Annotated in this window: 101 protein-coding genes and 1 pseudogene (2 of these 102 only partly in view); 51 read left to right on the top strand and 51 right to left on the bottom strand. The window is 62.8% G+C overall.

From position 1 onward, the window contains the following. From bglX to PMM47T1_RS02700, 5 genes are all read left to right on the top strand, one after another. On the top strand, positions 1 to 534 hold the 3' portion of the coding sequence (gene bglX / locus PMM47T1_RS02720; protein ID WP_008365570.1) for a beta-glucosidase BglX. Its footprint begins 1,761 nt before the window's first position; the window shows 534 of its 2,295 coding nt (coding positions 1,762–2,295); its start codon lies off the left edge, out of view; it ends in the stop codon at positions 532 to 534. Between the two features lie 283 nt (positions 535 to 817). Beyond that, complete coding sequence (locus PMM47T1_RS02715) at positions 818 to 2,578, top strand: ATP-binding protein (RefSeq protein WP_043300673.1); 1,761 nt, start codon at positions 818 to 820, stop codon at positions 2,576 to 2,578. Then, positions 2,572 to 3,915: a sigma-54-dependent transcriptional regulator gene (locus PMM47T1_RS02710; protein ID WP_008365567.1), complete on the top strand. Its 1,344-nt coding sequence runs from the start codon at positions 2,572 to 2,574 to the stop codon at positions 3,913 to 3,915. Before PMM47T1_RS02715 ends, PMM47T1_RS02710 begins: the two co-directional genes overlap by 7 nt. A gap of 174 nt (positions 3,916 to 4,089) precedes the next feature. Further along, positions 4,090 to 5,409: an MFS transporter gene (locus tag PMM47T1_RS02705; protein WP_008365564.1), complete on the top strand. Its 1,320-nt coding sequence runs from the start codon at positions 4,090 to 4,092 to the stop codon at positions 5,407 to 5,409. 82 nt (positions 5,410 to 5,491) lie between these two features. Beyond that, the gene (locus PMM47T1_RS02700) at positions 5,492 to 6,112 is read left to right on the top strand and encodes a flavin reductase family protein (RefSeq protein ID WP_008365562.1); all 621 of its coding nucleotides are present in this window, start codon (positions 5,492 to 5,494) and stop codon (positions 6,110 to 6,112) included. Between the two features lie 4 nt (positions 6,113 to 6,116). Here PMM47T1_RS02700 and PMM47T1_RS02695 read toward each other — a convergent pair whose 3' ends face one another. Then, positions 6,117 to 6,347 (bottom strand): hypothetical protein, encoded by a 231-nt coding sequence (locus tag PMM47T1_RS02695; RefSeq protein ID WP_008365560.1) that lies wholly within the window; start codon positions 6,345 to 6,347, stop codon positions 6,117 to 6,119. A 44-nt stretch (positions 6,348 to 6,391) separates the two neighbouring features. Further along, complete coding sequence (locus PMM47T1_RS02690) at positions 6,392 to 6,730, bottom strand: antibiotic biosynthesis monooxygenase family protein (RefSeq protein WP_008365559.1); 339 nt, start codon at positions 6,728 to 6,730, stop codon at positions 6,392 to 6,394. A gap of 289 nt (positions 6,731 to 7,019) precedes the next feature. Here PMM47T1_RS02690 and PMM47T1_RS02685 point away from each other — a divergent pair, with 289 nt between their 5' ends. Beyond that, positions 7,020 to 7,946: an AraC family transcriptional regulator gene (locus tag PMM47T1_RS02685; protein ID WP_008365557.1), complete on the top strand. Its 927-nt coding sequence runs from the start codon at positions 7,020 to 7,022 to the stop codon at positions 7,944 to 7,946. Positions 7,947 to 7,979: 33 nt separating this feature from the next. Here the strand turns inward: PMM47T1_RS02685 and PMM47T1_RS02680 are convergent, their stop codons facing one another. Together PMM47T1_RS02680 and PMM47T1_RS02675 are read right to left on the bottom strand one after the other, a co-directional pair. Continuing rightward, positions 7,980 to 9,434, bottom strand: coding sequence for an aldehyde dehydrogenase family protein (locus PMM47T1_RS02680; protein ID WP_008365555.1), 1,455 nt, complete (start codon positions 9,432 to 9,434; stop codon positions 7,980 to 7,982). Then, the gene (locus PMM47T1_RS02675; protein ID WP_008365553.1) at positions 9,428 to 11,068 is read right to left on the bottom strand and encodes a 5-guanidino-2-oxopentanoate decarboxylase; all 1,641 of its coding nucleotides are present in this window, start codon (positions 11,066 to 11,068) and stop codon (positions 9,428 to 9,430) included. The genes PMM47T1_RS02680 and PMM47T1_RS02675 overlap by 7 nt, the downstream gene beginning before the upstream one ends. A gap of 117 nt (positions 11,069 to 11,185) precedes the next feature. Here PMM47T1_RS02675 and PMM47T1_RS02670 point away from each other — a divergent pair, with 117 nt between their 5' ends. Continuing rightward, positions 11,186 to 12,067 carry a LysR substrate-binding domain-containing protein gene (locus tag PMM47T1_RS02670; RefSeq protein WP_008365551.1) on the top strand — a complete coding sequence of 294 codons (882 nt, stop codon included), beginning with the start codon at positions 11,186 to 11,188 and terminating at the stop codon, positions 12,065 to 12,067. Between the two features lie 53 nt (positions 12,068 to 12,120). On the opposite strand, the gene PMM47T1_RS02665 is transcribed toward PMM47T1_RS02670, so the two are convergent. Further along, positions 12,121 to 13,551: a hypothetical protein gene (locus tag PMM47T1_RS02665; RefSeq protein ID WP_008365550.1), complete on the bottom strand. Its 1,431-nt coding sequence runs from the start codon at positions 13,549 to 13,551 to the stop codon at positions 12,121 to 12,123. Between the two features lie 557 nt (positions 13,552 to 14,108). Between PMM47T1_RS02665 and PMM47T1_RS30050 the strand changes: the two genes are divergently transcribed. Then, positions 14,109 to 14,282: a hypothetical protein gene (locus PMM47T1_RS30050; RefSeq protein WP_177323355.1), complete on the top strand. Its 174-nt coding sequence runs from the start codon at positions 14,109 to 14,111 to the stop codon at positions 14,280 to 14,282. Here PMM47T1_RS30050 and PMM47T1_RS02660 read toward each other — a convergent pair. Further along, positions 14,266 to 15,168 (bottom strand): helix-turn-helix domain-containing protein, encoded by a 903-nt coding sequence (locus PMM47T1_RS02660; RefSeq protein WP_043300671.1) that lies wholly within the window; start codon positions 15,166 to 15,168, stop codon positions 14,266 to 14,268. The genes PMM47T1_RS30050 and PMM47T1_RS02660 overlap by 17 nt on opposite strands. Before the next feature lie 175 nt (positions 15,169 to 15,343). Here PMM47T1_RS02660 and pobA point away from each other — a divergent pair, with 175 nt between their 5' ends. Together pobA and PMM47T1_RS02650 are read left to right on the top strand one after the other, a co-directional pair. Beyond that, positions 15,344 to 16,528, top strand: a complete 1,185-nt coding sequence (gene pobA, locus PMM47T1_RS02655) for a 4-hydroxybenzoate 3-monooxygenase (protein ID WP_008365545.1) — start codon at positions 15,344 to 15,346, stop codon at positions 16,526 to 16,528. An 83-nt stretch (positions 16,529 to 16,611) separates the two neighbouring features. Further along, positions 16,612 to 18,081: an MDR family MFS transporter gene (locus PMM47T1_RS02650; RefSeq protein ID WP_008365543.1), complete on the top strand. Its 1,470-nt coding sequence runs from the start codon at positions 16,612 to 16,614 to the stop codon at positions 18,079 to 18,081. Positions 18,082 to 18,117: 36 nt separating this feature from the next. Here the strand turns inward: PMM47T1_RS02650 and PMM47T1_RS02645 are convergent, their stop codons facing one another. From PMM47T1_RS02645 to PMM47T1_RS02635, 3 genes are all read right to left on the bottom strand, one after another. After that, entirely contained in the window at positions 18,118 to 18,933 is an 816-nt protein-coding gene (locus PMM47T1_RS02645; RefSeq protein WP_425226205.1) for a cache domain-containing protein, read from the bottom strand. An 84-nt stretch (positions 18,934 to 19,017) separates the two neighbouring features. After that, positions 19,018 to 19,902, bottom strand: a complete 885-nt coding sequence (locus PMM47T1_RS02640) for a DMT family transporter (protein WP_008365539.1) — start codon at positions 19,900 to 19,902, stop codon at positions 19,018 to 19,020. 139 nt (positions 19,903 to 20,041) lie between these two features. Next, the gene (locus PMM47T1_RS02635) at positions 20,042 to 20,674 is read right to left on the bottom strand and encodes a TetR family transcriptional regulator (RefSeq protein WP_008365537.1); all 633 of its coding nucleotides are present in this window, start codon (positions 20,672 to 20,674) and stop codon (positions 20,042 to 20,044) included. Positions 20,675 to 20,923: 249 nt separating this feature from the next. On the opposite strand from PMM47T1_RS02635, the gene PMM47T1_RS02630 reads away from it, so the two are divergent. From PMM47T1_RS02630 to PMM47T1_RS02615, 4 genes are all read left to right on the top strand, one after another. After that, the gene (locus tag PMM47T1_RS02630; RefSeq protein ID WP_008365535.1) at positions 20,924 to 22,075 is read left to right on the top strand and encodes an efflux RND transporter periplasmic adaptor subunit; all 1,152 of its coding nucleotides are present in this window, start codon (positions 20,924 to 20,926) and stop codon (positions 22,073 to 22,075) included. Positions 22,076 to 22,078: 3 nt separating this feature from the next. Continuing rightward, entirely contained in the window at positions 22,079 to 25,252 is a 3,174-nt protein-coding gene (locus PMM47T1_RS02625) for an efflux RND transporter permease subunit (RefSeq protein ID WP_008365534.1), read from the top strand. Then, positions 25,249 to 26,706: an AdeC/AdeK/OprM family multidrug efflux complex outer membrane factor gene (gene adeC / locus PMM47T1_RS02620; protein ID WP_008365532.1), complete on the top strand. Its 1,458-nt coding sequence runs from the start codon at positions 25,249 to 25,251 to the stop codon at positions 26,704 to 26,706. The genes PMM47T1_RS02625 and adeC overlap by 4 nt, the downstream gene beginning before the upstream one ends. A gap of 470 nt (positions 26,707 to 27,176) precedes the next feature. Next, positions 27,177 to 28,439 carry an OprD family porin gene (locus PMM47T1_RS02615; protein WP_008365530.1) on the top strand — a complete coding sequence of 421 codons (1,263 nt, stop codon included), beginning with the start codon at positions 27,177 to 27,179 and terminating at the stop codon, positions 28,437 to 28,439. Positions 28,440 to 28,587: 148 nt separating this feature from the next. Here PMM47T1_RS02615 and pcaC read toward each other — a convergent pair whose 3' ends face one another. The 7 genes from pcaC to pcaR all read right to left on the bottom strand — a co-directional run bounded on the left by pcaC (position 28,588) and on the right by pcaR (position 36,508). Next, positions 28,588 to 28,980, bottom strand: coding sequence for a 4-carboxymuconolactone decarboxylase (gene pcaC, locus PMM47T1_RS02610; protein ID WP_008365528.1), 393 nt, complete (start codon positions 28,978 to 28,980; stop codon positions 28,588 to 28,590). 15 nt (positions 28,981 to 28,995) lie between these two features. Further along, the gene (gene pcaD, locus PMM47T1_RS02605; RefSeq protein WP_008365527.1) at positions 28,996 to 29,790 is read right to left on the bottom strand and encodes a 3-oxoadipate enol-lactonase; all 795 of its coding nucleotides are present in this window, start codon (positions 29,788 to 29,790) and stop codon (positions 28,996 to 28,998) included. A gap of 11 nt (positions 29,791 to 29,801) precedes the next feature. After that, complete coding sequence (locus PMM47T1_RS02600) at positions 29,802 to 31,166, bottom strand: 3-carboxy-cis,cis-muconate cycloisomerase (protein ID WP_008365525.1); 1,365 nt, start codon at positions 31,164 to 31,166, stop codon at positions 29,802 to 29,804. Between the two features lie 43 nt (positions 31,167 to 31,209). Beyond that, positions 31,210 to 32,499, bottom strand: a complete 1,290-nt coding sequence (locus tag PMM47T1_RS02595) for an MFS family transporter (protein WP_008365523.1) — start codon at positions 32,497 to 32,499, stop codon at positions 31,210 to 31,212. 135 nt (positions 32,500 to 32,634) lie between these two features. Then, entirely contained in the window at positions 32,635 to 33,840 is a 1,206-nt protein-coding gene (gene pcaF / locus PMM47T1_RS02590) for a 3-oxoadipyl-CoA thiolase (RefSeq protein ID WP_177323354.1), read from the bottom strand. 197 nt (positions 33,841 to 34,037) lie between these two features. Beyond that, complete coding sequence (locus PMM47T1_RS02585) at positions 34,038 to 35,384, bottom strand: MFS transporter (RefSeq protein WP_008365520.1); 1,347 nt, start codon at positions 35,382 to 35,384, stop codon at positions 34,038 to 34,040. Between the two features lie 281 nt (positions 35,385 to 35,665). After that, positions 35,666 to 36,508 carry a pca regulon transcriptional regulator PcaR gene (gene pcaR / locus PMM47T1_RS02580; protein ID WP_008365519.1) on the bottom strand — a complete coding sequence of 281 codons (843 nt, stop codon included), beginning with the start codon at positions 36,506 to 36,508 and terminating at the stop codon, positions 35,666 to 35,668. 586 nt (positions 36,509 to 37,094) lie between these two features. Here pcaR and PMM47T1_RS02575 point away from each other — a divergent pair. Together PMM47T1_RS02575 and PMM47T1_RS02570 are read left to right on the top strand one after the other, a co-directional pair. Further along, positions 37,095 to 37,295, top strand: coding sequence for a hypothetical protein (locus PMM47T1_RS02575; protein ID WP_008365518.1), 201 nt, complete (start codon positions 37,095 to 37,097; stop codon positions 37,293 to 37,295). A gap of 302 nt (positions 37,296 to 37,597) precedes the next feature. Beyond that, positions 37,598 to 39,070: an inorganic phosphate transporter gene (locus tag PMM47T1_RS02570; RefSeq protein ID WP_008365517.1), complete on the top strand. Its 1,473-nt coding sequence runs from the start codon at positions 37,598 to 37,600 to the stop codon at positions 39,068 to 39,070. Positions 39,071 to 39,155: 85 nt separating this feature from the next. Here PMM47T1_RS02570 and PMM47T1_RS02565 read toward each other — a convergent pair whose 3' ends face one another. Beyond that, entirely contained in the window at positions 39,156 to 40,634 is a 1,479-nt protein-coding gene (locus PMM47T1_RS02565; protein ID WP_008365516.1) for a helicase HerA-like domain-containing protein, read from the bottom strand. Positions 40,635 to 40,787: 153 nt separating this feature from the next. Here PMM47T1_RS02565 and PMM47T1_RS30765 point away from each other — a divergent pair. From PMM47T1_RS30765 to PMM47T1_RS02545, 5 genes and pseudogenes are all read left to right on the top strand, one after another. Then, positions 40,788 to 41,819, top strand: a pseudogene (locus PMM47T1_RS30765) (cache domain-containing protein); the annotation flags it as partial. Positions 41,820 to 41,912: 93 nt separating this feature from the next. Continuing rightward, positions 41,913 to 42,677: a methyl-accepting chemotaxis protein gene (locus tag PMM47T1_RS30760; protein WP_443216078.1), complete on the top strand. Its 765-nt coding sequence runs from the start codon at positions 41,913 to 41,915 to the stop codon at positions 42,675 to 42,677. 113 nt (positions 42,678 to 42,790) lie between these two features. After that, a complete protein-coding gene (locus PMM47T1_RS02555; protein WP_043300669.1) occupies positions 42,791 to 43,912 on the top strand; it encodes a glycosyltransferase family 4 protein in 1,122 nt (373 codons plus the stop codon). After that, positions 43,905 to 44,660 carry a DUF2334 domain-containing protein gene (locus PMM47T1_RS02550; protein WP_008365513.1) on the top strand — a complete coding sequence of 252 codons (756 nt, stop codon included), beginning with the start codon at positions 43,905 to 43,907 and terminating at the stop codon, positions 44,658 to 44,660. The genes PMM47T1_RS02555 and PMM47T1_RS02550 overlap by 8 nt, the downstream gene beginning before the upstream one ends. Then, a complete protein-coding gene (locus PMM47T1_RS02545) occupies positions 44,657 to 45,646 on the top strand; it encodes a lysylphosphatidylglycerol synthase transmembrane domain-containing protein (protein WP_008365512.1) in 990 nt (329 codons plus the stop codon). The genes PMM47T1_RS02550 and PMM47T1_RS02545 overlap by 4 nt, the downstream gene beginning before the upstream one ends. Positions 45,647 to 45,793: 147 nt before the next feature. Here the strand turns inward: PMM47T1_RS02545 and PMM47T1_RS30045 are convergent, their stop codons facing one another. Both PMM47T1_RS30045 and purU read right to left on the bottom strand, forming a co-directional pair. Then, positions 45,794 to 45,964 (bottom strand): hypothetical protein, encoded by a 171-nt coding sequence (locus PMM47T1_RS30045; protein ID WP_008365511.1) that lies wholly within the window; start codon positions 45,962 to 45,964, stop codon positions 45,794 to 45,796. Between the two features lie 27 nt (positions 45,965 to 45,991). Further along, positions 45,992 to 46,843, bottom strand: a complete 852-nt coding sequence (purU, locus tag PMM47T1_RS02540) for a formyltetrahydrofolate deformylase (protein ID WP_008365509.1) — start codon at positions 46,841 to 46,843, stop codon at positions 45,992 to 45,994. Between the two features lie 328 nt (positions 46,844 to 47,171). Here purU and mvaT point away from each other — a divergent pair, with 328 nt between their 5' ends. After that, positions 47,172 to 47,552 (top strand): histone-like nucleoid-structuring protein MvaT, encoded by a 381-nt coding sequence (gene mvaT / locus PMM47T1_RS02535; RefSeq protein WP_008365507.1) that lies wholly within the window; start codon positions 47,172 to 47,174, stop codon positions 47,550 to 47,552. Between the two features lie 77 nt (positions 47,553 to 47,629). On the opposite strand, the gene sbcB is transcribed toward mvaT, so the two are convergent. Beyond that, complete coding sequence (gene sbcB / locus PMM47T1_RS02530; RefSeq protein WP_008365505.1) at positions 47,630 to 49,060, bottom strand: exodeoxyribonuclease I; 1,431 nt, start codon at positions 49,058 to 49,060, stop codon at positions 47,630 to 47,632. 167 nt (positions 49,061 to 49,227) lie between these two features. Between sbcB and PMM47T1_RS02525 the strand changes: the two genes are divergently transcribed. Genes PMM47T1_RS02525 through PMM47T1_RS02500 form a run of 6 tightly spaced genes read left to right on the top strand, consistent with a single transcriptional unit; the run spans position 49,228 to position 55,962 of the window. Continuing rightward, the gene (locus PMM47T1_RS02525) at positions 49,228 to 49,953 is read left to right on the top strand and encodes an RDD family protein (RefSeq protein WP_043300635.1); all 726 of its coding nucleotides are present in this window, start codon (positions 49,228 to 49,230) and stop codon (positions 49,951 to 49,953) included. After that, positions 49,950 to 50,927 carry a stage II sporulation protein M gene (locus tag PMM47T1_RS02520; protein ID WP_008365502.1) on the top strand — a complete coding sequence of 326 codons (978 nt, stop codon included), beginning with the start codon at positions 49,950 to 49,952 and terminating at the stop codon, positions 50,925 to 50,927. Before PMM47T1_RS02525 ends, PMM47T1_RS02520 begins: the two co-directional genes overlap by 4 nt. Then, positions 50,914 to 52,437, top strand: coding sequence for a DUF4129 domain-containing protein (locus PMM47T1_RS02515; RefSeq protein ID WP_043300667.1), 1,524 nt, complete (start codon positions 50,914 to 50,916; stop codon positions 52,435 to 52,437). Before PMM47T1_RS02520 ends, PMM47T1_RS02515 begins: the two co-directional genes overlap by 14 nt. Further along, positions 52,434 to 53,594, top strand: a complete 1,161-nt coding sequence (locus PMM47T1_RS02510; RefSeq protein WP_008365499.1) for a DUF4350 domain-containing protein — start codon at positions 52,434 to 52,436, stop codon at positions 53,592 to 53,594. Before PMM47T1_RS02515 ends, PMM47T1_RS02510 begins: the two co-directional genes overlap by 4 nt. Then, on the top strand, positions 53,591 to 54,631 hold the full coding sequence (locus tag PMM47T1_RS02505) for an AAA family ATPase (protein WP_008365497.1): 1,041 nt from the start codon (positions 53,591 to 53,593) through the stop codon (positions 54,629 to 54,631). Before PMM47T1_RS02510 ends, PMM47T1_RS02505 begins: the two co-directional genes overlap by 4 nt. Continuing rightward, positions 54,631 to 55,962 (top strand): DUF58 domain-containing protein, encoded by a 1,332-nt coding sequence (locus tag PMM47T1_RS02500; RefSeq protein WP_043300665.1) that lies wholly within the window; start codon positions 54,631 to 54,633, stop codon positions 55,960 to 55,962. Before PMM47T1_RS02505 ends, PMM47T1_RS02500 begins: the two co-directional genes overlap by 1 nt. A gap of 176 nt (positions 55,963 to 56,138) precedes the next feature. On the opposite strand, the gene PMM47T1_RS02495 is transcribed toward PMM47T1_RS02500, so the two are convergent. After that, entirely contained in the window at positions 56,139 to 56,480 is a 342-nt protein-coding gene (locus PMM47T1_RS02495) for a PilZ domain-containing protein (RefSeq protein ID WP_008365494.1), read from the bottom strand. 165 nt (positions 56,481 to 56,645) lie between these two features. Further along, entirely contained in the window at positions 56,646 to 57,020 is a 375-nt protein-coding gene (locus tag PMM47T1_RS02490) for a tetratricopeptide repeat protein (RefSeq protein WP_043300634.1), read from the bottom strand. 178 nt (positions 57,021 to 57,198) lie between these two features. Between PMM47T1_RS02490 and pyk the strand changes: the two genes are divergently transcribed. Continuing rightward, on the top strand, positions 57,199 to 58,650 hold the full coding sequence (pyk, locus tag PMM47T1_RS02485) for a pyruvate kinase (RefSeq protein ID WP_008365492.1): 1,452 nt from the start codon (positions 57,199 to 57,201) through the stop codon (positions 58,648 to 58,650). Positions 58,651 to 58,906: 256 nt separating this feature from the next. Beyond that, positions 58,907 to 60,250, top strand: a complete 1,344-nt coding sequence (locus PMM47T1_RS02480) for a hypothetical protein (protein WP_008365490.1) — start codon at positions 58,907 to 58,909, stop codon at positions 60,248 to 60,250. Positions 60,251 to 60,259: 9 nt separating this feature from the next. Here PMM47T1_RS02480 and PMM47T1_RS02475 read toward each other — a convergent pair whose 3' ends face one another. Then, positions 60,260 to 61,198 carry an iron-sulfur-binding ferredoxin reductase gene (locus tag PMM47T1_RS02475; protein ID WP_008365488.1) on the bottom strand — a complete coding sequence of 313 codons (939 nt, stop codon included), beginning with the start codon at positions 61,196 to 61,198 and terminating at the stop codon, positions 60,260 to 60,262. Beyond that, on the bottom strand, positions 61,191 to 62,297 hold the full coding sequence (locus tag PMM47T1_RS02470) for a GGDEF domain-containing protein (protein WP_043300633.1): 1,107 nt from the start codon (positions 62,295 to 62,297) through the stop codon (positions 61,191 to 61,193). The genes PMM47T1_RS02475 and PMM47T1_RS02470 overlap by 8 nt, the downstream gene beginning before the upstream one ends. Positions 62,298 to 62,633: 336 nt before the next feature. Between PMM47T1_RS02470 and PMM47T1_RS02465 the strand changes: the two genes are divergently transcribed. Beyond that, positions 62,634 to 64,157, top strand: a complete 1,524-nt coding sequence (locus PMM47T1_RS02465; RefSeq protein WP_008365485.1) for a fumarate hydratase — start codon at positions 62,634 to 62,636, stop codon at positions 64,155 to 64,157. A gap of 94 nt (positions 64,158 to 64,251) precedes the next feature. Here PMM47T1_RS02465 and PMM47T1_RS02460 read toward each other — a convergent pair whose 3' ends face one another. From PMM47T1_RS02460 to PMM47T1_RS02435, 6 genes are all read right to left on the bottom strand, one after another. Continuing rightward, positions 64,252 to 64,569: a ribbon-helix-helix domain-containing protein gene (locus tag PMM47T1_RS02460; RefSeq protein WP_008365483.1), complete on the bottom strand. Its 318-nt coding sequence runs from the start codon at positions 64,567 to 64,569 to the stop codon at positions 64,252 to 64,254. A 10-nt stretch (positions 64,570 to 64,579) separates the two neighbouring features. Then, complete coding sequence (locus PMM47T1_RS02455; RefSeq protein ID WP_008365481.1) at positions 64,580 to 65,161, bottom strand: DJ-1/PfpI family protein; 582 nt, start codon at positions 65,159 to 65,161, stop codon at positions 64,580 to 64,582. A 118-nt stretch (positions 65,162 to 65,279) separates the two neighbouring features. Next, a complete protein-coding gene (locus PMM47T1_RS02450) occupies positions 65,280 to 66,437 on the bottom strand; it encodes a phospholipase D-like domain-containing protein (RefSeq protein WP_008365479.1) in 1,158 nt (385 codons plus the stop codon). 172 nt (positions 66,438 to 66,609) lie between these two features. Further along, a complete protein-coding gene (locus tag PMM47T1_RS02445; RefSeq protein ID WP_008365478.1) occupies positions 66,610 to 66,939 on the bottom strand; it encodes a hypothetical protein in 330 nt (109 codons plus the stop codon). Then, positions 66,936 to 68,027 carry a serine hydrolase domain-containing protein gene (locus tag PMM47T1_RS02440; protein WP_008365476.1) on the bottom strand — a complete coding sequence of 364 codons (1,092 nt, stop codon included), beginning with the start codon at positions 68,025 to 68,027 and terminating at the stop codon, positions 66,936 to 66,938. Before PMM47T1_RS02440 ends, PMM47T1_RS02445 begins: the two co-directional genes overlap by 4 nt. 157 nt (positions 68,028 to 68,184) lie before the next feature. Then, complete coding sequence (locus PMM47T1_RS02435; RefSeq protein ID WP_008365474.1) at positions 68,185 to 69,069, bottom strand: acyl-CoA dehydrogenase family protein; 885 nt, start codon at positions 69,067 to 69,069, stop codon at positions 68,185 to 68,187. A 134-nt stretch (positions 69,070 to 69,203) separates the two neighbouring features. Between PMM47T1_RS02435 and olsB the strand changes: the two genes are divergently transcribed. After that, on the top strand, positions 69,204 to 69,959 hold the full coding sequence (olsB, locus tag PMM47T1_RS02430; protein WP_008365472.1) for an L-ornithine N(alpha)-acyltransferase: 756 nt from the start codon (positions 69,204 to 69,206) through the stop codon (positions 69,957 to 69,959). Continuing rightward, on the top strand, positions 69,959 to 70,735 hold the full coding sequence (locus tag PMM47T1_RS02425) for a lysophospholipid acyltransferase family protein (protein WP_008365470.1): 777 nt from the start codon (positions 69,959 to 69,961) through the stop codon (positions 70,733 to 70,735). The genes olsB and PMM47T1_RS02425 overlap by 1 nt, the downstream gene beginning before the upstream one ends. Positions 70,736 to 70,753: 18 nt before the next feature. Here PMM47T1_RS02425 and PMM47T1_RS02420 read toward each other — a convergent pair whose 3' ends face one another. Further along, complete coding sequence (locus PMM47T1_RS02420) at positions 70,754 to 71,320, bottom strand: acyl carrier protein phosphodiesterase (RefSeq protein WP_008365469.1); 567 nt, start codon at positions 71,318 to 71,320, stop codon at positions 70,754 to 70,756. A gap of 153 nt (positions 71,321 to 71,473) precedes the next feature. Between PMM47T1_RS02420 and PMM47T1_RS02415 the strand changes: the two genes are divergently transcribed. After that, entirely contained in the window at positions 71,474 to 71,779 is a 306-nt protein-coding gene (locus PMM47T1_RS02415; protein ID WP_008365467.1) for an ArsR/SmtB family transcription factor, read from the top strand. Positions 71,780 to 71,827: 48 nt separating this feature from the next. Next, positions 71,828 to 72,877, top strand: a complete 1,050-nt coding sequence (locus tag PMM47T1_RS02410) for an alkene reductase (RefSeq protein WP_008365465.1) — start codon at positions 71,828 to 71,830, stop codon at positions 72,875 to 72,877. Positions 72,878 to 72,965: 88 nt separating this feature from the next. Here PMM47T1_RS02410 and PMM47T1_RS02405 read toward each other — a convergent pair whose 3' ends face one another. The 3 genes from PMM47T1_RS02405 to PMM47T1_RS02395 form a co-directional block, all read right to left on the bottom strand. Beyond that, positions 72,966 to 73,808: a hypothetical protein gene (locus PMM47T1_RS02405; protein ID WP_008365464.1), complete on the bottom strand. Its 843-nt coding sequence runs from the start codon at positions 73,806 to 73,808 to the stop codon at positions 72,966 to 72,968. 96 nt (positions 73,809 to 73,904) lie between these two features. Continuing rightward, complete coding sequence (locus tag PMM47T1_RS02400) at positions 73,905 to 74,906, bottom strand: NAD-dependent epimerase/dehydratase family protein (protein ID WP_008365462.1); 1,002 nt, start codon at positions 74,904 to 74,906, stop codon at positions 73,905 to 73,907. 113 nt (positions 74,907 to 75,019) lie between these two features. Next, positions 75,020 to 75,910: a LysR family transcriptional regulator ArgP gene (locus PMM47T1_RS02395; RefSeq protein WP_008365460.1), complete on the bottom strand. Its 891-nt coding sequence runs from the start codon at positions 75,908 to 75,910 to the stop codon at positions 75,020 to 75,022. Positions 75,911 to 76,001: 91 nt separating this feature from the next. Here PMM47T1_RS02395 and PMM47T1_RS02390 point away from each other — a divergent pair, with 91 nt between their 5' ends. The 9 genes from PMM47T1_RS02390 (at position 76,002) to PMM47T1_RS02350 (ending at position 89,287) form a co-directional block, all read left to right on the top strand. After that, positions 76,002 to 76,601, top strand: a complete 600-nt coding sequence (locus tag PMM47T1_RS02390) for a LysE/ArgO family amino acid transporter (RefSeq protein WP_008365458.1) — start codon at positions 76,002 to 76,004, stop codon at positions 76,599 to 76,601. A 340-nt stretch (positions 76,602 to 76,941) separates the two neighbouring features. After that, complete coding sequence (locus PMM47T1_RS02385) at positions 76,942 to 77,538, top strand: superoxide dismutase (RefSeq protein ID WP_008365455.1); 597 nt, start codon at positions 76,942 to 76,944, stop codon at positions 77,536 to 77,538. 265 nt (positions 77,539 to 77,803) lie between these two features. Next, positions 77,804 to 79,855 (top strand): putative bifunctional diguanylate cyclase/phosphodiesterase, encoded by a 2,052-nt coding sequence (locus PMM47T1_RS02380; RefSeq protein WP_008365454.1) that lies wholly within the window; start codon positions 77,804 to 77,806, stop codon positions 79,853 to 79,855. Between the two features lie 149 nt (positions 79,856 to 80,004). Then, a complete protein-coding gene (locus PMM47T1_RS02375; RefSeq protein ID WP_008365452.1) occupies positions 80,005 to 81,339 on the top strand; it encodes an imelysin family protein in 1,335 nt (444 codons plus the stop codon). A gap of 32 nt (positions 81,340 to 81,371) precedes the next feature. Further along, complete coding sequence (locus tag PMM47T1_RS02370; RefSeq protein ID WP_043300664.1) at positions 81,372 to 82,787, top strand: di-heme oxidoreductase family protein; 1,416 nt, start codon at positions 81,372 to 81,374, stop codon at positions 82,785 to 82,787. 21 nt (positions 82,788 to 82,808) lie between these two features. Further along, entirely contained in the window at positions 82,809 to 83,873 is a 1,065-nt protein-coding gene (locus tag PMM47T1_RS02365) for an imelysin family protein (RefSeq protein WP_008365449.1), read from the top strand. Between the two features lie 2 nt (positions 83,874 to 83,875). Then, positions 83,876 to 84,943, top strand: a complete 1,068-nt coding sequence (locus PMM47T1_RS02360) for a DUF1513 domain-containing protein (protein ID WP_008365447.1) — start codon at positions 83,876 to 83,878, stop codon at positions 84,941 to 84,943. 165 nt (positions 84,944 to 85,108) lie between these two features. Then, positions 85,109 to 86,236, top strand: a complete 1,128-nt coding sequence (locus PMM47T1_RS02355; protein WP_008365445.1) for an efflux RND transporter periplasmic adaptor subunit — start codon at positions 85,109 to 85,111, stop codon at positions 86,234 to 86,236. A 15-nt stretch (positions 86,237 to 86,251) separates the two neighbouring features. Further along, on the top strand, positions 86,252 to 89,287 hold the full coding sequence (locus PMM47T1_RS02350; RefSeq protein WP_008365444.1) for a multidrug efflux RND transporter permease subunit: 3,036 nt from the start codon (positions 86,252 to 86,254) through the stop codon (positions 89,285 to 89,287). Between the two features lie 64 nt (positions 89,288 to 89,351). On the opposite strand, the gene PMM47T1_RS02345 is transcribed toward PMM47T1_RS02350, so the two are convergent. The 9 genes from PMM47T1_RS02345 to PMM47T1_RS02305 all read right to left on the bottom strand — a co-directional run bounded on the left by PMM47T1_RS02345 (position 89,352) and on the right by PMM47T1_RS02305 (position 97,453). After that, positions 89,352 to 89,570: a hypothetical protein gene (locus PMM47T1_RS02345; RefSeq protein ID WP_008365442.1), complete on the bottom strand. Its 219-nt coding sequence runs from the start codon at positions 89,568 to 89,570 to the stop codon at positions 89,352 to 89,354. Continuing rightward, positions 89,570 to 90,286 (bottom strand): lipopolysaccharide kinase InaA family protein, encoded by a 717-nt coding sequence (locus PMM47T1_RS02340; RefSeq protein WP_008365440.1) that lies wholly within the window; start codon positions 90,284 to 90,286, stop codon positions 89,570 to 89,572. Before PMM47T1_RS02340 ends, PMM47T1_RS02345 begins: the two co-directional genes overlap by 1 nt. Before the next feature lie 166 nt (positions 90,287 to 90,452). Beyond that, the gene (locus PMM47T1_RS02335) at positions 90,453 to 91,730 is read right to left on the bottom strand and encodes a sensor histidine kinase (protein WP_008365438.1); all 1,278 of its coding nucleotides are present in this window, start codon (positions 91,728 to 91,730) and stop codon (positions 90,453 to 90,455) included. Beyond that, positions 91,720 to 92,403, bottom strand: coding sequence for a two-component system response regulator ColR (colR, locus tag PMM47T1_RS02330; RefSeq protein WP_008365436.1), 684 nt, complete (start codon positions 92,401 to 92,403; stop codon positions 91,720 to 91,722). The genes PMM47T1_RS02335 and colR overlap by 11 nt, the downstream gene beginning before the upstream one ends. Positions 92,404 to 92,653: 250 nt before the next feature. After that, the gene (gene groL, locus PMM47T1_RS02325) at positions 92,654 to 94,297 is read right to left on the bottom strand and encodes a chaperonin GroEL (protein ID WP_008365435.1); all 1,644 of its coding nucleotides are present in this window, start codon (positions 94,295 to 94,297) and stop codon (positions 92,654 to 92,656) included. A 48-nt stretch (positions 94,298 to 94,345) separates the two neighbouring features. Continuing rightward, entirely contained in the window at positions 94,346 to 94,639 is a 294-nt protein-coding gene (locus tag PMM47T1_RS02320) for a co-chaperone GroES (protein WP_008365433.1), read from the bottom strand. A gap of 345 nt (positions 94,640 to 94,984) precedes the next feature. Next, entirely contained in the window at positions 94,985 to 95,476 is a 492-nt protein-coding gene (locus PMM47T1_RS02315) for an FxsA family protein (RefSeq protein WP_008365432.1), read from the bottom strand. A gap of 64 nt (positions 95,477 to 95,540) precedes the next feature. Next, positions 95,541 to 96,272 (bottom strand): HugZ family pyridoxamine 5'-phosphate oxidase, encoded by a 732-nt coding sequence (locus PMM47T1_RS02310; protein ID WP_008365431.1) that lies wholly within the window; start codon positions 96,270 to 96,272, stop codon positions 95,541 to 95,543. Positions 96,273 to 96,445: 173 nt separating this feature from the next. Next, positions 96,446 to 97,453, bottom strand: a complete 1,008-nt coding sequence (locus tag PMM47T1_RS02305) for a DUF481 domain-containing protein (protein ID WP_008365430.1) — start codon at positions 97,451 to 97,453, stop codon at positions 96,446 to 96,448. A gap of 80 nt (positions 97,454 to 97,533) precedes the next feature. On the opposite strand from PMM47T1_RS02305, the gene PMM47T1_RS02300 reads away from it, so the two are divergent. Together PMM47T1_RS02300 and PMM47T1_RS02295 are read left to right on the top strand one after the other, a co-directional pair. After that, complete coding sequence (locus PMM47T1_RS02300) at positions 97,534 to 97,914, top strand: MGMT family protein (RefSeq protein WP_008365429.1); 381 nt, start codon at positions 97,534 to 97,536, stop codon at positions 97,912 to 97,914. 42 nt (positions 97,915 to 97,956) lie between these two features. After that, positions 97,957 to 99,507: an AmpG family muropeptide MFS transporter gene (locus PMM47T1_RS02295; protein ID WP_008365428.1), complete on the top strand. Its 1,551-nt coding sequence runs from the start codon at positions 97,957 to 97,959 to the stop codon at positions 99,505 to 99,507. Positions 99,508 to 99,676: 169 nt separating this feature from the next. Here PMM47T1_RS02295 and PMM47T1_RS02290 read toward each other — a convergent pair whose 3' ends face one another. Both PMM47T1_RS02290 and PMM47T1_RS02285 read right to left on the bottom strand, forming a co-directional pair. Beyond that, entirely contained in the window at positions 99,677 to 100,516 is an 840-nt protein-coding gene (locus PMM47T1_RS02290; RefSeq protein ID WP_008365427.1) for a mechanosensitive ion channel family protein, read from the bottom strand. Between the two features lie 100 nt (positions 100,517 to 100,616). After that, the gene (locus tag PMM47T1_RS02285) at positions 100,617 to 101,096 is read right to left on the bottom strand and encodes a YajQ family cyclic di-GMP-binding protein (RefSeq protein ID WP_008365426.1); all 480 of its coding nucleotides are present in this window, start codon (positions 101,094 to 101,096) and stop codon (positions 100,617 to 100,619) included. A gap of 171 nt (positions 101,097 to 101,267) precedes the next feature. Here PMM47T1_RS02285 and PMM47T1_RS02280 point away from each other — a divergent pair, with 171 nt between their 5' ends. From PMM47T1_RS02280 to PMM47T1_RS02265, 4 genes are all read left to right on the top strand, one after another. Beyond that, on the top strand, positions 101,268 to 102,218 hold the full coding sequence (locus PMM47T1_RS02280; protein WP_008365425.1) for a GGDEF domain-containing protein: 951 nt from the start codon (positions 101,268 to 101,270) through the stop codon (positions 102,216 to 102,218). Further along, positions 102,218 to 103,138 carry a putative 2-dehydropantoate 2-reductase gene (locus PMM47T1_RS02275; RefSeq protein WP_008365423.1) on the top strand — a complete coding sequence of 307 codons (921 nt, stop codon included), beginning with the start codon at positions 102,218 to 102,220 and terminating at the stop codon, positions 103,136 to 103,138. The genes PMM47T1_RS02280 and PMM47T1_RS02275 overlap by 1 nt, the downstream gene beginning before the upstream one ends. Positions 103,139 to 103,201: 63 nt before the next feature. Then, positions 103,202 to 105,235 carry a sensor histidine kinase gene (locus tag PMM47T1_RS02270; RefSeq protein ID WP_008365422.1) on the top strand — a complete coding sequence of 678 codons (2,034 nt, stop codon included), beginning with the start codon at positions 103,202 to 103,204 and terminating at the stop codon, positions 105,233 to 105,235. 3 nt (positions 105,236 to 105,238) lie between these two features. Next, complete coding sequence (locus PMM47T1_RS02265) at positions 105,239 to 105,802, top strand: cob(I)yrinic acid a,c-diamide adenosyltransferase (protein ID WP_008365420.1); 564 nt, start codon at positions 105,239 to 105,241, stop codon at positions 105,800 to 105,802. A 184-nt stretch (positions 105,803 to 105,986) separates the two neighbouring features. Here the strand turns inward: PMM47T1_RS02265 and PMM47T1_RS02260 are convergent, their stop codons facing one another. The 3 genes from PMM47T1_RS02260 to secA all read right to left on the bottom strand — a co-directional run bounded on the left by PMM47T1_RS02260 (position 105,987) and on the right by secA (position 111,122). Then, positions 105,987 to 106,931: a Nudix family hydrolase gene (locus PMM47T1_RS02260; RefSeq protein WP_008365419.1), complete on the bottom strand. Its 945-nt coding sequence runs from the start codon at positions 106,929 to 106,931 to the stop codon at positions 105,987 to 105,989. Between the two features lie 116 nt (positions 106,932 to 107,047). Beyond that, entirely contained in the window at positions 107,048 to 108,265 is a 1,218-nt protein-coding gene (gene argJ / locus PMM47T1_RS02255; RefSeq protein ID WP_008365417.1) for a bifunctional glutamate N-acetyltransferase/amino-acid acetyltransferase ArgJ, read from the bottom strand. Between the two features lie 118 nt (positions 108,266 to 108,383). Further along, positions 108,384 to 111,122, bottom strand: a complete 2,739-nt coding sequence (secA, locus tag PMM47T1_RS02250; protein WP_008365415.1) for a preprotein translocase subunit SecA — start codon at positions 111,120 to 111,122, stop codon at positions 108,384 to 108,386. A 286-nt stretch (positions 111,123 to 111,408) separates the two neighbouring features. Here secA and PMM47T1_RS02245 point away from each other — a divergent pair, with 286 nt between their 5' ends. After that, entirely contained in the window at positions 111,409 to 111,867 is a 459-nt protein-coding gene (locus PMM47T1_RS02245; RefSeq protein WP_008365413.1) for a DUF721 domain-containing protein, read from the top strand. 139 nt (positions 111,868 to 112,006) lie between these two features. On the opposite strand, the gene lpxC is transcribed toward PMM47T1_RS02245, so the two are convergent. The 3 genes from lpxC to ftsA form a co-directional block, all read right to left on the bottom strand. Beyond that, the gene (lpxC, locus tag PMM47T1_RS02240; RefSeq protein ID WP_008365412.1) at positions 112,007 to 112,918 is read right to left on the bottom strand and encodes a UDP-3-O-acyl-N-acetylglucosamine deacetylase; all 912 of its coding nucleotides are present in this window, start codon (positions 112,916 to 112,918) and stop codon (positions 112,007 to 112,009) included. Positions 112,919 to 113,030: 112 nt separating this feature from the next. Then, a complete protein-coding gene (gene ftsZ, locus PMM47T1_RS02235; protein ID WP_008365411.1) occupies positions 113,031 to 114,224 on the bottom strand; it encodes a cell division protein FtsZ in 1,194 nt (397 codons plus the stop codon). Positions 114,225 to 114,291: 67 nt separating this feature from the next. Next, positions 114,292 to 114,386 carry the 3' end of a cell division protein FtsA gene (ftsA, locus tag PMM47T1_RS02230; protein ID WP_008365410.1) on the bottom strand. The gene runs 1,162 nt beyond the window's last position, so the window shows 95 of its 1,257 coding nt (coding positions 1,163–1,257); the start codon falls outside the window, past its right edge; the stop codon is at positions 114,292 to 114,294.

Below are 114,386 nucleotides of genomic sequence, written 5' to 3'. Positions count from 1 at the left end.
TACAACCCTTCGGGCAAGCTGCCCATCAGCTTCCCACGGTCGGTGGGGCAGATTCCGGTGTACTACAACCACCTCACCATCGGCCGGCCGTTTACCCCCGGCCAACCGGGCAACTACACCTCGCAGTACTTCGACGAGGAAACCGGCCCGCTGTACAGCTTTGGCTATGGCTTGAGCTACACCGACTTCAGCCTGTCGGACGTAAGCCTGTCCAGCAGCACCCTGAAAAAGGGCGGCAACGTCGTGGCCAGCGTGACAGTGAAAAATACCGGCAAGGTAGCCGGTGCCACGGTGGTGCAGCTGTACGTGCATGACGTGGTCGCCTCCATGGCACGGCCGGTCAAGGAACTGAAGAACTTCGAGAAAGTCACCCTGCAACCTGGCGAGGAAAAAGTGCTGCACTTCACCCTCACCGAAGGCGACCTGAAATTCTACAACCCGCAGCTCAAGTACGCCGCCGAACCGGGCGAGTTCCAGGTGCAGATCGGCCTGGACTCGCAGAACGTCAAGCAACAGAGCTTCACCTTGCTGTGATCCTGCGCCAGGCTGCGCCGGCCCCGTGACTTGCGCAAGATCCCCGGCGTAGCCTTCGGCAGCTACACAGCAATGCCGTAACGCTGCGAAAAGGTTTGCAGGACCTTCGGCGGTGCCATATCGATCGCGGGCACGCTGTGCGCGCCTTCGCAGCCTGGCGGCAGCTACGGCCTGGCGGCCGGTCCTACATCAATATTGGGAAACATTACCCATGATGAGCATCAAGGATGCACATTGCCCATCATGGTATGGTTCTGCCCCCCCAAGCCAACCGGCAATGCCCATGCGCCCCAGACTTCGCGCCCTGCGCCTGCCCCTTGCACTGCTGCTGATCGTGGCCGGCACCCTGGCGTCTGCCCAATGGGCCATGCGCCACGCCCAGCGCACTGCCATGGTCGAGGAAGCTGCGCGCGCGCACCAGCAGCTGGGGCTTTATGCCAACTCGCTGCACACCCTGATCGAACGCTACCGCAGCCTGCCCGCCGTGCTGGCGCTGGACCCGCAACTGATCGAGGCGCTCAAGGGCCCGCTCACGCCTGCTACCCAGGACCTGCTCAACCGCAAACTGGAACGGGTGAACCTGGCCGCACAGTCCTCGACCCTGGAGTTGCTGGACCGCAACGGCCTGGCCGTGGCCGCCAGCAACTGGCAACTGCCTGCCAGCTACGTGGGCCAGAACTACGGGTTTCGCCCCTACTTCCTGCAAACCCGTGGCCAAGGCAGCGGGCGTTTCTACGCGGTGGGCGTGACCAGCGGCGTGCCGGGGTATTTTCTGTCCAGCGCGGTGAAGGATGAGGATGGTGCGTTCCTGGGTGCAATGGTGGTCAAGCTGGAGTTTCCAGACCTTGAACGCGAATGGCGCCAGGGCAGCGACACCCTGCTGGTCAGCGACGCCCGGGGCATTGTGTTCATTGCCAACCAGCCGGGCTGGCGCTACCGCCAATTGCAGGCGCTGACCGTCGCCGACCACGCCGAACTGGCCGCCACCCGCCAGTACGACCGCCAACCGCTGACGCCCCTGGCCGTGCAGCCGCTGCTGGCCTTCGATGGCGACAGCCGCCTGGCCCGCGTCGAAGGCCCCGACGGCAGCGCCGACTATTTGTGGGAGTCGCTGCCGCTGGCCAGTGAAGGCTGGACCCTGCACCTGCTGCGCAAGCCCACACTGGCCGCAGAAGATGCGCACAACGCGGCACTGGCGGCCGCCGGCGCATGGCTGACGCTGGTGTTCCTGGGCCTGTTCCTGTACCAGCGCTGGCGCCTGGGGCGGGTACGCCAGCGCAGTCGCGAAGAACTCGAAGCGCTGGTGCAGGTGCGCACGCGCGACCTGCAGACCGCGCAGGACAGCCTGGTGCAAGCGGCCAAGCTGGCCGCGCTGGGCCAGATGTCAGCGGCCCTGGCCCACGAAATCAATCAACCGCTGACGGCCCAGCGCATGCAGTTGGCCACCTTGCGCCTGCTGCTGGACCACGGGCGGGTCGACGACGCTTACCAGGCGCTGCTGCCGCTGGAGCAAATGCTGACACGCATGGCTGCGCTCACCGGGCACCTGAAGACCTTCGCGCGCAAAAGCCCGGCAGGGCTGCGCGAGCGTCTGGACCTGGCCGACGTGGTGGACCAGGCCCTGCAACTGCTGGAACCGCGTATCCGCCAGGAACGGGTCAGCACCGTGCTGCACCTGGCCCGCCCGGCCTGGGTACGCGGCGACGCCATTCGCCTGGAACAGGTGTTGATCAACCTGCTGCGCAACGCCCTGGATGCCATGAGCCAGAAACCCTGTCGACGCCTGGAAGTGCGTATCGAGGCCGTCCCGGGCGGCTGGCGCCTGTCGGTGGCCGATACCGGCGGCGGCATCGCCCCCGAGCACCTGGCCTGCGTGTTCGACCCGTTCTTCACCACTAAACCGGTGGGCGAGGGCCTGGGCTTGGGCCTGGCCGTTTCCTATGCCATCGCGCATGAAACCGGCGGGCACCTGAGCGCCACGAACCACGGCAACGGCGCCCTACTGACGCTGGTATTACCCGCCCAGAAGGAGGATGCATGCTGAATCGCGCCCTGCAGCACGTCATGGTGGTTGATGACGAAGCCAGTATCCGTGACGCCGTGCATCAGTGGCTGAGCCTGTCCGGCTTCAGCGTCACCACGTACCCACGTGCCGAAGAGTGCCTGGCCGCCCTGGCGCCCGACTTTCCCGGCGTGATCATCAGCGACGTACGTATGCCGGGCATGGACGGCCTGCAATTGCTGGAACAGGTGCAGGCCCGTGACCCGCAGTTGCCACTGATTCTGCTGACCGGCCACGGCGACGTGCCCATGGCCGTGCAAGCGGTGCAGGGTGGCGCCTACGACTTCCTGGAAAAACCCTTCAGCCCCGACACGCTGATGGGCAGCCTGCGCCGAGCGCTGGACAAGCGCGGCCTGGTCATGGAAAACCGCCGGCTGCAGGCCCGCGCCAGCCACCACGACCGGTTGCAGGCTGACCTGCTGGGTCATTCGCCTAGCCTGCAACAATTGCGCGGGCGAATACTTGACCTGGCAGGGTTGCCGGTTAACGTCCTGATCCGCGGCGAAACCGGCAGCGGCAAGGAGCGCGTGGCGCGCTGCCTGCACGCCTGCGGGCCACGGGCCGACAAGCCGTTCGTGGCAATCAACTGCGCGGCCATTCCCGAAGCGCTGTTCGAGGCCGAACTGTTCGGCCACGAAAGCGGCGCCTTTACCGGCGCCCAGGGCCGGCGCATCGGCAAGCTCGAGCATGCCGACGGTGGCACGCTGTTTCTCGACGAAATCGAAAGCCTGCCGCTGGCGCAACAGGCCAAGTTGCTGCGGGTCATCCAGGAACAGACGCTGGAGCGCCTGGGCTCGAACCACAGCATTGCCATTGATGTGCGAATTGTCGCCGCCACCAAGCCGGACCTGTTGCAGGAGGCCCGCGCCGGGCGTTTTCGCGAAGACCTGGCCTACCGCCTCAACGTGGCCGAACTGCACCTGGCGCCATTGCGCGAGCGGCGTGAAGACATTCTGCACTTGTTCGAACACTTCGCCCGCCTCAGCGCCGAGCGCGTGGGCCGCCCGGTACCGCCGCTGAGCGCAACGCGGCTGGCGCGGCTGTTGAGCCATGACTGGCCAGGTAACGTGCGCGAACTGGCTAACGCCGCCGAGCGCCATGCCCTGGGCCTGGAGCCTCCCGAAGCAGTCGTGCCTGCAGCCATTGGCAGTTCGCTTGCGGCCCGGCAGGAAGCCTTCGAAGCACAATGCCTGCGCGGAGCCCTCAGCCGGCATCGAGGCGACATCAAGGCCGTGCTGAACGAACTGCAACTGCCGCGTCGCACCCTTAACGAGAAGATGCAGCGCCACGGCCTGCTGCGCGAGGACTTCCTCGCCTGAACGCCTGCAACGGCGGATTTCCGCTTATCCGCACAGGCGCCATAGGCGAATTATTGCCTACTGGACCACGCCAACCCTTCTAGACCGGGCTTCGCCCTCCTGGCACGCCTCCTGCTATAGCCCTGCCAGGGCACGCAGTGCGTTGCCATACAAAAACAACTAGAAGGATTCATCATGGAAATCTCCCCTTCCCTGACAGCCGGGGCCCAGGCGCCGGCCGCCGTGAAAACCACCGGCAGCCGCCTAAAGTCGATCTTCAGCGGCTCGGTGGGCAACATGGTCGAGTGGTACGACTGGTATGTCTACGCCGCGTTCTCCCTGTACTTCGCCCAGGTGTTCTTCCCCAAGAACGACCTGACCGCGCAGTTGCTCAACACCGCCGCTATCTTTGCCGTGGGCTTCCTGATGCGCCCCATCGGCGGCTGGCTGATGGGCCTGTACGCCGACCGCAACGGCCGCAAGGCCGCGTTGATGGCCTCGGTATTGCTGATGTGCTTCGGCTCGCTGATCATCGCCCTCACGCCGGGCTACGAGACCATTGGCGTAGGCGCGCCGATCCTGCTGGTGCTGGCGCGGCTGCTGCAAGGCCTGTCGGTGGGCGGTGAATACGGTACCTCGGCCACCTACCTGAGCGAAATGGCCACCAAGGAACGCCGCGGCTTTTTCTCCAGTTTCCAGTACGTGACCCTTATCTCCGGCCAGCTCATCGCCTTGGCGGTGCTGATCGTGCTGCAACAGACCCTCACCGAAGAACAACTGCTCAGCTGGGGCTGGCGCGTGCCGTTCGTGATTGGCGCGCTATGCGCAGTGGTGGCCCTGTGGCTGCGCCGGGGCATGGAAGAAACCGCGTCGTTCACGCAGAAGAAAGAGGCGCCGAAAGAAAGCCTGATGCGCACGTTGATGCGCCACCCCAAGGAACTGCTGACCGTGGTCGGCCTGACCATGGGCGGCACCCTGGCGTTCTACACCTACACCACCTACATGCAGAAATACCTGGTGAACACCGTAGGCATGAGCAAGGGCGACTCGACCATGATCTCGGCCGCCACGCTGTTCCTGTTCATGTGCCTGCAACCGGTGATCGGCGCGCTGTCGGACAAGATCGGCCGCCGCCCCATACTGATTGCCTTCGGCATCCTGGGCACCCTGTGCACCGTGCCGATCCTGACCACCTTGCACACCATCCAGACCTGGTGGGGCGCCTTCTTCCTGATCATGGCGGCGCTGGTCATTGTCAGCGGCTACACCTCGATCAACGCCGTAGTGAAGGCCGAGCTGTTCCCCACTGAAATCCGCGCGCTGGGCGTGGGCCTGCCGTACGCCCTCACCGTGTCGATATTCGGCGGCACCGCCGAATTCATCGCCCTGTGGTTCAAGAGCATCGGCATGGAAAGCGGCTACTACTGGTACGTGACGGCGTGCATCGCCTGCTCGCTGCTGGTGTATGTGTTCATGAAAGACACGCGCAAACATTCGCGCATCGAAACCGACTGAGTACCCCGGCATCACGCCTTGCACAGTCAAACGCTCCGGCGGCACACTGGCGGTCTCAGCCCTTCACCGCCAGGATCGTGCAATGCCCGACGACATCCACTTCTACCAACCGTCCCAGGGCCATGGCCTGCCGCATGACCCGTTCAATGCCATTGTCGGGCCGCGGCCCATTGGCTGGATCTCGTCCCACGACGAGCAGGGTCAGTTGAACCTTGCGCCCTACAGTTTCTTCAATGCGTTCAACTACATTCCGCCCATCGTCGGCTTCGCCAGCGTGGGCCGTAAAGACAGCCTGAACAACATCGAGAAAACCGGCGAATTCGCCTGGAACCTGGCCACCCGGCCGCTGGCCGCGCAAATGAATCAGAGCTGCGCCGCCGTGGGCCCGCAGGTCGACGAGTTCGTGCTCAGCGGCCTGACGCCAGTGGCATCGAAAGTGATTGCCGTGCCCCGCGTGCAGGAAAGCCCGGTGTCCTTCGAATGCAAGGTTACCCAGATCGTTCAGCTGCAACGGGCGGACAAGCAAGTGGTGCCCACCTGGCTGATCCTGGGTGAGGTGGTGGCCGTGCACATTGCCAAGGCGCTGCTCAAGGACGGCGTGTACGACACCGCCGCCGCCCAGCCGATACTGCGCGGTGGCGGTCCGGCCGATTACTTCCAGATTGGCCCGGAGGCGATGTTCAAGATGTACCGGCCGCAGTAATCCGTTACCAGACCAGCTCGCCGTTGGCGTCGACGTCCGTCAGGCGGGCCAGTTCGTCACAGGCGGCCTGGTCGGCGGTCAATGCGGTGGTGAACGTGCTATCGGCAAGCACCTTGTGGAACCGCGGTGCGCCACCGGCGCCCAGTTCCTTGACGGCAATGGCTGCGCTGTAGCCGCCCTCGCCCGGTACTGCGGCCGAAACGGCCTCGAAATGCTGAAACTCTCTGCGTGCCATCGTCACTGCCCCGGCGGTTGGTCAAAGCCGGGCATTCTAGCGGGTTAACTGGCCATTTTGTGCAGCGCTGAACAACTGCGCTCGCCGACGTCGCTGAAGGTGTGGAAGTCCAGGCTGGTGACCAGCCTGTCGCTGACCAGCGCATCGAACACCTGCATCACCGGCGAATTGAACCAGGCCGCCATGGCCTGCTCGCTGGCCCAGAAACCGCTGATCAGCCACAGGTGCTCATCGCAGTGCGAGTGCTGCAACGCAAAGTGCAGGCAACCCGGGGTGTGGCGGGACGGCTGCAGCAGGCGTTCCAGGCGCTGCCCCAGCTCGGTCGAATGCCCGGCGCTGGCGCGAATGAATGCACAATGGCTAACGGGGTTGGATAAAGACATGGACGCGTCTCCCTGGTCGACTGATTCTGGTGGTACAGGAGCAGAGATTAAGGCCTGCCACCAGCCAGCGTTAGTCGATTCCTGCGCGCGACTTGCCTGATCCTGCACAGTCGCTTCCATGCTCGCCAGCGCCTGCATTTATTACCGACAGCCGGCGTCGGTGAAAAAAGCCCATTCTGACTAGGCCACCGAGTAACATCGGCAGAATCAGGCAAGCATTCGACAGGATTGGGCTGGCCCCGGGGCTTGCCCAAAACTATGCTCAGCCCATCCGCACCGCGAGGCCCCCATGACCGACATCGAGCGTTTGCACGCCCAGCTGGATCCTTTCATGGAAACCCAGCGCGCTACCCTGGCCGCCCTGATTGGCCGCCACACCACCGGCAATGGCAGCTTCGCCACGCCGGTACCCGACCTGTTCCTGAGCAACCATGACACGTGCAGTCAGTCGTTTCCGACCCTGATGCGCCCGGCCTTGTGCATCCTGGCCAACGGCAGCAAACGCGTGCGCCTGGGGGACGAGGATTACCTGTATGACCCGTTGAACTACATGGTGGTGTCGGTGGCCATGCCAGTGAGCGGCGCCATCCTGGAAGCGTCACCGGCCAGCCCGTGCCTGTCATTGCGACTGGACATCGACCCGGCGGAAATCAATGCGCTGATTGCGGCAGCAGGCCCCATTGGCGTGCCGGCCCGGCCCACCGAACGTGGCCTGTACGTAGCGCAGTTGGATACGCCCTTGCTGGACGCGGTGGTCCGCCTGGTGCAATTGCTGGACACCCCTAAAGACATCGCCATGCTTGCACCGCTGGTGCGACGCGAGATTCTCTACCGATTACTGCGTAGCCCCCAGGGCCACCGCCTGTATGAGATTGCCGTGGGCAACAGCCAGATGCACCGCGTTACTCAGGCCATCGAATGGCTGAACAATCACTTTGCCCAGCCGCTGCGCATGGAAGACCTGGCCCGCGAGGTGAACCTCAGCGTGTCCACCCTGCACCACCGCTTCAAAGCCATGACCTCCATGAGCCCGTTGCAATACCAGAAACAGTTGCGGTTGCAGGAAGCCCGGCGGCTGATGCTCAGCGATGGCCTGGACGCCTGCGCGGCGGGCTACCGGGTAGGCTACGAAAGCGCTTCGCAATTCAGCCGCGAATACAGCCGCCTGTTCGGCGCACCGCCGGCGCGCGACCTGCAACGGCTACGGAGCGTTTAGACCGCCCCGCCTTTGACACGGCTTGCGCCGCAGCTACAGGGATGCACGCACCACGTGCTTGATTTCCTGGAACGCCTGCAAGCCCCATGGCCCCAGTTCGCGGCCCAGACTGCTTTGCTTGTAACCACCCCAGGCGGTCTGCGGGAAGATCACTTGCGGGGCGTTGATCCACACTAGCCCGGCCTGCAAGGCGTTGGCCACGGTTTCGGCGCGGACGGTGTCTGCGCTGACCACACTGGCCACCAGGCCGAAATCGCTGTCGTTGGCCAACTCGATCGCCTCGGCTTCGCTGTCGAAAGGACGCACGCACAGCACCGGGCCGAAAATCTCTTCGTTCCACAGCGCGCTGTCCAACGGCACATCGGTCAATACTGTCGGTTGCACGAAGTAGCCCACCGGCAATGCTGCTGGCCGCGCACCGCCAGTCACCAGCACGGCGCCCGCAGCGAGGCCGGCCTGGATATGCCCCAGCACGCGCTGATACTGCGCGCGGTTGACCAGCGCACCCATCTCGGTACCCGGTTCGAAGGGGTCGCCCTGAACGATGGCTTCGGCACGGGCCTTGAGGCGTTGCAGGAATTCGTTGTACAGCGGGCGGGCCACCAGCACGCGGCTGGTGGCCGAGCACATTTGCCCGGCGTTGAAGTAACCACCACCACTGGCCAACTCCACCGCCAGGTCCAGGTCGGCATCTTCCAGCACCAGCAATGCCGACTTGCCGCCCAACTCCAGGCTCACGCCCTTCACGGTCTCGGCCGCGCGCTGCATCACCTGCACGCCCACGGCGTTGCTGCCGGTGAACGATACCTTGGCAATGCGCCGATGGGCGGCCATGGGCGCCCCCACGGCCAGGCCCGTGCCGCACACCAGGTTGAACACGCCCTGGGGCACGCCGCACTCGGCGATGATGGCCGCCAGTTCCAGCTCGGCCAGCGGCGTGACTTCCGACGGCTTGAGCACCACGCAGCAGCCCGCTGCCAACGCCGGGGCGACCTTCCACGCGGTGGTGACCATGGGGAAATTCCACGGCACAATCAGCCCGACCACGCCACACGGCTCGCGACGTACGCGGGCGCTGAACTCGTCGGTGGGTAATGGCACCGAGGTGTCCTGGCGCTCATCCAGGCCATCGGCCAGGGTTGCGTAATAATTGAACGTGGCGATTACGTCGTCCACGTCGATTCCCGCCTCGAACAGCGGTTTGCCGTTGTTGCATGCCTGCAACTGGATCAAGCGCTCGCGGCGAGCTTGCACCCCTTCGGCAATTGCCCGCAGGTAACCGGCACGCACGACAGAAGGCGTCCCCGACCAGCCGCCAAAGGCACGCTGCGCTGCCGCCACGGCCAGGTCCACCGCGCTTTCATCGGCGCCGTCGACGTGGGCCAGCACTTGCTCGCTGGCCGGGTTGACGACGGTCAGGGCCTGGGGCCCGTGGCTCCATTGGCCATCAATGTAGACACCAGCCAGGTTCTGGGGAAAATTCAGCATGGGTGGAACTCGCTCATCCAAGTGGTTTGATCAATTTCAATCAGGGTTGGCAGTTGTCGCGCACTGGCATTCGTCACCGCCTCGCGCAGGGCGCTCACGCCACTCACCGCCTGCGCTTCACAGCCCATGGCGCGGGCAATGGCGATAAAGTCCGGGGTATGGATGTCCACGCCCACCGGCTCGATGGCGCGGTTGAGCATGTACTTCTTGATCTCTTCGTAGCCCTGGTTATTCCACAACAGGACGATGACCGGGATGCGCGCTTCGACCGCGCTGGCCAGCTCCGGCAGGGTAAACTGCAGGCCGCCGTCGCCAATCAGGCATACCACCGGGCGCCGCTGCTCACGCGCGGAACCGCCACCCAGCCAGGCGCCCATGGCGGCCGGCAGGGCATAGCCCAGGGTGCCGTAACCGGTGGAGGCATTGAACCAGCGACGTGGCTGGTCCATGTCCAGGGTCAGGTTGCCGGTGTACACCGGCTGGGTCGAGTCGCCCACCAGCACGGCGTCGGGCAGCACCTCCAGCAAGGTGGCGAGCATCACCGTCTGGGCCTGGGTGGCCAGGTCCCACTCGGCGGCCAATACGTCACGCAGACGGCTGACTCGCGTCGCGCCCCAGTCCGGGTCGCGTGGTGGCAGGGCTGTGCTGTCCAGTGCCGCCAGCAGCGCTTGGGCAGCGCTGTCGGCATCGGCTACCAGGGCAACCTTGGGCAGGAAGTTGCGCACGGTCTGGTCGGGGTCGATGTCAACGCGCAGCAGCGTGCCAGGGATGCGGAAGGCGTTCTTGAAGGTAATGTCGTAGTCGGTTTCAGCCAACTCGGTACCGATGGCCAGCACTACATCGGCGGCTTCGATCAACTCGCGGGTGGCGGGCAGTGACTGAGTGGACCCGATCTGCAGCGGATGTGCGGCGGGCAGCATGCCCTTGGCGTTGATGGTCAAGGCCACCGGTGCCTGCAAGCGTTCGGCGAGGCGTGTCAGGGCCGGTGCGGCATCGATGGCCCCCCCGCCAGCCAGAATCAACGGGCGCCGTGCTTTACGCAGCCAGCGGGCCATATTTTCCACCGCCACGGGCGCGGCGCCGGCGCGCTGTACGCGCACCGGTTCGCTGCCGAGCAAGGCGTCAGCGTCCTCGACCAGCACGTCCAAGGGGATCTCGATGTGCACAGGGCGCGGGCGCGCGCCGTCGAACACCGCGAAGGCCCGCGCCAGCACGGCCGGCAGGTCGGCGGCAGCCATCAGGGTATGAGAGAACGCACAGACGCCCGACACCAGCGTACTCTGGTTGGGCAACTCATGCAGTTTGCCGCGGCCGCCGCCCAGCTGGCTGCGCGATTGCACGCTGGAAATCACCAGCATCGGAATCGAGTCAGCGTAGGCCTGGCCCATGGCCGTGGTGATATTGGTCATGCCAGGGCCGGTGATGATGAAGCACACCCCCGGCGTGCCACGGGTGCGCGCGTAGCCGTCAGCCATGAAGCCTGCACCTTGCTCGTGACGGGGGGCCACGTGCCGGATGGGCGAGCGGGCCAGCCCACGATAGAGTTCCACCGTATGCACACCGGGAATACCGAAAACCTGCTCCACACCATAGCTTTCGAGGAGTTTGACCAATACTTCGCCGCACGTCGCCATTGTTTCGTCGCCTGTGTGTTGTTCTGCAATCAGTGGTCATTTCAGCGGTTGGCGACTGGTGTGCACAAGGCAAAAAAAGTCATACTAGCCATGTCTCCAGATCATGGCTTGAAGCTGATGAAACGCTTGCCCCCCTTGCCTGCCCTGCACACCTTCCTGATCACCGCCCAGTGCTGCAACTTCACCCGTGCCGCGCAGCAGTTGCACATTACCCAGGGCGCGGTCAGCCGACAGATTGCCGGCCTTGAAAGCCACCTGGGCTACCCACTGTTCATGCGCCAGGCCCGCGGGCTGAGCCTCACGCAACAGGGGCGTGAATTGTTCCCGCGCATCCAGCAGGTATTCGGCCTGATCGAGGAAGCCGTGCAGGTCGCCGGCGGCCAGCGCCAGGCCCTGCAGCTCAAGGCGCCCACCTGCGTGATGCGCTGGTTGTGGCCGCGGCTGATGAGCTGGCAGGCCGAACGTCCGGACCTGCCGGTGGAGTTGACCACCACCGTGCAGCATGGGGTCGACTTTCGTCATGAAAGCTTCGACGCCGCGATTATCTACGGCCCCGAGCCGGCAGCCGGGCAAAGCCCCCGCCACCTGTTCGACGAGCAGTTGACCCCCGTGTGTGCCCCGGCGCTGCTGGAGGGCCCCCTTGCGCTCCGCCAGCCAACCGACCTGCGCCAGCACATGCTGTTGCACCCCACTCGCGACGAGCAGGACTGGGAAACCTGGCTGGCTGCGGCGGGGGTAACCCTGCCCAACCTGAGCCAAGGCCAGCACTTCGAAACCCTGGACCTGGCCATGTCGGTGGCCACCCAAGGCACCGGCGTTGCCATCGGCGACTGGGCCTTGATTGCCGAGGACCTGGCGCAACAACGGCTGGCAATGCCCTTCGAACTCAAAGTGCGCACCGGCCTGGCCTACTACCTGGTACAACCACCGCGCAGCACGCCCAGTGAAGGCACCCTGGCCTTCATCGACTGGCTGGCCCGGCAGGCGAGCCAGCGTTGACCGTCGGTTGAAAACCAAAAAAAAGGGCGAACCTGATGGGTTCGCCCTTTTTTTCACGTCGCAGCTTCTATCCAGTCACCACCCACCAGCCTTTCCGGCCAGCCATGGGCAACTTCCATTTCCAAGTGCACCTGCGGCGCCGGGCGGCTGGCAAAGTCGGCCAGGCGCTGCAGCACGGAATCGATGACCACGCGGCTGGCGTCATGGTGGAATTGCCACACGCCGTAGATGCGCCCGCTGAACGACGGCTCGCTGCCCAGCAGCGGGTCCACGCCGAGCCCCGAGCCCAGGCCGAACAGGTGCAAGCCATGCAGACGCTTGCCGCTGTCATCGCACGGGCAGCCACTGGGGTCGGAGTCCAGCCCGCCCGTCACCTGCCGCAGGCTGATGGCGGTGCCGTCGCCGCGGCGCAACAGGGGCAGCAATGGTTGGTAGCCGGTGCACTGCATCACCACAGCCGCATGCTGCAACACCTCACTGGCCGCACACATTTGGGCGGCGTCACTGCCGTCGACCTGCAACAGGCGAGCGCGTACCGACGTGGTGCCCACGAAGCCACGCTCCAGCACTTCCCGGCCCACGGCAAGCGCCCGATAACGCAGGCCACCGGAGCGGTTGACGCGCCCGGAGATCGGGCACACGTCGGCCACGGGGTCGAACACGTAGCCATTGGCATGAGCCTGTTCGACGTTCTCGTAAAACAGCCGGATGGGCGAGCGGTGAATCAGGTTCACCTGCTCAAGGCCAATGGACTCCAGGGCCACGGCTATGTTCTCCAGCATGGAAAAGGCACTGTGGGAGCCGCCGATCACGCTGAAACTGCCGCCCTGGGCCACCACTGGGCCAAAGGTATCGCGTAGCGCCTGGGGCGACATGCGCAACAGGCTGTCCGCACTGCGGATGGCCGCCAGGGGTGGCAACGCCAGGCCTTGTGCCTTGAGCCCGGACAGCAGGCATTGCGGATCCTGGCGCCCGCCCAGGTTAAGCACCAGTGAGCGGCTGCGGATGCGCTGCATTTGCCCGCGGTGCTCTACCCAGATGTGGTACTCGTCGTTGTCGCAGATCACTTCGGTGATCAGCGTTTCACTCCACAGTTGCACACTGTAGTGGGCCACGATGTGGTCCAGCACCAGCTGCGAGGCCTCCAGCAACAGTTCGCCCACCTGGCTCAGCAAGGGAGCCTGCTGGTCCTGGTTGCGAATTCGCCAATAGGCTTCCGATTCCTGCAGGGGCGCAAAAACCTCGGCCATGGCCGGGTCGCGCAGGCAATCGAGAAACACGTCACCCACCGAGTTGGCGGTGATCTGATAGTCCCCCAGGCGGCCGATGCCGGGTGTGGCGCTGGCATCGACGATGATCAGCCCGTACTGCGCCATTTCGGCAATGGCCCCGGTACGCAGGGCGTTGAACAGCAGCCCCATGCCAGCGGGCCCGGCACCGCCCACCACACAGCCAGTGGAAGTTTCCAGAAATTTTCCGTACATAGATAACCCCCTGCATGGGACGGCGCCAGGCGCACGCATGCACTCGATGAGAGAACTCGTGGTGGATAAAACAGGAACGAACGTCGCCAGGCCGGCAGGGAAGCCAGCGGGAAATGGTCGCGTTGAAAAGGTTTACCTGGGTAGACAGCCGGGGTCAGGACGCCCCGGAAAATCAAGCCAAAGCTACCGCACAGATGGGCTCTGGAAGGGAAGAAAAAACCAATGACACGCTGGGGAGGGAAAGCAATCGGCTAGCAGATACGGCCCATAGCCATGAGTGGATAGTTCCAGAGAAACACCCTCGGCGTCAAATTAAAGTAACACTTTTATACTCACCCCAAACGAGAATGTAACTGTCTGATTTAATTAAAAATAAATATTTCAGATTACTTTTCGCACTATAAAAGAGTGATTCAATAATGAAACATTTTGTATCAAACTCATCGCAACAGGGCCAATTTTCCGGCTTGACAGCGCGTGGCTGAACCTTGATCTAGACTTGTTCTCAAGTACCTCATTACCCGTAACCCCTGCCTTTCATGCCAAAGGTGAGCGTCATGATCATTACAACAAGAAAATACGCGATGACCTTCCTCATCATCATGGTTACCGCACTGTATGCCACCGCCGCCTGGCGCGTTGAACAAGCGCGCAACGTATTGCGGCTGGAGGTCAGTTGCAGCACCACCATGTGCATTCCCCACTCCGGCGCTTTCAATGATCTGCGCTGAAGCTCGGCGCTGAACTTGCGACCTGGCGAAACGCCCGGGGCGACACCCCCGCCAGGCGCCGGAAGAACCGCGAGAAATACGCCGGGTCAGTGAAACCCAGGCTGTCCGAGACCTGGCTCACCGTCATGCTGGTGTAGATGAGGTTGCGCTTGGCTTCCAGCAATAATCGCTGATGCATAATCTGCAGCGCCGACTGCCCGGCCAGGTCGCGGCACACGTTATTCAGGTGCGCCACCGAAATGCCCGTGGCGTGGGCCAACTGCTCGACGCTGGGTTGCTGACGGAACTGCGCCTCCACCAGGCGGGTGAAGCCATTGAGGTATTCGCGCCCGCGCTCCATCGATTGCGCCGCGCTGCTGCGCTGCATCATCTGCCGGCTCACCCACACCACCAACACGTTGATCAGTGAATGCAGGGCCAGGTCCCGGCCCGGAGCGTCCTGGGAATATTCGCGCTGCAAGGCAGACACCAGGCTGTTGAGGTAATCACGATCGGCGCCGGCCGGGTAATTGGCCGGGGCGGCCAGCACTTCGCCGCTGGCCCCCAGCAAGGCCTTGAGCTCAGAGACCAGCGGTGCCGCCAGGGTGATCACGTAACCGTCGATATCTTCCGAGAAACGGAACCCATGCACGTACAGCGGCGGCACCACCTGCAACGCCGATTCGGTGATCAGCCGCCGCTGGCCTTCCACCTCGATCTCCGCCTGCCCCGCGTGTACGTAGAGCAATTGGCACAGGTCGGCGTGGCGATGGGGCTGGATTTCCCAGTGGTACAGGCGGCTGCGCTTGGGAATGGTTTCGCAGTGCAGCAGGTCGGGGGTTAGCCAGTCCTGGCCTTCGCCATAGAGCTTGAACACCGGAACTGGCGCCGAAACATCCCGCGACATCATGACGCACTCCTGACAGGGCAACATCGCTCGATAATCGCACCATTTAGCGAAAAGTCCAAAATAAACAGCGGTTTTCACCTTCAAAGCCCGACCCGGCAAGCGAAAAATGCAGGCACTCCAATCATAAAAACTGATTCGCGGCGTGCCTGCGAAGCTAGCCTGGGATACAACCATGAAGACTCAAGTCGCCATCATCGGCGCCGGTCCGTCCGGCCTCCTGCTCGGCCAACTGCTGCACAAGGCCGGTATCTCCAACGTCATCCTTGAACGCCAGAACCCCGACTACGTGCTCAGCCGCATCCGCGCCGGCGTGCTGGAACAAGGCATGGTCGACCTGCTGCGCAAGGCCGGCGTCAGCGCGCGCATGGACGCCGAAGGCCTGGTGCACACTGGTTTCGAACTGGCCTTCAATGGCCGCCGCGCGCACATCGACCTCAAGACCCTGACCGGCGGCAAGACGGTGATGATCTACGGCCAGACCGAGGTCACCCGCGACCTGATGGCCGCCCGCGAAGCCTGCGGCGCGCAGACCGTGTACGAAGCGCACAACGTGCGCCCCCATGACATGAAAACCCAACAGCCCTACCTGACCTACGAGAAGGACGGCGAAACCCATCGCCTGGATTGCGACTACATTGCCGGCTGCGACGGCTTCCACGGTGTGGCCCGCCAGTCGATTCCCGCCGAGTCGATCAAGACCTTCGAGCGCGTCTACCCCTTTGGCTGGCTGGGCATTCTCGCCGACACACCGCCGGTGAATGAGGAACTGGTGTACGCTAACCACGAACGCGGCTTTGCCCTGTGCAGCATGCGTTCGCAAACCCGCACACGCTATTACGTGCAGGTCAGCGCCGAGGAGAAGGTTGAGGACTGGTCGGACGAACGTTTTTGGGATGAACTCAAGGCCCGACTGCCCGCCGACCTGGCCCAACGCCTGGTGACCGGCCCGTCCATCGAGAAAAGCATCGCGCCGCTGCGCAGCTTCGTGGTGGAGCCCATGCAGTATGGGCGCATGTTTTTGGTGGGCGATGCCGCGCACATCGTGCCGCCCACCGGCGCCAAGGGCCTGAACCTGGCGGCCAGCGATGTCAGCACGCTGTTCGACATTCTCTGCAAGGTCTACGAGGACGGCCGCACCGACCTGTTGGCCATGTATTCCGAAGTGTGTTTGCGGCGGGTGTGGAAGGCCGAGCGCTTCAGTTGGTGGATGACCTCGGTGCTGCACAAGTTTCCCGACACCGATGATTTCAGCCAGCGCATCCAGCAGACCGAATTGGACTACTACGTGGGTTCCGAGGCCGGGCGCAAGACCATTGCCGAGAACTATGTCGGTTTACCCTACGAAACAATCGAATAGAACACATAGCTAGCTATCGAGTAGACTGAGGGACTTTCCCCTCGGTCCGCCGGGGGGTTTCTCTGCCTTGCAGGCCTACCCTCGTGACCAACCTCAGCCACCCCCAGCCCGCCCTTCGCAGCATTTTGACGGCGTTGATGCTGTCGATTTTCCTGGGTGCCCTCGACCAGACCATCGTCGCCGTGTCGATGCCGGCCATTTCCGCGCAATTCCACGACATCAACCTGCTGGCCTGGGTCATTTCCGGCTACATGGTGGCCATGACAGTGGCCGTGCCTATCTATGGCAAGTTCGGCGACCTCTACGGTCGCCGGCGCATGCTCCTCATTGGCCTGGGCCTGTTCACCCTGGCGTCGTTGTTCTGCGCCATGGCTCAAAGCATGCAGCAACTGGTGCTGGCGCGGGTTGTCCAGGGTATTGGCGCGGGGGGCATGGTCTCGGTCAGCCAGGCCATTATTGGCGACTTCGTGCCGCCGCGTGAACGCGGGCGCTACCAGGGTTATTTCAGCAGCATGTATGCCGCGGCCAGCGTGGCCGGGCCGGTACTGGGCGGCTACATGACCGAGTACCTGTCGTGGCGCTGGATTTTCCTGCTCAACCTGCCGCTGGGCCTGGGCGCCTGGCTGTATGCGCGGCATACCCTGGTGGGTCTGGCAGTGAAGCGGCGCCAGCCGATCATCGACTACCTGGGCACGGTGCTGATGATCGTGGGCCTCACCTCGCTGCTGTTGAGCATTACCGAACTGGGCCAGGGCCGCGCCTTCAGCACGCCCTCGGTGTGGGGCACGCTGTTGCTCGCGGTTGCCACCCTGAGCCTGTTCGTGCGCCATGAAGGCCGCGCCCCGGAGCCCCTGCTGCCGATGCACCTGTTCCACATTCGGCCGGCTGTGCTGTGCTGGGCCACTGTGTTTTTCACGGCGTTCCAGGCCATCTCGCTGTCGGTGCTGATCCCCTTGCGCTTTCAGACCGTCACCGGCGCCGGCGCCGACAGCGCGGCGCTGGACATCCTGCCGCTGGCCATCGGCCTGCCGATTGGCGCCTTCCTCGGCGGCCGCAACACCGCGCGCAGTGGGCGCTACAAACCGGTGATCTTGGTGGGCGCGTTGCTGATACCGGTGGGCATCCTGGGCCTGGCCTTCACACCACCCAGCGCACTGTGGCTGAGCGGCGTGTTCATGCTATTGACCGGGTTCGCGGCCGGCCTGCAGTTCCCCACCTCGCTGGTGGGCGCGCAGAACGCGGTGCAACAGCAGGACATCGGGGTGGGCACCAGCACCACCAACCTGTTTCGTTCCCTGGGCGGGGCCATGGGTGTGGCATGCATGTCGGCGCTGCTGCTGGCCATGCTGCACGGCCTGGACCTGGGGCCTGAAGGCGCCTCGGGCAACGCCCTGTTGGCCAGCCTCAACGCCACCACCGGCGCGGCGCAGGAAGCGCTGCGCGAGAAGCTGCTGGAAACATTTCGTCTGTTGCTGTTGGGCAGCGCGGCTGTGTCGGTACTGGGGTTGGCGGCAGCGCTGGCGATGCCCAACAACGTGCTGCGCGGCCGGTAGAGTGCGCCAAAATCGTAGGGGCTGCCGCAGGCCACATCAGTGGCTGTAGTACCCCACCGCCACCATCACATTGCCCACCTTGCGCACGTATACGTGCTTGTCTTCCACGTGGCTGGTCACCGGGTTACGCCACCGGTACTCGTATTCGCCGCTGTCCTGCTTGGCCATCATCGCCAGAATCGGCTCGCCCACCGGTTTGCCGTCGGGATCCTTGACGGTGTTGAAGTCGACGTTGACCAGGCGCTGATTGGTGCCATGGGCCAGGTAACGATGGCTGTTGAGGTCGACCACAAACACGTAGAGGTCATCCTGCAGGTAGCCCCCCTTGAGGCTATTGATGTCCTGCAACGCCTGTTTCTGATTGCTCTTGATGCCTGCCACCGCCTTGTCCAGCAGCGCCTGGGCCTGCTGCGGTGAAGCGCGCGGCAGGTAATAGCCGACGGCAATGATACGCTCGCCAATGCGCTGGTAGAACACGCGCTTGCGCTCCACACGGCCGTCCTGCCAGTTCTGCCATTTATATTCGGTTTGCTGAATGCCGTTGGCTTCCGGGATATTCAGTGCCTGCTTGAATGCCTGCTGCAGGTCCGGGCCGATGACGTCATTGACGTTGCGGCCAATCAGCGCGGCCGACGGGCCGCCACTGGCGAGCATCACACCTTTGGTGTCAACCACGAACACGTAGCGGTCGTCGTCGATGAACTGCCCCTGGCGGCTGAACGCGGCAAACGCCTTGTCGCCGTTATCGTGGTAATAGGCCAGTGCCTTTTCCAGCAGTGCCTTGGCGGCCGCCGCTTCCTTGGCATCGTCGAGCGCGGCGGCATGGGCCCCGGCCGACAGCATCACCAGCATCATCAACGCCCAGCACCTGCGCGCAATATCCTTCATGGGCTGCACCCTCTTGTTGTTGTAATCCAACAGAGCGTAGTCGCCGATTCAACGTTTGCGCTGTGCCCAGGCCACGGCCAGGCCGCTGAGGCAAATCACGGCAATGCCGGTCAGTGCCCAGGCATCGGGGGTGTGATCGAAAACAAGGTAGCCGTACACGCCGGCAAACAGGATCTGCCCGTAGCTGAAAGGCGCCAGCATGGCGGGTGCTGCGTGCCGGAAGGCCTGGGTCAGCAGCAGGTGGCCGAGCATACCGCAGGTGCCAAGGCCAATCATGAACAGCGCATGCAGCCAGTCGGGGCGCATCCAGAAGAACGGTAATAAGGCTGACATGATCAGGCTGTTGAATATGCCTGCCAGAAAGTTGCTGGTGGTGGGGCTGTCGATATCGCTGAGTTTGCGAGTGATCAATTGATAGAAGCCGAAACACAACGCCGACCCCAGCGGAAGGAGAATCGCCGGGGTAAACAGATCACCACCGGGGCGCACCACAATCAGTACTCCGACAAACCCCGCCAGCACGGCCAGCCATTGTTGACGGGTCACCTGCTCGCCCAGCACCACCACTGACAATGCGGTAACCAGCAACGGCGCAAGGAAATTGACTGAAGTGGCCTCGGCCAGCGGTATGTAACGCAGCCCCGTGGTAAACAGCAGGCTGGTGCCTATCAGGCAAAGTGCGCGCACCAATTGCAAACCCGGGCGCTTGGTACGAATAACGCTGGAAAGGCCACTGCGTGGCACAAATACCACCAGCATCAATAAGGTATGAACGACATAACGCGCCCAAACCACCATGACAATGGGATAAATACCGGAAAGAAACTTGGACAAGGCATCGTGACTGGCAAACAACAGCACGGCCAGACAGATCAAGCCTATGCCCTTCAAGGGCTGGTCATTGCCATTGAGCAGATGGGTCTGCGAGGTCATTCACACGCTCGGCGCAAAAACAGAAAAATACTTAGCCCGCTAACTATTCAAAACCTGCCTGCGTGTGGATAATGGCACACAGCCAATTTGCAGTAATTCTGCTATCAGCTTATACGTTGATACAACTGGAATCACACATTCATTTGCGAAGCGCCGGGCTCAAGCGCAGCATGTCAAAACCTGCGTCCACCCATTTCTCGGCCTGCAGATTCAAGTCAAAACTATCGGGCACCAATAACCATTGCCCCAGCATGCCGTCTATATAGGCATGCAGAACCACCGCGGCGCGGGCGGTATCCAGGTTCTCGGGCAATTGCCCACGATTGACCGCGTTGCGCAACGACAGGTCAATGCGCACATTGCAATCCACGCTGGCGGTTTGCCGCTGGCGCCGAATGTCACACATTTCGTCGGTGAACTCGCATTTATGGAACATGATCTCGTTGATGCGCCGCGTACTGGGATCCAGTGCAACTTGCTGAAACAAATGCACCAGCAGTTTATGCATGCAGCCCAACGGGTCGAGTTCCTCTTCGCTTTCACTGGCGCGCGCCAACTCGTCCAACGGCTCGTGAAGGGAATCGAGCATCGCCTGGACCAGGTCGGCCTTGTTGCTGAAATGCCAATAAATGGCGCCTCGGGTCACCCCTGCCAGAGCGGCAATATCGGCCAGGGTCGTGCGCGCCACGCCACGCTCGTAAAAAGCGTTCTGCGCAGCTTCAAGAATCTGGCTTCGGGTCTCCTGAGCTTCTTCTTTAGTACGTCGGACCATGGCAGTAAAACCTCTTTCAAAGGCCACGCTACTTTTGACAGTCGCGGCCGGGACGGGGCGGCGCTTGTATTGCCTGCTCCCGCGCTTGCTATTTCATGCCCGCCGATCTGTTTTCAGACCCATGCGGGTGTTTACAAACAACCATGAATGTAAGTATATTCGTTAGTAAGCTACTTATCTAGTGCCAACCCGTTTTTGCCTTTCCACTATTCTTGAGCATTCACCTGTGCTCCTGACCCGAGGATTTTCATGCAATTCAAGCCAGCTGTTACCGCTCTGGTTTCCGCCGTCGCCCTGGCCACTTTGCTCAGCGGCTGTAAAAAGGAAGAGGCGGCCCCCGCCCCACAAACTCCTCAGGTCGGCGTCGTTACCCTGCAACCACAAGCCTTTACACTGACCAACGAACTGCCGGGCCGCACCACCGCATTTCGCGTTGCTGAAGTCCGTCCTCAGGTCAATGGCATCATTCTAAAGCGCCTGTTCACCGAAGGCTCGGACGTGAAGGCCGGCCAACAGCTGTACCAGATCGACCCGTCAGTGTACGAGGCTTCGCTGGCCAACGCCCAGGCAACCTTGCAGGCGTCCAAGTCTCTGGCTGATCGCTACAAGCAATTGATCAGCGAGCAGGCCGTGAGCCGTCAGGAATATGACAACGCCCGTTCCACGCAACTGCAGAACGAAGCGGCGCTGATGACGGCGCAGATCAACATGAAGTACACCAAGGTCTACGCCCCGATCACCGGCCGTATCGGTCGCTCCAGCGTGACTGAAGGTGCACTGGTGACCAGTGGCCAGGCCGACGCCATGGCGACCATTCAGCAGTTGGACCCGATTTATGTTGACGTGACCCAGTCTTCGGCGGAAATCCTGAAGCTGCGTCGTGACCTGGCCAGCGGTGCCCTGCAGAAAGCCGGCGACAATGCCGCCAAGGTGCAACTGACCCTGGAAGACGGCACTACCTATGGCAAGGAAGGCAAGCTGGAGTTCTCGGAAGTGTCGGTTGACGAAACCACCGGCTCGGTGACCCTGCGCGCCGTGTTCCCGAACCCTGACCACACCCTGCTGCCGGGCATGTTCGTGCACGCGGAACTGGAAGCCGGCATTGCTGCCCAGGCCATCCTGGCGCCGCAACAGGGCGTTACCCGCGACCTGAAAGGCACACCGACCGCCCTGGTGGTCAATGCCGACAACAAGGTTGAACTGCGCCAACTGGTTGCCAACCGTACCGTGGGCACTCAGTGGCTGGTGGAAGACGGCCTGAAGGCTGGTGACCGCGTGATCACCGAAGGCCTGCAATACGTCAAGCCAGGCATCGAGGTCAAGGCCACCGAAGCGACCAACGTCAAACCTGCAAACCCTGCCCCCGCCACGAATGCGTCCGCAGGCGGCAAAGGGGAGTAAACCATGTCGAAATTCTTTATCGACCGTCCGATTTTCGCCTGGGTAATAGCCCTGGTGATCATGCTGGTCGGTGCCTTGTCGATCCTCAGCCTGCCGATCAACCAGTACCCGGCGATCGCGCCACCGGCCATCGCCATCCAGGTAACCTACCCAGGCGCCTCTGCACAGACCGTGCAGGACACCGTGGTGCAGGTGATCGAACAGCAACTCAACGGTATCGACAACCTGCGCTATGTGGCCTCGGAAAGTAACTCCGACGGCAGCATGACCATCACCGCTACCTTCAACCAGGGCACCAACCCTGACATCGCCCAGGTCCAGGTGCAGAACAAGCTGAACCTGGCTACCCCGCTGCTGCCGCAAGAAGTGCAGCAACAGGGTATTCGCGTGACCAAGGCGGTGAAGAACTTCCTGATGGTGGTGGGCCTGGTGTCCACCGACAACAGCATGACCAAGGACGACCTGAGTAACTACATCGTCTCCAACATGCAAGACCCCATCTCCCGTACCTCCGGTGTGGGTGACTTCCAGGTGTTCGGTGCCCAGTACGCCATGCGTATCTGGCTGGACCCGGCCAAGCTGAATAAATACCAGCTGACCCCAGGCGACGTGTCCACCGCCATCTCGGCGCAAAACGTGCAGGTTTCGTCCGGTCAACTGGGCGGCCTGCCGGCCGTGGCCGGTCAGGAACTGAACGCCACCATCATCGGCAAGACCCGTCTGCAGACTGCCGAGCAGTTCCGCAACATCTTCCTGAAGGTGAACACCGATGGTTCCCAGGTACGCGTAGGCGATGTCGCCGAAGTGGGCCTGGGCGGTGAAAACTACAGCATCAACGCGCAGTTCAACGGTGCCCCGGCCTCGGGCCTGGCGATCAAGCTGGCCACCGGCGCCAACGCGCTGGACACGGCCAAGGCTATCCGCCAGACCATCAGTGACCTGGAACCGTTCTTCCCGCCAGGCGTGAAGGCGGTATTCCCGTACGACACCACCCCAGTGGTCACCACCTCGATTCATAACGTGGTGGAAACCCTGGTCGAGGCCATCATCCTCGTGTTCCTGGTGATGTACCTGTTCCTGCAGAACTTCCGTGCCACCATCATCACCACCATGACGGTACCGGTGGTATTGCTGGGTACCTTCGGCATCCTGGCCGCGGCCGGCTTCACCATCAACACCCTGACCATGTTCGGTATGGTGCTGGCTATCGGCCTGTTGGTGGACGACGCCATTGTGGTGGTGGAAAACGTGGAGCGGGTGATGGCCGAAGAAGGCCTGTCACCCAAGGAAGCCACCAAGAAGTCCATGGGCCAGATCCAGGGGGCCCTGGTGGGTATCGCCATGGTGCTGTCGGCGGTACTGCTGCCCATGGCGTTCTTCGGCGGTTCCACCGGTGTGATCTATCGTCAGTTCTCCATCACCATCGTCTCGGCCATGGCCCTGTCGGTAATGGTTGCCCTGATCTTCACCCCGGCGCTGTGCGCCACCATGCTGTCGCCCATCAAGAAGGGCGAGGATCACCACAAGCACGGTCGTTTCTTCAACTGGTTCAACCGCACCTTCGACAGCGGCGTGCAGAAGTACGAAGCCGGCGTGGGCCATGTACTGCGTCGCAAGACCCCGTACCTGCTGGCCTACGTGCTGATCGTGCTGGGCATGGCCTGGTTGTTCACGCGCATCCCTACCTCGTTCCTGCCCGAAGAAGACCAGGGCGTGATCTTTGCCCAGGTGCAGACACCGCCAGGCTCTACCGCCGAGCGTACGCAGAACGTCATCGACGACATGCGCAAATACCTGCTCGACGGCGAGAAGGACGGCGTGGCCTCGGTGTTCACCGTGAACGGCTTCAACTTCGCAGGCCGCGGCCAGAGCTCGGGCCTGGCGTTCATCATGCTCAAGCCATGGGACGAACGTAACCAGGACAACACCGCGGCAGCCATCGCGGCGCGTGCCCAACAGCACTTCTTCAGCTTCCGCGATGCCATGGTGTTTGCCTTCGTACCGCCTGCTGTACTGGAGCTGGGTAACGCCACCGGTTTCGACATCTACATCCAGGACCGTGCCGGTATCGGTCACGACAAACTGATGGAAGCGCGCAACCAGTTCCTGGGCATGGCGGCGCAAAGCAAGATCCTCTCGCAGACCCGTCCCAACGGCCTGAACGATGAGCCGCAGTTCCAGCTGGAAATCGACGACGAGCGCGCCAGCGCCCAGGGCGTGACCATTGCCAGCATCAACACCACCCTCTCGGTGGCGCTGGGTGGCAGCTACGTCAACGACTTCATCGACCGTGGGCGAGTGAAGAAGGTGTACGTGCAGGGTGAAGCCAAATCGCGCATGACCCCTGAAGACCTGAACAAGTGGTACGTGCGCAACAGCGCCGGCACCATGGTGCCGTTCTCGGCCTTCGCCAGCGGCAAGTGGGTATACGGCTCGCCGAAACTGGCCCGTTACAACGGCGTGGAAGGTATGGAAATCCTCGGTGCCCCGGCCCCTGGCTACAGTACCGGTGAGGCCATGGCCGAAGTGGAACGCATCGCCGCCAAGCTGCCGAAAGGCGTGGGTATTTCCTGGACCGGCCTGTCGTACGAAGAGCGCCTGTCGGGCTCCCAGGCGCCAGCGTTGTATGCCATTTCGATGCTGATGGTGTTCCTCTGCCTGGCAGCGCTGTATGAAAGCTGGTCGATCCCGATCGCGGTCATGCTCGTGGTGCCGCTGGGTATCATCGGTGCCCTGCTGGCCACCAGCCTGCGCGGGCTGTCCAACGACGTGTACTTCCAGGTGGGGCTGTTGACCACCATTGGCCTGGCGGCGAAAAACGCCATTCTGATCGTCGAGTTCGCCAAGGAACTGCATGAGCAGGGCCGCAGCTACACTGAGGCGGCCATCGAGGCTTGCCGGATGCGTCTGCGTCCGATCATCATGACGTCCCTGGCGTTCATCCTCGGCGTGGTGCCACTGGCCATTTCCCATGGCGCAGGCTCCGGCAGCCAGCACGCCATCGGTACCGGCGTGATCGGCGGGATGCTGACAGCCACTACCCTGGCACTGTTCTGGGTACCGCTGTTCTTCGTGTCGGTGTCGGCGCTGTTCGGTGACAAGCGCAAGAAGGATGAGCACGAATCGCATGAGTCGATCGCATCGACTGAAACTCCACGTAACGAGGCTGGGCAATGAGCAAGTCCCTAGTGTCCATCGCAGTCGCCGCGGCCATCCTCAGCGGCTGCTCGCTGATCCCGGATTACAAGCAGCCCGCCGCCCCGGTGCCGGCCCAGTACCCTCAGGGCCAGGCGTATTCGCCGGCACAGGCGGCGAGCATGGCCGCCGCCGAACAGGGTTGGCAGCAGTTTTTCCATGATCAGGCGTTGCAGCAGTTGATCCAGGAATCGCTGGTCAACAACCGTGACCTGAAAGTCGCGATTCTCAACGTGCAGGCCTACCAGGCGCAGTACCGCATCCAGCGTGCGGACCTGTTCCCGGCGGTCAGCGCCAACGCCACCGGCACCCGTGCCCGCACCCCGGCCGACCTGAGCTCCACCGGCAAGGTGGCGGTGGGGAGCGAGTACACCGCCAACCTGGGTATCAGCTCCTACGAGCTGGACCTGTGGGGCCGCGTGCGCAGCCTCAGCCAGCAGGCCCTGGAAACCTACCTGTCCAGCGAGGAAGCACGTCGCTCCACGCAGATCAGCCTGGTGGCCAGCGTTGCCAATGCCTACTACACCTGGCAGGCGGACCAGAACCTGCTGAAGCTGACCGAAGACACCCTCAAGGCGTACAAGGAAAGCTACCGGCTGACCTCGCGCAGCAGCGAAGTGGGCGTGTCCTCGGCCCTGGACCTGGCACAGGCGCGTACCTCGGTGGAAACCGCCAAGGTCAGCCTGTCCAAGTACCAACGCCAAGTGGCCCAGGACGAAAACGCCTTGGTGCTGCTGCTCGGCGGCCCGCTGCCCGCCAACCTGGCCAAGTCGCAGCCGCTCGATGGCGACCTGCTGACCGAAGTACCGCCCGGCCTGCCGTCCGACCTGCTGCAGCGTCGTCCGGACATCCTTGAAGCCGAGCACTCGCTGAAGGCGGCCAACGCCAACATCGGCGCGGCTCGCGCAGCGTTCTTCCCGAGCATCACCCTGACCGCCTCGGCCGGTAGCGCCAGCTCCGAGCTGGGCAACCTGTTCAAGGGTGGCCAGGGCGCCTGGACCTTCGCACCGGCCATCAACCTGCCGATCTTCAACGCCGGCAGCCTGCGCGCCAGCCTGGACTACGCGAAGATCCAGAAGGACATCAACGTCGCCAACTACGAAAAAGCCATTCAGACGGCTTTCCAGGAAGTGTCCGACGGCCTGGCAGCGCGCAAGACCTTCAAGGAGCAGTTGCAGGCGCAGAAAGACCTGGTGCAAGCCAACCAGGACTACTACCGCCTGGCAGAGCGCCGCTACCGCATTGGCGTGGACAGCAACCTGACCTTCCTGGACGCCCAGCGCTCGCTGTTCAGCGCCCAGCAGTCGGCCATCAGCGATCGCCTGTCGCAGCTGACCAGCGAGGTCAACCTGTACAAGGCCCTCGGCGGTGGCTGGTATCAGCAGACGGGGGATGCCCAGGCCAGGCAGGATCAGGCTGAAGCACCGAAGAGCTGATTTAGCTGTAACTTCGAAAAGCCCGCCCTCCCCGGCGGGCTTTTTTACGCGCGCGCATTCCACACGATCTTGTAGCCGCTGCCGCCAGCGCTGCACCAAGATGTACGATAACTGATGAATTTCTGTCATTTCTGTCAGAATTGGTGCTATAAAACACATGCGCTAACAAAATGACGGGGATTGCGCGGAACTAACAAGTTAGTTAGTGTTCGTTTATCGCCCGATTTAGGGTGCGACACATTGATTCACCCCTTGCGACCGAGCACCATCCGCTCAACAGGACAGGTGAAGGATTCGCCAGATCCCGAACACCAAAAACACAATAACAACAGGTAACGCCACCATGCTCACTTCCTCCTCGCTTACCAGCTGATCCTTTAGCGTTTCACGCATTGCATGAATCACGACGACTTGAACAATCGTCGCGACGGCCCCCTGTTGCCCTAATAATTAGAGAGACCACAACAATAATGAAAGCCATCACTCGCTCGTCCTATACCCGCAGCCTCATCGCCCTGGCCATCGCTGGCTCGTCCCTGCCCGTACTGGCAGACGACACCGGTGGTTTTCTGGAAGACGCCAAGGTCAACCTGACCCTGCGCAACTTCTACTTCGGCCGTAACTTCACCGACAGCGCCGCCCCCCAAGGCACCCAGGCCGAGTGGACACAGAACTTCATTCTCGATGCCAAGTCGGGCTTCACCCAGGGTGTGGTCGGTTTCGGCGTAGACGTACTGGGCCTGTACTCGCAGAAACTCGATGGCGGTGGCGGTACCAGCGGCACCCAATTGCTGCCGCTGGACAGCAGCGGCAAGGCCCTCGACAACTTTGGTCGCCTGGGTGTGGCGTTCAAGGCCAAGATTTCCAACACTGAACTGAAAGTTGGCGAGTGGATGCCGGTGCTGCCTATCCTGCGTTCGGACGATGGCCGCTCGCTGCCACAGACCTTCCGTGGCGCGCAGGTTACCTCCAAGGAAATCACCAACCTGACCCTGTACGGCGGTCAGTTCCGTGACAACAGCCCGCGCAACGACACCAGCATGCTGCCGATGCAGATGCAGGGTAATTCCAGCCACGAATCGGACCGCTTCAACTTTGCCGGTGCCGAGTACACCTTCAATGACAAGCGCACCCTGGTTGGCGTGTGGTATTCGCAACTGGAAGACATCTACCACCAGCAATACGTGCAGTTGCTGCACTCGCAACCGGTCGGCGCCTGGACCCTGGGGGCCAACCTGGGTTACTTCCACGGTTCGGACGACGGCAGCGCCATCGACGGCAAGCTGGACAACAACACCTACTCGGCCATGCTCTCAGCCAAGTATGGCGGCAGCACTTTCTACGTAGGCCTGCAAAAGCTGACCGGCGACAGCAACTGGATGCGCGTCAACGGCACCAGCGGCGGCACCCTGGCCAACGACAGCTACAACAACAGCTACGACAACGCCCAGGAACACTCCTGGCAGCTGCGTCATGACTACAACTTCGCGGCCCTGGGCATTCCCGGCCTGACCGTGATGAACCGCTACATCCACGGTGACAACATCCACACCGCCACCATCGACGGCGGCAGCGAGTGGGGCCGTGAGTCGGAGCTGGCGTACACCTTCCAGGACGGCACCTTCAAGGACCTGAACCTGCGGTGGCGCAACTCCAGCATGCGCCGTGACTTCGGCACCAGCCAGTTCAACGAGAACCGCGTGATTGTTTCCTACCCGATCAGCATTCTCTAATCTGCAACCGGCTCCTGTGGGAACTGCCTTGCCAGGGAGTTTTTAGAGCCTAACAGCTCGCTGGCAAACCAGCTCCCACGGGGGATGCAGGGCAACAAAAAAGGGCGATGATTTCTCATCGCCCTTTTTGCATTTCAGCACACACCCGTCACTCGCGCGACTCGACGCCCAGCTCGTCCCACACCGACTCGGCCAGGTGGAAGGTGGCGTTGGCCGCCGGAATGCCGCAGTAGATAGCGCTCTGCATCAGCACTTCCTTGATCTCGGCACGGGTAACGCCGTTGTTGGCTGCAGCGCGCAGGTGCAGCTTGAGCTCGTCATTGCGGTTCATGCCGATCAGCATGGCAATGGTGATCAGGCTGCGGGTGTGGCGCGGCAGGCCTGGGCGGGTCCAGATGTCACCCCAGGCGTGGCGGGTGATCATTTCCTGGAATTCGCCATTGAACTCGGTGATGTTGGTGAGGCTGCGGTCCACGTGCGCATCGCCCAGCACCGCGCGGCGAACCTTCATGCCTTCGTTGTAGCGTTCTTTCTCGTCCACGAACAGCTCCTTGAATCAGTGTTTGGCCAGCAGGAAGTCCAGCACGCGCTGGGTGAAGGGCTCGCCCACCTGCACGTTGGACAGGTGCGCCGCGTAGAACTCGGCGTATTCAGCGCCCTTGATATGCTCTTGCAGGAAGCGCCCGTCTGCCGGGGTGGTGACCACGTCACCGGTACCGGCGATCACCAGCGTTGGCACCTTGATGGCGCCCAGTTGCTCACGGTAATCGGCATCACGCACGGCCGCGCAGTTGGCGGCGTAGCCCTGTGGCGAGGTGGCCGCCAGCATGTCGGTGATGCGCTTGGCTTCGGCCGGGTTGGCCTCGGCGTAATCGGGGGTGAACCAGCGGGCGATGGAAGCGTCACGCAGGGAAACCATGGCCGCCTGGCCATCGCGCAATACCATCTCGATGCGTGGGTTCCACACGTCCGGGTTGCCGATCTTGGCCGCAGTGTTGCAGACGATCAGCTTGCGCAGACGCTCACCGGCATTGATGCCCAGCCACTGGCCAATCAGGCCGCCCATGGACAGGCCGCAGAAGTGTGCGCGCTCGATGTGCAGGGCGTCCAGCAGGGCCACCACATCGCCGCCCAGTTGCTCGATGCTGTAGGGGCCTTCGCTCACCAGCGACTCGCCATGGCCACGGGTGTCGTAGCGCAACACGCGCAAATGCTGGGTCAGGCCGGCGATCTGGGTGTCCCACATGCCCAGGGACGTCCCCAGGGAGTTGGACATTACCAGCACCGGCGCATCGGCCGGGCCATCGAGTTGGTAGTTCAGTTCACCATCAGCGAGTTGAATCTTGCCCACAACAGTTCTCCTCAGGCACTAAAATGAGAATGTTCGGCCACCGCACGCTCAACCCAGGTTTGAGCCTGGCCAAGGTAGTGCGCAGGGTCGAGCAGACGATCAAGCTCGTCCGCGGAAAGTTCGGCAGTCACCTTGGGTTCGTCACCCAATACGGCACGCAGGTGGCGCTTTTCAGCCACGGCGCGTTTGCAGCACTGCTCCAGCAGATGGTGGGCAGCGTCGCGGCCCAGGCGCTGGGCCAGCACGATGCTCACCGCCTCAGCCAATACCAGGCCCTGGGTCAGGTCGAGGTTCTTGAGCATGCGTGCGGCGTCCACTTCCAAGCCGTCGGCAAACAGTTGCGCCTGTTCCAGCGCACCGGCCACCAGGCAGCAGATCTCGGGCAAGGTGTCCCATTCGGCGTGCCACAGGCCCAGGCTGCGTTCGTGCTCCTGGGGCATGGCGGCGAACATGGTCGACACCAGGCCCGGCACGCGGGTGGCCGCGCCGATCAGCACGGCGGCACCCACCGGGTTGCGCTTGTGCGGCATGGTGGATGAGCCACCCTTGCCAGGCGCCGACGGTTCGAATACTTCGGCGGCTTCGGTTTGCATCAGCAGGCTCACGTCCCGCCCCAACTTGCCGAGGCTGCCGGCAATCAGGCCCAGCACCGAGGCAAACTCCACCAGGCGGTCGCGCTGGGTGTGCCAGGGCTGCTCGGGCAGGGTCAATAGCAGTTCCTGGGCCAGGGCTTCGGCCACCGGCATGGCGTTGCTGCCCAGGCCAGCCAGTGAACCGGACGCGCCACCAAACTGCAGCACCAGCAGGCGCGGCTTGAGTTCCTGCAGACGCTGGCGGTTGCGGGTGACCGCGCCCAGCCAGCCGGCGATCTTCATGCCCAAGGTGACGGGCGTTGCGTGTTGCAGCCAGGTACGACCAGCCAATGGCGTGGCCTTGTAGCGTTCGGCCTGGCGCGCCAGCGAGTCGCCCAGGGTGGCCAGGCGCGTTTCCAGCAGGTGCAGGGCATCGCGCAGTTGCAGCACCAGGCCGCTGTCCATCACGTCCTGGCTGGTGGCGCCCAGGTGTACATAGCGTTCGGCTTCCGGCGCCTGGCTGGCGATCCGCTTGCCGAGCATTTTCACCAGCGGGATCGCCGAGTTGCCGGCACTGCAAATGGCCTGGCCAAGCGCCTGGTAATCGTAGAGCGAGGCCTGGCAAGCGGCCTGGATCGGCGCCACGGCGTCGGCGGGGATCACCCCTGCCCGGGCTTCGGCACGGGCCAGGCCCGCCTCGAAGTCGAGCATGCCTTGCACGCGGCCACGGTCGCTGAAAATGTGGCGCATGTCGTCGGCGCTGAAGTAGGCATCGAACAGCTGGTTGCTCGGTCTCTCGCTCATAAATTCCTCAAGGGCGCGCCCCACGGGAGGGCGCGCGTCTGGATCAGTGATCGTGATGCAGGTACGACGGCTGCTTGGGCAGACGCAAGCTGAACAGGAAGGCGATGGCCATCATGATCGTCACGTACCAGTAGAAGGAGTTCTCGCTGCCTTGGGCCTTGAAGCTCAGGGCCACGAATTCCGCCGAGCCACCAAAGATGGCATTGGCCACGGCATAGGCCAGGCCCACGCCCAAGGCACGTACTTGCGGCGGGAACATCTCGGCTTTGACCAGCCCGCTGATCGAGGTGTAGAAGCTGACAATGGCCAGGGCCAGGGTAATCAGCACAAACGCCAGAAACGGGCTGGTGACCGTTTTCAACGCCAGCAGGATCGGCAGGGTGAACAGCGTGCCCAAGGCACCGAACCACAGCATGGAGTTGCGACGGCCAATCTTGTCGGCCAGCATGCCGAACAAGGGCTGCATGCACATGTACAGGAACAGCGCGCCGGTCATGATGAAGCTGGAGGTCTTGGCGGTCATACCCGCGGTGTTCACCAGGTACTTCTGCATGTAGGTGGTGAATGTGTAGAAAATCAGCGAGCCGCCGGCGGTGTAGCCCAACACGGTAATGAAGGCCGGGGTGTGGTGCTTGAACAGGCTGACGATACTGCCCGCTTCCTTGTCCTTGCGGGTTTCGGCGCTGCTGGTTTCCTTCAGCGAACGCCGCAGCAACAGCGAAATGACCGCGGCAATGGCGCCCACCACGAACGGAACGCGCCAGCCCCAGGCACGCAATTCGTCTTCGCTGAGCACTTGCTGCAAGATGACCACCACCAGCACGGCCAGCAACTGGCCGCCAATCAGGGTTACGTACTGAAACGAGGCAAAGAAGCCACGCTGGCCACGCAGGGCCACTTCACTCATATAAGTAGCCGTGGTGCCGTACTCGCCGCCCACCGACAGCCCCTGGAACAGGCGCGCCAGCAACAGCAGGATCGGCGCCCACACGCCAATGCTTTCATAGCCCGGCAGGCACGCAATGACCAGGGAGCCGGCGCACATCATCAGCACCGAGATCATCATGGAGTTCTTGCGGCCGTGACGGTCGGCCACGCGGCCAAAAATCCAGCCACCGATGGGACGCATCAGGAACCCGGCCGCGAACACGCCTGCGGTGTTGAGCAACTGCACGGTGGCATCGGCGGACGGGAAGAAATGCGGTGCAAAGTAGATTGCGCAGAAGGCATACACATAGAAGTCGAACCATTCGACCAGGTTGCCCGATGAAGCGCCGACGATTGCAAAAATGCGCTTGCTGCGCTCTTCGCCGGTGTAGTGAGTTGTTGTCATATTCTTATCACTCGTTAAGGTTGGTACTTTATAGACATATACCGTAACAACCCCCTCCAACAAAACAATTACCCGAAAGCCCAACAGCCTTGCGTGGAGGCCGAGGAGCGTTTCGGGTAACCGGACTGCTCTGTATCAGACGCGTTCGATGGCCAGTGCCAGGCCTTGGCCGACGCCTACGCACATGGTCGCCAGACCTTTCTTGCCGCCGGTTTTTTCCAGCTGGTGCAAGGCGGTCATCACGATGCGCGCGCCGCTCATGCCCAGCGGGTGGCCCAGGGCAATGGCGCCGCCATTGGGGTTGACCTGAGGAGCGTCGTCAGCCAGGCCCAGTTCACGCATCACCGCCAGGCCCTGGCTGGCGAAGGCTTCGTTGAGCTCGATCACGTCGAAATCATTGACCGCCACGCCCAGGCGCTCGATCAGCTTGCGCACGGCCGGTACCGGGCCGATGCCCATGACGCGTGGCGCGACGCCGGCACTGGCCATGCCCAGAACCCGGGCACGTGGCTTGAGGCCGTGCTTCTTCACGGCTTCGGCGCAGGCCAGGATCAGCGCGGCGGCGCCGTCGTTCACGCCCGAGGCGTTGCCGGCAGTAACGGTTTTATCAGGGCCGTTGACCGGCTTGAGCTTGGCCAGGGTTTCCAGGGTGGTGTCGGCACGAGGGTGCTCGTCGGTGTCGACGATGGTCTCGCCCTTCTTGTGGGCAACCCGCACCGGCACGATTTCTTCGGCGAAGTAGCCGGCGGCCTGGGCGGCGGCGGTGCGCTGCTGGCTGCGCACGGCAAAAGCGTCCTGGTCAGCGCGCGAGACCTTGTAGTCGTCGGCGACGTTGTCGGCGGTCTGCGGCATGGCATCGACGCCGTACTGGGCTTTCATCAGCGGGTTGATGAAGCGCCAGCCGATGGTGGTGTCTTCCAGCTTCATGTTGCGCGAGAACGCCGCGTCAGCCTTGCCCATCACGAATGGGGCGCGGGACATCGACTCGACGCCGCCGGCAATGGCCAGCTCCATTTCGCCGCTGGCGATGGCGCGGAAGGCCGTGCCGATGGCGTCCATGCCCGAGGCGCACAGGCGGTTCAGGGTCACGCCCGGGATACTTTCCGGCAGACCGGCCAGCAGCAGCGCCATGCGCGCCACGTTGCGGTTGTCTTCGCCGGCCTGGTTGGCGCAGCCCATGAACACTTCGTCTACCGCGCTCCAGTCAACTTGCGGGTTGCGCTCGATCAGGGCCTTGATGGGCGCTGCCGCCAGGTCGTCGGCACGCACGGTCGACAGGCCACCACCAAAACGGCCAATGGGGGTGCGAATCGCGTCGCAGATGAATACTTCACGCATCAATCTTCTCCTGACAGTAGGCCGTGAGCGGTGGCAGCTCAGCATAAAAAAAGGCGCGAGGGGCACGCCAGAATGGGTAGCAGATTAAGCTGCCGAATTGTGCGAAACAATCCGATAATCGACCTTGTGTGCGATCACCGAACCGATCCTTGCCTTGCTAACCTTATTTGCCGCTGCCCCCAGCGGCTTACACGTGATGTTTACGTCGCATCTGCGTGGCTGACCATGCCTTTGATGACTACGGCCGTGGTTGCCAGCGCGGCTGGGATCACCAGCGCGGTCAGCACTTGCTCGAAATTCCAGCCCAACCCCAACAGCGTAGCGCCCATCCAGGCACCGAGGATGGCGCCGAAACGGCCAATGCCCAGCATCCACGATACGCCCGTGGCACGGCCCTGAGTGGGGTAGAAACGCGCGGCCAGCGACGGCATGGCCGATTGCGCGCCGTTCACGCACATGCCCGCCACCAGTACCAGGGTAGCCAGCAGGGTGATGTGGCCCAGGCTCTGGCCCACGGCATAGGCGAACACGCCTGCCAGCAGGTAGAACGTGCCGATGACCTTGTGCGGGTTGAAGCGGTCCATGGCCCAGCCCACGCCCACGGCGCTCAGCACGCCACCAAACTGGAACAGCGCACCGATGAAGGCGGCTTGTTCCATGCTGGCGCCACTGTCACGCATCAGCGTGGGCAGCCAGCTGGTCAGCAGGTAGACGATCACCAGGCCCATGAAATAAGTCAGCCACAGCAACAGGGTCCCGGTGCTATAGGTGCCTGAGAAGATCACCGACAGCACGTTGCGACTCTTGACGGTCTTCTGCTCGGGAACGCTGAAGCTGCCCGCTTCCGCCACCACGGCCGGGGCGATGGGTGAAAGGGTCTTGCGAATGCGGTCGGTGCCCCGGTTGCGCACTACCAGAAAGCGCGCCGACTCCGGCAACCACACCAGCAACACCACGCCCAGCACGATCGGCAACAGGCCGCCCACCAGCAGCAGGCTGTGCCAGCCGTATGCCGGAATCAGCTTGGCGGAAATGAAGCCACCGCCGGCCATGCCCAGGTTGAAGCCGCAGAACATGCTAGTGACCAGCAGCGAACGGAAACGCTCGGGGGTGTACTCGGACAACAGCGTGGTGGCGTTAGGCATACCGGCGCCCAGGCCCAGGCCGGTGAGGAAGCGCAGCACCAGCAACTGATCGACGTTACCGCTGTAGGCCGACGCCAGGCTGAACGCGCCGAACAGCAGCACCGCGCCCACCAGCACCACCTTGCGACCAAAGCGGTCGGCCAGTGGCCCCGAACCCAGGGCCCCGAACACCATGCCGATCAACGCGGCGCTCATCACCGGGCCGAGGCTGGCGCGGTCGATGCCCCAGTCCTGGGACAGTGCCGGGGCAATGAAGCCCATGGCTGCGGTGTCCAGGCCATCAAGGAAAACGATCAGGAAACACAGGATCACTACCCGCCACTGGTAACGTGACAGGGGTTGGGAATTGATGAAGGACTGCACATCAAGGCAGTTCCCTACAGCAGCGTATGGACGATTCATTATTTTTATTCCGCAAGAGACGCGCAGAGGCACGTGCCGGTACTGGACCTGCACTCAAAAGTTTAGTGGCCGAACGGAGATCAGGCTCCGCGGTGGCTGCGCGGACGGAGGTGCGGGTTGCGCACGGAATGGAATCGGGTCATGGGGTCAACCTCTGCACTTTATTATTGGAAGGCCGAGCGTGGCTCGACCTGTGCGGGCGACATTAATCAGCGGCGCGGCGACGCGCAATTCGACAAACGTGGATCTGTGCGTTTATCGAACAGCAACCGCCGAAACACTCAGGCAAACAGCTGAGCACTGAGGTCGCGGCTGGCGTTGAGCATGATCGGCAGAATCCGCTGCTCCAGCTCCGTGCGGCTGGCACGACCGGCGTGGGTGCTGACATTGAGGGCGGCCAGCACCTGCCCGGACGCATCGTAGACCGGCACGGCAATGGAACGCAGGCCCTGCTCCAGTTCCTGGTCGACGATGCACCAGCCCTGTTGCCGCACCAGTTGCAGACACTCCAGCAGCGCTTCCCGGGAGGTCAGGGTGCGACTGGTCTTGGGCTGCAGGTCAACGTGGTCGAGGTAATCCTTGAGCGTCACGTCGTCCAGCGCCGCCAGCAGGATGCGCCCCATGGAGGTGCAATACGCCGGCAAGCGGCCGCCCACGGCCAGGTCCACCGATATCAACCGCTGGGTGGTGGCCGAGCGCGCGATGTAGAGGATGTCGTCGCCTTCCAGCGTGGCCATGTTGCACGCCTCGTGCAACTGCTCGCTCATGCTGTCCAGATAGGGTTGCGCCGTTACCGCCAGTGGCGTGGATGACAGATAGGCATGACCCAGGGTCAGCACCTTGGGCAGCAGCGAGTAGGTGCGCCCGTCAGTCGTGGCGTAGCCCAGCTTGATCAGCGTGTGCAGGCAACGCCGCACGGCGGCACGGGGAATTTCGGTGCGGTGGCTGATCTGGGCGATGGTCAGGTGACGCTTGCGTTCCTGGAACGCCTGCACTACGGCCAGCCCGCGGGCCAGCGAGGTCATGAAGTCCGGATCGCCGGCGAACGCCTGAATACGCTTGGCCGGTGACGCCACGATGGGCGGGGCCAATGAGGTGAATGAATTGCGCAGTTGATCGTTCATTCCGGGTCCTTTGCATGGTCAATCTGTACACGGGAGCACCGCGACCGTCGTTCGGCCCAGGCATCCACAAGGGCGATTATCGAACCATTGACCGATAATCGCAATTGACCATTCGACGGGTTGCTTATACCTTTCCACTGCCACCATGTGGCTTCTTGGAGAGACTGGTCAGGTACCCACCAAAGAAGTCCCAGGCACGGCCTTGCCCTGGGTGAGGCCGTTTTTCCTTTTTTTCGCGCTTGCCGCACGGTCGGCAAGTTGCCAGTGCCGGCGTTTTTCACCCGGACGTGTTTGTGATGTAACAAATTGACCGATAAGTTGGTACAACCAACGCCATTGGCCGATAGTGTTATTCGCACGGGTTGCTATAATAAATTTCGTGGGCCTCATGACAGTTTAGTGCATGCTGGCGCACGCCCTGTATTGGCCACCTACCCCGCGCCGATACGAGGCCAGGCGTAGTACCACCGCCCTGCCCCACCCCATAACCAGACTGTTGCTACGACAGCCCCCTTCTGGTGCCGTGGCCGCGTGCTTTGAATGCATCGCGCAAACGCCGGAAGAAATAGAACCATTAGGTAACAATGTGACGAAAGATGAACTGCGCGCGGAACTTGAGCGCCAGGAACAACGTTACAAGGATGTTTACGGTGGCGAAGTCACCACTTATGCCGCCCAGCCAGAGCCGGAGCGCAAGCCGTGGCGCAAGCGCGCCAGTCTGCTCGACCAGGCGTTCACCCAGGAATTGCAGAAAATAGAAAAGGACCTCAAGGGCGAGGAACCTTGACCGCTGATTGCACTCAGATGGCGTGCCCAACCGTCGAGAAGCCGCCCTCGGCTTCGTGACAGCGGGATGACGGGAAAATTTCATACGAGCGTTTGAGGGCTCTCAAACCGCCTGAAACACCGCTATTTTCCCGGCCAAAGCCCGCTATTACGCGGCTCCCGCCTACCTGCCCCCCTAGGTAGGCTGTCCTGGGCATACCTGACCAAATTGTCGAAATTTGTTACCGGCCAGCACCGAGGGCATCGATTTGCAGGGTTTTCTGGCATAATCGCGCCCCCTTATGACCGGGTCAGAAAACCTTCATGATTGATTTATTCCACGGAGTCGACGCCTGGGTACTGGTGAGCCTTTTCTTCGCTCTCGCCTTTGTCCTGGCTTTCGAGTTCATCAATGGCTTTCATGACACCGCCAACGCGGTCGCTACTGTCATTTATACCAAAGCCATGCCGCCTCACCTGGCCGTGTTCTTTTCCGGCGCTTTCAACTTCCTGGGCGTGCTGTTTGGCGGTGTAGGCGTGGCGTACGCCATCGTTCACCTGTTGCCAGTCGAACTGCTGATCAACGTCAATACCGGTCAGGGCCTGGCCATGGTGTTCTCGCTGCTGGCGGCGGCTATCGCGTGGAACCTGGGTACCTGGTACTTCGGCATTCCGTCGTCCAGCTCGCACACCCTGATCGGTTCGATCCTGGGCGTGGGCCTGGCCAACGCCATGCTCAACCACATTCCGCTGGGCAAGGGCGTCAACTGGCAGAAGGCAATCGACATCGGCGCCTCGCTGGTGGTCTCGCCTATCGTCGGCTTTTTCCTCGCCGCGCTGGTGCTGATCGCGCTGAAATGGTGGCGCCCGCTGTCCAACATGCACAAGACGCCCGAGCAGCGTAAAAAGACCGACTCCAAGAAACATCCACCGTTCTGGAACCGCCTGGTTCTGGTGGTTTCGGCCATGGCCGTGAGCTTCGTGCACGGTTCCAACGACGGTCAAAAGGGTATCGGCCTGATCATGCTGGTGCTGATCGGCATCGTGCCTGCGCAATTCGTGCTGGACCTGAGCAGCACCACCTACCAGATCGAACGCACCCGCGACGCTACCCTGCACCTGAGCCAGTTCTACCAGCGCAACGCCCCGACCCTGGGCGAATACCTGGCTTTGGGCAAGTCCCAGAGCGGCGACCTGCCGGACCAGTTCCGTTGCGAGCCGCAGCAGACCGAGCCGACCATCAAGGCACTGCTGACCACCCTGAACGGCGTTTCGGACTACCACTCGCTGGCAGCGGAGCAACGCATCGAAGTGCGCCGCTACCTGCTGTGCCTGGACGACACCGCGCGTCAGGTCGGCAAGCTGCCGGCACTGGATTCGCGTGAAAAATCAGACCTGGAAAAACTGCGCAAGGACCTCACGACCACCACTGAATACGCGCCCTTCTGGGTCGTGGTAGCCGTGGCGCTGGCGTTGGGCCTGGGCACCATGATCGGCTGGAAACGCGTGGTTCTGACCATTGGCGAGAAAATCGGCAAGCAGGGCATGACCTACGCCCAAGGCATGTCGGCGCAGATCACAGCGGCGCTGTCCATTGGCCTGGCCAACGTATTCAGCCTGCCGGTGTCCACCACCCACGTGCTGTCCTCGGGCGTGGCTGGCACCATGGTGGCCAACAAGAGCGGCCTGCAAGGCGGCACCATCAAGACCATCATGCTGGCCTGGGTACTGACCCTGCCGGCCTCGATGGCCCTGGCGGCGGGCCTGTTCTGGCTGTCGTCGAAGTTCGTGTCGTAACCCCACAACAGTTGGAAAAAGGCGCCTTCGGGCGCCTTTTTTGTTGGTTCACACCGCCCTACCGTCGCTGGGGCCAGCGCAGCCTTCAGCGGCGTTTTTTGCTGCCCAGCAAGGAACCCATCAACCCGCGTACCAGCTCTCGTCCCAACTGGCTGGCGGCCTGACGCATGGCCGACTTGATCGCCTGCCCCGCTACCCCGCCCAGCAATTCCCCGGCCTTGTCGGCCAGGCGGGTACCCGCTGGCGCCGGCTCCGCACTTTCATCCGCAGGCGGCGCCTTGCGCGCAAGCAGCATTTCGTACGCCGATTCACGGTCGATGGGTTTGTCATAACGCCCCGCCAGCGGCGAAGCGGCGATGATCGCCGCGCGCTCGGCTTCATTCAACGGCCCAATGCGCGATTGCGGCGGAGCCACCAGCACCCGCTGCACCATGGCGGGCGTGCCTTTGTCCTGCAGGGTGCCGACCAGCGCTTCGCCAATGCCCAGTTCCGTGAGTACGGCCAGGCTGTCGAACGCCGGGTTGGGGCGAAAGCCGTCGGCCACGGCCTTGAGCGACTTCTGCTCCTTGGCGGTGAATGCGCGCAGGCCGTGCTGCACCCGCAAGCCCAGTTGCGCCAGCACATTGTCGGGTAGGTCGGTGGGCGATTGGGTGACGAAATACACGCCCACGCCCTTCGAGCGAATCAGCCGCACCACTTGTTCCAAGCGGTCCTGCAAGGCCTTGGGCGTGTCGCCGAACAGCAGGTGCGCTTCGTCGAAGAACAGCGCCAGCAAGGGTTTGTCGGCATCGCCGCGCTCGGGCAACTGCTCGAACAGTTCGGCCAGCAGCCACAGCAGGAACGTTGCATAGACCTTGGGCGCTTCGTGCACCAACCGGCTGGCATCGAGCAGGTGAATGCGCCCGCGCCCATCGCCCCCCGGTGTCAGCAGGTCTTGCAGGTGCAGCGCCGGTTCACCGAACAGCGCGTCGGCGCCTTGTTGCTCCAAGGTAGCCAGGCGTCGCAGCAGCGCCTGGCTGGAACCGCTGGTCATCAGCGCGCTGTCATCGCCCAGCGCCTGTGGGGTGTCGCGCAGGTAACCTAGCAACGCCTTCAGGTCCTTGAGGTCCAGCAACAGCAACCCTTCGCGGTCGGCCACCTTGAACGTTGCGTACAGTGCCGCTTGCTGGCTATCAGTGAGTTGCAGCAGGCTACCGAGCAGTAAGGGGCCCATTTCGCTGATGGTGGTGCGCAGCGGGTGGCCGCTGTGCCCGTGCACGTCCCACAACGTGACCGGGTACGCCTGGGGGCGGTGCTGTAGCCATGGCATGCCGGCAATGCGCTCGGCCACCGTGCCACTGGGCGCGCCCGCAGCGGCCAGGCCGCACAGGTCGCCCTTTATATCGGCGGCGAACACGGCCACGCCGGCGTCACTGAAGGCTTCAGCCAGGCGTTGCAGGGTGACGGTCTTGCCGGTGCCGGTGGCGCCAGCGATCAAGCCATGACGATTGGCCAGCCGCAGGTGCTGGCCCACTGGCTGTCCAGACAGGTCGGCGCCAATGAGCAATTGCGCAATGTCGGGCATTTCGTCACCTCGCTTAAGTTTTTCGCCGCCTCGGTCGATAGAACGGGTGAAAACCCATACGTCCAAGAAAACGTTCAGCCCCCGCCTTTAAGGGATGAAGGCACTGTTTAATCCACCTGCCCCGAATTAAGACCTTAGCGGATCGTATCCCTCATGAATAAAAACCTGAGATTCAGCCACAAGATTCTCATCGCGGCCTCCCTGATAGTGCTGGCGGCCTTTGCGCTGTTTACGTTGTATAACGATTACCTGCAGCGCAATGCGATCCGCAAGGACCTGGAAAGCTACCTTCATGAAATGGGCGATGTCACATCGACCAACATCAGTGCCTGGCTGGGCGGACGGATTCTGCTGGTGCAGAACGTGGCCGAAAACATTCAGCTCAACCCGGATCCGGAAAACGTTTACCACGTGCTGGAACAGCCGACCCTGCTCAACAACTTCCTGAACATCTACCTGGGTGACCCGCAAGGGCACTTCTATAACAAGCCGGTCACCACCATGCCGGCCGGCTACGACCCACGCGTTCGCCCCTGGTACAAGAGCGGCCTGACGACCAGCGGGGCGTTCCTGACCGAGCCCTACATCGACATGAGCACTGGCAAGCTGGTGATCTCGATTGTGCAGGCGGCCAACAAAGGCTCCACCAACCTGGGCGTAGTGGGTGGCGACCTGAGCCTGGACACCATGGACAAGATCATCCGCTCGCTGGATTTTGGCGGCATGGGGCATGCGTTCCTGGTCAGCGCCGATGGCAAGATCCTGGTCCACCCTAACCGCGACCTGGTGATGAAAACCCTCAAGGACATGGCACCCGACGCCAACCTGGTGATCGACGACAAGCTGCATGACGTGCAGATCGGCGGCCAAACCCGCATTGTCACTTTCGCCCAGGTCAAGGGCCTGCCTTCGGTCAATTGGTACATCGGCCTGTCGGTGGACAAGGACAAGGCCTATGCAATGCTCAGCCAGTTCCGCACCTCGGCGCTGATTGCCACCGTGGTGGCCGTGGTCATCATCATTGCCCTGCTGGGCATGCTGATCCGCGTGCTGATGGGCCCGCTGCACACCATGATTCGCGCCATGGAGAACATCGCCGAAGGCGAAGGCGACCTGACGCGCCGCCTACAGATCAACAGCCAGGACGAATTCGGGATGCTCGGCCGGGCGTTCAACCGCTTTGTGGAACGCATTCACGGCTCCATTCGCGAGGTGTCGTCAGCCACCGAGCAGGTCAACGAAGTGGCCCTGCGCGTGGTGGCAGCCTCCAACTCGTCGATGCTCAACTCCGATGAACAGGCCAACCGCACCAACAGTGTGGCAGCCGCCATCAACCAGTTGGGCGCCGCCGCCCAGGAAATCGCTCACAACGCCGCGCAAGCGTCGCAGCACGCCACCAGCGCCCGACTCCTGGCTGAAGAAGGCCAGCAAGTGGTGGACAACAGCATCCAGGCCATGAACCGTCTGTCGGACTTGATCAGCACCTCCAGTGGCCATATCGAGACCCTTAACAGCAAAACCGTGAACATCGGCCAGATCCTGGAAGTGATCACCAGCATTTCTCAGCAGACCAACCTGCTGGCGCTCAACGCTGCCATCGAAGCGGCTCGCGCGGGCGAGGCCGGCCGCGGGTTCGCGGTGGTGGCCGACGAAGTCCGCAACCTGGCGCACCGCACCCAGGAATCGGCGCAGCAAGTGCAAAGCATGATCGAGGAGTTGCAGGTGGGCGCCCGGGAATCGGTGAACACCATGGGTGAAAGCCAACGCCACAGCCAAGACAGCGTTTCGATTGCCAACCAGGCCGGCGAGCGCCTGGGCAGCGTGACCGTGCGCATCGGCGAAATTGATGGTATGAACCAGTCGGTAGCCACTGCCACCGAGGAACAGACTGCCGTGGTGGACTCAATCAACATGGACATCAACGAGATCAACACCCTCAACCAGGAAGGCATCGAGAACCTGCACTCGACCTTGCGCGCCTGCTCGGACCTTGAGCAGCAGGCCACCCGCCTGAAACAGCTGGTGGGCAGCTTCCGCATCTGACGCCCGCACCTGTGGAAGCTGGCTTGCCAGCTCCCACGCTCCGGCTTTCCCGCCATGCCGATCGAACAACTGTCCCTGCCAGCGGTCAACCTTATGGACGACACTGCGCAGGGATACCGATCGTGCATATCGCTGACATCACCATGTTCTATGCCCCGGCCAGCGGCGGCGTGAGAACCTATCTTGATGCCAAACACCGGCGCCTCATCCACACGCCCGGCGTGCGCCACAGCCTGTTGATACCTGGGCCGGCGCTGAACGAAGACAACGGCGTGTACCAGGTGCCGGCCCCCGCCCTGCCCTTTGGCAACGGCTATCGCTTTCCCTTGCGCCTGGCACCCTGGCGCAATGTGCTCAAAGACTTGCAACCAGACCTCATCGAAGTGGGCGACCCGTACCTGACGGCCTGGGCCGCCCTGGACGCACGGCGTCAATTGGATGTACCAGTCATCGGCTTTTACCACTCAGACCTGCCGCTGCTGGTGAGCAACCGCATGGGCAACTGGTTCACGCCCAACGTGGAGGCCTATGTCAGCAAGCTGTACGGCAACTTCGACCGAGTGCTGGCGCCCAGCCAGGTGATGGCCGACAAGCTGCGCGGCCTGGGGGTGGGCAACGTCCACGTGCAGCGGCTAGGCGTGGACCTTGCTACCTTCAATCCGGCGCACCGCGACCCCGGCCTGCGCGCCGAGCTGGGCATCGGCGACGATACCCGGCTGCTGATATTTGCCGGGCGCGGTTCCAAGGAAAAAAACCTGCCGGTGCTGTTGCAGTGCATGAAGCGCTTGGGGTCCAAGTACCATTTGTTATTGGTGGGTTCACACATGCCCGCCAATGTGCCGCGCAACGTCACCGTGATGGACAGCTTCCGGCCGGCCCATGAGCTGGCACGGCTGCTGGCCAGCGCCGACGCCCTGCTGCATGCCGGCGATCAGGAAACCTTTGGCCTGGTGATTCTGGAAGCCATGGCCAGCGGCATTCCGGTGGTGGCCGTGGCGGCGGGGGCCTTCACCGAGATCGTGCACGCGGACTGCGGCCTGCTGTGCCGGCCCAACGACGCGATGGCGATGGCGCAGACCGTGCGCGAGCTGTTCGCCGGCGACGATCAGTACGGCCTGCGCGCACGCGCCCACGCCGAGCAGCATTACGCTTGGGACACCGTGGTGGCCGGGCTCCTGGAACATTACCGCGCGGTGCTGGGCACCAGTGCTCACAAGGTGGTTCGCCATGGCTGAAGTAATGCTGGTACTGCATGACGTGTCCCCGGAGAGCTGGGAACACTACAAACCCTTCGTCGACGCGGTGGACGCGCTGGGCCAGGTGCCCATGACACTGCTGGTGGTGCCGGATTTCCACCATCACAACCACCTGCACAACTTCCCGGCGTTTCGCCGCATGATGGACACCCGCCTGGCCCGCGGCGATGAGCTTGCGCTGCACGGCTTCTACCACGCCGATGACGGGCCCATGCCGCATACCCCCCGTGACTACTTCATGCGCCGGGTGTACACCTGGGAAGGTGAGTTCTATCAGTTGTCCGAGGTCGATGCACTGATTCGCCTGGAAGCGGGCCTTGAGGTGTTCGCCCGCAACGACTGGCCTGTGCAGGGGTTTGTCGCGCCGGCCTGGCTGATGAGCGAGGGCACCCGCCGCGCCCTCCAGCGCCTGCCGTTGAGTTACACCAGCGGACCGCAGCAGCTGTATCGCCTGCCGGATTTCAGCGAGGTCCCCGCCCCGGGCCTGGTCTGGAGCGCAGGCAGCGCCTGGCGTCGCGGCCTGTCGAAAGTGGTCAGCCACTGGCGTGAACAACAGGCCCAGGATGCGCCCTGCATCCGCCTGGGCCTTCACCCGGTGGACATGCGCCATGACTATTCCCGGCAATACTGGCTGGACACCTTGCAGCGCCTGCTTGCGCAAGGCCGGGAACCCTTGACCAAGCTGGCCTGGCTGCAACGCCAGGTTCAGGCGCGCAACGCCGCATGAAACGCTGGTGGTGGCTGGCGCTCGGCATTGTGGTAGTGGTGCTGATACCGCTGTGCCTGGGTGGTGTCGACATGCTCGACCGCCTGCAACGGTTCCCTGCTGGCCTGTGGCCGCTGATGTTCGCGATGATAATGCTGTGCTGGTGTATCAATGCCCTGCGGTTACGCCTGTTGCTGGGTGCCATGGCCAGCGGCCTGAACCTGCGACGCTGCCTGGGCACCGTGATGTCGACCGAGTTCGCCATTTGCGCCACCCCCGGCGGCAGTGGCGGGCCATTGACCCTGCTGGCGCTGCTCGGCCGCCACGGTATTCGACCGGCTCGGGCCAGTGCCGTGTTCGCCATGGATCAGCTCAGTGACCTGGTGTTTTTCCTCTGCGCGCTGCTGGGGATCTTTCTCTACGCCCTGTTCCATCACCTCAATCACAGCCTGCAATGGCTGCTGACGCTCAGTGCGCTGCTGATGGTCAGTGGCCTGGGGCTGGCCGTTGCCCTGGTGCGCTGGCACCGTCAGGTACTGCGCTTCAACGGCAAGCTGCTGCGCCTGGTAGGCGTGCACGCCAGCAAGCGTCGACGCTGGGCGCGCAAACTGCTGCATTTTCTAGAAGCGTTCGGCGACACCTGCGCCCTGCCGCCTCGCACACTGTTGATGGTGTTCGTGCTGACCTGCCTGCACTGGGCCGTGCGCTACAGCGTGCTGTACCTGGCGCTGCAGGGGTTGGGCGTGGACGTGCGCTGGGCCTGGACTTTCCTGATCCAGATGCTCTCGCTGAGTGCCGGGCAGTTCAGCCTGTTGCCAGGAGGGGCGGGGGCTGCGGAATTGACCTCGGCGGCGCTGCTGGCGCCCATGGTGGGTAAATCGACAGCGGCGGCTGCGATTCTGATTTGGCGGGTAGTGACTTACTATTTCTACCTGGTGGCCGGCGGGCCGGTGTTTGCGGCCATGGTCGGGGGGCCGCTGTTGCGCAGGATCAAGCACCGGGTTTAGCGCTGAACATTGGTTCCTCACGAGGGCCATAAACAAGATGCAACCGGGGAAGCTGCTGCCAGGCTGCGAAACGGTCCGCAGGACCTTAGGCGGTGTGATGCCGATCACGGGCCCGCGGTGCAGGCCTTGGCAGCCTGGCGGCAGCTGTTACTGGGTTTCCGCGTCCGCAGCTGGGTGGGTTTGCTCCCACAACGCTTCGGCACCGGGAAACTCGGTGCCGTCTTCGTCGCTCAGCGCCTCTGGGTCGTAACGGCTGAGGCAGCCTTCGCCCAGGGTGGGCGGCGGCGTTGCAGCCGCCTTGTCGCGGGGGTCGCTCATGGGGCTGCCTCGCTGCTTGCGCAGTGGTTAGTTGAACACCACAGTCTTGTTGCCGTGCACCAGCACGCGGTCTTCCAGGTGATAACGCAGGCCACGGGCCAATACCATCTTCTCCACGTCGCGACCGAAACGCACCATGTCTTCGATGCTGTCGCTGTGGCTCACGCGTACCACGTCCTGCTCAATGATAGGCCCGGCGTCCAGTTCTTCGGTCACGTAGTGACAGGTGGCACCAATCAGCTTCACGCCACGCAGCGATGCCTGGTGGTAAGGCTTGGCGCCGACGAACGAAGGCAGGAAGCTGTGGTGGATGTTGATGACTTTCTGCGCATATTCCTGGCACAACTGCGGCGGCAGAATTTGCATGTAGCGCGCCAGCACTACTACGTCAGCCTGGTGATGGTTGACCAGGCGCGACACTTCGGCAAAAGCCGGCTGCTTGTCTTTCGGGTCGACTGGCACGTGGTAATAAGGAATGCCGTGCCATTCGACCATGCTGCGCAGGTCGTCGTGGTTGGAGATTACGCAGGAAATCTCGCAATCGAGCTCGTCGCTGTGCCAGCGGTGCAGCAAATCAGCCAGGCAGTGCGACTCGCGGCTGGCCATCAGCACTACGCGTTTTTTCTGCTCGGTATCGGTAATGCGCCACACCATGGAGAACTCTTCGGCGATGGGCGCAAAGGCCTCGCGGAATGCCTCGATGCCAAACGGCAATGTGTCGGCACGGATCTCGTGACGCATGAAGAACCAGCCACTCTGATCGTCGGAGTGGTGGCTTGCTTCATTGATCCAACCGTTATGGGAAGCCAGGAAATTACTGACTTTGGCAACAATGCCAACGCGGTCCGGGCAAGCAATAACCAGCCGAAAAGTGCGCATGAGGGAAAACTCCAAGACTTCGCAAAGGCGGCTATTCTAGCGGCAACCGGGCAAAACTGCAGTATTCCTTGCACCCCTGGCGACGAGGGCGCGTAAAGCCCTGCATCTATCAGGGGGAATCACCCGTACCCGGTTCTCCCCGGCCACGCGCTATTGCCTCGACCGCGGAAAATAACCGGGCGTTCAAACTTAAATCATCGCCGTTCGTCACGATTAAAATATCGTCATTTGCAAAATGTTCTGCGCTTTAATGTTTACTTGAACAAAGCCTATGACTATTATTGAGCCAACTGTATCCCTGACACACAGCATTCATAAGGTCCTGCTCATGTCCCTGATCAACGAATACCGCGCCACAGAAGAAGCTATCAAAGAACTGCAAGCCCGTTTGAAGAACCTGTCCCAAGACGACAAACTGCAAACTGAGCTGGAATTCGAAGGCAAACTGCGCACCCTGATGGGCGAATATCAGAAATCCCTGCGTGACATCATCGCGCTGCTGGATCCTGAAGCCAAGGTGAGCAAGACCCCTCGTGGCGGCGCAGCAAAAGTCCCCGGCACCAAGCGTGCTCGTAAAGTTAAGCAATACAAAAACCCGCACAACGGCGAAGTCATCGAAACCAAAGGCGGCAACCACAAGACTCTGAAAGAGTGGAAAGCCAAGTGGGGCGGCGACGTGGTTGAAGGCTGGGCAACTCTGCTGGGCTAATTGAATCGGCTGACGCCCATTCAACAAAAAGAACGCCAGCGCGATGCTGGCGTTTTTTTATGCTCGCGGTGTAAGGGTCATAGCCCTAGGCGTTGCTTGAGACGCACCACGTGGGCTTGCCACTGCGCAAGCACCTGGGCTTGCGCCGGCGTGGCCTGCGCCTGCCACTGGACCAGGGCTTCGGCAAAGCCGGCCAGGGTATTGGGCGCACCTGCTGCCGGATCGGTTAGCCGCTGGCGACAGAACTCTAGCCATCGACTCGACTCTTCTTCGTTCAACGTATCCGGAAAGTTACGTGCGCGATAACGAAATAATAACTCAGGTAAACGCTCATCATCGAACATCCAGGTTTCCAGGCCCAACTGATGAGGGTCCAGCGTGCGTACCTGTTCACATAAACGCCGGTCACGATCGCCTATAAAGCCGTCGTATAACTGTTGCTCCGGATCGTCCACCGCGGCGAACGCTTCTTCGCCATACAGCGCTGGCAATTTGTCCCGCCACTGCCCATGCGCCTGCTGCAACTGGTCGGCGCGCTGCTGATAAAGAGTCATGTCCAACTGCAAGCGTTGGCGATCTTCATCACGCAGTACGCTGAGGGGTGCCAACACCGGACAACGATTGACATGCACTAGCTTCAACGGCACCGGTAATTGCCCGGCGGCCAATTCTTGACGACGGGTGTACAGGCGTTCGCGCAATACTTCTACCGGTTCGTCCAACAAGACCTGCGGGTCGAAATGCAGGTCGCAGACAATCAGTGCATTTCGGTTGCGCGGATGCCAGCCCACGGGCAACACCACCCCCAGATAATTGCGCTCAGCGGAAAAACGCCCGGAAATATGTACCAGCGGTTGAAATAACCGAACCTGGTCCAGCACTTTCTGTTTACTGCGCAATTGGTACAGCCAGTTATACAGCTTTGGCTGGCGCTCACGAATCAGCCGCGCCAGGGCAATGGTGGCGCGCACGTCCGACAAGGCATCGTGTGCCTGCCCATGGTCTATGCCATTGGCGGCGGTCAGCAGTTCCAGTTTCATGCTGACCCGGCCATCCACCTGGGGCCAGGCAATACCGTCCGGGCGCAAGGCGTAGGCCGTGCGCACCACATCAATCAAATCCCAACGGGTATTGCCGCCCTGCCACTCGCGGGCATAGGGGTCGAAGAAGTTGCGGTACAGGCTGTAGCGAGTGACTTCGTCGTCAAAGCGCAAGGTGTTGTAGCCGGCACTGCACGTGCCCGCACGGGCCATCTGCGCGTTGACCCGGGTCATGAACTCGGCCTCGCACAAGCCACGCTCGTCAAGGCGCTGCGGGGTGATGCCGGTGATTACGCACGCGGCGGGGTGCGGCAGGATGTCGTCGCCGGGCTGGCAGTAGAGATTGATCGGCGCTTCGATTTCATTGAGGTCGGCATCGGTGCGAATACCGGCGACCTGCAAGGCCCGGTCGTTGCGCGGGTTGATGCCGGTGGTTTCGTAGTCGTACCAGAAGATGCTGGAATTCACGGGTAGTTCCTGTGCGCAAAGTCGGCAAAGTCTAGGCGTTACGCGGCACCGCGACCAGCAATCGGTGGTGATTGGACGCGAACAAATAATGTCGGGTTGCTTCGGGCCCGTGGGGTGGCTAGGATCGGCTGGCAACCTTTACTTTCAGCCCCGCACCCAAGGCATCCATGCCCCAGACCTCAGCGACGCGACGGAATGCAGTGCTGGTCCCGCCAGTGGACACCCGCTACCAGATAGAAACACCCGAAGGCATAGACCTCAGCCTGCGCCCTGGGGGTCTGGTGGTGCGCAGCCTGGCGTTTGCCATCGACCTGGTGCTGCGCGCGGCGCTGCTGGGCGTGGTGTTCATGGTGTTGGGGTGGATGGGCCGGCTGGGCATGGGCCTGGCCGCGATCCTGCTGTTTATGGTGAACTGGTGGTACATGGTGCTGTTCGAGGTGCTGAATCAGGGCTGCTCGCCCGGCAAGCGCGCCATGGGCCTGCGCGTGGTGGAGGATGACGGCACCCCGGTGGGCTGGTCGGCCTCGTTGCTGCGCAACCTGCTGCGCTTTGCCGACATGCTGCCGTTCGGTTATTTCCTGGGCGCCATCAGTTGCCTGCAACACCCCACGTTCAAGCGCCTGGGGGACCTGGCTGCCGGAACACTGGTGGTGTACCGCGACCAGCCCCATCAACGCCCGCGCCTGCCAGCCGCTGAGCCCATTGCCGCGCCTTTTGCCCTGACACTGATGGAACAACGGGCCTTGTTGAGCCTGGCCGAACGCCAGGACGAACTGTCGGCAGAACGCCTGGCCGAACTGGCGGCCATTGCCGCTCCCGCCCTCAATGTCAGCCCGGGCATGGCCATGGCACGCATCAACGGCATTGCCCGCGGCCTGTTGGGGCCCACATGAAACAGAGCCAGTTTGAACATCAGCACCAGGCCCAATGGCTCGCGTTCGAGCACCTGCTGGTGCTGTTGGAAAACGGCCGATCGCGGCCCGAGGCCAGCGAGACGTTTGGCCCCGATTACCGGCGCTTGTGCCAGCACTTGTCGCTGGCCCGCGAGCGTGGCTACAGCAGTCACCTGGTAGACAGCCTGCAACAGTTGGCCATGCGTGGCCACCAACAGTTGTACCGGCGCCGGCGTGCGGTAGGCGCCAGCATCGCGGTGTTCGTGCTGGCCGGTTTTCCGCGCCTGGTGCGCCAGCAATGGCGTTTCGTGGCGCTGGCCAGCCTGTTGTTTTTTGGCAGCCTGCTGCTGACGGGCCTGCTGGTGTATGGCTATCCCGACTTGGTGTACAGCGTGATGGACCCGCAGCACGTGGCGCAGATGGAGGCTATGTACGACCCCGACCAGACCCGCCTGGGCCCGGCAGCCCAGCGGCTGCCGGATCAGGACTGGATGATGTTCGGCTACTACATCATGAACAACATCGGCATTGCCTTCCAGACCTTCGCCAGCGGCCTGCTGCTGGGAGTGGGCAGCCTGGTTTTCCTGCTGTTCAACGGCCTGATGATCGGTGCCGTGGCCGGGCACCTGACCGACATCGGCTATACCCAGACATTCTGGCCATTCGTGATCGGCCACGGCGCCTTCGAATTGACCGCCGTGACCTTGTCAGGCGCCGCCGGCCTGAAACTGGGCTGGTCATTGGTGGCCCCTGGGCGCCTGAGCCGTGGCCAGGCCCTGCGCCAGGCAGCCAAAGTGGCCATTGAGCTGATCTACGGCGTCATCGCCATGTTGCTGATCGCCGCCTTCATCGAAGCCTACTGGTCGTCGAAAACCAGCGTCAGCCCCGAAGCCAAGTACCTGGTGGGCGCGGCCCTGTGGCTGCTGGTAGGCGCCTATCTGACCGTCGGTGGGCGCCAGCATGCGCCTGACTGACGCCAGCATTGCCATTCGCCCCCGCTCGCCCTGGGAAGCTCTGGACCTGGGTGTACTACTGGCGTGCCGGCACCGGCGCCTGCTGATGCTCAGCTGGGCGCTGCTGACGCTGCCGATATTCGCCCTGCTGTCATTGCTGCTGTGGAATTCGCCCTCCCTGGCCATATTTCTGTTCTGGTGGCTGAAGCCGGCCTTCGAACGCCTGCCCTTGCACATTCTATCCCAAGCGCTGTTCGCTGAACCGCCCACCCTGGGCCAAGCGTTGCGCCAATGGCCGCAGCTGTTGAAGGTGCAACTGCTGCCCAGCCTGCTGTGGCGGCGCCTGAGCCTGAGCCGCAGTTTCAGCCTGCCGGTGCAACAGCTGGAAGGCCTGGCGGGCGTTGATCGCCAGCGGCGCCTGGCCATCCTCCATCAACGCAGTGGCCGTGCCGCACACTGGCTGACCCTGGTGGGCATGCACCTGGAGGGCGCGTTGTGGATTGGCTTGCTGACCCTGTTCTACCTCATGGTGCCCCAACAGGTGGAAGTGGAATGGAGCTGGCGGCGCCTGATCGAAGCCGCCAACGGCCAGTGGCTGTGGGTGGAACATCTGACCAACGCTTTCTATGCACTGGTGCTGGTGTTCTGGGAGCCCATTTACGTGGCCTGCGGTTTCACCTTGTACCTGAACCGGCGCACCGAACTGGAAGCCTGGGACATTGAATTGGTGCTGCGCAACCTGCGCCAGCGGCTGGCTGGCCTGGCCCCCTTGCTGCTGATCATGAGCGTGGGCCTGGGGCTGCTCGGCGTGGCCCCGCACAGCCAAGCTGCGACGCAGCCCAACCCGTTCGACAGCCCACGCCTGGTGCACCAGGCCGTGACCAGCCAGGCTGCGCGCGCCGACATCAACCAAATCCTCGAGCAACCGCCGTTCAGCAACAAGCAAACCCTGCACCGCTGGCGCCTGGACCAGCCCCAGGACAAAGCGGAAAAACCCGCCGACCTCGGCAAACTACTGGAACACCCGTGGCTGAAGTGGCTGGGGCAGGCCATGGAAGTCGTGCTGTGGGGCGCCGTGGTGGCCATGATTACCCTCGCCGTCTGGCGTCATCGACAGTGGCTGCAGACCTTCGTCAACCGCCGCCGTCCCGCTGCCGCCTCGCAACCCCAGGCGCCCCAGCAATTATGGGGGCTGGCGGTAAGTGTGCAGAGCCTGCCCGACGACATTGCCGATCACGCCCGGCAACTGTGGGCCAGCCAACCGCGCGAAGCCCTTAGCCTGCTGTACCGAGGCCTGCTCAACCGCCTGTTGAATGACTACCGCCTGCCGCTGCACGAAGCCGACACCGAAGGCCAGGTGCTGGAAAAGGTCGCACACCTGGACAACCCGGCGCTGGACGCTTTCAGTCAGGTACTGACGCGGCACTGGCAGGCCCTTGCCTATGGCCATCGCTTGCCCAGCGACAGCGTGGCCATGCAACTGTGCAACGACTGGAGCGCGCTGTTCGCCGCCAAGGGCCCATCAGCATGAGCCGTCGCGGCCAATGGCTGATTGCCCTGCTGGCGCTGCTGGTGCTGGGCGCCGGTGGCCTGTACCTGGCCCGTCATCTGCACCCCTATGAGGAAGTGATCGACCGCGGCCCTTCTCCGCAGGTGCGCACCCACCCCTGGTTGGCCGCCGAAATGTTCCTGCGCCAGCGTGGCCTGAAGGTGCAAGCGGCCAACGGGCTGGAGGTGTTGCAACAATTGCCGTCCAAGGGCCAGAGCCTGTTGCTGCTGGGCGACCGCGACACCATGACCGCCCGCCAGGCCGAGGAAGTACTGGCCTGGGTGCGGGCTGGCGGCCGCCTGCTGTTCGTGGCCCAGGCGCTGTGGGATGACGACAAGGCCATGAGCGGCGACCTGCTGCTGGATCGCCTGCAACTGCGCCAGTTCATGGCCAGCGATCTGCCGGCCTTGCCTCCCGTGCAGCCCGATCATTTTCCGCAACTGACCAAGCTGTACCTGGAAAACGAGCAGGCGCCGGCCTATTTCAGCTTCAACCCGGACTTTCACCTTGAAGACCCGGCCAACAAGGCGCAGTCCTGGGCCAACAGCAGCAACGCCACGCACCTGATGCAACTGGCCTATGGTGAAGGCCTGATCACCGTGGTGACCGATGCCGACCTGTGGGCCAACGTCGCCATCCGTCGCTATGACAACGCCTGGCTACTCTGGTACCTCAACCAGGGCACCGACGTCACGCTGGTGTCGCGCAGTGCCCACGACAGTCTCGCCACCCTGCTGTGGCGCCACTATCCGCAGGCATTGCTGAGCCTTGCGTTGCTGCTGATACTTGGCGTGTGGCACTTCGCCCTGCGCCAAGGCCCGATTCAACCGGCGCCAGCGCTGGGCCGCCGGCAATTGCGCGAACACCTGCGGGCTACGGCCGCCTTCGTGCTGCGCAACGCCGGCCAGGACCGCCTGCTGCGCGCGTTGCAACAAGACATTCTGCGCCGCGCCCGCCGTCGCCATCCGGGCTTCGAGCGCCTGGCCGTGGCCGAACAATGGCAGGTACTGGCGCGGCTCACCCGCCAATCCACTGCCGCCATCGGCCAGGCGTTGCGCCCGCCCTTGAAACAGCGCCTGGGCGCGGCCGAGTTCAGCCGCCAGGTAGCCCACTTGCAAACTCTCAGGAATGCCCTATGAGCGACCCGACCCACGACGTGCACGACGATCAAGGCGCCACCGCGCCGCCGGTCAGCCATTCGCCGGAACACCTGGCCCAGCAGCGGCATCGCGCCAGCCTGCTGGCCCAGGCGCTGCGCACTGAACTGGGCAAGGCCGTGATCGGCCAGCCGGCGGTGATCGAAGACGTGCTCACGGCCCTGATCGCCGGCGGCCATGTGTTGCTCGAAGGTGTGCCAGGGCTGGGCAAGACCCTGCTGGTGCGGGCGCTGGCACGCTGCTTCGGCGGCGACTTCACGCGCATCCAGTTCACCCCCGACCTGATGCCCAGCGACATCACCGGCCATGCCGTGTATGACATGCAGACCGAGCAGTTCAAGCTGCGCAAGGGCCCGCTGTTCACCCATCTGCTGTTGGCCGATGAAATCAACCGTGCCCCGGCCAAGACCCAGGCCGCACTGCTGGAAGCCATGCAGGAACGCCAGGTCACTCTGGAAGGCCGCGCCCTGCCCATTGCTCAGCCGTTCATGGTGCTGGCCACCCAAAACCCGCTGGAACAGGAAGGCACCTACCCGCTGCCTGAGGCTGAGCTCGACCGTTTCATGCTCAAGCTGCGCCTGGACTACCCCGAGGCCGACCAGGAACTGGCGATGGTGCGCCAGGTCAGCCGCTCGGTGCGCGCCGACATGCTCGATGTACAGCCCTTGCGCACGCTGTTGCAGGCCAAGGACGTGGTGGCCCTGCAACGCATCGCCGGCGACCTGCCGCTGGATGAGCAGGTTCTCGATTACGCCGTGCGGCTGTCGCGCGCCACGCGCACCTGGCCCGGGCTGTCGATTGGCGCCGGGCCGCGAGCGTCCATCGCCCTGGTACGCGGCGGCCGCGCCAGGGCGCTGCTGCGCGGCGGCGACTTTGTCATTCCCGATGACATCAAGGGCTGCGCGCTGGCGGTGCTGCGCCACCGCGTGCGCCTGGCGCCTGAACTGGACATCGAAGGCCTGTCGGTGGACCAGGTGCTGCGCCAGGTGCTCGACCAGGTTCCGGCGCCGCGCCTGTGATAAAACCGTCGCGGCTATTGCTGGCCTGGCTCGGCGTGTTGCTGGTGGCCAACCTGATGCTGGGCAGCCTCGACGCCCTGGGCGTGGCGCTGCCCCAGGCCGTGCAGTCCGTCGCCTGGGGCATGTTGCTGGCGTTCTTGCTACTTGGCGCCCTGGACGCCTGGCGCGTGCGCCGCCTGCCCTCGCCGAGCGTGCGCCGGCAGGTACCGGGCAGCCTGCCCCTGGGACGTTGGGGCGAGGTGCGGCTCGACATCAGCCATACCTATGATCGGCCGCTGACCCTGCAAGTATTTGATCACGTGCCAGATGGCCTGAGCTTCGAGGACCTGGCACAAACCATCGAACTGCAACCGGGCCAGGACAGCCAGCTGGGCTACCGCCTGCGCCCGCTGCGCCGCGGCCACTTCCAGTGGCGGCACCTGGAATGGCTGCTGCCAAGCCCGCTAGGGCTGTGGCAGCAACGGCGCATTACCGACCTGGACGATGCAACCCGTGTGTACCCCGACTTTGCCCGCCTGTACGGCGCGCGCCTGTTGGCAGTGGATAACTGGTTGAGCCAAATGGGCGTACGCCAGCGGCCACGACGCGGCCAAGGGCTGGAGTTCAACCAGCTGCGCGAGTTTCGCGAAGGCGACAGCCTGCGCCAGATCGACTGGAAAGCCACCGCCCGGCAACGTATGCCCATCACCCGTGAATATCAGGATGAACGGGACCAGCAGATTGTTTTCCTGATCGACTGCGGCCGCCGCATGCGCAGCCAGGACGGCGACCTGGCGCATTTTGACCACGCGCTCAACGCCTGCCTGCTGCTCAGTTACGTGGCCCTGCGCCAGGGCGACGCGGTGGGCCTGGCGACGTTTGCCAGCGAACAGCAGCGTTTCCTGGCACCGGTGAAGGGCGCAGCCCAGCTCAACGTGCTGCTCAACGCCGTGTACGACCTGGACAGCAGCCAGCGCCCGGCAGACTACGCGGCGGCGGCCGAACGCCTGCTGGCGCGCCAGAAGCGCCGGGCGTTGGTGGTACTGGTGACCAACCTGCGTGATGAGGACGATGAGCAACTGTTGGCGGCGGTCAAGCGCATCGGCCGCCATCATCGCGTGCTGATCGCCAGCCTGCGCGAGCAGGTACTCGACGAACTGCGCCAGGCGCCTGTGCAGACGTGGCAGCAAGCCCTGAGCTACTGCGGCACCATCGACTACCTCAACGCCCGCACGCAACTGCACGAACGCCTGAGCGCCCACGGCGTTCCGGTGCTGGATGCACGACCGCAGGAGTTGGGCGCCCAGTTGGTGACCCGCTACCTGAGCTGGAAAAAGGCCCGCACCCTATGACCGCACGAGGCTATGCCCGCAGGAGCTGCCGCCAGCCCGTAGGAGCTGCCGCCAGGCTGCGAGGGCGCACACAGCGTGCCCGCGATGAGCATCACACCGCCGAAGGGCAGCGCTTACAAGCGGCTATAAAGTCCCTGTAGCAGGGGGCGCAGGTAGCGTCACGACATCACGCGATATCAGGCCGACTCGTTCATCGGGAAGCTGAAGTAGTCGCGCAGCGCGCACACCAGATGTTCGTACTCGACATTGGCGTGCAGCAGCTGAAAGCCGGAGTCGTAGTGCCCTGGCGTCACGTCTTCGTGGCACCACAGGCACGCGGCCGTCAGGTTTATCACCTGGTCGGGGAGTTTGATCTGCAGTTCGAAATCCGGGCCAACCAGCAACGGCAGGTTGCTGATCAGCATCAATCCCTCTTCGTCGACATTGCCCAGAAACCCTATGGGCTGACCCGTATAACGGTTGAAGACTTTCAGATAACACGGCAGCTGGTGACGCTCGATACGGCGTTCGGTGAACATGTTCTCATCGCAAGTTTAAAGATCTTCGCCCATGATCTCACCCGGGTGCACCCGCTTAAAGTGAAGAACGACCAAGCGTGTACGCACCCGACGAAGTGTCGTGGGAAGTGGCTTGCCAGCGAGCGTTCAAAGGCAAAACTCGATGGCAAGCCAGCCCCCGCAGGGTCAGTTGGCAGCTTGTGGCTGCGCAACGACCACGGCGCTATGGTAATGCCCCAGTTGCTGCAGCGTGTCCAGGCGCGCGCGGGCGCGATAGGCGTATTCGCTGTAGGGATACTGGGTGATGATGAACTCGTAGGTCTGGCCGGCATCCAGGAACAGGTTCTGGCGTTCCAGGCACAAGCCGCGCAGCATCGACACCTCGGGCTGCACATACGGCCGCGAGCGGCTGGTGCGGTCTACCTGGGACAACTCCAGCATGACCTTGTTGCAGTTGCCGTAGTTGTACTGGTTGTAGGCTTCGTTCAAATGATGGTCCATCGACCACCGGGTACAACCGACGACACTGGTCGCCAGGGCTAAAACGATAAGGATTCGCATGGGTATCTCCTGTCCTGTGCGGTTTATCGACCAGAACGCAGAATTCTTCAGTGGCAACCGACCACCCGCCCACGTGAGTATCGCCCAACCCCCTGCCACCAAGGTAGTGCAGAGGAACAATGACTACAGCGCGATTGAGGAGTAGCCTTTCGCTGCGCTTCAATAAAGGAGTCAGTGCATGACCGTTCGCCGTACCAAAATCGTCGCCACCCTTGGCCCTGCCAGCAACTCGCCGGAAGTGATCGAGCAATTGATCAAGGCCGGCCTGGATGTTGCCCGCCTGAATTTCTCCCACGGCACACCGGACGAGCACAAGGCTCGCGCCCGCCTGATTCGCGACATCGCCGCCAAGCTGGGCCGGCATGTGGCGTTGTTGGGCGACCTGCAAGGTCCAAAGATCCGTATCGCCAAATTCGCCAACAAGCGAATCGAGCTGAAAGTCGGTGACGCGTTCACCTTCTCCACCAGCCACCCGTTGACCGAAGGCAACCAGGAAATCGTGGGTATTGATTATCCGGACCTGGTCAAGGACTGTGGTGTCGGCGACGAGCTGCTGCTCGACGACGGCCGCGTGGTAATGCGCGTGGAAACCGCCACCGCCGATTCGCTGCACTGCTCGGTGCTGATCGGTGGCCCGCTGTCGGACCACAAGGGCATCAACCGTCGCGGTGGCGGCCTGACCGCCCCGGCCCTGACCGAAAAGGACAAGGCCGACATCAAGCTGGCAGCTGAAATGGACCTGGATTACCTGGCCGTTTCCTTCCCGCGTGATGCATCCGACATGGAATATGCCCGTCGCCTGCGCGACGAGTCCGGCGGTACCGCCTGGCTGGTGGCCAAGATCGAACGCGCCGAAGCCGTGGCCGACGACGAAACCCTGGACGGTCTGATCCGCGCCAGTGACGCCGTCATGGTGGCCCGTGGTGACCTGGGTGTGGAAATCGGCGACGCCGAGCTGATCGCGATCCAGAAAAAGATCATTCAGCACGCCCGCCGCAACAACAAGGCAGTGATCGTGGCGACCCAGATGATGGAGTCGATGATCCAGAACCCGATGCCAACCCGTGCCGAAGTATCCGACGTGGCCAACGCCGTGCTGGACTACACCGACGCGGTCATGCTGTCGGCCGAAAGTGCTGCCGGTGCCTACCCGATCGAGGCCGTGCAGGCCATGGACCGTATCTGCCTGGGCGCCGAAAAGCACCCCATGAGCATGAAGTCCAGCCACCGCCTGCACACCCAGTTCGAGCGTTGCGACGAAAGCATCGCCCTGGCGGCGATGTACACCGCCAACCACTTCCCAGGTGTGAAGGCGATCATCGCCCTGACTGAAAGCGGCTACACACCGCTGATCATGTCGCGCCTGCGTTCCTCGGTGCCGATCTACGCGTTCTCCCCGCACCGCGAAACCCAGGCCCGCGCCGCCATGTTCCGTGGCGTCGTGCCGGTTGCCTTCGACCCGGCGGCACTGCCGGCCGACAAGGTCAGCCAGGCGGCAGTGGACGAACTGCTGAAGCTGGGCGTGGTCGAGCAAGGCGACTGGGTCATCCTGACCAAGGGCGACAGCTACCACACCATCGGTGGTACCAACGGCATGAAGATCCTGCATGTCGGTGATCCGCTGGTCTAAGGCCTGCGCGTCACGCAAGAGCCCCCGGCGTGAAAACGCCGGGGGCTTTTTTTTCGCCGCCCGCAAAACACCCGGTTGCCGCTGCGCTGCGGGTCCCTCCTTGCGGGGCGCTAAAATCAAAAGCCAGACAAAAAGCCAAATCAAAAGCAGGTACTGCCAGATCTGACAGGTTCGCGCATCGCCGTCATGGGATGAAATCGCGTTTTCGGCCATTGCGCGCCGGTTCCGGATTTCAACTTGCCCAGGACACTGCACCATGCACACACCTCCCACCCTCCACCGCGAACTGCCCATCCCGCTACCCAGGTTGCAAGCCCATGCACTTGATGACCAGGTGTTGGAGATCGATGGCGATATCAAAGCCATTGCTCAAATGGCCGACAGCGGCCAATGGCTGCTGGCCATCGACGCAGGATTCGAGTTCTGCATCGCTCGCCTCAACCCCGACCTGACCCTGGACGATACGTTCGGCGACAATGGCAGCGGCTATTTCTTCGACAGCTTCGACCCCGCCGGCTTCGGCTTCAACGCCGTCAACCAGATTCATTGGGTCGACGACAAAATTCTGGTAACCGGCGCTTTCTTCGACTTCGATGTCGACCGCATTGCGGTTGCTCGCTACCACGCCGACGGCCGTCCGGACGCGGCATTCAATGGCAATGGCAAACACATTGTCGAACTGCCCCACTCTCCACGCCGACAGGGCAAACAGCGAACGGGGACACTGCATTCGGCCATTTCCACCCCTCACCACACGCAGGTGCAGGCAGACGGCGGCCTTGCGTTTTTCTTTCTTGAAGTGGATGACCGGCATCGTGATGGCCGCGCCTTTCTTGTACGCCTGGACGCCAACGGGCAACTGGACCCCGGCTTCAATCAGCAGGGCTTCGTGCAGGTGCAATTCGAAGGGCAGGAACTCAACCCCAGGGGCCTGGTGCAACAAGGTGCCGATCTGCTGGTGTATGGCGCCACCCAGCCGGATGAAGAGGGCAGCGGCTATGGCCTGATCATGCGTTTTGACCCACTGGGTCACCTGGACCGCACGTTCAATGGCTCAGGCTACGTGGTTATCGGTAGCCACGCCGCACGCGCAACCCTTGCCCAGGTCAGCGTTGATGAACAAGGCGCGATCTTCGCCGCTGGTACCCTTTCCAGCGAACTGCTGATAACACGTCGCCACCCCGACGGCAGCCCCGACGGCGCATTCAACAATGGCGCGCCAATGCTGGTGGCATTGCCCTTCGAACTGCAGGCTGTGAAGGCCATGACCGTCCAGGGCGACGCCATGCTGATCGCCGCCAGCGCCGGAGCTCGCGAATACAAGGGCACACTGATTCGCCTGCGCACCAACGGCGCCCTGGATGAGCGCTTTGCCGACGGTGCGGGTTACCTGATGGCCGAGCAGGAATCCGAGTACCTGGCACTCAGCCTTGCGCCCGACGACAGCATCATCGCTGCCGGTTATGTGTTCAACGGCGGTTACTACGCCTGGATTCGGCGATTTGGCCGTGACGGCATTGCCCCCACCTGCGGTTTACAGCGCGCGGCCCGCAAGCAGCGACGTCGTGGCGGGCTCAAGGCTGCCACCCATCCTGGCTAGGAATGCCGGTCAGGCGCGGTCGACAAACACATCGGCCAGCAGCTGACTGCGGGGTACCCCGGCCATGAACAGGCGCTTGGAAAAGGTCTCGACACTGGCTGGGCTTCCGCACATCAGCGCGCGCGTCTGCCGTGATGACACACGCAGCCCGCCCAACGCCTGTGCCAGGTCGGCTGCGGTAAGCAACTGCACCTGCAGGGCCGGGTGGGCTGCGGCCAGCTCGGCCAGCGGCTCGCGCAGGTAATGCTCTGCGGCATCATGGGCCAGGTGCAGCACGCGAATGGCACCATGGTGGTCCTGGCGCAATGCTTCGCGCAGCACACCATAAAGCGGCGCCAACCCCGTTCCCGCAGCCAGCAGCCACAACGGCTGGTCCTGCCAGTCGGGGTCGTAGTGCAAGGCACCGCCGCGCAGTTCGCCAAGGCGGACCGTGTCTCCCACCTTCATGAGCCGCGCCTGATCAACAAAAGCGCCGGGCTGGCGGCAGTCGATGTGAAACTCCAGAAAACGATCTTCCTGGGGCAGGCTCGCCAGCGAATAAGGCCGAGCGACGCCACTGGCGGCCCATAGCACCAGGTGCTGACCGGCCTGGTAACGCAGGCTGCGCTGGGGCTCCAGGCGCAGGCGCAATACGTTCGGGCTTAGCCAGTGGCAGGCCTGCACCTTGGCCGGCAGGCCATCGGTGGCCGGGTCGAACACTTCCACCTGCAGGTCTGCCACCACTTCGCACTGGCAGGCCAGGCGCCAACCCTCGGCGCGCTTGTCCGGGGCTAGCGCATCGGGGTTGCGGTCATGCGGTTCACCGCGCACGCAGTGCACCAGGCAGGCATGGCAACTGCCCGCGCGGCAACTGTAGGGTACGTTCAGGCCCTGGGCGTTGAGGGCATCAAGCAAGTTCTGGCCCGTGGGCACGGACCAGTGCCGCTGGCCGGCAGTGATCTCAGGCATCCACGGCTTCCCAGGCGGCCGCGCACTGATTGCGACCGTTGCGCTTGGCGCGGTACAGGGCCTGGTCGGCACGATGCAAGGCGTCGTCCAGGTCGTCACCTTCCAGCAACAGGGTCATGCCCACCGACAAGCTCAGGCCAGGCACCTCCAAACCCTCCAGCTCGGCGGTGGCGAAGGCCAGGCGCAGGCGTTCGCAGCACAGCTCCAGGCGCTCGGTGGTGGCCTCAGGCAACAGCAACACGAACTCTTCGCCACCGTAGCGCGCCAGCACATCACCTTCGCGCAGGCAGGCGCCGGCGACCTGGGCAAACATCTGCAACACCTGATCGCCCGCCGCATGGCCGTGGACGTCATTGATACGCTTGAAATGATCAAGGTCAATCAGGGCCAGGCCATGCTGGCTACCGCCGCCCATGGACAACAACTCGCGGCCTGCCAAACCGAGGAAGTGCCGGCGGTTGTAAAGGCCGGTCAGTTCATCGGTGGCCACCAGGTCTTCCAGCTGGCGCATCATGCCGCGCAGGGTTTCCTGGTGCGCCTGCAAGGCATAGCGGCGCTGGCGCATGCGTTGGCGCGAGGCCTGCACGTAACTGGCGTAGAGGCACAGCCACACCAGCACCACGAACAGCACGCACATCTGGATAGCCGCCAGGCCCGGGTCTGCGAGCGTCATCTGGTAACCTTCATACAGGTTCAGGCCGGCAAAACTGAAAAACACCAGGACGGCGCAGCGCACGAAGATGCGGCGGCCCAGGTGAAACAACCCGAACAGCAGGATCAGCAGGTAAAGCACCAGGAACGTGCCCCGCGCACCGTCCAGGTTGGCCATCAGCCACGTCTGCCAGACCATCGCCAGCAGCACCTGGAACTCGGTGAGGCTGGGGTCGCCGAAGCGACGGTTCCAGCCCTTGAAAAACACCACCGCCAGCAGACCCTGGCTTATCGCTACCAGCGCGGTGGAGATCAGCGCTGTGGTAATCGAGGCGCGAAAGTAGTCGCTGAGTGTGGCCACCCAGGTCAGCATCAACACCAGTACATAAGTACCAGCGGCGAGTAGGAAACGCTTGATCAGCAGTTTCTGTTGAAGTTTGTCGGTCACTCGTTGACTCACCGTGCTCAAAGGGATTCCTTCCCGTCCTGGCACCGAACGGCGCTATGGCCAGATGCCACTTTAGTGCTACCTGTCAAAAATAACTAATCAAATTTGAAACCGTTGTATAACTGTTCTGTACAGCTTTGCACCGTTTCCCAACGCCGATAACCGCCCTACCTTTGTCTACCGTCGCGTGCCGGTGGCCAACAGGTGCGGTATACTGCCGCGCCTTTTTTGCGTCGGCGGCAGCTAGCCGGCGCGCCTTGAAAGGTCGTTTCGACGGTCGCCCGACGTGTCGAAATACCTTAACGAATGTTCCCGTCTTTAAGAGGAGCGCGCCGCATGACCGTGATCAAGCAAGACGACCTGATTCAGAGCGTCGCAGACGCCCTACAGTTCATTTCCTACTACCATCCGGTAGATTTCATTCAGGCAATGCACGAAGCCTACCTGCGCGAAGAGTCGCCGGCGGCCCGTGACTCTATCGCCCAGATCCTGATCAACTCGCGCATGTGTGCCACCGGCCACCGCCCGATCTGCCAGGACACCGGCATCGTCACCGTGTTTGTACGCGTGGGCATGGATGTGCGCTGGGATGGCGCCACCATGAGCCTGGACGACATGATCAACGAAGGCGTGCGCCGGGCCTACAACCTGCCCGAGAACGTGCTGCGCGCCTCGATCCTGGCCGACCCGGCAGGTGCCCGCAAGAACACCAAGGACAACACCCCGGCGGTCATCCACTACTCCATCGTTCCCGGCAACACCGTGGAAGTGGACGTGGCGGCCAAGGGCGGGGGCTCCGAGAACAAGTCGAAGATGGCCATGCTCAACCCGTCCGACTCGATCGTGGACTGGGTGCTCAAGACCGTTCCGACCATGGGCGCCGGCTGGTGCCCGCCCGGCATGCTGGGCATCGGCATCGGCGGCACCGCCGAGAAAGCCGCGGTGATGGCCAAGGAAGTGTTGATGGAGTCCATCGACATCCACGAACTGAAGGCCCGCGGCCCGCAGAACCGCATCGAAGAGATCCGCCTGGAGCTGTTCGAGAAGGTCAACCAGTTGGGCATCGGCGCCCAGGGCCTGGGCGGCCTGACCACCGTGCTCGACGTCAAGATCATGGACTACCCGACCCACGCGGCCTCGCTGCCGGTGTGCATGATTCCGAACTGCGCCGCCACCCGTCACGCTCACTTCGTGCTGGACGGCTCTGGCCCCGCCGAGCTGGAAGCGCCGGACCTGGACGCCTACCCGGAAATCGTCTGGGAAGCGGGCCCCTCGGCCCGTCGCGTGAACCTCGACACCCTGACGCCTGAAGACGTGCAAAGCTGGCAGCCAGGCGAGACCATCCTGCTCAACGGCAAGATGCTCACCGGCCGCGACGCCGCGCACAAACGCATGGTGGAAATGCTCAACCGCGGCGAAACCCTGCCGGTGGACCTGAAAGGTCGCTTCATTTACTACGTCGGCCCGGTCGACCCGGTACGTGAAGAAGTGGTTGGCCCTGCCGGCCCGACCACTGCCACGCGCATGGACAAGTTCACCCGCCAGATCCTCGACCAGACCGGCCTGCTGGGCATGATCGGCAAGTCCGAGCGCGGCCCGGTGGCCATCGAAGCCATCAAGGACTACAAGGCCGTCTACCTGATGGCCGTGGGCGGCGCGGCCTACCTGGTGGCGCAAGCCATCAAGAAGTCCCGCGTGGTGGCCTTCGAGGAACTGGGTATGGAAGCGATCTACGAGTTCGACGTCAAGGACATGCCGGTCACCGTTGCGGTGGACAGCAAGGGCGAGTCGGTGCACATCACCGGCCCTGCGATCTGGCAGAAAAAGATCAGCGAAAGCCTGGCGGTGGAAGTGAAGTAAGGTCCAGTACCTTGCAATGAAGAACCCGGCCTTGCGCCGGGTTTTTTTATGCCACCTGAATGACGTGGCCGCTCCCACAGGGCCGCATTCGGGCTCAAGCGTGGGCGGTCATGGCCACGACCGATGACGCACGCGGCGCTGACACCACGCTGCGACGCTGAGTGAGGTAACGCATGCAGCTCACCCGCAGGAACGAGGCGAAATTCACCACTTCGCCGCGGTAGTCCATCACCTCCTCGTAAAGCTTGGTGATCAGTTGGTTGGTGCTCATGGTATCTGCCTCGGCGATTTCGCTGAGGATGTCCCAGAACTGATTCTCCAGGCGCAGGGTGGTGACTACACCGCGAATGCGCAGGGAGCGCGAGCGCGACTCGTAGAGGATGGGGTCGGCTTTTACATAGAGCTCGCACATGCTCAAACCCTCACAGGATGATTTGGGTGCCCAGCAATTTCAGGAACCCGGCCAGCCACGCAGGATGTGCCGGCCATGCCGGGGCGCTGGCCAGGTTACCCTGGACGTGGGCCTGGGTGACGTCGATGTCGATAAAGCGACCACCGGCCAGTTTCACCTCCGGCGCACACGCGGGGTAGGCACTGCATTCGCGGCCTTCCAGCACGCCCGCGGCAGCCAGCAGTTGCGCGCCGTGGCACACGGCGGCAATCGGCTTGCTGCTCTGGTCGAACGCCTGCACCAGTTCCAGCACCTTGGCGTTGAGCCGCAGGTACTCGGGCGCGCGACCACCGGGAATGACCAGCGCATCGTAATCAGCCGCCTGCACCTGGGCAAAGTCGAAGTTCAGGGCAAAATTGTGGCCCGGCTTTTCGCTGTAGGTCTGGTCGCCCTCAAAGTCATGGATGGCGGTGCGAACACTTTGCCCAGCCTTCTTGTCCGGGCACACGGCGTGCACCACATGGCCCACCATCTGCAGCGCCTGGAACGGCACCATTACTTCGTAGTCTTCGACATAATCGCCGACCAGCATCAGAATCTTTTTCGCGGCCATGCAGCGGTCCTCCTTTGTACGGGGTGAATTACCTTTCCCCTACAAGGTAGTCGCGCAATTCCCACCACGGGTAATACGGGGATACTACTCATCGGATTGGGTCATCGGATAGATCCGCTTATTGCCGACGGCCGAACAAGGCAATGGTCAAGCGGTCCAGCCAGCCGAATACGCGCTGCTGAACGCGCGCCCAGAGCGGCCGGCGTTGCCAGTCGGCACTATTGATCTGCACGCTGGCGAGGAAGTCGCGGGCGAAACTCTCCCGCACCGCAGCCGTCAACGCAGGGTCCACCGCCTCGACGTTGGCTTCCAGGTTGAAACGCAGGTTCCAGTGGTCAAAATTGCACGAGCCAACACTGACCCAGTCATCAATCAGCACCATCTTCAAATGCGAAAAGCACGGCTGGTACTCATAGATGGTCACGCCCGCCTTGAGCAGGCGCGGGTAGTAGTTGTGACCCGCGTAACGTACCGACGGGTGATCGGTGCGCGGCCCGGTCAACAGCAGGCGCACGTCCACGCCCCGGGCGGCAGCGCGGCGCAGTGAACGACGGACTTTCCAGGTGGGCAGGAAATACGGCGTGGCCAACCAGATGCGGTGGTTGCCACTGTTGATGGCGCGCACCAGCGAACGCAGGATGTCCCGGTGCTGGCGGGCATCTGCATAGGCTACGCGGCCCAGGCCAACACCGGCGGGCGGCAGCCTGGGTAAGCGCGGCAGGCCGAAATGGGTGGCCGGGCGCCAGGCCGTGCGGCGCAGGTTGGCCCGCCACTGGCGGTCGAACAGCATTTGCCAATCGGCGGCCAGCGGCCCCTGGATCTGCACCATCACCTCATGCCACTCGCAGGCATGCTGGTCGGGCTGCCAGAATTGATCGGTCAACCCGGTGCCGCCCACAGCCGCCCACTGCTGGTCAACGATCAGAATCTTGCGATGGTCGCGGTACAGGTTGCGCAGGCCCCGCCGCAACCTCATGGGGTTGTACCAGCGCAACTCCACGCCCGCATCGATCAAACGCTGGCGCAATGGAGCCGACAGCGCCAGCGAGCCGTAATGGTCGAACAGGCACCGCACCGCCACACCCCGCCCAGCCGCGTCGGCCAACGCCTGAATCACCTCTTCGGCGCAGCGTCCCGACTCCACCAGATACAGCTCCAGGTCCACCTGCGCACGCGCCGCCGCGATGGCATCGAGCATGCGCGGGAAGAATACCGGGCCATCGATCAACAGTTCGAAATGGTTGTCGGAGCGCCAAGGGAATATGGGACCGGCCATGTAACCTCCAGTTACAAGCTGGAGCCCAACCTTAACCGGGTGGTGGCTGACTGGCAAACCACGATCTGAAATTGTGGGCGGCCGTCAGGCTGCGAAAAAGTCCGCAGGACCTTCGACGGTGTCATAGCGATCGCGGGCCCGCAGTGCCCGCCTTCGCGGCCTGGCGGCAGCTCTACAGAGGCTGCATATCGCGATGCGGTGTGCCAGGCGACAACCGGCAGCCCTGCCGCGGGCCGAGCCAGACGGCTGTGGCGTTCTGGCCCAGGCCGCGAGCGGACACCCTGGCGTGGCCAGGGTCGTCGTCAAGGGAACTGAGGGGCAGCCATTGTTTGACGTACCCCTGGCAATAACCGACCGATTGCCCCATGACATAACGGCAGGAGCAGTACTCTTTGGCACTGTAGGCACTGAGAATGCCCGGAAAGGCGAACAGCGCCACGCGCTCGTGCCAGATCGCCAAGGCAATGGCCAGCAGGATGACTACCGTTACCCCGCGTTTCATGGCTGCACCGTGGGGGCAAACGCGGACAGCACGCGCTTGAGCAATTCGTTGTGCTGGTAGCTGCCATCACGGTCGTCGCCATAGCGCACGATCACCAGTTTCTGCTCGGGTAGCACGTACAGCGCCTGGCCCCAATGCCCCAGCGCCGCGAACGTCTGCGCCGGTGCATCAGGCCAGGGCCGAGGGGCGTTGCCTACCGGCTGGTTGAGCCACCAATGGCCCCCGCCCGTGGCTTCGCCCGGTTCGGCCACCGCGTGTTCGAAGGCGTGGCGGTTGAAGTCGACCCACGCCTTGGGCACCAGTTGCCGGCCTTGCCAGCGGCCGTCGCGCAGCATCAGCAAACCGATGCGCGCCAGGTCGCGCGCCCGCAGGTAGGCATATGACGACGCTACGAAGGTGCCATGGGTATCGCTTTCCCATACTGCCAGGGTGATCCCCAAAGGCTGGAACAGCGCTTGCCAGGGATAGTCCGGGTAATCATGGCCACCTACCATTTGCTCCAGCGCCGCCGACAGCAGGTTGCTGTCGCCACTGGAGTAGCGGAACACCTGGCCGGGCGCCGCGAAGCTTTCAAGGCCGGCAGTAAACGCCGCCATGTCTCTGTGTCCACGGGTGTACAACATGGCCACCACCGAGGAATACAGCGGCGCATATTCGTAGTCTTCCTGCCAGTCCAGCCCCGAGGCCCAGTGCAGCAGGTCGACGAGGCGAATGTCCGGGTGGCGGGACATGGGCGGGTAATAACGGCCCACCGAGTCGTCCAGCTGGAAGCGGCCCTGGCCGAACGCAACGCCCAGTACGCAGGCCATCAGGCTTTTGCTGATGGACCAGGTGCTGTGCAGCGAGTCGGCGTTGAAGGGCGGCGTATAGTGTTCGTAGACCAGGCGACCATCGCGGATCACCACCAGCGCATCGGTGCGGATGCCTTTTCGCGTGTCATCGTTGCGTGGCGCGAAGGCATAGTCGGTCAGCGCCTGGACCGCCGGACCTGGCGGCTGTAAATCCTGCGTCCACTGCTCGCCGGGCCAGTCTTCGGCGAGGGCTGGCAGGGCGAGCAGTGCTAGAAGTAATAGCCAGGGTTTGCGCATGCGGCGCAGTGTAGGCAGTGATTGTGACAACTGTGACAACCTGAAGCCGCTGCCGCCAGGCTAAGCCGGCCTTCGCATACGCTGTAGATCTCCAGCGAACTTCAGGGCCAGCGCAGCCTTCGGCAGCCGCTACGATGCAGCGGGTACCACGCCGCGGTTACAGTCTGAGTGTTTGCAGGGCTTTTTCCAGGCGCTTGTTGCGGGCGCCACTGGCCAGGGTCAGCAGGCCGCGATCGCGCTGCCAGGTGCTGGCGAGCGCTTCCGGGCCTGCCTCGAACGCCTGCTCCAGGTCAGCCGAGAGCGCGGCGAACTGCTCGAATATTCCCGCCAGCAATACATGGCTGGCCGCCGCGTCCGGGCACTGGCGGGTCGCCTCCGCGCAACTGCCCAGCAGGCCCAGCAGCCTGAGCTGCAGCGACTTCGGCCAGGCATGGTCCTGGCCACAGGCATACAGCCAGGCCAGCATTGCACTGAGCACGTACAAATCTTCCAGGCTGCGGAACGGCTTCACATAGGCGTCCCAACCATCCCCGGCCAGGCGTTCGCACAAGGCACTGTCCAGGTGCAGACGGCTGTGGCTGATTTCCGGCATCAGCGCGATGGGCGGCAGGGGCTCCAGGCGCACACCCGCCTCGCCAGGGTAGACCACCACCAGACTCAAGCGCGGCTCTTGCCCCGGCTCCTCACTGCGGGCCGCCACCAGCAGCCAGTCCGCCGCGTCGCCGGCGGTGACGAAGTCCTTGCGCCCGGTCAGACGCAAGTCGCTCAGGCGCGTCTGCATCTCGGAGGGCCGCAGGCTGTGCTGCTCGGTGGCGCAAATGGCCCCCAGGCTCGGCGGCGCGCTGGGCCACAGCACCCGCAGCGCCGCCTGGTAGCCCACCAGGAAAGCCAGCCCGGGGCTGTGCACCGCCTGGCCGCCCAGTACCGCCAGGTCGAAGGGGGAAACCGGCCCCAGGCGTTCGAGCAGCGCCGCGTAGGTATCGGTCAGGGTGGCCGCCCAGGGCAGCCGTTCACGCACATTGAGCATCTTGAGCCAGGACATGGGGCGCTCCTTGGGGGCTGTCATACAAGCATCACCAAAGCTTAACGGTGATGACACCGGGCCTACCTAGGCTGAGATTGCCCAATAAAGTCGACCGGCCGCAACCCCATTTGGCTGGCTTTTGGAGACTCGCAATGACTCAGATCGCTCTCTCTGGCATTACTCGCACCGAACGTCGCCTGCAGGCCGAACGCCTGACCGGCCCCCACGCCCTGCGCGAAGCCCAGAGTTTGCGCTTCAGCGTGTTCAGTGGCGAGTTCAATGCCAAGCTCAAGGGCGCCGAACTGGGCCTGGACATGGATGACTATGATGCCCACTGCCGCCATATCGGCGTACGCGACCTGAGCACCGGCGAACTGGTGGCCACCACCCGCCTGCTGGATCATACGGCAGCCCATGGCCTGGGCCGTTTCTACAGCGAGGAAGAGTTCAGCCTGCATGGGCTGGGCGGCCTGCAAGGGCCCATCCTGGAAATTGGCCGCACCTGCGTGGCTCCCGACTACCGCAACGGCGGCACCATAGCCGTGCTCTGGGGTGAACTGGCCGAAGTACTCAACGAAGGCGGCTACAGCTACCTGATGGGCTGCGCCAGTATCCCTATGCAGGACGGTGGCGTTCAGGCCCGCGCAATCATGCAGCGCCTGCGCGAACGCTACCTGTGCACCGAATACCTGCGCGCCGAGCCCAAGAACCCGCTGCCCGAACTGGACGTGCCGCATAACGTCATCGCCGAAATGCCGCCCCTGCTCAAGGCCTACATGCGCCTGGGCGCCAAGGTCTGCGGCGAGCCGTGCTGGGACGAGGAGTTCCAGGTGGCTGATGTGTTCATTCTGCTCAAGCGCGAGAACCTCTGCCCGCGCTATGCCCGTCACTTCAAGGCAGCCGTCTGATGGCACGCTGGCGCGTCTACGCGCGCATCGCCCGAGTGTTGGTCGTGGTCGCGCTGGGCCTGGGCATGGCCACCTTGTTTACCCTTTACGAGCGCCTGCGCATTCGCCACTCCATGGTGCGGCGCCAGCGCTGGTCGCGGTTTTTCATGCGCCGCCTGAGCAACGCCCTGCCCTTTCGCGTGAGCGTTCACGGCGAGTTGCCACAACAGCCGATGCTGTGGGCGAGCAACCATGTGTCATGGACCGACATTGCCCTGCTGGGCCAGTTGGCGCCGCTGTCGTTCCTGTCAAAGGCCGAGGTGCGCACCTGGCCGATCGCCGGCTGGCTGGCCCTGAAAGCCGGTACGCTGTTCATTCGTCGCGGTTCGGGTGACAGCCAATTGATCCGTCGGCAGATGACCCAGCACCTTGGCCACCACTGCTCGCTGATGATTTTTCCCGAAGGTACTACCACAAACGGCCAAGGCCTGCGGACCTTCCACGGTCGTCTGCTGGCCAGCGCCATCGAGGCTGAAGTACCGTTGCAACCGGTGGCCATCCGTTACCTGCGCAACGGCGCCATTGACCCGCTGGCGCCGTTCATTGGCGACGACGATCTGCTGTCGCACTTGATGCGCCTGTTCAGCAACGACGTGGCCGATGTTGAGATTCACTTGCTGGCGCCGATTGCCAGTGCCGGCATGGAACGGGCGGCGCTGGCGTACCAGGCCCAGGAAGCAGTGCGGGCGGCGTTGTTTGGAGCGGATGCCGGCATTCCTCAATCCGCAGCCGCATGATCGCGCGGCCACGTACCTTCAGGCGCGGGCAAAAGCCTGCAGGATGGGGTAGAACTGGCGGAAGTCTTGCATCAACGGCTCGTACAGCGCCCTTACCTCAGCCATTGCCCCCAACAGCCCTTCAGGCTTGGACAAGCGTCGGGAAATGCCGTTGAACACTTGCTCCAGCACCTCGAAGTCCCGATACGAACCCAGCCAGTCATCGGCAATCATGTACGGCGCCATCCGCGCCAGGCGCCCCGGCAACTCAGGCTCTGCGGCCAGCACCCGGTAAACGCCCCGGGTGTAGTGCGCCAGGGACACGTCCGAATAGTCCCCCCAGTGCCGCGCCAGGCAATGGTCAAAAAACACATCGACGATGATCCCGGCGTAACGGCGGCGCTCGGCTGGGAAGCGCCCCAGCGCCGTCAGCACCAAAGGGTGGCTGTCGGTGTAGGCATCGATGCGGCGATGCAACTGAATGGCGTCCAGCAACGCAGGCGAATAGCGCCCCTCAAGCCGCCCTTTGACGAAATCGCCGTACAGGCTGCCCAGCAGTTGTTCCGGTTCCTGGCCGCCCAGGTGCAAATGCGCGAGATAGTTCATGGCTTGAGCGTATCACCTCCGGACTATATCGTTATAACCCGATATACCGATTTATCATTTCCATAGCACTCGATCATATTTGTATATCGCGAAATACAGATATATATTTCGTTGCATCGCGATATAGCGCCACACCCAACCGAGCCTGCTGCCATGCCCCTCGATCTCGACGAAATAATAAAAGCCCTGGCCCACCCAGTACGGCGAGAAATCCTCAACTGGCTGAAAAACCCTGAGGCCCAATTCCCTGACCAACTGCACCACAGCACCGACCTCGGTGTGTGCGCCGGGCAGATCGACCAACGTTGCGGCCTGTCGCAGTCCACGGTCTCGGCCCATTTGGCGACGCTGCAACGGGCAGGCCTGATCAGCAGCCGCAAGGTGGGCCAGTGGCACTTTTTCCAACGCAACGAGGACACCATCCAGGCCTTCCTCAAGCAGATGAGCCACGAGCTCTAAGCGCCCCCCTATCACGCTTGCCAACTCCAACCTTGTGAGACCAGCCCCATGACCACGATTTTTGACCCGATCAAACTTGGCGACCTCGAACTGCCAAACCGCATCATCATGGCCCCGCTCACTCGCTGCCGCGCCGACGAAGGCCGCGTGCCCAACGCAATGATGGCCGAGTACTACGTACAGCGTGCCGCCGCCGGCCTGATCCTCAGCGAAGCCACCTCGGTCACCCCAATGGGTGTCGGCTACCCGGACACCCCGGGTATCTGGTCCAACGACCAGGTGCGGGGCTGGACCAACGTCACCAAGGCCATTCACGGTGCAGGTGGTCGCATCTTCCTGCAACTGTGGCACGTGGGCCGTATCTCCCACGAGAGCTACCTGAACGGTGAAACACCGGTGGCGCCAAGCGCCATCAAGCCGGCCGGCCACGTCAGCCTGGTGCGCCCGATCACCGAGTTCCCGACCCCACGCGCGCTGGAAACCGCGGAAATCGCCGACATCGTCGAGGCCTACCGCCAAGGCGCGGAAAACGCCAAGGCTGCCGGTTTCGACGGCGTGGAAGTGCACGGTGCCAACGGCTACCTGCTGGACCAGTTCCTGCAAAGCAGTACCAACAGCCGTACTGACAACTATGGCGGCTCGCTGGAAAACCGTGCGCGCCTGTTGCTGGAAGTGACCGACGCCTGCATCGAAGTGTGGGGCGCCGGCCGCGTGGGCGTGCACTTGGCACCGCGTGCCGACTCTCATGACATGGGCGATGCCAATCGTCTGGAAACCTTCAGCTACGTGGCTCGCGAGCTGGGCAAGCGTGGCGTGGCGTTTATCTGCGCCCGTGAAAAGGAAGACTGCGACAGCATCGGCGCCGCCCTGAAAGAAGCCTTTGGTGGCCCGTACATCGCCAACGAGCGCTTCACCAAGGCCACCGCCAATGCCGCCCTGGCCGCCGGCACTGCCGACGCCGTGGCCTTTGGCGTGCCGTTCATCGCCAACCCGGACCTGGTGGCCCGCCTGGCGGCAGATGCACCGCTGAACGAGCCTAATCCGCAGACGTTCTACGGCAAGGGTGCCGAGGGTTACCTGGATTACCCGACGCTGTAATCGGCGGCCGCTGAAATGAAAAAGCCCCGACGTGAAAACGCCGGGGCTTTTTTATAGCAGCAACGGTCGTCTGGAGACTCCCATTGCGTTATTGCCGGGTGTTGATCTGCTGCTGCAGGTTCTGGATCTGGCTTTGCAAGGTGGTGATGTTGCGCGTGGTCTGGCCGCGGAACGAGTCGAATTCGGCGGTGTTGGTGCCCGCTGCCGGCGTAGGGCGATTTTCCACTTCGCTCTTGAGCACCACCAGGTCCTGCTCCACGCTGTCCAGGCGGCCAGTGACGTTGCCCTGTTTCTTCACCGTGGCAACATCTGCGGCTACGGCCTTGATCTGCGCATCCAGCTTGACGGCATCGGCCTGGCTGCCTTTGAGCTGGGCCAGGTCGGCGCTCACGCTCTTGAGCTGGGCCTGAACCTGTTCATTCGCGGCCTGCTGCGCGCTGGCCTGGGCCAGGGCCTGGTCCAGGCGTTTACCCAGGTCCCCCTGCTGCCCTGCCACGCCCTGCTGCTGGCGCCCCTGATCCTGCAACTGGGTCTGCAGCTGCTTGATCTGCAGTTTCAACGCTTCGCTGCCGCTGCTGGCGCTGGATTCGGTGGCGACGACCTTGCCACTGATGTCCTGCAAGCGCCCCGCCGCTTCTTCGCTGATGCGCGCAAAGCTTTCCTGGGTGGCCACCAATTGCTGTTCCATCAACGAGATCTGCTGGAAGCTCCACCAGCCAAGGCCTACCAAGGCGATGGCCAGGGCACCGATCAGCGCCCACAACGGCCCGGTGCTAGGGCCCTTGACCTTGACCACGGGCGTGGTGCGCGAATACACCGTGGTGCGCTCGCGCTCGGCGGCCGTGGCCGGGGCAAAGTCGTCGTCGTCGACGTCTTTGGCACTCAGGCGGGGCACATTGTCGAAATCGTCGTCACGGGCATCGTTACGCATCGGGAAACCTTATATGAAGCACAGTAATGGCTAAATAGTGGTGCGAGTATACCCGCCCACGGGCCGCTGCGATCGACCGCAAAAGCTCCGGCCGGTTCAACGGCTGCCAGTACGGTCCTGGGCCTTCCACCAGGCACAGAACTCGTCCAGCGCCGCCCACAGGCTGACGGTGGGCTCATAGTTCAGATAATGCCTGGCGCGGCTGATGTCCAGGGTGAAATCCTTGTTCATGATTTTCATGCCCAGGCGCGACAGCGTCGGTTGTGGCCGCCCGGGCCATAGCAGGCAAGCGCCCTCGTTGAACGCCGCCGCCGTGTAGGCAAGGCCGTAGGAGCGATAACGCGTGGCCTGGGGCAGGTTCATCTGGCGCATCACGTAGTTCACCACGTCCCAGATCGGCACCGGTGCGCCATTACTGATGTTGTAAGCCTTGCCCAACGCTGATTCGTCCGCCTGCAAGGCGCTCATCAGCGCCGCGTTGAGGTTCTGCACGCTGGTGAAGTCGACTTTATTCAAGCCGTTGCCGATGATCTTCAGGCGGTTTTTCTTTTGCATGTTCAGCAGACGCGGAAAAATGCTGACATCCCCCGCCCCGGTGACGAAACGCGGGCGCAGGGCCAGTACTTCAAGACCGAACTCGGCGGCGCCGAACACTTTCTGCTCGGCGAGAAACTTGGTCTTGGCGTAATGATCATGGAAACGCCGAGGCACCTGCTCTTCGCGCAGGTCCACCCGCGAGCGGCCGTCAAAATAAATCGACGGCGACGACAGGTGCACCAGGCGCCGCACCTGTTCCTTGAGGCACGACTCTACGACATTCTCGGTCACCTCGACATTGCCTCGGTGGAAGTCCTGATAACGCCCCCAGTTGCCCACCGCGCCGGCACAGTGCACCACCGACTCGACGCCGATGCACAGGCGCCGCACCAGGTCGGGGTCGGTCAGGTCGCCCTGGACAAACTGCGCGCCACGGCGCACCAGGTGTTCCACCCCTTCGGCCCGACGGCCACTGACCCGCACCTCCAGGCCCTGTTCCAGCGCATGGCGGGCAAAACGCCCGCCAATGAAGCCACTCGCGCCGGTCACCAGAATTTTCATGAAGCGCTCCGCATCTGTTTCATCATTTAAAATACTTACACCATCGCGGACGGTAGCCGCTGCCGAAGGCTGCACTGGCCATCTGTGGCGCCGCAGATCTTTAGCGAACGCGGTTATGGATTTACCAACCACCGCCCCGCCTGACGTGCCAGATGATCAGTAAGGTCGGTCAACAACTGCCCGCCGTGCCGCCAATGGTGCCAATACAGCGGCACATCGATCCAGTTTGCGCGGCTCAATTCAACCAGGCGGCCATCCGCCAGTTGCGGCTTTACCTGCAACTCAGGCACCAACCCCCAACCCATCCCCACCTCGGCCATGCGCAGGAAACCCTCGGAAGACGGGCACAGGTGGTGAACAAAGCCGCCTGCTATACCCAGGCCCGCCATGTAGCGGTGTTGCAGCAAGTCGTCCGGGCCAAACACCAGCGCCGGGGCGCGGGCCAATTGTCCCGCATCGAAGCCGGCAGGGAAATGCCTGGCGACAAACCCCGGGCTGGCCAGCGCCCGGTAGCGCATGGCGCCCAGCAACAGGCTGCGTGCCCCCGCCACCGGCCGCTCGCTGCCGCACAGGCAGGCCGCCACGTCACCGGCGCGCATGCGCTTGAGGCCTACGTCCTGGTCCTCCACCACCAGGTCCAGCAGCAAACCGCGCTCGGCACAAAACGCACCCACCGCCGGTGCCCACCAGGTGGCCAGGCTGTCGGCGTTCAAGGCAATACGCAACCGCTCCGGCATGCCGTCTTCGTCCAGTGCCGGCACCTGGCCCTGCAGGTCGCGCTCCAGCAGGCGCACCTGCTGCACATGATTGAGCAGGCGTCGGCCGATCTCCGTAGGGCTGGGCGGCGTGGCCCGCACCAGCACCGGTTGGCCGATGCGCGCCTCGAGCAATTTGATCCGCTGGGAAATGGCCGACTGGGACAAGCCCAGCACCTGCGCCGCGCGCTCGAAGCCGCCCTGCTCGGTGACAGCGGCAAGGGCCGCCAACAACTTGTAATCGAACATCAATTTCCCTAATGAGCGATCATCAATATTGGTTTTTCTTATACAGCAATGCCCCGCACACTCCAACGCATAACCCAGGAGTTTGACGATCATGTGGCACAGTTATGTAAATGGCCTGCTGGTGGCAGCGGGATTGATCATGGCCATCGGCACCCAGAACGCGTTTGTACTGGCCCAGAGCCTGCGCCGCGAACACCACCTGCCCGTGGCGCTGCTGTGCGTGCTGTGCGATGCCGCATTGGTGACCCTGGGCGTGTTCGGCCTGGCCAGTGTACTGGCACATAGCCCGCTACTATTGGGTGTGGCGCGCTGGGGCGGTGCCGTGTTTCTTCTCTGGTATGGCGCCAAGGCGTTACGCCGAGCCTGTTCGCGCCAAAGTCTGAATCAGGGCGAAGGCAACGGCCAACGCTCGCGTCGTGCTGTGCTGCTCAGCGCCTTGGCGGTTACCCTGCTCAACCCCCACGTGTACCTGGATACCGTTCTGCTGATCGGTTCCCTGGGGGCCCAGCAAAGCGTGCCCAGCGCCTATGTGGCCGGTGCGGCCAGCGCGTCGCTGTTATGGTTTTTCACCCTGGCACTGGGCGCGGCCTGGCTGGCCCCGTGGCTGGCGCGCCCGGCCACCTGGCGCCTGCTGGACCTGATGGTGGCGGTGATGATGTTTGCCGTGGCCGCGCAACTGATATTCGCGTAGCGCCATGGCCTTGTGAGCGCGACGGCCTTTCGTGAGGTTGACGTCGAAGCTGCCGCCAGGCTGCGAAGGCACACACCGTGTGCCCGCGTTCGACATCACACCGCCAAAGGTCCTGCGGACACTTGCAGCCTGGCGGCAGGTTGACGGCCCGCAAACGCTTTGACAGCGTGCGGCAACGCTCTGGAACCTCTATCCCACACAGTTGTTGCGTGGTTATGCCAAGGTGCCGGTGCTATGATCCAAACCCTGCGTCGCAAAGAGTAAAAACTCGCCGGCGTATATCTGGCCGCCCGTGATCGGCCTTGCGCTCACCGCAACAGACCTGATTAGGAGAATCACCATGGCTTTTGAATTGCCGCCGCTGCCCTACGCTCACGATGCGCTGCAGCCGCACATCTCCAAAGAGACTCTGGAATTCCACCACGACAAGCACCACAACACCTACGTCGTGAACCTGAACAACCTGGTGCCCGGCACCGAGTTCGAAGGCAAGACCCTGGAAGAAATCGTCAAGACTTCGTCCGGTGGCATCTTCAACAACGCCGCCCAGGTCTGGAACCACACCTTCTACTGGAACTGCCTGGCGCCTAACGCCGGCGGCCAACCTACCGGTGCCCTGGCTGAGGCCATCAACGCTTCGTTCGGTTCCTTCGACAAGTTCAAGGAAGAGTTCAGCAAGACTTCCATCGGCACCTTCGGCTCCGGCTGGGGCTGGCTGGTGAAGAAGGCTGACGGTTCCCTGGCCCTGGCCAGCACCATCGGCGCCGGCAACCCGCTGACCAGCGGCGACACCCCGCTGCTGACCTGCGACGTTTGGGAACACGCCTACTACATCGACTACCGCAACGTACGTCCGAAGTATGTGGAAGCGTTCTGGAACCTGGTGAACTGGAAGTTCGTGGCCGAGCAGTTCGAAGGCAAGACCTTCACTGCCTAAGCCTCGCGCTTGCTGAAGAACCCGGCTTCGGCCGGGTTTTTTGTGGCTGTCGGCCAGACAGCTTGCCTGGACCCGGGATACAGCTAAGATCAAGAAAAGGGAAAAATTGCCGAGCGGCCTCAAGTGCAAGCCGGTTCCAACCGACATACAGTGTAGGCATTCGCCCGAGTGCCAGACGTTCTGACCGTTACCCCTTGACTGCCCACCGGGATTGCCAACGATAATGGCATTTTGATGCCACTTGCACGCAACAAGGAATGGCCTTTTGAAGCTGGAACTCAAGAACAGCTTGTCGGTGAAGTTGCTACGTGTCGTGCTCCTTTCGGCGTTGATCGTCGGGGTGGTGCTCAGTTGCGCCCAAATCGTGTTCGACGCCTACAAGACTCGTCAGGCCGTGGCCAGTGACGCTGCGCGGATCCTCGACATGTTCCGCGACCCCTCCACCCAGGCCGTCTACAGCCTGGACCGGGAAATGGGCATGCAGGTCATCGAAGGGCTGTTCCAGGACAACGCCGTGCGCATCGCATCCATTGGCCACCCAAATGAGCCCACGCTGGCGGACAAGACGCGCCCGCCCCTGCAGACCGCCACCCGCTGGCTGACCGACCCGATATTGGGCGAAGAGAAAACCTTCACCACCCAACTGGTTGGCCGTGGCCCCTACAGTGAATATTACGGCGACCTGAGCATCACCCTCGACACCGCCCCCTACGGTCAGGGGTTCATCATGAATTCGGTGATCATCTTCATTTCCGGGGTATTGCGCGCATTGGCCATGGGCCTGGCCCTGTACCTGGTGTATCACTGGCTGCTGACCAAGCCGCTGAAACAGATCATCGAGCACCTTACCCAGATCAACCCCGACCGGCCCAGCCAACACAAGCTGCCATTGCTCAAAGGCCACGAAAAGAACGAACTGGGCCTGTGGATCAATACCGCCAACCAGTTGCTGGAGTCGATCGAGCGCAACACTCATTTGCGCCACGAGGCCGAGAACAGCCTATTGCGCATGGCCCAGTACGACTTTCTCACCGGCCTGCCCAACCGCCAGCAACTGCAATCGCAACTGGACAAGATCCTGGTCGACGCCGGCCGCCTGCAACGCCGCGTGGCCGTGCTGTGCGTGGGCCTGGACGACTTCAAGGGCATCAACGAGCAATTCACCTACCAGACCGGCGACCAATTGCTGCTGGCCCTGGCTGACCGCCTGCGTGCTCACAGCGGACGTCTGGGGGCCCTGGCACGCCTGGGCGGTGACCAGTTCGCTCTGGTGCAGGCCGACATCGACCAGCCCTACCAGGCGGCTGAACTCGCCCAAAGCATCCTTGACGACCTGGAGGCGCCGTTCGGCCCCGACCTGCAGGAAATCCGCCTGCGCGCCACCATCGGCATCACCCTGTTCCCCGAAGACGGCGACAGCACCGAAAAGCTGCTGCAAAAGGCCGAGCAGACCATGACCCTGGCCAAGTCGCGCTCGCGCAACCGCTACCAGTTCTATATCGCCAGCGTCGACAGCGAAATGCGCCGCCGTCGCGAGCTGGAAAAAGACCTGCGCGAAGCCATCGCACGCGGCCAGCTGTACCTGGTGTACCAGCCGCAAGTGAGCTACCGCGACCACCGCGTGGTGGGCGTGGAAGCACTGCTGCGCTGGCAGCACCCCGAATACGGCCTGGTGCCGCCCGACCAGTTCATTCCGCTGGCGGAACAGAACGGCAGCATCATCGCCATTGGCGAATGGGTGATGGACCAGGCCTGTCGGCAGTTGCGCGAATGGCTGGACCAAGGCTTCAGCGAACTTCGAATGGCGGTCAACCTGTCCACGGTGCAGTTGCACCATGCCGAACTGCCGCGGGTGGTCAGTAACTTCCTGCAGATCTACCGCCTGCCACCTCGCTGCCTGGAGCTGGAAGTGACCGAAACCGGCCTGATGGAAGACATCAGCACCGCCGCCCAGCACCTGCTGAGCCTGCGCCGCTCGGGCGCGCTGATTGCCATCGACGACTTCGGCACCGGCTATTCGTCGCTCAGCTACCTGAAATCCTTGCCGCTGGACAAGATCAAGATCGACAAGAGCTTTGTCCAGGACCTGCTGGAGGACGATGACGACGCGACCATCGTGCGCGCCATTATCCAGCTGGGCAAAAGCCTGGGCATGCAGGTGATTGCCGAGGGCGTGGAGACCCTGGAGCAGGAAACCTACATCATCGCCGAGGGCTGCCATGAGGGTCAGGGCTACCTGTACAGCAAACCGCTGCCGGCCCGCGAGTTGACGGTGTTCCTCAAGCAGGCCCATCGCAGCCAGGCAGTCAGCCTGTAGCCGCTGGGGGCAGCTACACGTTCTTCCCACGCAACTGATTAATTTGCTTACATCTTCATTGTTTACAGAAAATGCATATCCTTCGCATCATTGCGCCGATTTTGCGCGTGGCTCTCGCCTCGCTCCCTCTCTCGACGCAGGATATCGCCATGACTCACATGCCCCTGGCCACCGCAGGCCTGCTGGCCATTGCCGTCTCGCTCGCCGGCTGCGGTGACAGCAAGGAAGACACGCCCGCCACGGCTCAGGCGCCGAGCACCGCCAGCAGCGCCAGCGCGGCCGGCAATGGTGGCGTCGACGAGGTAGCCGCGCGAGCCGTGGTGGGGCACTACGCCGACATGGTGCTGGCGGTGTACAGCGACGCCCATACCAGTGCCCTGACCTTGCAGCACGCCGTGGATGCCTTGCTGGCCACGCCCGACGCCGCCACCCTCAAGGCCGCCCGCGACGCCTGGGTCGCCGCCCGCGCGCCCTACCTGCAAAGCGAAGTGTTCCGCTTCGGCAACCCGATCATCGACGAATGGGAAGGCCAGGTGAACGCCTGGCCCCTGGACGAGGGCCTGATCGACTATGTCGACGCCAACTATGAGCCGGCGCTGGGCAACCCGGCGGCCAAGGCCAACATCATCGCCAACCCGCAAATCCGCATCGGCGAGGACAAGGTCGATATCACCGAAATCACCCCCGAGGCGCTGGCCAGCCTGAATGAACTGGGCGGCTCCGAAGCCAATGTCGCCACCGGCTACCACGCCATCGAGTTCCTGCTGTGGGGCCAGGACCTCAACGGTACCGGGCCCGGCGCGGGCAACCGTCCGGCTTCGGACTACCTGGAGGGCCCCGGCGCCACCGGCGGCCACAATGATCGCCGCCGCGCCTACCTGAGCGCCGTCACCCGCCTGCTGGTCAGCGACCTGGAGGATATGACCGGCCACTGGCAACCAGGCGTGGCCGGCAACTACCGCGCCACGCTGGAAGCCGAGCCCCCTCGCAATGGCCTGCGCAAGATGCTGTTCGGCATGGGCAGCCTGTCGCTGGGCGAACTGGCGGGCGAGCGCATGAAGGTCTCGCTGGAAGCCAATTCGCCGGAAGACGAGCACGACTGTTTCAGCGATAACACCCACTCTTCGCACTTCTACGACGCCAAGGGCATTCGCAACGTCTACCTGGGTGAGTACACCCGCCTGGACGGCAGCCGCATCACCGGCCCGAGCCTGTCCTCGCTGGTGGCCAAGGCCGACCCCGCCGCCGACGCCACCCTGCGCGCCGACCTGGCCGCCACCGAGGCGCGGATGCAGGTGATGGTCGACCGCGCCAGCCAGGGCGAGCATTACGATCAGTTGATCGCCGTGGGCAACGACGCCGGCCAGCAAGTCGTGCGCGATGCCATCGCAGCCTTGGTCAAGCAGACCGGCAGCATCGAACAGGCGGCGGGCATACTGGGCATCACCGACCTGAATCCGGAAACGGCTGATCACACATTCTGACGCCCTTGGTTCGCCGCGGCCCACACGTGGAAATCCGCTCTCTGGTCCCCCGCCTGGGCGCCACGCTGCTTGCCCTGTGCCTGGGCGGTTGCGATGACGGGGTGCGGCTGGGTGAAGTGGAAACCGACGAGGCCCTGGGCGGTGGCACCAGCACGGTCTGGCGCAGTGACCTGAACGCCTACGCCCAGCCATCGGCCAACCTCTCGGCCGAGCGCAAAGTCGACTTCAGCGCCGGCAACAGCTTCTTTCGCAGCCCGTGGGTGACTGCGCCAGCGACCACCACGGCGCGTGACGGGCTGGGGCCGCTGTTCAATACTAACGCTTGCCAGAACTGCCACATCAAGGACGGCCGTGGCCACCCGCCCGAGCCTGACGCACCCAATGCGGTATCGATGCTGGTGCGCCTGTCGGTGCCCGACACGGCGCACCAGGCTGCCGTGATCGAGCGCCTGGGGGTCAACCCTGAGCCGGTGTATGGCACCCAGTTGCAGGACATGGCGGTGCCGGGGGTCCACCCGGAAGCCAAAGTGCGCGTCGAGTACGACGTGCTGAACGTTCGCTTTGATGACGGCACGCCAGTGCAATTGCGCAAACCGCGCCTGCTGATCAGCCAGCTGGGCTATGGCCCGCTGCACCCGCACACGCAGTTCTCCGCCCGGGTAGCGCCGCCCATGATCGGCCTGGGGCTGCTGGAAGCCATTCCCGACCAGGCGATCCTGGCCAATGCCCAGGCCCAGGCCGACGCAGGCGACGCAATCCATGGCCGGCCCAACCGCGTATGGGACGATGCCTTGGGCAAGACCGTGATCGGTCGTTTTGGCTGGAAGGCCGGGCAACCCACGCTCAACCAACAGAATGCCCACGCCTTTGCCAACGACATGGGCCTGAGCAGCCGCCTGCACCCCGTCGACAATTGCACGGCGGCCCAGGCCGACTGCCTGGCCGCCGCCCAGGGTGGCAGCCCTGAAGTGAGTGACAACATCCTGCGCCTGGTGCTGTTCTACACACGTAACCTGGCGGTGCCGGCACGGCGTGATGTCAGCTCGCCGCAAGTGTTGGCCGGCAAGCAGTTGTTCAACCAGGCCGGCTGCCAGGCCTGCCATACCCCGCACTACACCACCGCCGCCGATGCTGCCGAACCCGAACAGGCCAGCCAGCGCATCCGCCCCTATACCGACCTGCTGCTGCACGACATGGGCCCGGGCCTTGCCGACGGGCGCCGCGAGTTCGAGGCCGGTGGCCAGGACTGGCGCACCCCGCCGCTATGGGGCATGGGCCTGAATGAAACCGTGAGCGGGCACACCCAATACCTGCATGACGGGCGCGCCCGCAACGCCATGGAAGCCGTGCTTTGGCATGGCGGCGAAGCGGCCGCGGCGCAACGTCATGTGCTGTCGTTCAACGCCAGCCAGCGTGCCGCGCTGCTGGCTTTCCTGAATTCACTTTGAGCCCTGCCGGGGAGCCCTGCAATGTTTCGTCCCACGCTGCTGTTCACCAGCCTTGCCGCTTTAGTCCTGGGCGCCTGTTCGCCCCAGGACCGGCAGGCTGTCACCAGCGCCGCCATCGCCAATCAGATCATCCTGCCCACTTACAGCCGTTGGGTGGAGGCTGACCGGCAACTGGCGATCAGCGCCCTCGCCTACTGCCAGGGCCAGGCAACTCTGGACACCGCACGCGCCGACTTCCTCCATGCGCAGCGCGCCTGGACCGCCTTGCAGCCCCTGTTGATCGGCCCCCTGGCCGAGGGCAATCGCAGCTGGCAGGTGCAGTTCTGGCCCGACAGGAAAAACCTGGTAGGCCGTCAGGTGGACCAGTTGGTGGCCAATCCGACGCCTGTGGATGCTGCCACCCTGGCCAAGTCAAGCGTGGTGGTACAAGGCCTCTCGGCCTATGAGTACATTCTGTTCGACGCGCGCCTGGACCTGGCCGATGCCGGCCAGAAGGCACGCTACTGCCCCCTGCTGGTCGCCATCGGCGAGCATCAGAAGACCCTGGCCGAAGCCATTCTCGGCCAGTGGAACAGCGAGGAAGGCATGCTCTGGCAGATGAGCCATTTTCCCAACCCGCGCTATGCAGACGCCCACGAGGCCATCGCCGACGTGCTGCGCGCCCAGGTCACGGCACTGGATACGCTGAAGAAGAAGCTGGGCACACCCATGGGCCGCCAGAACAAAGGCATCGTGCAGCCCATGCAGGCCGAGGCCTGGCGTAGCCAGGATGCGCTGCACAGCCTGCAGGCCAGTCTCACAGCCGCCCAGGCGGTGTGGGCTGGCGTCGATGACCAGGGCCTGCGCGGCCTTCTGGGCAACGACCAGCAGGCATTGGCCGAGCGTATCGACGCCGCCTATGCTGCGGCGCAGAAAACGTTAGACGGCAACTCGCGTCCTTTGGCCGAGCAGTTGACAACCCCCGAGGGGCGGCACTCCCTGGAAGTGCTTTACGACCAGCTCAACAGCCTGCACCGGCTGCATGAAGGCGAACTGGCCAAGGCACTGGGCATCCCCTTGGGCTTCAATGCCAACGATGGGGATTGAGCATGGGCCTGGCACAGTGGTTCAAATCCCTGCTGGCTCCGGCAACCGGCAGCCGCCTGTTGCTGTCCGCACGCGATGATGCCGATGGCAGGCACTACGCCGTGGCTTATCGACTCGATGGCAAACAGGTGTTCGCCACCCAGGTTGCCCAACGCTGCCATGGTGTAGTGGAACATCCGCAGCAGCGCGTGGCCCTGTTCGTGGCCCGGCGCCCGGGCACCGAGTGCTATCTGCTGGACCTGCGCGACGGCAGCCTGCTGCAAACCCTGGCGGCCCGGCCCGGCCGGCACTTCTACGGCCATGCCGTGCTGCACGCCAGCGGCGAGTGGCTGTACACCACCGAAAACGATACCCGCGAACCGGGTCGTGGGGTCATCGGGGTTTATCGTTTCGAGCACCAACGCCTGGTGCAGGTCGACGAATTGCCCAGCCATGGCATCGGCCCCCACGAACTGGCCTGGCTGCCCGATGGCGAAACCCTGGTGGTGGCCAACGGCGGTATCCGCACCGAGGCCGAAAGCCGCGTGGACATGAACCTGCACGCCATGGAACCGAGCCTGGTGATGATGAACCGCAAGGGCTGCCTGCTGAGCAAGGAAACCCTTGAGCAACCCATGAACAGCATCCGTCACCTGGCCATTGCCGCCGACGGCACTGTGCTGGCCTGCCAGCAGTTCATGGGCGATGCATCGCAAGGCGCCCCGCTGTTGGCAATCAAGCGCCCCGGGCACCCCTTGCAGGCGTTCGCGGCCAGTGCGCAACAGCTGCAACGAATGGCCCACTACAGCGCCAGCGTCGCCGTGCACGATCGCCTGCGCCTGGTGGCGCTGACCGCGCCACGGGCCAACCGATTCTTCGTCTGGCACCTGGACACCGGCGCCACCTACCTGGAAGCGACCTTGCCCGACTGTGCCGCAGTGGCCGCAGTTGAACATGGCTTCGTCGTCACTTCCGGCCAAGGCCGCTGCCGCTTGCTGGACTGCCGCCACACCGCCCCGGTCGTCACGCCCCTGGCCTTGCCCGCCGGCTTCTGGGATAACCATATGCACATGACCCCTTTCGCCACCTGACACACCGCGGCACCTCCTTGTATCAACGTCGCAACTGCGCCGGCCGTGCAGATGTGCAACGACAGAACTGGGCGTAATATCCAGCAATACAGCACCATTGGCGTCCTGCGCCGGACAAGAATAATGTGCTCCGACTCTTCGCTTTGCTTTCCAGGGAAACGGAATATGCTGCGCCGCCGCATGCTGATCATGTTGGGGATCGTACTGGTTGTCGTCCTGCTGCTGGGTGGTTACAAGGCATGGGCCATCTACCAGCAGATCCAGATGTTCTCGGCTCCCAAGCCTCCTGTAGCCGTAGCCGTAGCCACCGCCAGCGAACGCGCCTGGCAGGCTCGCCTGCCGGCAGTCGGCAGCCTGAAAGCCTTGCAGGGCATCAACCTCAGCCTCGAAGTTGCCGGCACCGTGCGCGCCATCCTGTTCGAGTCAGGGCAGCAGGTGAAGGCCGGGCAGCCATTGCTGCAACTGGACAGCGACGTTGAAACCGCCTTGCTGGGTACCGCCCAGGCCGACCTGGGCCTGGCCCAGGTGGACTATGCCCGCGGCGCACAACTGGTCGACAGCCGCGCCATTTCCAAAGGCGAGTTCGACCGCCTGAACGCCGTGCTGCTGAAAAACAAGGCCATCGTCGCCCAGCTCAAGGCCAGCCTGGCGAAGAAGAACATCGTCGCGCCGTTCAGCGGCACCATCGGCATCCGCAAGGTGGATGTCGGCGACTACCTGGCCAGCGGCACCGTGATCGCCACCCTGCAAGACCTCAGCAGCCTGTACGTGGACTTCTACGTGGCCGAGCAGGCCATTCCACAGGTCCACCTGGGCCAGCCACTGCTGGTCAGCGTGGCCGCCTACCCCGGTCAAACCTTCGAGGGCGTCATCAGCGCCCTCAACCCCAAGGTGGAGGACAGCACCCGCAATATCCTGGTTCGCGCCACCCTGGACAACCCCCAGGGCCGGCTGCTGCCCGGCATGTTCGCCAACCTGCAGGTACTGTTGCCGCAACCGAAAAACCAGGTGGTGGTGCCGGAAAGTGCAGTGGCCTACACCCTCTACGGCAACTCGGTATACGTGGTCGAGGCCAAGAAGGACGCCCAAGGCCAGCCAGTCACCCACCCTGACGGCAAACCGGCCCAGGTGGCCGATCGACGCTTCGTCGAGACGGGGGAGCGCCGCGACGGCCTGGTCATCGTCAACTCGGGCCTGAAGGCAGGCGAACAGGTGGTCACCGGCGGCCAGTTGAAACTCACCAGCGGTGCATCAGTCAGCGTCAGCCCCGACGCTACCCTGAAAACCCGTTGACCCTGGAGAACGGCCATGGCCTTTACCGACCCGTTCATCCGCCGTCCCGTGCTGGCCAGCGTCATCAGCCTGCTGATCGTGCTGCTAGGGTTCCAGGCGTGGAGCAAGCTGAGCATCCGCCAGTATCCGCAAATGGAAAACGCGCTGATCACCGTGACCACCGCCTACCCCGGTGCCAACGCCGAGACCATTCAGGGCTATATCACCCAGCCGTTGCAGCAGAGCCTGGCCAGCGCCGAGGGCATCGACTACATGACATCGGTGAGTCGTCAGAACTACTCGGTGATCTCCATCTACGCGCGCATCGGCGCTGACAGCGACCGGCTGTTCACCGAGTTGCTGGCCAAGGCCAACGAGGTCAAGAACAAGCTGCCCCAGGATGCCGAAGACCCGGTGTTGAGCAAGGAAGCGGCTGACGCCTCGGCGCTGATGTACATCAGCTTCTACAGCGACCAGTTGAATAACCCGCAGATTACCGACTACCTCTCGCGGGTCATCCAGCCCAAACTGGCCACGTTGCCCGGCATGGCCCAGGCCGAGATCCTCGGTAACCAGGTGTTCGCCATGCGCCTGTGGATAGACCCGGTGAAACTGGCCGGGTACGGCCTGAGCGCCAATGACGTCACCGATGCGGTACGCCGCTACAACTTCCTGTCCGCTGCCGGCGAGGTCAAGGGCGAATACATCGTCACCAGCATCAACGCCACCACCGACTTGAAGTCTACCGAGGGCTTCGCCGCTATCGCGCTCAAGACCGACGGCGACAGCCGCGTGCTGCTGGGCGATGTGGCGCGAGTGCAGATGGGCGCGGAGAACTACGACACGGTCAGCTCGTTCAATGGCATTCCATCGGTGTACATCGGCATCAAGGGCACACCCGGCGCCAACCCGCTGGACGTGATCCGCGAGGTGCGCCAGATCATGCCTGATCTGGCCTCGCAACTGCCGCCCAACCTCAAGGCGTCCATCGCCTACGACGCCACGCTGTTCATCCAGGCCTCCATCGATGAGGTAGTGAAAACCCTGTTCGAGGCGGTGTTGATCGTCATCGTGGTGGTGTTCCTGTTCCTCGGGGCCCTGCGTTCGGTGATCATTCCGGTGGTAACCATTCCGCTGTCGATGATCGGCGTGTTGTTTTTCATGCAGTTGATGGGCTACTCCATCAACCTGCTGACATTGCTGGCCATGGTGTTGGCCATCGGCCTGGTGGTGGACGACGCCATTGTGGTGGTGGAGAACATCCATCGCCATATCGAAGAGGGCCGCACGCCATTCGACGCCGCGCTGGAAGGCGCACGGGAAATTGCCATGCCGGTGGTGTCGATGACCATCACCCTCGCGGCCGTGTACGCGCCCATTGGCTTCCTGGCGGGGCTGACCGGGGCGCTGTTCAAGGAGTTTGCCCTGACGCTGGCGGGCGCCGTGGTGATTTCCGGCATTGTCGCCCTCACCCTGTCGCCGATGATGTGCGCCCTGCTGCTGCGCCCGGACGCCAACCCCAAGGGCCTGGCCCATCGGCTCGACCGGCTGTTCGAGGGGCTCAAGCAACGCTACCAGCGCATGCTCCATGCAACCCTGCAGACGCGCCCGGTGGTGGTAGTGTTCGCGCTGATCGTACTGTGCCTGATTCCGGTGTTCCTCAAGTTCAGCCAATCGGAGCTGGCGCCTGCGGAAGACCAGGGCATCATTTTCATGATGGCCACGGCCCCGCAGCCCACCAACCTCGATTACCTGAACACCTACACCGACCAGTTCCTGCCGATCTTCAAGGACTTCCCCGAGTACTACTCGTCGTTCCAGATCAATGGCTTCAATGGCGTGCAATCGGGTATCGGGGGCTTCCTGCTCAAGCCCTGGAACGAACGTGGTCGTACCCAGATGCAGCTGTTGCCCGAAGTCCAGGCACGCCTGGCACAGATCCCCGGCCTGCAGATATTCGGCTTCAACCTTCCCGCCCTGCCGGGCACCGGTGAAGGCCTGCCCTTCGAGTTCGTGATCAACACCGCCAACGACTACGAGTCACTGCTGGAAGTGGCCCAGCGGGTCAAGGACCGCGCCCAGGCCACCGGCAAGTTCGCCTTCCTGGACATTGACCTGGCATTCGACAAACCCGAGGTGGTAGTAGACATCGACCGCGCCAAGGCGGCGCAGATGGGCGTGTCGATGCAGGAGTTGGGTGGCACGCTGGCCACCCTGTTGGGGGAGTCGGAAATCAACCGTTTCACCCTGGATGGGCGTAGCTACAAGGTCATCGCCCAGGTGGAGCGCGCCTACCGTGACAACCCCGAATGGCTCAATCAATACTACGTGCGCAACAACAAGAACGAACTGCTGCCCCTGTCCACGCTGATAACCGTGAGCGAGCGCGCCCGTCCCCGCCAACTCAACCAGTTCCAGCAGTTGAACTCGGCCATCATCCAGGGTTTCCCGATCGTCAGCATGGGCGACGCCGTGCAAACGGTGCGGCAAATCGCCAGCGAGGAGGCGCCTGCCGGTTTCGCCTTCGACTACGGCAGCAGCGCCCGCCAGTACGTGCAGGAAGGCAATGCCTTGTGGGTAACGTTCGGGCTCGCGCTGGCGATTATCTTCCTGGTGCTGGCGGCCCAGTTCGAAAGCTTCCGCGACCCGCTGGTGATCCTGGTGACCGTGCCATTGTCGATATGCGGCGCGTTGATTCCACTGTTCCTGGGCTGGTCCAGCCTGAACATCTACACCCAGGTGGGGCTGGTGACCCTGATCGGGCTGATCAGCAAGCACGGGATATTGATCGTCGAGTTTGCCAACCAATTACGTCGCGACAAGGGCCTGAGCGCCCGTGAAGCCGTGGAGCAGGCCGCAGCCATCCGCTTGCGCCCGGTGCTGATGACCACTGCGGCGATGGTGTTCGGCATGGTACCGCTGATCCTGGCCACCGGCGCCGGCGCCGTCAGCCGCTTTGACATCGGCACCGTGATTGCCACGGGCATGTCGGTGGGCACGCTGTTCACGCTGTTCGTGCTGCCGTGTGTCTACACACTGATTTCACCTGACAAACGAACCGCAATCGCCTAGCGGTTACATGAATGCAGAAGGCCCCGTCTGACGGGGCCTTCTGGGGCACGCTCGGGCCGTTTATTCAGCCACTGGACCTTACGCCCTGTGCCATGCCGAACAGGAACAGCAGCAGGTCGTGATCCGGCTTGGCGGCCGTCTGCACTTTTGGCGTGTGCGGCATAGGGCAAGCCGCCTGGGCACTGAGCACATTCGGTCGGGGCTGATCCCACGCAGCCATGGCAACCGTGGTAACACCCAGCGCCGCCAGCAAAAACAAACCTCGAGCTATTTCTAGTTTCATTACTCTAAACCTTTGAGCGGGCTGCCAAACACCGTCTTGTAAAAATAGAGCAGTTTGTTCCAATCTGCGTCGCTGAACGACGAGTGGCGGCGCAACTGTTTCATGTCGTGCTGCGCGGCACGAGTGGCGCTGAAACGCTGCCGGCACTTCTCCAGGTCCAGCAAGGCAATCTCGGGGCGGGCATCAACGCCGATTCCGTTAATGCGTACAAAAATATGCTTGGGATACAGGCAACTGTGCTGCCACCGACCGCGGTGCATGCGCGCCAGTGTCGCGGCTAGCTCCTTGAAAACGGCCTCGTGCAGGGCTTCGCCGTGCTGCTCGGCGGTGCGGCCGGCATACCATTTATCGATTTCCTCGAAACCATCCAGGGACTCGGTCACCAGCAAGGCACGCCACTGATGCTGCGGGTCGCGCTGAGCGCCACAGAACACCAGTTTGGGTACGCCTACATTCAGCTCAGCCAAGCCCTGTAGCGCATCGCGCTCACGCAGTACCGTGGGGCGCCCAAGGGGGTGGCTGAAGCTGCGATAGATATGACCGGTCTGGCGCTTCACGTACAACAGTTGACCGTTGGCCGCGCGTACTCGCTGCACGCCACTCTCGCCACCACGGCGCACATTGGGCTCTTCCACCCACTCACCGTGCTGGTTCCAGTAATAATCAAAGCGCGATTCTGGCGCTGCTGATGCCTCAGTCGTGTAGTCGACTGCCATCCCTTACTCCTTGCCTAAACTATGAACACGGCACACCGCCTGCAAATTGGCGTTCACCTTAGTTAGGGGCACGTGAAAATTATGTAGGAAACTTCAGTAACGGTTTCGAAGTTTTACAGAATAGGAGCGATAGCCAAGGGCCATTAATTGATAGCCCTTGCTGCCATCATGCGCTGGCTGTGAGCGTTACCAGAAAACAGCAGCCATTGGGCTCACGCGGCGTAAGGTCAACCTGCCAGCCTTGGTCGTCACAAATCCGCTGTACCAGCGAAAGCCCAAGCCCCAGGCCTTCACCGCGTTTTTCGTTGGCGCGCACGAACGGCTGGAACACCGCCAGGCGTTTCTCTTCCGGAATGCCGATGCCGCTGTCTTCCACCTTGAAGCCCCAGGGTTGCAGCGTGAGGCGGATAAAACCGGTGTCGGTGTAGTGCAAGGCATTGCGCAGCAAGTTACCCATGACCGCCAGCAAGAACGTGGCGTTGTAGCGCGTATCGGGCAATTCGCTGCTCTGCACCGTCAACGTCAGGCCCTTGTGCTCGATGGGGCCACGCCACAGATTGATCAGGTTGTCGGCTACCTGTGCGAGGGTCAGCTGCGCACTCATTTCGGCATCATTGCGTTGGGCACGGGCCAGCATGAGGAAGGTCTGCACCAACTCACGCATTTCTTCGCAGGCCCTGGCAATGCGCTCCACCTGGGCACGCGCGCGAGGATCAAGCGCGGGGTTTTCCAGCAGCAACTCGCAGGAGGTTGCCAGCACCATCAATGGCGTGCGCAATTCATGGCTGACGTCGCTGGTGAACAACCGTTCGCGCGACAGCGCGTCACGCAGCCGCCCCAGGGTGGCGTCGAAAGCCACCGCCAACTCGCCCACTTCGTCGGCCGCGTAGTCCGGCGCCAAGGGCGGCGCCAGCCCCAGCAACTGGTCGCGGTGGCGCACCTGCCGGGCCAGCCGCACCACGGGGGCCATCACCCGGCGCGCCAGCACCCAGCCAAGGAATACGGCCAGCGCCAGACTCAGCACGAAGCCCACCAGCACAACGGCGAACAGCACGCGCTCGCGCTCCTCGAAGTCGCTCTGGTCTTGCAGCAGGACATAACGGCGACCGTCCACTACCTCAACCATGGCGTGGTAGGACAGCTCTCCGCGGAAAACTTCATGAAAACCGGGGTTCAGATGGCGCAGGTCCTTGGGCAACGCATAATCGCCGCGCCCGCTGCTGTAGTAGAACAACTGATCGGGCTCGGGCCGATGGCTCCAGTCGCTGACGTTGTCCATCAGCAACAAGCGTTGCAGGTCACCGCCAAGGCCGGCGGAAATCAGCTTTTCTTCCACCAGGTGCACCGTGGCCACGATGCCGACGGCAAAGGCACCGGCCACCAATGCACTCATGAGCGCAAAGGCGATGATGATGCGTTGAGCGAGGCTCTGCTTAAACTCCATCTTTGCCCTCGGCCAGGCGATACCCCACGCCATGCACCGTTTGCAGAAGTGGTTTGTCGAACGGTTTGTCGATCACCTGGCGCAACTGGTGAACGTGGCTGCGCAGGCTGTCGCTGTCCGGGCAGTCGTCGCCCCACAGGGCTTCTTCCAGCACTTCGCGGCGCAGCACATGGGGACTTTTCTGCATCAGTACCGCCAGCAGCTTGAGGCCCACCGGGTTAAGCTTCAGTGCGCGGCCCTGGCGGGTCACTTCCAGGGTATCGAGGTCGTAGCTCAAATCGCCTACCTGCAGGCTGCGGCGACCACCGCCCTGGGCACGACGCAGCACGGCCTCGATGCGCGCGGCCAGTTCCGACAAGGCGAACGGCTTGACCAGGTAATCGTCGGCCCCGGAACGAAAGCCCTGCAGACGGTCGTCCAACTGGTCGCGGGCGGTGAGCATGATCACCGGCGTCTCGCGCCGGGCGTCTTCGCGCAGGCGCTTGCACAGCGTATAGCCGTCGATGCCGGGCAACATGATGTCCAGCACGATCAGGTCATAATGCTCGGTGGCAGCCAGGTGCAAACCCGACAGGCCATCCTGGGCGCAGTCGACGGTATAGCCCTTCAGGCCCAGGTAGTCGGCGAGGTTGGCCAGGATGTCGCGGTTGTCTTCAACCAATAGAATTCGCATGGGCAGGTTCTCCATCCAGTGTAATTGCCCTTGGGCGCAGGCAGCTTACGGCGTTAGGCCCGGAAGGGCCAGTGGTGGCTTGCGCATGGCCCCGTAGCGACACCAATCTGCTGCCAGGCACACGGGGCACACCCCGTGTGCCTGGCAGCAAATCGGGTGAAACCAAGGGGTCATTTTTCCGATAGCGCGTAACCACCCATAAAAAAACCCCGCACTAGGCGGGGTTCTTTTTAAAGCGGGTAAGGCTGGCTTACATCATGCCGCCCATGCCACCCATGCCGCCCATGTCAGGCATGCCGCCGCCTGCTGGAGCGTCATCCTTGATCTCGGCGATCATGGCTTCGGTGGTGATCATCAGGCTGGCGATCGAGGAAGCAGCCTGCAGTGCCGAACGGGTCACTTTGGCTGGGTCCAGGATACCCATTTCGATCATGTCGCCATATTCGCCGGTAGCAGCGTTGTAACCGAAGTTACCTTCGCCTTGCTTGACCTTGTCGACTACAACGCTTGGCTCGTCACCGGAGTTGGCAACGATCTGGCGCAGAGGTGCTTCTACAGCACGACGCAGCAGAGCGATACCTACGTCCTGGTCGGCGTTGTCGCCTTTCAGGCCAGCGATGGCTTGCAGGGAGCGGACCAGAGCCACGCCACCGCCAGGTACCACGCCTTCTTCAACGGCTGCACGGGTAGCGTGCAGGGCGTCTTCAACGCGGGCTTTCTTCTCTTTCATTTCAACTTCGGAACCAGCGCCAACCTTGATCACTGCAACGCCGCCGGACAGCTTGGCCAGGCGCTCTTGCAGTTTTTCACGGTCGTAGTCGGACGAAGTGTCGGCCACTTGCTGACGGATCTGGGTAACGCGAGCCTGGATGTCAGCCTCCACGCCAGCACCGTCGATGATGGTGGTGTTTTCTTTCGACAGCACGACGCGCTTGGCATTACCCAGGTGTTCCAGGGTAGTGCTTTCCAGGCTCAGGCCGATCTCTTCGGAGATAACGGTACCGCCGGTCAGTACGGCGATGTCCTGCAGCATGGCCTTGCGACGGTCGCCGAAGCCTGGAGCCTTCACGGCTGCAACCTTGACGATGCCACGCATGTTGTTCACAACCAGAGTCGCCAGGGCTTCGCCTTCAACGTCTTCAGCGACGATCAGCAGTGGACGGCCGGCTTTGGCAACGGCTTCCAGCACAGGCAGCATTTCGCGGATGTTGGAGATCTTCTTGTCAACCAGCAGGATCAGCGGGCCATCAAGCTCGGCAACCATGGTGTCTGGCTTGTTGACGAAGTAAGGGGACAGGTAGCCGCGGTCGAACTGCATGCCTTCAACAACCGACAGTTCGTTTTCCAGGCCCGAGCCTTCTTCAACGGTGATCACGCCCTCTTTACCGACTTTTTCCATGGCTTCGGCAATGATGTCGCCGATCGAGGAGTCGGAGTTGGCCGAAATGGTGCCGACCTGGGCAATGGCTTTCGAATCGGCACATGGCTTGGCCAGGCCTTTGAGCTCTTTGACGATGGCGATGGTCGCCTTGTCGATGCCGCGCTTGAGGTCCATCGGGTTCATGCCGGCAGCGACGGCTTTCAGGCCTTCGTTGACGATCGACTGAGCCAGAACGGTGGCGGTGGTGGTGCCGTCGCCAGCGTCATCGTTGGCACGGGAGGCAACGTCTTTGACCAGCTGCGCGCCCATGTTTTCGAAGCGATCTTTCAGCTCGATTTCTTTGGCGACGGAAACGCCGTCCTTGGTGATGGTCGGAGCGCCGAAGCTCTTCTCGATGATCACGTTACGGCCTTTCGGGCCCAGAGTCGCTTTTACCGCATCAGCCAGGACGTTTACACCGGCGAGCATTTTCTTGCGGGCGGAGTCGCCGAATTTAACTTCTTTAGCAGCCATGATCGTTTTCCTTGAATACTGGGTAGTAAAGGGAGAGCAGCGGGGTTATCAGCCTTCGATGACGGCGAGGATTTCGTTCTCGCTCATCACCAGCAGGTCTTCGCCGTCTACTTTCACAGTGTTGCTGCCGGAGTAAGGGCCAAACACGACCTTGTCGCCTACTTTCACGGCCAGCGGACGCACTTCACCGTTGTCCAGCACTCGGCCGGTACCGACCGCGATGACTTCACCACTGTTGGCTTTCTCGGCAGCCGAACCTGGCAGAACGATACCGCCAGCGGTTTTCTTTTCTTCTTCGCTGCGACGGATAACGACGCGGTCATGCAGAGGACGAAGCTTCATTGTCGATCTCTCCTAATTATGGTTTTCAGCGGCCGGTGTCGTACCGGCGTTCTGGTTTCATCCGGCGGGGCCGGTCGCGGCTTGCGGTGCAAGCCGCGGAATATTGTCTGGCAATGCCAGAAACCTTGCGGTGACCCATACATAAGGTCGCAAGAGACGATTACAAGGGCTGGGTAGAAAAAATTTTGCGGATTACGCAAACCTGTAGCCGCCGCCCAAGCCTGCGCTGGCCCCTGGGGACACTGGATATCTTCAGTGAGGCTGACGGCCAGCGCGGCCTGCGGCAGCGGCTACAGACCGGCGAAAAAAAAGGCCCCGAAGGGCCTTCTTTCCAGGCGGGATGACTCAGTCGCGTTTTTCGAATTCGCCTTCGATCACGTTAGGCTCACGCCCTACCGCGTGGTTGGCCGCGGCGCGGGCGTGACCTTCATAGGTGCGCCCGCCCTGCTGCAGGTCCTCGGCAAACGAGCGCTGGCGCGAAGCCTGCGCGCGCGCCTTGGCCTGCAGCTTGTTGCCGATCAGCTTGCGGGTGAACGGCAGCAGGCACAACAGGCCCAGCACATCGCTGATGAAGCCGGGCAACAGCAGCAGGCCGCCACCCACGGCCATCATCAGGCCCTGAAACACTTGCTCGGCGGGCAGTTCACCGCGTTGAAGGCTTTGACGGGCATTGAGGGCGGTGGCCAAGCCGGCCACCCGCACCACCAGCACGCCCAGGGCGGAACCGGCAATGATCAGCGCCAACGCCGGGAAGAACCCGATCGCCACGCTGACCTGAAAGAAGACAAAGAGCTCCAGCACCGGGAAGAGCAGGAACAACAACAGAAAAGCACGCATCTAGGTTTCCTCTACGGAAGAACGACTTCCAGTTAACCTTAGATGACGTCGATGTTTCGTGAATTCAAGCCTCGACCTGTCCAACGGTTGGCCAGGCCTGCGCGTGAGCCAGCGAAACCAGGGCCTGGCGCACCTCCAAAGGAGTGTTACAAGGCTTTTCAAAGGGCAACCAGTACAGTGCCTGGCCTATGCGCAGGTGCATGCCTTCGCTGTCGACGCCGGCCAACTGGGCCGGCTCCTGGGCGGGCAGCGCGGCCAGCTCAACATAGTGGGCGATGGCCTTGGCATGATCAGCATTCATGTGCTCGACCATGCCGGTTTCGGCCTGGCCGACAAAAGGATTGGCCAGCGTGACCTCGTCCAACCAATGAATGGCGCCGAAACCGCCGATGTAGCGATGGCGTACCGGTTCCAGCACCCAGAAATCGAAATCATGGGCGCTGTGGTAGTTGGCAGAATCCGGGAAATAGCGGTAATAACGCTGGGCGGCGACCTCGATGGCAGCCGGGTCTTCCAACTGACGGGCTTGGGCCAGTACCGTCAGGCGGCCAACGGCCTGCACGTCCTCGGCGCCCCGCTCACCCACCAGCAAGGAGCACTTGGGGTCCTTCTGCAGGTTGTGCGTGTGCTGGGCAATGCGGCTGATCAGGATCAGCGGATTGCCGTCGGCATCCAGGCAATACGGCACCACGGAGCCAAAGGGAAAGCCGGGCATGGACTTGGAGTGGGTGGACAGTACGCCACGATACTCTTTGAGCAGCAGCTCACGGGCCTGTCGCAGGGGTTTGGCGCTCACCTTGGGCTCCTTGGGGCAAATGGATGCAGCAGAGGTTAACACTGCCTAACGGCGCTTTGTAGCCGCCGCCGTCAGGCTGCGCTGCCCCTCCCTGCCCCACTGGATATCTTCCGTGAACACACAGGACAGCGCCGCCATGCGGCAGCTGCTACGGGGCCGCTGCTACCGCAAGGTTACCAAGTGACGCCAATACCGGCGGTGTAACGGCTGGTATTGAGGTCGGCGTTGCTGGAGCCGGTGACCATGTCCTTCTCGTACTTGAGGTTCAACGAGGCCCACTGGGTGACCTTGTAGCGCACGCCCACTTCCGAATCCAGACTGTAGTCGGCCACGCCACTGAGCGGCTTGCCCACTTCGCCGTTGGTGAAGAACTCGAAGGTCTTGCCGATCAGGAAACGGTTGTAAGACCATTTCAAGCCCACGGCGTAGAAGTCCGACTTGTCGCCGTCAGAGTATTCGTAAGTACTGTGGTTGAGCAGCGAACCCAGCGAAAACGCCCCCAGTTCGTCGTCCCAGAACTGGTAGCCAGGGCCGGTACCCACGGTGCGCTGCTTGGACAGGTCTTCCACGTAGTCACGCTTGACGTTGACTCGGCCCTGCCAGTACCACTTGTCGGTGATGAAGCGGTCCAGCGCGTACTCGGCGTTCCAGTTATTGGTACCCACCACCTCGTCGGTGGTCTCGCGGTTGTACTCGGCGTCCGCCGTGTGGCGCCAGCGGCCGCTGCGCGCAGAGGTTTTGAAGGCCAGGTTGTAGTCGTCGGTATCGCTGTCGGCGCGCTGGAAGTCCACTGCTGCGTCGACGTTGCCCTTCCACACCAAGTCGCCCACCACCGGTTTGGGCTTGATGATCTGCTGGATGCTGGCCAGTTCGACGGTCTTGGGCGCCTCGCCGTTCTGCAAGGTGACCTTGCCGTCGTCCGAGGCTTTCAGCGACTTGGCTTTCTCGCCGGTGTAGGCATCCTGCTTGACCAGCAGTTCCTGGTCGCTTTCCAGCGTCTTGACCTGTTTCCAGTCCAGGGCGATGGAGCCACCGTAGGGGGTATCGAGCATCAATTTGCCGCCGTCGAACACGGTGATCTTGCCGGTCAGGCGGTCGCCGTTCTTCATCCAGACAGTGTCGGCGAGGGCGGTGGTTGAGGCGCTGGCGATGGCAAGGCACAACAGGGTTCTGGACAGCATAAGCAGATTCGGGCTCAGGTTTTCGGAGGAAATCGGGCATCATCCACATGGATGGCCTTTGCGCAAGGACTGACCGGCAAATGACAGATGAGTTCATAAATCAATTGCAACAATTTGGTGACAATGTGCCCATCGATGCGGCGGCAGAACGCCGAACGGCGTTGTACACGGTGCTTTCCCAAGTGCCTGAAGGCAAGGTCGTGACCTACGGCCAACTGGCCGACATGGCCGGCCTGGTGCGCACTGCGCGCTGGGTGGGGCGCACCTTGAGCCAGTTGCCGGAGGGCAGCCAACTGCCTTGGCACCGGGTTATAGGTGCCGGTGGTCGGATAAGTCTGGCTGCCGGAACCGTCGGCGGTGAAGAGCAGCGGGCGCGTTTACGCGCCGAAGGCGTTAATTTCATGAATAATCGCGTGGATATCCGTCGCCATGGCTGGCGCCCCATGGACCCTAACGGTTAGAGTGCGCGCTTTGTTTTCGTAAACTGAGGCAGATTCCAGCCCATGCCCCGTAAAACCTGGCGCGCCGCGCTCGCCGCATATGCCAGCCCTTCGACGCTTGTCCTGTTGCTGCTCGGTTTCGCCGCCGGCCTTCCGTACATGCTGGTGTTCTCCACCCTCTCCGTCTGGCTGCGTGAAGCCGGCGTTGCCCGCGAGACCATCGGCTATGCCAGCCTGATCGGCCTGGCCTATGCCTTCAAATGGGTATGGTCGCCCCTGCTGGACCAATGGCGCCTGCCATTCCTGGCCAGGATGGGCCGTCGCCGCTCCTGGTTGGTGCTGGCCCAGTCGCTGGTGATCATCGGCCTGATCGGCATGAGTTTCTGCGACCCGCAAAAGCACCTGTCCTGGCTGATTGCCATTGCGGTGATGGTGGCTTTCGCCTCGGCGACACAAGACATCGCCGTAGACGCCTATCGCCTGGAAATAGCCGAAGACAACACCCAGGCCGCCCTGGCCGCCAGCTACATGGCCGGCTACCGCATCGCCGCGCTGCTGGCCACCGCCGGCGCGCTGTTCTTCGCCGAGGCCTTCGGTTCCACCGGCTATGCCTACATGCACAAGGCCTGGGCCGGTACCTACATGCTGTTCGGGGTGCTGATGGTGCCCGCGCTGATCACCACACTGGTCATGCGCGAGCCGGCCGTGCCACTGCGCACCCAACTGTCGGCTGGGCGCTACAAGTTCGGCCATCAACTGATGTCGGTGTTCGTGCTGATCATTCTGCTGATCTCGGTGCCGGCAATGTTCACCCAGTTGTACAACACTGACTTCGCCAGCGTGATCTTCCACGGCGAAAGCCTGGTGGACCTGCTGCTGACCGACCGCGCCTTCCTGCGCGCCATTCTCTACATCATCCTCACTGCGCTGTGCCTGTCGTCCATGGGCCGTCGAGGCCTGGCGCCAGTACTGACCCCGGTCAGCGACTTCGTGGTGCGCTACCGTTGGCAGGCGTTGCTGCTGCTGGGCCTGATTGCCACGTACCGCATGTCCGACACGGTCATGGGCGTCATGGCCAACGTGTTCTACATCGATCAGGGCTTCACCAAGGACCAGATCGCCAGCGTCAGCAAGATCTTTGGCCTGGTGATGACATTGCTGGGGGCGGGGGTGGGCGGCCTGTTGATTGTGCGGTTCGGCATCCTGCCGATCCTGTTCGTCGGCGGCGTGGCGTCGGCGGGCACCAACCTGCTGTTCCTGATGCTGGCGGACATGGGCCCGAACCTGAAGATGCTGATCGTGACCATCTCGCTGGACAACTTCAGTTCAGGCATGGCCACCTCGGCGTTCGTGGCCTACCTGTCGAGCCTTACCAACCTGAAGTTCTCGGCCACGCAATACGCGCTGCTCAGCTCCATCATGCTGCTGTTGCCGCGCCTGATCGGTGGTTATTCAGGGGTGATGGTGGAGAAGTTCGGCTACCACAACTTCTTCCTGATCACCGCTGTGCTGGGCGTGCCCACGCTGTTCCTGATTGCCTTGCACTGGCATCAGGAAAGCCGTGGCAACCGCATGGAAGCGGTAGAACAAGAGACTGCAGCAGACAAATCGTAACCGTTACTGCTCCTGTGGGCGCGGGCTCTGCCCGCGAAACAGACAACGCAGGGTGACAGGCACTGCGCGGTGCTCTTTTCGCGGGTAGAACCCGCTCCCACAAGACCGTTGGGGCCCAAACCGCCGGTGTCCGTAAAAAAGGGAGATCATTCGATCTCCCTTTTTTTGTTTACTGCGCGGGTTCCGACACCACGCGCACCACGCGCTGCGGGAACGGGATGTCGATGTTCGCGGCACGCAACCGGTCGCGGATCTCGGCGTTGATCATGTTGGTGACCCCGCCCATGTCCGACGTATTCACCCACATGCGTAACGACACAGTGATGGCGCTGTCGCCCAGCGCGGCAACCACGGCTTCCGGTGCCGGGCTTTCCAGCACGCGCGGATCCTTGGCCAGGTCCAGGAGAATTTCCCGGGCCTTCTGCAGGTCGGCATCGTAGTCCACGCCAATGTCGTAGGTGATCTTGCGCGTGGGCTGACGGTTGGTGTTGGTGATGATGCCATTGGACAGCGGGCCGTTGGGCAGGATCACGGTCTTGTTGTCACCGGTGCGCAGCACGGTGTGGAAGATCATGATGTTGTCCACGGTGCCCTGCACGCCCTGGGCTTCGATCCAGTCGCCAATGCGGAACGGGCGGAACAGCAGAATCAGCACGCCACCGGCGAAGTTCGCCAGGCTGCCCTGCAGCGCCAGGCCAATGGCCAGGCCGGCAGCACCAATGGCGGCCACGAAGGAAGTGGTCTCGATGCCGATCATCGACGCCACGCTGACAATCAGCATCACCTTCAGCGCAATGTTTGCCAGGCTGCTGATGAAGCCCTGCAGGGCCAGGTCGGCATGACGCATGGCCAACAGCTTGCCCACGCGTGCGGTCAACTGGTTGATCAGCCACCAGCCTACGGTCAGGGTCACCACCGCCAGCAGCACGCGGCTGCTGTACTGCATGATCATCGGAACCCAGGTCTGGGACTTCTGGACGAGTTGATCCACTTCTGCGTTTACATCCATAAGGCTCTCCTAATGCCGGTTGGCGCAATCGATTCACCCGCGCCACGGGAGTGGGACGCCGCGGTCCCCCCACAGGTTCCCGGCAACGTCCCCCCGCCAATCAGTCGCGAAAGTTGTTGAACTGCAGCGGCATGTCGAATTCCTTGGCCCGCAGCGCGGCGATGGCCTCTTGCAAGTCGTCGCGTTTCTTGCCGGTAACCCGCACTTGCTCGCCCTGGATGGCGGCCTGCACCTTGAGCTTGGCGTCCTTGATGTGGGCGACGATTTTTTTCGCCAGTTCCTTGTCGATGCCTTCGCGCAGGCTGGCTTCCTGCTTCATCACTTTGCCCGAGGCATAGGCGTCCTTCACTTCCAGGCACTTGACGTCGAGCTTGCGCTTGACCAGGGCCAGCTTGAGGATCTCGATCATGGCTTCGAGCTGGAATTCGGCCTCGGCGGTCAGGGTGACGGTCAACTCCTTGAATTCGAAGGTGCCTTTGCCTTTCAGGTCATAGCGACGGTCCAGTTCCTTGACCGCGTTTTCAACCGCGTTGGTCACTTCGTGCTTGTCCAGCTCGGACACTACGTCGAACGAGGGCATGTAAAATTCTCCAAAAAAAATGGCGCAGCTCGGTAAAGATGGAGCACGCCTGGCTTGACGGTTAAAATGCGAGGTCATTATAACGGTTGCCAGCACCGCACAACGCCCCTTCCTGTGCGAAGTTCGACCCAGGCAGTGGCAGATTGTCCTTCCTCCTCACGTGAGTCGCGTATGCCGAACCCGAATTTGAGCATTGTGCTGGTCCAGGATGATCCCGAAAGGGCCGCGACGCTGACAACACTGCTGCACCACGCCGGTTGCCAGGACGTGCGCTACTGCACCCACGCCGACGCCCTGGCCCGCCAGGAACAGCAGCCGGCCAGCCTGATGCTGCTCGAAGGCGAACCGGGCCTGGCGTTGGCGTCACGGGTGCGCCAGTTCGACGAAATGGGCGAGCACTACACCTACATCCTGCTGATCAGCGAGCGCAACGCCAGCGAACTGCTGGACGACACTGCCGACCTGGGCATCGACGACGTTATCGCGCCCAACGCCCTGGCCGAGCTGCTGCCCGCCCGCCTGCATGCCGCCGAGCGCCTGTACAACATCGTGCAGCGCCTGCGCCAGGAAAACAGCCTGCTGCGCCAGAACATCGCCAGCCTGGAACAGCGCAACCTGGTGGACTCGCTCACCGGCCTTGGCAACGCCCGCTACCTGCGCCAGAAACTCACCGACAGCCTGCGCCAGATCCAGGCCCGGGGCGGCGCCCTGTGCTACCTGCTGATTGGCCTGCAAAACGCCGACCAGTTGCAGCGCGAACACGGCACCGACCGCTACGACGAACTGCTGCAAGGCGTGGCCAGGCGTCTGCAACAGATGGTGCGGCCGCTGGACGTGCTCGGCCGCCTGGACGACCAGCACTTCGTTTTGCTGACCCTGCCAGCAGACTTGCAGGAATGTGCGCCCAGCAGCTTCAAGCGCCTGCATGACGGCTTGAACCTCAAGGCCTTCATGACCAGCAGCGGCGCCATCGACGTGGTGGCCGGCATCAGCCTGATTGGTGCCGACGGCAAAAGCCTGCCGCAAACGCCGCAAGCACTGTTCGACGAAGCCCGGGCGTTGCTTGGCCAGTCCTACGACAGCGGCCTGGTCAGCGCCAAGCGCCTGCCGGTGCGCGGCTGATGGCCGCGCTGCCCTGGCATGTGCTGGGCGCCGGCAGCCTGGGCACTCTGTGGGCGTGCCGCTTGGCCCGCCAGGGATTGCCCGTGACACTGATACTGCGCGACGCCTCGCGGCTGCGCAGTTACCAGGCCGCAGGTGGCCTGACCCTGATCGAGCAGGACAAGACCCAGCTTTACCCGCTGGCCGCCGAAACCTTCGACAGCCAGGCGCCCATTCAGCGCCTGCTGGTGGCCTGCAAGGCCTATGACGCCGAACACGTGGTGGCCCGCCTTGGCCCGCGCCTGGCCCCGGGCGCCGAAGTGATCCTGTTGCAGAACGGCCTGGGCAGCCAGGCCGCCGTAGCCGCGGCGGTGCCCCAGGCGCGTTGTATCTTCGCCTCCAGCACCGAGGGGGCGTTTCGTGCCAGGGACTGGCAGGTGACCTTCGCCGGCCACGGTTTCACCTGGCTCGGCGACCCGGCCAACCCGGCCGCGCCGGGCTGGCTCGACGAATTGACCGCCAGCGGCATTCCCCACCAGTGGACCGTTGACATCCTCACACGGCTGTGGCGCAAGCTGGCACTCAACTGCGCCATCAACCCGCTGACCGTGTTGCATGACTGCCGTAATGGCGACCTGCAACAGCATCCGGCGCAAATCGCCACCCTGTGCGCCGAACTGGCCGAACTGCTGGAGCACTGTGGCCAGCCCGAGGCCGCTGTGGACCTGCACGGCGAAGTGCTGCGGGTGATTCAGGCGACGACGGCGAACTTCTCCTCCATGCACCAGGACGTCAGCCAGGGCCGGCGCACCGAGATCAGCTACCTGCTGGGCTATGCCTGCGCCGCGGCCGTGCGCCATCAGCGCAGCCTGCCGCACTTGAAACAACTGCATGCGCGCCTGGTCCAACATCTGCAGGCCGCCGGCCTGCCCAGCGTCTGAAGGCACCCCTGCGCTTTGATACACTCAAGGCTGAACGCCCTTTCCCGAAAGACGGACTCGTCGATGCCATTGCGCCAGCGCCTTGAAAACCTGCCGGTGGGGCAGAAACTGCTCGCCGCCCTGCTGGTCCTGCTGACCACCGTGCTGTTGGTGGCCAACCTGACCTTCATCAGCGCGGCCTACTGGATCTCCCAGGAAAGCATGGCCCCCCAGGCACTGCAGACCATCGGCAAGCTTGTCACCAACCCGGCCCTGGCCATCGAGGCGCTGGACTCGCCGCAAAGCGCCCAGGCCCTGCTGGAGGAGCTCAACAGCTATTCGCCCCTGCGCGCGGCAGCGGTGTACGACACCGACGGCAAATTGCTCGCACAACTGCAGCATGGCCAGCAACTCAAGGTGCCCGAGCATTACCGAAACATGGAAAAGTGGCGCCAGATCGAATTTCGCAGCACCCAGCTGGTGAACCTGCCTCGCAGCGGCAAACCGCCTGGCCACCTGCTGCTGGTAGCCAGCAGCGAACTGCCCATGGCCTTCTACACCGGCACTCTCACCGCCAGCCTGGGCATTCTGGTGTTCAGCGTGCTGCTGTGGCTGGTGATCGCGCGCCAGATCAAGCGCCTGATCACCAAGCCCATCTACCAGTTGGAAGAACTGTCACGCCAGGTGACGCGCGAAGAGAACTACGCCCTGCGCGCCGCCCCTGGCAACCACGACGAAATCGGCAGCCTGGCCGAGGCCTTCAACACCATGCTGTCGCGCATCGAAGCCCGCGAGCAGCAACTCAAGCGTGCCCGCGACGACTCCCAGGCCGCCTATGACCAGGCCCAGGGCCTGGCGGAAGAAACCCGGCACACCAACCGCAAGTTGGAACTGGAAGTGCAGGTGCGCAGCAAGATCGAGAAAAAACTCACGGGGTTCCAGAACTACCTCAACAGCATCATCGACTCCATGCCCTCGGCACTCATCGCCCTGGACGAGCAGTTGTACGTCACCCAGTGGAATCAGGAGGCCAGCGCGCTGTCTGGCACCCCGCTGGACGAGGCGCTGAACCAGCCGATTTTCCTCGCCTTCGAGCCACTGAAGCCGTTCCTGCCGGAGCTGAAGAACACCGTGGAACGCCACTCCGTGGCCAAGATCGAACGGGTCACCTGGGTCAAGGACGACGTCACGCACCATTACGCCCTGACGTTCTACCCGCTGATGGGCGGCGCCGGGCGCGGCGTGGTGATCCGTATCGATGACATCAGCCAGCGCCTGTCCATGGAAGAAATGATGGTGCAATCGGAGAAAATGCTCTCGGTAGGCGGCCTGGCCGCAGGCATGGCCCACGAGATCAATAACCCGCTGGGCGCCATCCTGCACAACGTGCAGAACGTGCGGCGGCGCCTGTCACCGGAGCTGGCACGCAACCTGGAAGCTGCCGCCGAAGCCGGCATCGACCTGGCCACGGTGAACCGCTACCTGCATAACCGCGAGATCCCGCAACTGCTGGACGGCATCCAGCAGGCCGGAGCCCGGGCGGCGAAGATCGTTACCCACATGCTCAGTTTCAGCCGCCGCAGCAATCGGCAACTGGCGCCGTGCGACCTGCCGGCGCTGATCGACCAGGCGGTGGAAATCGCCGGCAACGACTTCGACCTGGCCATCGGCTTCGACTTCAAGGGCCAGAATATCATCCGCCAGTTCGACCCCAACCTGGGGCCGGTGCCCGGCACGGCCAACGAGCTTGAACAAGTGTTGCTCAACCTGCTGAAGAACGCCGCCCAGGCCATTCACCAACGTCCGGAAGGCAGCGAAGCCGGCCGTATCACCCTGCGCACCCGGCTAAACCCGCCGTGGGCGGAAATACAGGTGGAAGACAACGGCATCGGCATGCCCGAACAGGTGCGCAAGCGCACCTTCGAGCCCTTCTTCACCACCAAGGAGATTGGCCAGGGCACGGGGCTGGGGCTGTCGGTTTCCTATTTCATCGTCACCAACAACCACAAGGGCCAGATGGAGGTACAGTCCACGCCCGGCCTGGGCACCTGTTTCACCTTGCGCCTGCCGCTTACAGCCAGTACGGTGCCGGCCACCCTCTTGACCTCGGAGACATAAGACATGGGCTTTCGCTTGTCGAAGATCTACACCCGCACCGGCGACAAGGGCGAGACCGGCCTGGGCGACGGCCGCCGGGTTGGCAAGGACCACCCCCGAGTGGAAGCCATTGGCGAGGTGGACACGCTCAACAGCCAGCTAGGCCTGCTGCTGGCCGGCTGCGCCGAGGACTCACGCCTGAGCGAGGTGCTGGAAGCCTTGGCGCCGTGCCAGCATCGGTTGTTCGACCTGGGCGGCGAGTTGGCGATGCCGGCTTACCAGGCGCTGAACGCGGCTGAGGTAGAGCGCCTGGAACAGGTGATCGACCTTTGGAATGAAGAGCTCGGCCCGCTGGAAAACTTCATCCTGCCGGGTGGGTCGGCGTTGATTGCCCAGGCCCACGTGTGTCGCAGCCTGGCACGCACTGCCGAGCGCCGCTGCCAGCATTTGAATGCCGTGGAGCCGCTGGGCGGCGTGGGCTTGGCCTACATCAACCGGCTGTCGGACCTGCTGTTCGTGGCCGCGCGAATCATCGCCCGCCGCCAGGGCGTGGCGGAAATCCTCTGGCAGCCTGCCGCAAAACCCTGAACCACCCCGGCAATGCCTGATACACCCCATCGCAAGACGCACGGAGCTGCCGCAGGCTGCGAAAAGGTCTGCAGGACCTTCAGCGGTGTCATATCGATCGCGGGCACGCTGTGCGCGCCTTCGCAGCCTGGCGGCGGATGGCCGGCTCGCAGCCTGACGGCAGCTCCGACATCAACCTCGCAGGTTAGACGTCGGGCCAGAACGCGCGGATGCCGGCCACGCCCTGGGCGCCGATGTCCCAGGCACGCGCCTTGTCCGCAGGGCCCACGCCACCGAGCAGAAACACTGGGTAGGTAAAGCCTGCGATCAATTGCGCCGCCTTGTCCCAGCCCAGCGGCTGGGCGTCGGGGTGGGTCTGGGTGGCCTGCACCGGCGACAGGGTGACGAAGTCAGCACCCATCTGCTGTGCCAGCGCCAGCTCTTCGGCGTTATGGCACGACGCAGCCAACAGCCGCTCGCGCGGGAATGGCCGGCCCTTGCTGGCGTATTTGCGCAGCTGTTCGGCCGTAAGATGCCAGCCGGCCGACGGGAAGTCGCCCAGCCACTCCAGCGGCCCCTTGAGCATCAATTGCGCCTTGCCCGCGCACAACCCCACCGCATCCACCGCCAGGTCGCGGTATTTCGGGTCGTAGCCGTTGGGAGCACGCAGTTGCACCAGGCGCGCGCCGTGGGCGATGGCCTTTTGCAGGCCGCGCAGCAGCTCGGGCGTTTCCAGGCCTTCGGGGGTAATCAGGTATTCACTGGCCAGCCCCGCCGCCTTGACGATCGGCCGGTTGGCTTCGGGAAATTCGTAATTGGGCAGCTCACGGGCAGTGACCCAGGCCAGCGGCTGGCCTTCGGCACCGTGGGGCTCGCCGGTGAACGCGGTGACTTCCCAGACGTCCAGCAGCACCTGCTTGTCGGGGTAGTCGTGTTGCACTTTGATCAACGGGCGCGCCGTGGTGACGCTGATGCCCAGCTCTTCGGCCAGCTCGCGGGACAGCGCGGCGCGTACGCCCTCGCCCTCCTCGACCTTGCCACCAGGAAACTCCCACAGGCCACCCTGGTGCTGGGTGTCGGCCCGACGAGCGATGAGGATACGGTTATCGGCGCCACGGATGACGGCGGCAGCTACATGAATGCGTTTCACGGTTCCTCCCTAGGACCGCGTCGCGCCATTCCCGGGCAAAGCCCGGTACTACAGGTATTGCGCAATCGTGTAGGACCGGGCCGTGCCCGGGAATGGAGCGACGCAGACATCAAGCCTTACGTACGGTATTCGGCGTTGATTTTCACGTATTCGTGGGACAGGTCGGTGGTCCAGATGGTTTCGCTGCACTCACCACGGCCCAGTTCGATACGAATGGTGATTTCTTCACGCGCCATCACTGCCGAGCCCTGCTCTTCGGTGTAGGTGGCCGAACGGCCGCCACGGCTGGCGATGCACACCTCGCCCAGGTACACGTCGATCAGGCTGACGTCCAGGTTCGGCACGCCGGCACGGCCCACGGCTGCCAGGATACGGCCCCAATTGGGGTCGGAGGCGAACAGCGCGGTCTTGATCAGTGGCGAATGAGCCACGGCATAACCGACGTCCAGACACTCCTGATGATTACCACCACCGTTGACCTGCACGGTCACGAACTTGGTCGCGCCTTCGCCGTCACGGACGATGGCCTGGGCCACTTCCATGCACACTTCGAACACGGCCTTTTTCAGCGCTTCGAACAACGCGCCGCGGGCTTCGGTGACTTCCGGCAGGTTGGCCTGGCCGGTAGCGATCAGCATGCAGCAGTCGTTGGTGGAGGTGTCACCGTCGATGGTGATGCGGTTGAACGACTTGTTGGCGCCGTCCAGGATCAGGTCCTTGAGCACCGCCGGGGCAACCTTGGCGTCGGTGGCGATATAGCCCAGCATGGTGGCCATGTTCGGACGAATCATGCCCGCACCCTTGCTGATGCCGGTGACGGTGATGGTAACACCATCGATCACGAACTGGCGGCTGGCGCCCTTGGGCAAGGTGTCGGTGGTCATGATGCCAGTGGCAGCAGCGGCCCAGTTGTCGACCGAAAGGTCGTCCAGCGCCGCTTGCAGGGCGCCTTCGATCTTCTCGACCGGCAGCGGCTCACCGATCACGCCGGTGGAGAACGGCAGTACGGCACTGGCGTCCACGCCAGTCAGTTTGGCCAGGCTGGCGCAGGTGCGCTCGGCAGCCACCAGGCCAGGCTCGCCGGTACCGGCGTTGGCATTGCCGGTGTTGGTCAGCAGGTAACGCACCGTGCCCTGCACGCGCTGCTTGGCGATGATCACCGGTGCGGCGCAAAACGCGTTCAGGGTGAACACACCGGCCACACTCGAACCTTCGGCGCAGCGCATGACCACGACGTCCTTGCGCCCAGGGCGCTTGATGCCCGCCGAAGCGATGCCAAGCTCGAAACCAGCAACCGGGTGCAACGTCGGCAAAGGACCCAGACCAACAGCCATGAGAACACTCCTGGAAAATACAGACGCCGTATTCCAACACACGGCGTTAACGATGGAAAAACGCCGCGACGGCTGGAAGCCGGTCGCGGCGCGGATGTTTCAGGTCAGAACCGGATCGTCAGTTGATCTGGCCGTGACAGTGCTTGAACTTCTTGCCCGAACCACACCAGCACAGTTCGTTGCGGCCCAGCTTCTGGTCGTTGCGCACCGGGGCGGTGGCCACGGCCAGGTCTTCACCCTCATCGGCTACTAGTTGCGGCGCGTCCAGGCCAGGAGCCTCGGCGTGTTCGAACTGCATGCGGGCGGCCAATTCCTCGGCCTCGCGGCGCAGGCGTGCTTCTTCTTCGGCCGGGTCTTCGCGGCGAACCTGAACGTGTGACAGAACGCGAATGGTGTCGCGCTTGATCGAGTCCAGCAGTTCCTGGAACAGGGTAAACGACTCGCGCTTGTATTCCTGCTTCGGGTTCTTCTGGGCATAGCCACGCAGGTGGATACCGTGACGCAGGTGGTCCATGGTCTGCAGGTGATCTTTCCACAGGTCGTCCAGCACCCGCAGCAGGATCTGCTTCTCGAACGTACGCAGGGCATCGGCGCTGGCCTGCTCTTCCTTGTCGTTGTAGGCAGCCAGCAACTCGGCCAGCAGCTTCTCGCGCAAGGTTTCTTCGTACAGGTGATCGTCTTCGTCCAGCCATTGCTGGATAGGCAGCTTCACGCCGAAGTCGTTCAGCAGGGCCGCTTCCAGGCCAGCCACATCCCACTGCTCGGGAAGCGACTGTGGCGCAATGTGGGCGCTGACGGTGCTGTCCAGCACTTCCTGGCGAAACTCGGCGATGGTGTCGCCAATGTTCTCGGCCGCCAGCAGGCTGTTACGCATATGGTAAATCACTTTACGCTGTTCGTTGGCGACGTCGTCGAACTCCAGCAATTGCTTGCGGATATCGAAGTTGCGGCCTTCAACCTTGCGCTGCGCTTTCTCGATGGCGTTGGTCACCATGCGATGCTCGATGGCCTCGCCGGACTGCATGCCCAGGGCCTTCATGAAGTTTTTCACCCGGTCAGAGGCGAAGATGCGCATCAGGCTGTCTTCCAGCGACAGGTAGAAACGGCTCGAACCGCTGTCACCCTGACGGCCGGCACGGCCACGCAGCTGGTTGTCGATACGGCGCGATTCGTGACGCTCGGAGGCGATCACGTGCAGGCCGCCGGACTCCAGCACCTGCTGGTGACGCTTCTGCCAGTCGGCCTTGATCTGGGCGATCTGCTCGGGGGTGGCGTCTTCCAGGGAAGCCACTTCCACTTCCCAATTGCCGCCCAGCAGGATGTCGGTACCACGACCGGCCATGTTGGTGGCGATGGTCAACGCGCCTGGGCGGCCGGCCTGGGCGATGATCTCGGCTTCCTTTTCGTGGAACTTGGCGTTCAGGACCTTGTGCTCGATGCCTTCCTTGTTGAGCAGGCTGGACATGTGCTCGGACGTTTCGATGGTGGCCGTACCCACCAGGACCGGACGGCCCTGGGCCATGCTTTCCTTGATGTCGGTGACGATGGCGGCGTACTTCTCATCCGCGGTCAGGTAGACCAGGTCGTTGAAGTCCTTACGCGCCAGCGGCTTGTTCGGCGGGATCACCATGACCGACAGGGTATAGATCTGGTGGAACTCGAACGCCTCGGTGTCAGCGGTACCGGTCATGCCGGACAGCTTGTTGTACAGGCGGAAATAGTTCTGGAACGTGGTCGAGGCCAAGGTCTGGCTTTCGGCCTGGATGTTCAGGTTTTCCTTGGCCTCGATGGCCTGGTGCAGGCCTTCGGACAGGCGACGGCCCGGCATGGTACGGCCGGTGTGCTCGTCAACCAGCAGGATCTGACCGTCCTGGACAATGTATTCGACGTTGCGGTGGAACAACTTGTGTGCGCGCAGGCCGGCATAGACATGGGTCAACAGGCCCAGGTTGTGCGCCGAATACAGGCTTTCGCCTTCGGCCAGCAGGCCGACGCGGGTGAGCATTTCCTCGACGAACTGGTGACCGGCTTCGTTCATTTCCACCTGGCGAGTTTTCTCGTCCACGGTGTAGTGACCGGCCTTGGTGACCTGGCCTTCCACTTCCTCGATGTGCTGCTCAAGGCTTGGGATAAGGCGGTTGATCTCGGTGTACAGCTTGGAGCTGTCCTCGGCCTGGCCGGAGATGATCAGCGGCGTACGCGCTTCGTCGATGAGGATGGAGTCGACTTCGTCGATCACGGCGAAATTCAGTTCACGCTGGAACTTCTCTTCCAGGCTGAAGGCCATGTTGTCGCGCAGGTAGTCGAAACCGAACTCGTTGTTGGTGCCGTAGGTGATGTCGGCGGCGTAGGCAGAGCGTTTTTCTTCTGGCGGCGCGAAAGGCGTGACGACGCCCACGGACAGACCGAGGAATTCGTACAGCGGACGCATCCAGTTGGCGTCGCGGCGAGCCAGGTAGTCGTTGACGGTCACCACGTGCACGCCCTTGCCGGACAGTGCATTGAGGTACACGGCCAGGGTAGCGACCAAAGTCTTGCCCTCACCGGTGCGCATTTCGGCGATCATGCCTTCATGCAGCGTCATGCCACCAATGAGCTGGACGTCGAAGTGGCGCATGCCCATGACACGCTTGCCTGCTTCGCGGCATACCGCAAAGGCTTCTGGCAGAAGCTTGTCGAGGGTCTCGCCTTTTGCCAGGCGGGCCTTGAACTCCTCGGTCTTGGCGCGCAGCTGCTCGTCCGAGAGGGCCACCATTTGCTCTTCGAAGGCATTGACGATCTGTACCGTCTTGAGCATGCGTTTGACTTCACGCTCGTTCTTGCTTCCAAAAAGTTTCTTTAACAAAGGCGCAAACATATCGGCAGGATCTTCCACACGTAGGGATGGAGGGCGGCCCCGTGAGTCGCCCGTGCAGCCCTCATGGCCGCATGCGAACGAGCATTCTACCCGGAAACGGCGAGGAGGAAAGTGGCGTTATTTCCACGATGCTGGCACAGCGCTTTGACGGGGCTTTTTTACAATAAGGCCTTTTTTCTCAACTTCAACCCATCCAGTGCAGAAGTTATGTAACCGAACGGGTGATTGCGGCTCGAAACAGGCGGTTTCTGCTACCATGGCGGCTCTGTAACTTCAGGTTTCCCCCATGGCATTTCGCCCCCTCCCCGCCCGGGCGCCCGCCGTTCTGCTGCGCGAGGCCAAGCCCCTCAAGGCGCTGTTCGGCCACGCCCAGCGCCTCGCGCACCTGCAACGATTGTTCGAAAGCCAGCTGCAGCCGGCTGCGCGCGAACACTGCTACGTGGCGTCGTGGCGCGAGGGATACCTGCTGCTTATTGTCACTGATGGCCATTGGGCTACAAGGTTGCGGTACCAGCAGAAACGCCTGCTACGCGACCTGCAGGCCTTGCCCGAATTCGCAGGCCTGACGCGGATTCAATTCCAGGTGCGGCCAAGCACCGTGCAACGCAGCTTGGCCGGGCGCAACTTCGACCTGTCCAGCAGCGCGGCAGAGAGCCTGCAGTCCATTGCCGAAGGCATCACCGACCCCAAGCTCAAGGCGGCGCTGGAGCGTCTTGCGGCACATGCGGGCAAGCCGAAAGCCTGAAGGCATTGCTGTTGCTGTCAGCTTTTGACGTGGGTGGTGATCTTGCTTTTGCCGTTGGCCCTGTTGGCCATTCGTGAGGGCTATAAAAAAGGCCACCCTAAGGTGGCCTCAATAACATCTAGAGAAGAGAGTGTTCGACTTACACTGCCGCCACGGGACGCATGTAAGAGATCGGTGCCGTACTGGCATCTTCGAATGTCACCACTTCCCAGGCATCCTTCTGCTCGATGAGCTTGCGCAGGAGCTGGTTGTTCAGCGCATGGCCGGACTTGAAGCCACGGAACTCACCAATCAGGCTGTTGCCCAGCAGGTAAAGGTCACCGATGGCATCGAGGATCTTGTGCTTGACGAATTCGTCTTCGTAGCGAAGACCGTCTTCGTTCAGCACGCCGTCCTTGTCCACGACAATGGCGTTTTCAACGCTGCCGCCGAGTGCGAGGTTGTGCTTGCGCAGGTACTCGATGTCACTCATGAAACCAAAGGTGCGGGCGCGGCTGACTTCCTTCACGAAGGACGTGCTGGAAAAGTCGACGCTTGCGCTTTGGGTGCGGTTGCGGAATACCGGGTGATCGAAATCGATCTCGAAACTCACCTTGAACCCGTCGAATGGCACGAAAGTGGCGCGCTTGTCGCCGTCTTCCACTGTCACTTCGCGCAGGATGCGGATGAACTTCTTGGCTGCGTCCTGTTCTTCCAGGCCGGCAGATTGAATCAGGAATACGAAGGGTCCTGCACTACCATCCATGATCGGGACTTCGGACGCGGAGAGCTCGACGTAGGCGTTATCGATGCCCAGGCCAGCCATGGCCGAGAGCAAGTGCTCAACCGTGTCTACCTTGGTATCGCCGTTGACCAGAGTGGTCGACATCGTGGTCTCGCCGACATTTTCCGCACGCGCAGGAATCTGCACCATTGGATCCAGGTCGGCACGACAGAAAACGATGCCAGTATCCACGGGAGCCGGCTTGAGGGTCAGGTATACCTTCTCCCCAGAGTGCAGGCCGACACCGGTGGCACGGATAATATTCTTCAGGGTGCGTTGTTTAATCATGGCATTGGCCGCTTCAGCGCAAATTGCGAACTGGTATCAACAAAGGCTGGCGATAATAGCAGACCCGGCCTTTGCTGAACACCAATCACCTTCATAGCCCTGATAAATTCCATCAATCAGCCTGACGACGCAGGAATGCCGGGATATCCAGGTAGTCCAGATCGTCTTGCGGGTTGAGTTTGGCAGCCTGTGCCGCGCCTGCGTGTGCCTGATTGCGCATCACGGTAGGACGGTCCAGGTCGCGGTAGTTCACCGACGGCTGTTCCTGACGAACGGGCGCCTGCTGGGCGACTGCTTGTTGGGAAGCGGTTTGCAGGGTGTTGTCGATGACCTTCACAGGCTTCTCGATCTTGGCACCCAGGCCGGTGGCAACCACGGTCACGTGCAGCTCGTCGCGCATGTCCGGGTCGATAACAGTACCGACCTTGACCATGGCGTGATCCGACGCGAACGCCTCGATGATGCTACCCACGTCGGAGTACTCACCCAGGGACAGGTCAGGACCGGCGGTGATGTTGACCAGGATGCCGCGGGCGCCCTGCAGGTTGACGTCTTCGAGCAGCGGGTTGCGAATGGCCGCCTCGGTCGCTTCACGCGCACGATTCGGACCGCTGGCGCAGCCAGTACCCATCATCGCCATGCCCATTTCGCTCATGACAGTGCGAACGTCGGCGAAGTCGACGTTGATCATGCCTGGACGCTTGATGATGTCGGAGATACCGCGAACGGCACCGGCCAGTACATCGTCAGCCTTGGCGAACGCCGACAGCAGGCTGGCGTCCTTGCCCAGGATGGTCAGCAGCTTCTCGTTGGGGATGGTGATCAGCGAGTCGACGCTTTCGCTCAGCGCACGGATGCCCTCATCGGCGATCTGCATGCGCTTGCGGCCTTCGAACGGGAACGGACGGGTCACGACCGCAACGGTCAGGATGCCCATTTCCTTGGCCACTTCGGCAATGATCGGCGCAGCACCGGTACCGGTACCGCCACCCATGCCGGTGGTGATGAAGACCATGTTGGTGCCAACCAGCACCTCGGCGATACGCTCGCGGTCTTCCAGCGCGGCCTGGCGGCCCACTTCAGGGTTGGCGCCAGCGCCCAGGCCCTTGGTGACACCGGTGCCCAGTTGCAGGATGGTGCGCGCACCAATGTTCTTCAGGGCTTGAGCATCGGTGTTGGCGCAGATGAACTCGACGCCTTCGATGTTGCTCTTGACCATGTGATTGACAGCGTTGCCGCCGCCACCACCCACACCGATAACCTTGATTACCGGGCTTTGCGGGATGTTGTCTACAAGTTCGAACATGTTCCCTCTCCTTTCATTTCTCTAGTTTTAGCGCCTACTACTGCCGTTGAATCTGAAACCTTGAAACTTAGAAATTGCCTTGAACCCAACGTTTTAAGCGTTCCAGCACAGGAGCCTTGGGTTCATCGCCGTAGCTGTTGCTGTTACTCAACCCGGTCAGGG

It is taken from the genome of Pseudomonas sp. M47T1 (assembly GCF_000263855.1).
Lineage (GTDB): Bacteria > Pseudomonadota > Gammaproteobacteria > Pseudomonadales > Pseudomonadaceae > Aquipseudomonas.
The sequence above is the reverse complement of the archived record's forward strand: the minus strand, read 5'-3'. Positions and strand labels throughout refer to the sequence as shown.

Excerpts from the sequence above, each read along its gene's own strand:
- PMM47T1_RS02715 (WP_043300673.1), top strand. The coding sequence starts at position 818 with ATGCGCCCCAGACTTCGCGCCCTGCGCCTGCCCCTTGCACTGCTGCTG.
- PMM47T1_RS02710 (WP_008365567.1), top strand. The coding sequence starts at position 2,572 with ATGCTGAATCGCGCCCTGCAGCACGTCATGGTGGTTGATGACGAAGCC.
- PMM47T1_RS02705 (WP_008365564.1), top strand. The coding sequence starts at position 4,090 with ATGGAAATCTCCCCTTCCCTGACAGCCGGGGCCCAGGCGCCGGCCGCC.
- PMM47T1_RS02700 (WP_008365562.1), top strand. The coding sequence starts at position 5,492 with ATGCCCGACGACATCCACTTCTACCAACCGTCCCAGGGCCATGGCCTG.
- PMM47T1_RS02695 (WP_008365560.1), bottom strand. The coding sequence starts at position 6,347 with ATGGCACGCAGAGAGTTTCAGCATTTCGAGGCCGTTTCGGCCGCAGTA.
- PMM47T1_RS02690 (WP_008365559.1), bottom strand. The coding sequence starts at position 6,730 with ATGTCTTTATCCAACCCCGTTAGCCATTGTGCATTCATTCGCGCCAGC.
- PMM47T1_RS02685 (WP_008365557.1), top strand. The coding sequence starts at position 7,020 with ATGACCGACATCGAGCGTTTGCACGCCCAGCTGGATCCTTTCATGGAA.
- PMM47T1_RS02680 (WP_008365555.1), bottom strand. The coding sequence starts at position 9,434 with ATGCTGAATTTTCCCCAGAACCTGGCTGGTGTCTACATTGATGGCCAA.
- PMM47T1_RS02675 (WP_008365553.1), bottom strand. The coding sequence starts at position 11,068 with ATGGCGACGTGCGGCGAAGTATTGGTCAAACTCCTCGAAAGCTATGGT.
- PMM47T1_RS02670 (WP_008365551.1), top strand. The coding sequence starts at position 11,186 with ATGAAACGCTTGCCCCCCTTGCCTGCCCTGCACACCTTCCTGATCACC.
- PMM47T1_RS02665 (WP_008365550.1), bottom strand. The coding sequence starts at position 13,551 with ATGTACGGAAAATTTCTGGAAACTTCCACTGGCTGTGTGGTGGGCGGT.
- PMM47T1_RS30050 (WP_177323355.1), top strand. The coding sequence starts at position 14,109 with ATGATCATTACAACAAGAAAATACGCGATGACCTTCCTCATCATCATG.
- PMM47T1_RS02660 (WP_043300671.1), bottom strand. The coding sequence starts at position 15,168 with ATGTCGCGGGATGTTTCGGCGCCAGTTCCGGTGTTCAAGCTCTATGGC.
- pobA (WP_008365545.1), top strand. The coding sequence starts at position 15,344 with ATGAAGACTCAAGTCGCCATCATCGGCGCCGGTCCGTCCGGCCTCCTG.
- PMM47T1_RS02645 (WP_425226205.1), bottom strand. The coding sequence starts at position 18,933 with ATGCTGGTGATGCTGTCGGCCGGGGCCCATGCCGCCGCGCTCGACGAT.
- PMM47T1_RS02640 (WP_008365539.1), bottom strand. The coding sequence starts at position 19,902 with ATGACCTCGCAGACCCATCTGCTCAATGGCAATGACCAGCCCTTGAAG.
- PMM47T1_RS02635 (WP_008365537.1), bottom strand. The coding sequence starts at position 20,674 with ATGGTCCGACGTACTAAAGAAGAAGCTCAGGAGACCCGAAGCCAGATT.
- PMM47T1_RS02630 (WP_008365535.1), top strand. The coding sequence starts at position 20,924 with ATGCAATTCAAGCCAGCTGTTACCGCTCTGGTTTCCGCCGTCGCCCTG.
- PMM47T1_RS02625 (WP_008365534.1), top strand. The coding sequence starts at position 22,079 with ATGTCGAAATTCTTTATCGACCGTCCGATTTTCGCCTGGGTAATAGCC.
- adeC (WP_008365532.1), top strand. The coding sequence starts at position 25,249 with ATGAGCAAGTCCCTAGTGTCCATCGCAGTCGCCGCGGCCATCCTCAGC.
- PMM47T1_RS02615 (WP_008365530.1), top strand. The coding sequence starts at position 27,177 with ATGAAAGCCATCACTCGCTCGTCCTATACCCGCAGCCTCATCGCCCTG.
- PMM47T1_RS02600 (WP_008365525.1), bottom strand. The coding sequence starts at position 31,166 with ATGAGCGAGAGACCGAGCAACCAGCTGTTCGATGCCTACTTCAGCGCC.
- PMM47T1_RS02595 (WP_008365523.1), bottom strand. The coding sequence starts at position 32,499 with ATGACAACAACTCACTACACCGGCGAAGAGCGCAGCAAGCGCATTTTT.
- PMM47T1_RS02585 (WP_008365520.1), bottom strand. The coding sequence starts at position 35,384 with ATGAATCGTCCATACGCTGCTGTAGGGAACTGCCTTGATGTGCAGTCC.
- pcaR (WP_008365519.1), bottom strand. The coding sequence starts at position 36,508 with ATGAACGATCAACTGCGCAATTCATTCACCTCATTGGCCCCGCCCATC.
- PMM47T1_RS02570 (WP_008365517.1), top strand. The coding sequence starts at position 37,598 with ATGATTGATTTATTCCACGGAGTCGACGCCTGGGTACTGGTGAGCCTT.
- PMM47T1_RS02565 (WP_008365516.1), bottom strand. The coding sequence starts at position 40,634 with ATGCCCGACATTGCGCAATTGCTCATTGGCGCCGACCTGTCTGGACAG.
- PMM47T1_RS30760 (WP_443216078.1), top strand. The coding sequence starts at position 41,913 with ATGCTCAACTCCGATGAACAGGCCAACCGCACCAACAGTGTGGCAGCC.
- PMM47T1_RS02550 (WP_008365513.1), top strand. The coding sequence starts at position 43,905 with ATGGCTGAAGTAATGCTGGTACTGCATGACGTGTCCCCGGAGAGCTGG.
- PMM47T1_RS02545 (WP_008365512.1), top strand. The coding sequence starts at position 44,657 with ATGAAACGCTGGTGGTGGCTGGCGCTCGGCATTGTGGTAGTGGTGCTG.
- PMM47T1_RS30045 (WP_008365511.1), bottom strand. The coding sequence starts at position 45,964 with ATGAGCGACCCCCGCGACAAGGCGGCTGCAACGCCGCCGCCCACCCTG.
- purU (WP_008365509.1), bottom strand. The coding sequence starts at position 46,843 with ATGCGCACTTTTCGGCTGGTTATTGCTTGCCCGGACCGCGTTGGCATT.
- mvaT (WP_008365507.1), top strand. The coding sequence starts at position 47,172 with ATGTCCCTGATCAACGAATACCGCGCCACAGAAGAAGCTATCAAAGAA.
- PMM47T1_RS02525 (WP_043300635.1), top strand. The coding sequence starts at position 49,228 with ATGCCCCAGACCTCAGCGACGCGACGGAATGCAGTGCTGGTCCCGCCA.
- PMM47T1_RS02520 (WP_008365502.1), top strand. The coding sequence starts at position 49,950 with ATGAAACAGAGCCAGTTTGAACATCAGCACCAGGCCCAATGGCTCGCG.
- PMM47T1_RS02515 (WP_043300667.1), top strand. The coding sequence starts at position 50,914 with ATGCGCCTGACTGACGCCAGCATTGCCATTCGCCCCCGCTCGCCCTGG.
- PMM47T1_RS02510 (WP_008365499.1), top strand. The coding sequence starts at position 52,434 with ATGAGCCGTCGCGGCCAATGGCTGATTGCCCTGCTGGCGCTGCTGGTG.
- PMM47T1_RS02505 (WP_008365497.1), top strand. The coding sequence starts at position 53,591 with ATGAGCGACCCGACCCACGACGTGCACGACGATCAAGGCGCCACCGCG.
- PMM47T1_RS02495 (WP_008365494.1), bottom strand. The coding sequence starts at position 56,480 with ATGTTCACCGAACGCCGTATCGAGCGTCACCAGCTGCCGTGTTATCTG.
- PMM47T1_RS02490 (WP_043300634.1), bottom strand. The coding sequence starts at position 57,020 with ATGCGAATCCTTATCGTTTTAGCCCTGGCGACCAGTGTCGTCGGTTGT.
- pyk (WP_008365492.1), top strand. The coding sequence starts at position 57,199 with ATGACCGTTCGCCGTACCAAAATCGTCGCCACCCTTGGCCCTGCCAGC.
- PMM47T1_RS02480 (WP_008365490.1), top strand. The coding sequence starts at position 58,907 with ATGCACACACCTCCCACCCTCCACCGCGAACTGCCCATCCCGCTACCC.
- PMM47T1_RS02475 (WP_008365488.1), bottom strand. The coding sequence starts at position 61,198 with ATGCCTGAGATCACTGCCGGCCAGCGGCACTGGTCCGTGCCCACGGGC.
- PMM47T1_RS02465 (WP_008365485.1), top strand. The coding sequence starts at position 62,634 with ATGACCGTGATCAAGCAAGACGACCTGATTCAGAGCGTCGCAGACGCC.
- PMM47T1_RS02460 (WP_008365483.1), bottom strand. The coding sequence starts at position 64,569 with ATGTGCGAGCTCTATGTAAAAGCCGACCCCATCCTCTACGAGTCGCGC.
- PMM47T1_RS02455 (WP_008365481.1), bottom strand. The coding sequence starts at position 65,161 with ATGGCCGCGAAAAAGATTCTGATGCTGGTCGGCGATTATGTCGAAGAC.
- PMM47T1_RS02450 (WP_008365479.1), bottom strand. The coding sequence starts at position 66,437 with ATGGCCGGTCCCATATTCCCTTGGCGCTCCGACAACCATTTCGAACTG.
- PMM47T1_RS02445 (WP_008365478.1), bottom strand. The coding sequence starts at position 66,939 with ATGAAACGCGGGGTAACGGTAGTCATCCTGCTGGCCATTGCCTTGGCG.
- PMM47T1_RS02440 (WP_008365476.1), bottom strand. The coding sequence starts at position 68,027 with ATGCGCAAACCCTGGCTATTACTTCTAGCACTGCTCGCCCTGCCAGCC.
- PMM47T1_RS02435 (WP_008365474.1), bottom strand. The coding sequence starts at position 69,069 with ATGTCCTGGCTCAAGATGCTCAATGTGCGTGAACGGCTGCCCTGGGCG.
- olsB (WP_008365472.1), top strand. The coding sequence starts at position 69,204 with ATGACTCAGATCGCTCTCTCTGGCATTACTCGCACCGAACGTCGCCTG.
- PMM47T1_RS02425 (WP_008365470.1), top strand. The coding sequence starts at position 69,959 with ATGGCACGCTGGCGCGTCTACGCGCGCATCGCCCGAGTGTTGGTCGTG.
- PMM47T1_RS02420 (WP_008365469.1), bottom strand. The coding sequence starts at position 71,320 with ATGAACTATCTCGCGCATTTGCACCTGGGCGGCCAGGAACCGGAACAA.
- PMM47T1_RS02415 (WP_008365467.1), top strand. The coding sequence starts at position 71,474 with ATGCCCCTCGATCTCGACGAAATAATAAAAGCCCTGGCCCACCCAGTA.
- PMM47T1_RS02410 (WP_008365465.1), top strand. The coding sequence starts at position 71,828 with ATGACCACGATTTTTGACCCGATCAAACTTGGCGACCTCGAACTGCCA.
- PMM47T1_RS02405 (WP_008365464.1), bottom strand. The coding sequence starts at position 73,808 with ATGCGTAACGATGCCCGTGACGACGATTTCGACAATGTGCCCCGCCTG.
- PMM47T1_RS02400 (WP_008365462.1), bottom strand. The coding sequence starts at position 74,906 with ATGAAAATTCTGGTGACCGGCGCGAGTGGCTTCATTGGCGGGCGTTTT.
- PMM47T1_RS02395 (WP_008365460.1), bottom strand. The coding sequence starts at position 75,910 with ATGTTCGATTACAAGTTGTTGGCGGCCCTTGCCGCTGTCACCGAGCAG.
- PMM47T1_RS02390 (WP_008365458.1), top strand. The coding sequence starts at position 76,002 with ATGTGGCACAGTTATGTAAATGGCCTGCTGGTGGCAGCGGGATTGATC.
- PMM47T1_RS02385 (WP_008365455.1), top strand. The coding sequence starts at position 76,942 with ATGGCTTTTGAATTGCCGCCGCTGCCCTACGCTCACGATGCGCTGCAG.
- PMM47T1_RS02375 (WP_008365452.1), top strand. The coding sequence starts at position 80,005 with ATGACTCACATGCCCCTGGCCACCGCAGGCCTGCTGGCCATTGCCGTC.
- PMM47T1_RS02365 (WP_008365449.1), top strand. The coding sequence starts at position 82,809 with ATGTTTCGTCCCACGCTGCTGTTCACCAGCCTTGCCGCTTTAGTCCTG.
- PMM47T1_RS02360 (WP_008365447.1), top strand. The coding sequence starts at position 83,876 with ATGGGCCTGGCACAGTGGTTCAAATCCCTGCTGGCTCCGGCAACCGGC.
- PMM47T1_RS02355 (WP_008365445.1), top strand. The coding sequence starts at position 85,109 with ATGCTGCGCCGCCGCATGCTGATCATGTTGGGGATCGTACTGGTTGTC.
- PMM47T1_RS02350 (WP_008365444.1), top strand. The coding sequence starts at position 86,252 with ATGGCCTTTACCGACCCGTTCATCCGCCGTCCCGTGCTGGCCAGCGTC.
- PMM47T1_RS02345 (WP_008365442.1), bottom strand. The coding sequence starts at position 89,570 with ATGAAACTAGAAATAGCTCGAGGTTTGTTTTTGCTGGCGGCGCTGGGT.
- PMM47T1_RS02340 (WP_008365440.1), bottom strand. The coding sequence starts at position 90,286 with ATGGCAGTCGACTACACGACTGAGGCATCAGCAGCGCCAGAATCGCGC.
- PMM47T1_RS02335 (WP_008365438.1), bottom strand. The coding sequence starts at position 91,730 with ATGGAGTTTAAGCAGAGCCTCGCTCAACGCATCATCATCGCCTTTGCG.
- colR (WP_008365436.1), bottom strand. The coding sequence starts at position 92,403 with ATGCGAATTCTATTGGTTGAAGACAACCGCGACATCCTGGCCAACCTC.
- groL (WP_008365435.1), bottom strand. The coding sequence starts at position 94,297 with ATGGCTGCTAAAGAAGTTAAATTCGGCGACTCCGCCCGCAAGAAAATG.
- PMM47T1_RS02320 (WP_008365433.1), bottom strand. The coding sequence starts at position 94,639 with ATGAAGCTTCGTCCTCTGCATGACCGCGTCGTTATCCGTCGCAGCGAA.
- PMM47T1_RS02315 (WP_008365432.1), bottom strand. The coding sequence starts at position 95,476 with ATGCGTGCTTTTCTGTTGTTGTTCCTGCTCTTCCCGGTGCTGGAGCTC.
- PMM47T1_RS02305 (WP_008365430.1), bottom strand. The coding sequence starts at position 97,453 with ATGCTGTCCAGAACCCTGTTGTGCCTTGCCATCGCCAGCGCCTCAACC.
- PMM47T1_RS02300 (WP_008365429.1), top strand. The coding sequence starts at position 97,534 with ATGACAGATGAGTTCATAAATCAATTGCAACAATTTGGTGACAATGTG.
- PMM47T1_RS02295 (WP_008365428.1), top strand. The coding sequence starts at position 97,957 with ATGCCCCGTAAAACCTGGCGCGCCGCGCTCGCCGCATATGCCAGCCCT.
- PMM47T1_RS02290 (WP_008365427.1), bottom strand. The coding sequence starts at position 100,516 with ATGGATGTAAACGCAGAAGTGGATCAACTCGTCCAGAAGTCCCAGACC.
- PMM47T1_RS02285 (WP_008365426.1), bottom strand. The coding sequence starts at position 101,096 with ATGCCCTCGTTCGACGTAGTGTCCGAGCTGGACAAGCACGAAGTGACC.
- PMM47T1_RS02280 (WP_008365425.1), top strand. The coding sequence starts at position 101,268 with ATGCCGAACCCGAATTTGAGCATTGTGCTGGTCCAGGATGATCCCGAA.
- PMM47T1_RS02275 (WP_008365423.1), top strand. The coding sequence starts at position 102,218 with ATGGCCGCGCTGCCCTGGCATGTGCTGGGCGCCGGCAGCCTGGGCACT.
- PMM47T1_RS02270 (WP_008365422.1), top strand. The coding sequence starts at position 103,202 with ATGCCATTGCGCCAGCGCCTTGAAAACCTGCCGGTGGGGCAGAAACTG.
- PMM47T1_RS02265 (WP_008365420.1), top strand. The coding sequence starts at position 105,239 with ATGGGCTTTCGCTTGTCGAAGATCTACACCCGCACCGGCGACAAGGGC.
- argJ (WP_008365417.1), bottom strand. The coding sequence starts at position 108,265 with ATGGCTGTTGGTCTGGGTCCTTTGCCGACGTTGCACCCGGTTGCTGGT.
- secA (WP_008365415.1), bottom strand. The coding sequence starts at position 111,122 with ATGTTTGCGCCTTTGTTAAAGAAACTTTTTGGAAGCAAGAACGAGCGT.
- PMM47T1_RS02245 (WP_008365413.1), top strand. The coding sequence starts at position 111,409 with ATGGCATTTCGCCCCCTCCCCGCCCGGGCGCCCGCCGTTCTGCTGCGC.
- lpxC (WP_008365412.1), bottom strand. The coding sequence starts at position 112,918 with ATGATTAAACAACGCACCCTGAAGAATATTATCCGTGCCACCGGTGTC.
- ftsZ (WP_008365411.1), bottom strand. The coding sequence starts at position 114,224 with ATGTTCGAACTTGTAGACAACATCCCGCAAAGCCCGGTAATCAAGGTT.